General features: G+C 65.1%; 94 protein-coding genes and 2 pseudogenes (1 of these 96 running past the window's edge). 37 read left to right on the top strand and 59 right to left on the bottom strand.

The genetic code is table 11. The annotated features are described in order from the left end of the window. The 3 genes in view from HZZ13_RS17505 to HZZ13_RS17495 are tightly spaced (each overlapping or abutting the next) and all read right to left on the bottom strand, a layout consistent with a single transcriptional unit that may run on beyond the window. On the bottom strand, positions 1 to 691 hold the beginning of the coding sequence (locus HZZ13_RS17505; protein ID WP_197960796.1) for an error-prone DNA polymerase. The gene continues 2,762 nt to the left of window position 1, outside the view; the window shows 691 of its 3,453 coding nt (coding positions 1–691); the start codon lies at positions 689 to 691; its stop codon lies beyond the left edge, outside the window. Next, positions 688 to 2,283, bottom strand: a complete 1,596-nt coding sequence (locus tag HZZ13_RS17500; RefSeq protein ID WP_197960795.1) for a Y-family DNA polymerase — start codon at positions 2,281 to 2,283, stop codon at positions 688 to 690. The genes HZZ13_RS17505 and HZZ13_RS17500 overlap by 4 nt, the downstream gene beginning before the upstream one ends. Beyond that, complete coding sequence (locus HZZ13_RS17495) at positions 2,180 to 2,968, bottom strand: ImuA family protein (protein WP_197960794.1); 789 nt, start codon at positions 2,966 to 2,968, stop codon at positions 2,180 to 2,182. Before HZZ13_RS17495 ends, HZZ13_RS17500 begins: the two co-directional genes overlap by 104 nt. Positions 2,969 to 3,133: 165 nt before the next feature. Between HZZ13_RS17495 and HZZ13_RS17490 the strand changes: the two genes are divergently transcribed. Continuing rightward, positions 3,134 to 4,528 carry a UdgX family uracil-DNA binding protein gene (locus HZZ13_RS17490; RefSeq protein ID WP_197960793.1) on the top strand — a complete coding sequence of 465 codons (1,395 nt, stop codon included), beginning with the start codon at positions 3,134 to 3,136 and terminating at the stop codon, positions 4,526 to 4,528. Positions 4,529 to 4,624: 96 nt separating this feature from the next. Continuing rightward, entirely contained in the window at positions 4,625 to 6,253 is a 1,629-nt protein-coding gene (locus HZZ13_RS17485; protein ID WP_197960792.1) for an inorganic phosphate transporter, read from the top strand. A 153-nt stretch (positions 6,254 to 6,406) separates the two neighbouring features. On the opposite strand, the gene HZZ13_RS17480 is transcribed toward HZZ13_RS17485, so the two are convergent. Beyond that, positions 6,407 to 7,579 carry a M20 aminoacylase family protein gene (locus HZZ13_RS17480; protein WP_197960791.1) on the bottom strand — a complete coding sequence of 391 codons (1,173 nt, stop codon included), beginning with the start codon at positions 7,577 to 7,579 and terminating at the stop codon, positions 6,407 to 6,409. A gap of 173 nt (positions 7,580 to 7,752) precedes the next feature. On the opposite strand from HZZ13_RS17480, the gene HZZ13_RS17475 reads away from it, so the two are divergent. From HZZ13_RS17475 to HZZ13_RS17455, 5 genes and pseudogenes are all read left to right on the top strand, one after another. Then, positions 7,753 to 9,372: a GMC family oxidoreductase gene (locus tag HZZ13_RS17475; protein ID WP_197960790.1), complete on the top strand. Its 1,620-nt coding sequence runs from the start codon at positions 7,753 to 7,755 to the stop codon at positions 9,370 to 9,372. 12 nt (positions 9,373 to 9,384) lie between these two features. Further along, positions 9,385 to 9,675, top strand: a complete 291-nt coding sequence (locus HZZ13_RS36845) for an alpha/beta fold hydrolase family protein (protein WP_246504459.1) — start codon at positions 9,385 to 9,387, stop codon at positions 9,673 to 9,675. A gap of 836 nt (positions 9,676 to 10,511) precedes the next feature. Then, positions 10,512 to 11,786, top strand: a complete 1,275-nt coding sequence (locus HZZ13_RS17465) for a S8 family serine peptidase (protein WP_197960789.1) — start codon at positions 10,512 to 10,514, stop codon at positions 11,784 to 11,786. Between the two features lie 39 nt (positions 11,787 to 11,825). After that, positions 11,826 to 12,368, top strand: a complete 543-nt coding sequence (locus tag HZZ13_RS17460) for a hypothetical protein (protein WP_197960788.1) — start codon at positions 11,826 to 11,828, stop codon at positions 12,366 to 12,368. Next, positions 12,369 to 12,539, top strand: a pseudogene (locus HZZ13_RS17455) (metallophosphoesterase); the annotation flags it as partial. 86 nt (positions 12,540 to 12,625) lie between these two features. Here the strand turns inward: HZZ13_RS17455 and hpnO are convergent. Further along, positions 12,626 to 14,017, bottom strand: a complete 1,392-nt coding sequence (gene hpnO, locus HZZ13_RS17450; protein ID WP_197960787.1) for an aminobacteriohopanetriol synthase HpnO — start codon at positions 14,015 to 14,017, stop codon at positions 12,626 to 12,628. Between the two features lie 141 nt (positions 14,018 to 14,158). Between hpnO and HZZ13_RS17445 the strand changes: the two genes are divergently transcribed. Beyond that, complete coding sequence (locus HZZ13_RS17445) at positions 14,159 to 14,815, top strand: DUF2147 domain-containing protein (protein ID WP_197960786.1); 657 nt, start codon at positions 14,159 to 14,161, stop codon at positions 14,813 to 14,815. On the opposite strand, the gene hpnN is transcribed toward HZZ13_RS17445, so the two are convergent. Then, complete coding sequence (gene hpnN, locus HZZ13_RS17440; RefSeq protein WP_197960785.1) at positions 14,783 to 17,371, bottom strand: hopanoid transporter HpnN; 2,589 nt, start codon at positions 17,369 to 17,371, stop codon at positions 14,783 to 14,785. The genes HZZ13_RS17445 and hpnN overlap by 33 nt on opposite strands. A gap of 453 nt (positions 17,372 to 17,824) precedes the next feature. Between hpnN and ispH the strand changes: the two genes are divergently transcribed. The 3 genes from ispH to HZZ13_RS17425 all read left to right on the top strand — a co-directional run bounded on the left by ispH (position 17,825) and on the right by HZZ13_RS17425 (position 21,340). Continuing rightward, a complete protein-coding gene (ispH, locus tag HZZ13_RS17435) occupies positions 17,825 to 18,751 on the top strand; it encodes a 4-hydroxy-3-methylbut-2-enyl diphosphate reductase (protein WP_197960784.1) in 927 nt (308 codons plus the stop codon). A 36-nt stretch (positions 18,752 to 18,787) separates the two neighbouring features. After that, the gene (gene hpnH, locus HZZ13_RS17430) at positions 18,788 to 19,948 is read left to right on the top strand and encodes an adenosyl-hopene transferase HpnH (RefSeq protein ID WP_197960783.1); all 1,161 of its coding nucleotides are present in this window, start codon (positions 18,788 to 18,790) and stop codon (positions 19,946 to 19,948) included. Positions 19,949 to 21,079: 1,131 nt separating this feature from the next. Beyond that, positions 21,080 to 21,340 (top strand): antitoxin, encoded by a 261-nt coding sequence (locus HZZ13_RS17425; protein ID WP_197960782.1) that lies wholly within the window; start codon positions 21,080 to 21,082, stop codon positions 21,338 to 21,340. Between the two features lie 308 nt (positions 21,341 to 21,648). On the opposite strand, the gene HZZ13_RS17420 is transcribed toward HZZ13_RS17425, so the two are convergent. The 6 genes from HZZ13_RS17420 to HZZ13_RS17395 all read right to left on the bottom strand — a co-directional run bounded on the left by HZZ13_RS17420 (position 21,649) and on the right by HZZ13_RS17395 (position 27,801). Next, a complete protein-coding gene (locus HZZ13_RS17420; protein ID WP_197960781.1) occupies positions 21,649 to 22,398 on the bottom strand; it encodes a phosphorylase in 750 nt (249 codons plus the stop codon). Further along, the gene (gene shc / locus HZZ13_RS17415) at positions 22,395 to 24,347 is read right to left on the bottom strand and encodes a squalene--hopene cyclase (RefSeq protein ID WP_197960780.1); all 1,953 of its coding nucleotides are present in this window, start codon (positions 24,345 to 24,347) and stop codon (positions 22,395 to 22,397) included. The genes HZZ13_RS17420 and shc overlap by 4 nt, the downstream gene beginning before the upstream one ends. A 59-nt stretch (positions 24,348 to 24,406) precedes the next feature. Next, a complete protein-coding gene (gene hpnE / locus HZZ13_RS17410; protein ID WP_197960779.1) occupies positions 24,407 to 25,663 on the bottom strand; it encodes a hydroxysqualene dehydroxylase HpnE in 1,257 nt (418 codons plus the stop codon). Continuing rightward, complete coding sequence (gene hpnD, locus HZZ13_RS17405; RefSeq protein ID WP_197960778.1) at positions 25,663 to 26,502, bottom strand: presqualene diphosphate synthase HpnD; 840 nt, start codon at positions 26,500 to 26,502, stop codon at positions 25,663 to 25,665. The genes hpnE and hpnD overlap by 1 nt, the downstream gene beginning before the upstream one ends. Continuing rightward, on the bottom strand, positions 26,492 to 27,376 hold the full coding sequence (gene hpnC, locus HZZ13_RS17400; protein ID WP_197960777.1) for a squalene synthase HpnC: 885 nt from the start codon (positions 27,374 to 27,376) through the stop codon (positions 26,492 to 26,494). Before hpnC ends, hpnD begins: the two co-directional genes overlap by 11 nt. A 191-nt stretch (positions 27,377 to 27,567) precedes the next feature. Then, the gene (locus tag HZZ13_RS17395) at positions 27,568 to 27,801 is read right to left on the bottom strand and encodes a hypothetical protein (RefSeq protein WP_027572148.1); all 234 of its coding nucleotides are present in this window, start codon (positions 27,799 to 27,801) and stop codon (positions 27,568 to 27,570) included. Positions 27,802 to 28,258: 457 nt separating this feature from the next. Between HZZ13_RS17395 and HZZ13_RS17390 the strand changes: the two genes are divergently transcribed. Next, positions 28,259 to 28,756, top strand: a complete 498-nt coding sequence (locus tag HZZ13_RS17390; protein ID WP_197960776.1) for a hypothetical protein — start codon at positions 28,259 to 28,261, stop codon at positions 28,754 to 28,756. Positions 28,757 to 28,880: 124 nt separating this feature from the next. On the opposite strand, the gene HZZ13_RS17385 is transcribed toward HZZ13_RS17390, so the two are convergent. The 4 genes from HZZ13_RS17385 to HZZ13_RS17370 all read right to left on the bottom strand — a co-directional run bounded on the left by HZZ13_RS17385 (position 28,881) and on the right by HZZ13_RS17370 (position 35,348). Continuing rightward, the gene (locus HZZ13_RS17385; protein ID WP_197960775.1) at positions 28,881 to 31,247 is read right to left on the bottom strand and encodes an efflux RND transporter permease subunit; all 2,367 of its coding nucleotides are present in this window, start codon (positions 31,245 to 31,247) and stop codon (positions 28,881 to 28,883) included. 208 nt (positions 31,248 to 31,455) lie between these two features. After that, positions 31,456 to 32,241: an ethanolamine ammonia-lyase subunit EutC gene (gene eutC, locus HZZ13_RS17380; protein ID WP_197960774.1), complete on the bottom strand. Its 786-nt coding sequence runs from the start codon at positions 32,239 to 32,241 to the stop codon at positions 31,456 to 31,458. Next, a complete protein-coding gene (locus HZZ13_RS17375) occupies positions 32,238 to 33,824 on the bottom strand; it encodes a B12-binding domain-containing radical SAM protein (protein ID WP_197960773.1) in 1,587 nt (528 codons plus the stop codon). The genes eutC and HZZ13_RS17375 overlap by 4 nt, the downstream gene beginning before the upstream one ends. 141 nt (positions 33,825 to 33,965) lie before the next feature. Next, positions 33,966 to 35,348: an ethanolamine ammonia-lyase subunit EutB gene (locus tag HZZ13_RS17370; protein WP_197960772.1), complete on the bottom strand. Its 1,383-nt coding sequence runs from the start codon at positions 35,346 to 35,348 to the stop codon at positions 33,966 to 33,968. A gap of 224 nt (positions 35,349 to 35,572) precedes the next feature. On the opposite strand from HZZ13_RS17370, the gene HZZ13_RS17365 reads away from it, so the two are divergent. After that, the gene (locus HZZ13_RS17365; protein ID WP_197960771.1) at positions 35,573 to 37,312 is read left to right on the top strand and encodes a methyl-accepting chemotaxis protein; all 1,740 of its coding nucleotides are present in this window, start codon (positions 35,573 to 35,575) and stop codon (positions 37,310 to 37,312) included. 217 nt (positions 37,313 to 37,529) lie between these two features. Here the strand turns inward: HZZ13_RS17365 and HZZ13_RS17360 are convergent, their stop codons facing one another. The 9 genes from HZZ13_RS17360 to HZZ13_RS17320 form a co-directional block, all read right to left on the bottom strand. Continuing rightward, positions 37,530 to 39,008 (bottom strand): hypothetical protein, encoded by a 1,479-nt coding sequence (locus HZZ13_RS17360; protein WP_246504470.1) that lies wholly within the window; start codon positions 39,006 to 39,008, stop codon positions 37,530 to 37,532. Positions 39,009 to 39,672: 664 nt separating this feature from the next. Continuing rightward, positions 39,673 to 40,641, bottom strand: coding sequence for an ABC transporter substrate-binding protein (locus tag HZZ13_RS17355; protein ID WP_197960770.1), 969 nt, complete (start codon positions 40,639 to 40,641; stop codon positions 39,673 to 39,675). Between the two features lie 286 nt (positions 40,642 to 40,927). After that, positions 40,928 to 42,139, bottom strand: a complete 1,212-nt coding sequence (locus HZZ13_RS17350) for an ABC transporter substrate-binding protein (protein WP_197960769.1) — start codon at positions 42,137 to 42,139, stop codon at positions 40,928 to 40,930. Positions 42,140 to 42,267: 128 nt separating this feature from the next. Beyond that, positions 42,268 to 42,843 carry an HdeD family acid-resistance protein gene (locus HZZ13_RS17345; protein WP_197960768.1) on the bottom strand — a complete coding sequence of 192 codons (576 nt, stop codon included), beginning with the start codon at positions 42,841 to 42,843 and terminating at the stop codon, positions 42,268 to 42,270. 129 nt (positions 42,844 to 42,972) lie between these two features. Continuing rightward, positions 42,973 to 44,496 carry an FAD-dependent oxidoreductase gene (locus tag HZZ13_RS17340; protein ID WP_197960767.1) on the bottom strand — a complete coding sequence of 508 codons (1,524 nt, stop codon included), beginning with the start codon at positions 44,494 to 44,496 and terminating at the stop codon, positions 42,973 to 42,975. 28 nt (positions 44,497 to 44,524) lie between these two features. Next, the gene (folE, locus tag HZZ13_RS17335; protein WP_197960766.1) at positions 44,525 to 45,151 is read right to left on the bottom strand and encodes a GTP cyclohydrolase I FolE; all 627 of its coding nucleotides are present in this window, start codon (positions 45,149 to 45,151) and stop codon (positions 44,525 to 44,527) included. Between the two features lie 165 nt (positions 45,152 to 45,316). Continuing rightward, complete coding sequence (locus HZZ13_RS17330; RefSeq protein ID WP_197960765.1) at positions 45,317 to 46,210, bottom strand: alpha/beta fold hydrolase; 894 nt, start codon at positions 46,208 to 46,210, stop codon at positions 45,317 to 45,319. Between the two features lie 56 nt (positions 46,211 to 46,266). After that, positions 46,267 to 47,094 (bottom strand): HD domain-containing protein, encoded by an 828-nt coding sequence (locus HZZ13_RS17325; protein ID WP_197960764.1) that lies wholly within the window; start codon positions 47,092 to 47,094, stop codon positions 46,267 to 46,269. Positions 47,095 to 47,299: 205 nt separating this feature from the next. Further along, positions 47,300 to 48,199 carry a LysR family transcriptional regulator gene (locus HZZ13_RS17320; protein ID WP_197960763.1) on the bottom strand — a complete coding sequence of 300 codons (900 nt, stop codon included), beginning with the start codon at positions 48,197 to 48,199 and terminating at the stop codon, positions 47,300 to 47,302. 142 nt (positions 48,200 to 48,341) lie between these two features. Here HZZ13_RS17320 and HZZ13_RS17315 point away from each other — a divergent pair, with 142 nt between their 5' ends. From HZZ13_RS17315 to HZZ13_RS17300, 4 genes are read left to right on the top strand one after another with little or no spacing between them, the layout of a single operon-like run. Continuing rightward, entirely contained in the window at positions 48,342 to 49,493 is a 1,152-nt protein-coding gene (locus tag HZZ13_RS17315) for an ABC transporter ATP-binding protein (RefSeq protein WP_197960762.1), read from the top strand. Continuing rightward, positions 49,486 to 50,433, top strand: coding sequence for a carbohydrate ABC transporter permease (locus tag HZZ13_RS17310; RefSeq protein ID WP_197960761.1), 948 nt, complete (start codon positions 49,486 to 49,488; stop codon positions 50,431 to 50,433). The genes HZZ13_RS17315 and HZZ13_RS17310 overlap by 8 nt, the downstream gene beginning before the upstream one ends. Next, positions 50,430 to 51,266: a carbohydrate ABC transporter permease gene (locus tag HZZ13_RS17305; RefSeq protein WP_197960760.1), complete on the top strand. Its 837-nt coding sequence runs from the start codon at positions 50,430 to 50,432 to the stop codon at positions 51,264 to 51,266. The genes HZZ13_RS17310 and HZZ13_RS17305 overlap by 4 nt, the downstream gene beginning before the upstream one ends. A 29-nt stretch (positions 51,267 to 51,295) precedes the next feature. Continuing rightward, positions 51,296 to 52,576 (top strand): ABC transporter substrate-binding protein, encoded by a 1,281-nt coding sequence (locus HZZ13_RS17300; protein WP_197960759.1) that lies wholly within the window; start codon positions 51,296 to 51,298, stop codon positions 52,574 to 52,576. 65 nt (positions 52,577 to 52,641) lie between these two features. Here the strand turns inward: HZZ13_RS17300 and HZZ13_RS17295 are convergent, their stop codons facing one another. From HZZ13_RS17295 to hpaR, 8 genes are all read right to left on the bottom strand, one after another. Further along, positions 52,642 to 53,520, bottom strand: a complete 879-nt coding sequence (locus HZZ13_RS17295) for a transglutaminase family protein (RefSeq protein ID WP_197960758.1) — start codon at positions 53,518 to 53,520, stop codon at positions 52,642 to 52,644. After that, positions 53,517 to 56,042, bottom strand: coding sequence for a circularly permuted type 2 ATP-grasp protein (locus tag HZZ13_RS17290; protein WP_197960757.1), 2,526 nt, complete (start codon positions 56,040 to 56,042; stop codon positions 53,517 to 53,519). Before HZZ13_RS17290 ends, HZZ13_RS17295 begins: the two co-directional genes overlap by 4 nt. 27 nt (positions 56,043 to 56,069) lie before the next feature. Then, on the bottom strand, positions 56,070 to 59,339 hold the full coding sequence (locus HZZ13_RS17285; RefSeq protein WP_197960756.1) for a transglutaminase family protein: 3,270 nt from the start codon (positions 59,337 to 59,339) through the stop codon (positions 56,070 to 56,072). Positions 59,340 to 59,538: 199 nt separating this feature from the next. Further along, complete coding sequence (locus HZZ13_RS17280; protein ID WP_197960755.1) at positions 59,539 to 60,843, bottom strand: methyl-accepting chemotaxis protein; 1,305 nt, start codon at positions 60,841 to 60,843, stop codon at positions 59,539 to 59,541. After that, positions 60,821 to 61,339 (bottom strand): PAS domain-containing protein, encoded by a 519-nt coding sequence (locus tag HZZ13_RS17275; RefSeq protein WP_197960754.1) that lies wholly within the window; start codon positions 61,337 to 61,339, stop codon positions 60,821 to 60,823. The genes HZZ13_RS17280 and HZZ13_RS17275 overlap by 23 nt, the downstream gene beginning before the upstream one ends. A 247-nt stretch (positions 61,340 to 61,586) precedes the next feature. Then, positions 61,587 to 63,110, bottom strand: coding sequence for a D-arabinonate dehydratase (locus HZZ13_RS17270; RefSeq protein WP_197960753.1), 1,524 nt, complete (start codon positions 63,108 to 63,110; stop codon positions 61,587 to 61,589). Between the two features lie 96 nt (positions 63,111 to 63,206). Next, complete coding sequence (locus tag HZZ13_RS17265) at positions 63,207 to 63,983, bottom strand: HpcH/HpaI aldolase family protein (RefSeq protein WP_197960752.1); 777 nt, start codon at positions 63,981 to 63,983, stop codon at positions 63,207 to 63,209. 115 nt (positions 63,984 to 64,098) lie between these two features. Further along, positions 64,099 to 64,617: a homoprotocatechuate degradation operon regulator HpaR gene (hpaR, locus tag HZZ13_RS17260; protein WP_197960751.1), complete on the bottom strand. Its 519-nt coding sequence runs from the start codon at positions 64,615 to 64,617 to the stop codon at positions 64,099 to 64,101. A 111-nt stretch (positions 64,618 to 64,728) separates the two neighbouring features. Here hpaR and hpaH point away from each other — a divergent pair, with 111 nt between their 5' ends. The 6 genes from hpaH (at position 64,729) to HZZ13_RS17230 (ending at position 71,134) form a co-directional block, all read left to right on the top strand. Then, positions 64,729 to 65,535 (top strand): 2-oxo-hept-4-ene-1,7-dioate hydratase, encoded by an 807-nt coding sequence (gene hpaH, locus HZZ13_RS17255; protein ID WP_197960750.1) that lies wholly within the window; start codon positions 64,729 to 64,731, stop codon positions 65,533 to 65,535. A gap of 28 nt (positions 65,536 to 65,563) precedes the next feature. Continuing rightward, entirely contained in the window at positions 65,564 to 65,962 is a 399-nt protein-coding gene (locus HZZ13_RS17250) for a 5-carboxymethyl-2-hydroxymuconate Delta-isomerase (protein ID WP_197960749.1), read from the top strand. After that, positions 65,955 to 67,493, top strand: a complete 1,539-nt coding sequence (hpaE, locus tag HZZ13_RS17245; protein ID WP_197960748.1) for a 5-carboxymethyl-2-hydroxymuconate semialdehyde dehydrogenase — start codon at positions 65,955 to 65,957, stop codon at positions 67,491 to 67,493. Before HZZ13_RS17250 ends, hpaE begins: the two co-directional genes overlap by 8 nt. A gap of 135 nt (positions 67,494 to 67,628) precedes the next feature. Next, positions 67,629 to 68,612, top strand: coding sequence for a 3,4-dihydroxyphenylacetate 2,3-dioxygenase (gene hpaD, locus HZZ13_RS17240; protein ID WP_197960747.1), 984 nt, complete (start codon positions 67,629 to 67,631; stop codon positions 68,610 to 68,612). Continuing rightward, complete coding sequence (locus tag HZZ13_RS17235; protein WP_197960746.1) at positions 68,612 to 69,481, top strand: fumarylacetoacetate hydrolase family protein; 870 nt, start codon at positions 68,612 to 68,614, stop codon at positions 69,479 to 69,481. Before hpaD ends, HZZ13_RS17235 begins: the two co-directional genes overlap by 1 nt. 24 nt (positions 69,482 to 69,505) lie before the next feature. After that, entirely contained in the window at positions 69,506 to 71,134 is a 1,629-nt protein-coding gene (locus tag HZZ13_RS17230; protein WP_197960745.1) for a thiamine pyrophosphate-dependent enzyme, read from the top strand. Here HZZ13_RS17230 and HZZ13_RS17225 read toward each other — a convergent pair. The 5 genes from HZZ13_RS17225 to HZZ13_RS17205 form a co-directional block, all read right to left on the bottom strand. After that, positions 71,112 to 72,350 carry an MFS transporter gene (locus HZZ13_RS17225; RefSeq protein WP_197960744.1) on the bottom strand — a complete coding sequence of 413 codons (1,239 nt, stop codon included), beginning with the start codon at positions 72,348 to 72,350 and terminating at the stop codon, positions 71,112 to 71,114. The genes HZZ13_RS17230 and HZZ13_RS17225 overlap by 23 nt on opposite strands. A 53-nt stretch (positions 72,351 to 72,403) precedes the next feature. Beyond that, positions 72,404 to 73,057: a DNA oxidative demethylase AlkB gene (alkB, locus tag HZZ13_RS17220; RefSeq protein ID WP_197960743.1), complete on the bottom strand. Its 654-nt coding sequence runs from the start codon at positions 73,055 to 73,057 to the stop codon at positions 72,404 to 72,406. Between the two features lie 9 nt (positions 73,058 to 73,066). Beyond that, a complete protein-coding gene (locus HZZ13_RS17215; RefSeq protein WP_197960742.1) occupies positions 73,067 to 73,813 on the bottom strand; it encodes a 2OG-Fe(II) oxygenase in 747 nt (248 codons plus the stop codon). 289 nt (positions 73,814 to 74,102) lie between these two features. After that, positions 74,103 to 74,789 (bottom strand): DUF2848 domain-containing protein, encoded by a 687-nt coding sequence (locus HZZ13_RS17210; RefSeq protein ID WP_197960741.1) that lies wholly within the window; start codon positions 74,787 to 74,789, stop codon positions 74,103 to 74,105. Then, on the bottom strand, positions 74,782 to 76,131 hold the full coding sequence (locus HZZ13_RS17205) for an amidase (protein ID WP_197960740.1): 1,350 nt from the start codon (positions 76,129 to 76,131) through the stop codon (positions 74,782 to 74,784). The genes HZZ13_RS17210 and HZZ13_RS17205 overlap by 8 nt, the downstream gene beginning before the upstream one ends. A 177-nt stretch (positions 76,132 to 76,308) precedes the next feature. On the opposite strand from HZZ13_RS17205, the gene HZZ13_RS17200 reads away from it, so the two are divergent. The 4 genes from HZZ13_RS17200 (at position 76,309) to HZZ13_RS17185 (ending at position 80,202) form a co-directional block, all read left to right on the top strand. Further along, positions 76,309 to 76,722: a Zn-ribbon domain-containing OB-fold protein gene (locus HZZ13_RS17200; RefSeq protein ID WP_027558650.1), complete on the top strand. Its 414-nt coding sequence runs from the start codon at positions 76,309 to 76,311 to the stop codon at positions 76,720 to 76,722. Positions 76,723 to 76,726: 4 nt separating this feature from the next. Further along, positions 76,727 to 77,866: a thiolase C-terminal domain-containing protein gene (locus HZZ13_RS17195; protein ID WP_197960739.1), complete on the top strand. Its 1,140-nt coding sequence runs from the start codon at positions 76,727 to 76,729 to the stop codon at positions 77,864 to 77,866. 144 nt (positions 77,867 to 78,010) lie between these two features. Continuing rightward, the gene (locus HZZ13_RS17190) at positions 78,011 to 78,925 is read left to right on the top strand and encodes an SDR family NAD(P)-dependent oxidoreductase (RefSeq protein ID WP_027571291.1); all 915 of its coding nucleotides are present in this window, start codon (positions 78,011 to 78,013) and stop codon (positions 78,923 to 78,925) included. Between the two features lie 110 nt (positions 78,926 to 79,035). Further along, positions 79,036 to 80,202, top strand: a complete 1,167-nt coding sequence (locus HZZ13_RS17185; protein WP_197960738.1) for an SMP-30/gluconolactonase/LRE family protein — start codon at positions 79,036 to 79,038, stop codon at positions 80,200 to 80,202. 70 nt (positions 80,203 to 80,272) lie between these two features. On the opposite strand, the gene ppc is transcribed toward HZZ13_RS17185, so the two are convergent. The 8 genes from ppc to HZZ13_RS17145 form a co-directional block, all read right to left on the bottom strand. Further along, positions 80,273 to 83,062: a phosphoenolpyruvate carboxylase gene (gene ppc, locus HZZ13_RS17180; RefSeq protein WP_197960737.1), complete on the bottom strand. Its 2,790-nt coding sequence runs from the start codon at positions 83,060 to 83,062 to the stop codon at positions 80,273 to 80,275. A 1,002-nt stretch (positions 83,063 to 84,064) separates the two neighbouring features. Beyond that, positions 84,065 to 84,640 carry a hypothetical protein gene (locus HZZ13_RS17175; RefSeq protein WP_197960736.1) on the bottom strand — a complete coding sequence of 192 codons (576 nt, stop codon included), beginning with the start codon at positions 84,638 to 84,640 and terminating at the stop codon, positions 84,065 to 84,067. A gap of 230 nt (positions 84,641 to 84,870) precedes the next feature. Continuing rightward, positions 84,871 to 85,260: a hypothetical protein gene (locus HZZ13_RS17170; RefSeq protein WP_197960735.1), complete on the bottom strand. Its 390-nt coding sequence runs from the start codon at positions 85,258 to 85,260 to the stop codon at positions 84,871 to 84,873. A 225-nt stretch (positions 85,261 to 85,485) separates the two neighbouring features. Continuing rightward, on the bottom strand, positions 85,486 to 85,704 hold the full coding sequence (locus HZZ13_RS17165; RefSeq protein ID WP_197960734.1) for a hypothetical protein: 219 nt from the start codon (positions 85,702 to 85,704) through the stop codon (positions 85,486 to 85,488). Positions 85,705 to 86,616: 912 nt separating this feature from the next. Next, positions 86,617 to 87,021 carry a YccF domain-containing protein gene (locus HZZ13_RS17160; RefSeq protein ID WP_197960733.1) on the bottom strand — a complete coding sequence of 135 codons (405 nt, stop codon included), beginning with the start codon at positions 87,019 to 87,021 and terminating at the stop codon, positions 86,617 to 86,619. A 66-nt stretch (positions 87,022 to 87,087) separates the two neighbouring features. Further along, entirely contained in the window at positions 87,088 to 88,179 is a 1,092-nt protein-coding gene (locus HZZ13_RS17155) for a rhomboid family intramembrane serine protease (protein WP_197960732.1), read from the bottom strand. Positions 88,180 to 88,439: 260 nt separating this feature from the next. Then, entirely contained in the window at positions 88,440 to 89,984 is a 1,545-nt protein-coding gene (locus HZZ13_RS17150) for an acyl-CoA synthetase (RefSeq protein WP_197960731.1), read from the bottom strand. A gap of 135 nt (positions 89,985 to 90,119) precedes the next feature. Then, the gene (locus HZZ13_RS17145) at positions 90,120 to 90,929 is read right to left on the bottom strand and encodes a crotonase/enoyl-CoA hydratase family protein (RefSeq protein WP_197960730.1); all 810 of its coding nucleotides are present in this window, start codon (positions 90,927 to 90,929) and stop codon (positions 90,120 to 90,122) included. Positions 90,930 to 91,034: 105 nt separating this feature from the next. Between HZZ13_RS17145 and HZZ13_RS17140 the strand changes: the two genes are divergently transcribed. Together HZZ13_RS17140 and HZZ13_RS17135 are read left to right on the top strand one after the other, a co-directional pair. After that, positions 91,035 to 91,907, top strand: coding sequence for an SDR family oxidoreductase (locus HZZ13_RS17140; RefSeq protein WP_197960729.1), 873 nt, complete (start codon positions 91,035 to 91,037; stop codon positions 91,905 to 91,907). A 258-nt stretch (positions 91,908 to 92,165) separates the two neighbouring features. After that, positions 92,166 to 93,743 (top strand): fatty acid--CoA ligase, encoded by a 1,578-nt coding sequence (locus HZZ13_RS17135; protein ID WP_197960728.1) that lies wholly within the window; start codon positions 92,166 to 92,168, stop codon positions 93,741 to 93,743. A 175-nt stretch (positions 93,744 to 93,918) separates the two neighbouring features. On the opposite strand, the gene HZZ13_RS17130 is transcribed toward HZZ13_RS17135, so the two are convergent. Continuing rightward, complete coding sequence (locus HZZ13_RS17130; protein ID WP_197960727.1) at positions 93,919 to 95,193, bottom strand: acyl-CoA dehydrogenase family protein; 1,275 nt, start codon at positions 95,191 to 95,193, stop codon at positions 93,919 to 93,921. 213 nt (positions 95,194 to 95,406) lie between these two features. Here HZZ13_RS17130 and HZZ13_RS17125 point away from each other — a divergent pair, with 213 nt between their 5' ends. Further along, on the top strand, positions 95,407 to 96,186 hold the full coding sequence (locus HZZ13_RS17125; protein WP_197960726.1) for an enoyl-CoA hydratase-related protein: 780 nt from the start codon (positions 95,407 to 95,409) through the stop codon (positions 96,184 to 96,186). A gap of 206 nt (positions 96,187 to 96,392) precedes the next feature. On the opposite strand, the gene HZZ13_RS17120 is transcribed toward HZZ13_RS17125, so the two are convergent. From HZZ13_RS17120 to HZZ13_RS17110, 3 genes are read right to left on the bottom strand one after another with little or no spacing between them, the layout of a single operon-like run. Next, positions 96,393 to 96,770 (bottom strand): DUF6285 domain-containing protein, encoded by a 378-nt coding sequence (locus HZZ13_RS17120; RefSeq protein WP_197960725.1) that lies wholly within the window; start codon positions 96,768 to 96,770, stop codon positions 96,393 to 96,395. A 3-nt stretch (positions 96,771 to 96,773) separates the two neighbouring features. Beyond that, the gene (locus HZZ13_RS17115) at positions 96,774 to 97,760 is read right to left on the bottom strand and encodes a phosphotransferase family protein (protein ID WP_197960724.1); all 987 of its coding nucleotides are present in this window, start codon (positions 97,758 to 97,760) and stop codon (positions 96,774 to 96,776) included. Then, positions 97,757 to 98,545 carry an enoyl-CoA hydratase/isomerase gene (locus HZZ13_RS17110; RefSeq protein ID WP_197960723.1) on the bottom strand — a complete coding sequence of 263 codons (789 nt, stop codon included), beginning with the start codon at positions 98,543 to 98,545 and terminating at the stop codon, positions 97,757 to 97,759. Before HZZ13_RS17110 ends, HZZ13_RS17115 begins: the two co-directional genes overlap by 4 nt. A 168-nt stretch (positions 98,546 to 98,713) precedes the next feature. Here HZZ13_RS17110 and HZZ13_RS17105 point away from each other — a divergent pair, with 168 nt between their 5' ends. The 3 genes from HZZ13_RS17105 (at position 98,714) to HZZ13_RS17095 (ending at position 101,557) form a co-directional block, all read left to right on the top strand. Then, entirely contained in the window at positions 98,714 to 99,493 is a 780-nt protein-coding gene (locus tag HZZ13_RS17105; protein ID WP_197960722.1) for an SDR family NAD(P)-dependent oxidoreductase, read from the top strand. 108 nt (positions 99,494 to 99,601) lie between these two features. After that, positions 99,602 to 99,982 (top strand): VOC family protein, encoded by a 381-nt coding sequence (locus tag HZZ13_RS17100; protein WP_197960721.1) that lies wholly within the window; start codon positions 99,602 to 99,604, stop codon positions 99,980 to 99,982. 297 nt (positions 99,983 to 100,279) lie between these two features. Beyond that, a complete protein-coding gene (locus tag HZZ13_RS17095) occupies positions 100,280 to 101,557 on the top strand; it encodes an acyl-CoA dehydrogenase family protein (RefSeq protein ID WP_197960720.1) in 1,278 nt (425 codons plus the stop codon). Positions 101,558 to 101,744: 187 nt separating this feature from the next. Here HZZ13_RS17095 and yghU read toward each other — a convergent pair whose 3' ends face one another. Further along, a complete protein-coding gene (gene yghU / locus HZZ13_RS17090; RefSeq protein ID WP_197960719.1) occupies positions 101,745 to 102,617 on the bottom strand; it encodes a glutathione-dependent disulfide-bond oxidoreductase in 873 nt (290 codons plus the stop codon). A 380-nt stretch (positions 102,618 to 102,997) separates the two neighbouring features. On the opposite strand from yghU, the gene HZZ13_RS17085 reads away from it, so the two are divergent. Together HZZ13_RS17085 and HZZ13_RS17080 are read left to right on the top strand one after the other, a co-directional pair. After that, positions 102,998 to 104,131, top strand: coding sequence for a nitronate monooxygenase (locus HZZ13_RS17085; protein ID WP_197960718.1), 1,134 nt, complete (start codon positions 102,998 to 103,000; stop codon positions 104,129 to 104,131). Positions 104,132 to 104,254: 123 nt separating this feature from the next. Then, complete coding sequence (locus HZZ13_RS17080) at positions 104,255 to 105,763, top strand: acetyl-CoA acetyltransferase (protein WP_197960717.1); 1,509 nt, start codon at positions 104,255 to 104,257, stop codon at positions 105,761 to 105,763. A 113-nt stretch (positions 105,764 to 105,876) separates the two neighbouring features. Here the strand turns inward: HZZ13_RS17080 and HZZ13_RS17075 are convergent, their stop codons facing one another. From HZZ13_RS17075 to ltnD, 4 genes are all read right to left on the bottom strand, one after another. Beyond that, positions 105,877 to 107,568, bottom strand: coding sequence for a methyl-accepting chemotaxis protein (locus HZZ13_RS17075; protein ID WP_197960716.1), 1,692 nt, complete (start codon positions 107,566 to 107,568; stop codon positions 105,877 to 105,879). A gap of 169 nt (positions 107,569 to 107,737) precedes the next feature. Continuing rightward, the gene (gene otnK, locus HZZ13_RS17070; protein WP_197960715.1) at positions 107,738 to 109,012 is read right to left on the bottom strand and encodes a 3-oxo-tetronate kinase; all 1,275 of its coding nucleotides are present in this window, start codon (positions 109,010 to 109,012) and stop codon (positions 107,738 to 107,740) included. Further along, complete coding sequence (otnI, locus tag HZZ13_RS17065; protein WP_197960714.1) at positions 109,009 to 109,791, bottom strand: 2-oxo-tetronate isomerase; 783 nt, start codon at positions 109,789 to 109,791, stop codon at positions 109,009 to 109,011. The genes otnK and otnI overlap by 4 nt, the downstream gene beginning before the upstream one ends. 13 nt (positions 109,792 to 109,804) lie before the next feature. Continuing rightward, on the bottom strand, positions 109,805 to 110,722 hold the full coding sequence (gene ltnD, locus HZZ13_RS17060; protein WP_197960713.1) for an L-threonate dehydrogenase: 918 nt from the start codon (positions 110,720 to 110,722) through the stop codon (positions 109,805 to 109,807). A 104-nt stretch (positions 110,723 to 110,826) separates the two neighbouring features. Between ltnD and otnC the strand changes: the two genes are divergently transcribed. Next, positions 110,827 to 111,513 (top strand): 3-oxo-tetronate 4-phosphate decarboxylase, encoded by a 687-nt coding sequence (gene otnC, locus HZZ13_RS17055; RefSeq protein WP_197960712.1) that lies wholly within the window; start codon positions 110,827 to 110,829, stop codon positions 111,511 to 111,513. Between the two features lie 152 nt (positions 111,514 to 111,665). Here otnC and HZZ13_RS17050 read toward each other — a convergent pair whose 3' ends face one another. The 4 genes from HZZ13_RS17050 to HZZ13_RS17035 are packed head-to-tail and all read right to left on the bottom strand — an operon-like array spanning position 111,666 to position 114,943. After that, positions 111,666 to 112,370 carry an ABC transporter ATP-binding protein gene (locus tag HZZ13_RS17050; protein ID WP_197960711.1) on the bottom strand — a complete coding sequence of 235 codons (705 nt, stop codon included), beginning with the start codon at positions 112,368 to 112,370 and terminating at the stop codon, positions 111,666 to 111,668. Further along, on the bottom strand, positions 112,354 to 113,085 hold the full coding sequence (locus tag HZZ13_RS17045; protein WP_197960710.1) for an ABC transporter ATP-binding protein: 732 nt from the start codon (positions 113,083 to 113,085) through the stop codon (positions 112,354 to 112,356). Before HZZ13_RS17045 ends, HZZ13_RS17050 begins: the two co-directional genes overlap by 17 nt. Continuing rightward, entirely contained in the window at positions 113,082 to 114,065 is a 984-nt protein-coding gene (locus HZZ13_RS17040; RefSeq protein ID WP_197960709.1) for a branched-chain amino acid ABC transporter permease, read from the bottom strand. Before HZZ13_RS17040 ends, HZZ13_RS17045 begins: the two co-directional genes overlap by 4 nt. Beyond that, entirely contained in the window at positions 114,065 to 114,943 is an 879-nt protein-coding gene (locus HZZ13_RS17035; RefSeq protein ID WP_197960708.1) for a branched-chain amino acid ABC transporter permease, read from the bottom strand. The genes HZZ13_RS17040 and HZZ13_RS17035 overlap by 1 nt, the downstream gene beginning before the upstream one ends. A 181-nt stretch (positions 114,944 to 115,124) precedes the next feature. On the opposite strand from HZZ13_RS17035, the pseudogene HZZ13_RS17030 reads away from it, so the two are divergent. Continuing rightward, positions 115,125 to 115,343 (top strand): annotated as a pseudogene (locus HZZ13_RS17030) (hypothetical protein); the annotation flags it as partial.

The following is a 115,343-nucleotide window of genomic DNA, read 5'->3' as shown; positions in this document are numbered from 1 at the left end:
CATTGGCTTCGAGCTTCCGCCCAATCGCCTCGATCGTTGTCTTTTCCCGGATGCAGGTCAGCACGTCCTGAAGCGGACGGCGGCCGGGATCGTGATAGAGCACCTCGTTGGTCGCGAGCAGCGGCACCTTGGCTTTTGCGGCGAGATCATCGAGCCGCGAGAGGCGACGCTTGTCGTCGCCGCGATAGAGCAGGCTCGCCGCCAGCCACACGCCATCGGCGCCACTGGCTTTGAGCTTTGCGAGGACATCCAGCGCCCGCGCCGGCTCGAAACGATGCGGCAGCGTCTGGACCAGGAGCTGGCCTTCCGAGAATTCCAGGAGATCGTCAAGCCTGAGATGACACTCGCCCTTCTCGATGCGCGTGATGTCGTCGCCGCGCTTGCCCCTTGTGAGGAGCTGGCACAGCCGGCCATAGGCTGCGCGGTCGCGTGGATAGACCAGGATGTCGGGCGTGCCGTCGACGAAGACGATGCGGGCGCCGATCAACAGTTTCGGCTTGTGCAGCACCTCGTCATTGTCGAGCTCCTGGTAGGCGCGCACCACGCCGGCGAGCGTATTGTGGTCGGCGATGCCGATCGCGGAAATCCCGAGCTTGCTCGCCTGATGCACATAGGCGCGCGGATCCGAGCCGCCGCGCAGGAAGGAGAAGTTCGTGGTGATGCCGATCTCGGCATAGCTAAACGTATTCATGCGAAGAGACCGTGCACATACCAGCCGGGAGACGCAGGCTTGCCGTCGCCGTCGAACACCTCGCCTTCATAGAGACCGTCGCGAAAGATCCAGAAGCGCAGGCCTTCGGCATCCTCGATGCGGAAATAATCCCGTGTCAGCTGCTTGCCGTCCTGCCGCCACCATTCCATCGCGATGCGCTCGGGCCCTTCCACCCGCACCACCGAATGCAGCGCGCGGCGCCAGGTGAATTGATGCGGCGGGCCGTCGGGCACGGTCGCGAACGGCACCTTGATTGGCTCCGGCTTGTCGAACAGCCGCAAGGGACGCAGCGGCGGCTCGCTCGCGACGCGCGCCGGCCATTCGGCCAGCATGGCAGCAGCGAGATGATGCTGCGCCGATGTGGCCAGCACCGCGCTTTCGGGAATATGCGTGTCCTGCGGCAGGTGCACGACGACGCGTTTTCCCCCGATGCGCGCGGCGATGCGGTCGATCAACGCGGCGAGCTCGTCATTGTCGTGGACATGGGCATCGAGATCGCGCTGCTCCTGCACCACGATCTCGGTGCGGCTCGCCGACAGCCGCACCATGTCGAAGCCGAAGCCGGGATCGAGGGGATCGGCGAGTGCATCGAGGCGCTCACGGAATAGGCGGTCGACCACGGCGCTTCGCGTCACGGGACGTCCGGTCTCGACCGTGATCGTACGCACCACACCGTCGGTGCGGAAGAAGGCCGCTTCCAGCCGCCGCGCGCCCTTGCCCTGCTTCTCCATGGACGTAACAAGCGTGTCGGCGAGCCGCGACAGTGTCATCGCGATCATGGTGTCGGTCGCGATCGGCTCGGCAAAGCGCTTCTCGACGATGTAATCGGGCAGCGGTTTGCGCGGGCTGATCGGCGCATCGCCCTGCCCCAGCGCATGTGCGAGCAGCGTGGAAAAGCGCGCGCCGAACCGCGCCGTGATCTCGCCCGGCGCGCGCGAGGCGACATCGCCGATGGTCTTCAGCCCGGCGCGGCGCAGGCCGGTGGCGATGGCCTCGCCCGCACCGAGCGCGGAAACTGGAAACGACCTGATCGCCTCCACCTCTCCGCCATCAGCGACGATGGTGCCGGATGCCTGCCGCGTCAGCGTGCGGGCGCAGATCGAGGTGCCGGCGATCGCCGCGCTGACGGCAAAGCCCTGGCGGGCTAATGCACGGACCAATGTCCGCAACAACGCGGCCTCGCCGCCGAACAGATGCGCACAGCCGGTGATATCGAGGAACAGCCCGTGCGGCGGATCGAGCGCCACCAGCGGCGTGAAGCGATCGCACCAGTCGGCGATATCGCTGAGTGTCTTCGCATCGGCCACGGTATCGGCGTCGAACACACGCAAGTCCGGGCACATCGCCCGCGCATTGGCCAGCGGCTGTCCGATATACAGGCCGAGGCGCTCGGCGGCCTCGTCCAGCGCATGGATCACCAGCGCATTGTTGTCCTTGATGACAACGATGCTTGGCTCATGATTGGTCTTACCCAGCCCGGCGCTGTTGAAGAACCGCTGGATCCTGTCGATGGGCAGGCGCGGCAGCCACAGGCTGAGGATACGTCGACGGTTCACTGAACTGGCACTCATCACAATTCCATTCCATGATCCACCGGCCGCACGGGCCATGACGATTGCGCAAGAGCTCGGCATCGAACACCGGCGCGCCCCAGGCATCCCATGCTGAGCCCGGCGGCGAATGCGCCGCACGCAGCATCCACCTGGTCTCCGCGGTCGAGGGCAGCGGCTGCGCGGCCATCCGCAGCAAGAGGCCGGTAACGCCCGAGCCTTGCGCAGCCAGCGTCAGCTTGCGGCTCGCCACCAGATCGAACTGTCTGATCTCGCCCCAGAGCTCGAGCACGACGGCGCCCAGCGCATCGCAGGCGAGCGCATCGGCCGAGGTGCGCAGCGCGCTCTCGACATCGGCGGCGCGCACCATCACCACACGGCGCGGATCGAGGCCGAGCTCGGCCAGCCCGCTCATCGACAGCGCGCCGGTTTCAATTTCCGAAAAATCCTGCCGCACCCACAATAGCGGCCGGCGCGCGCTCACGCGTCCCGCAAGGCCCATGACAAAGCCCGTCGCGGCCGCGCCCTGACGCCCCTCACAAAACACCTCGTGGATCGCCGCGCGCGCGAGCCCGCCCTTCAGCGCGCTGTCGGCCTCGCTGTGGCCGAGCGCGATGCAATCGCGCGGATGCACGACCTCGGCCGTCTCGATGCGCTCGATCTGGCCGCGCAGGACCGCAAGCGCGCTCATACGTGCGCCGCTCATGCTCGCCGCTCCTTTAGAGATTGATGCCGTGGTCTTCAAAAGAAGAACCGGCGACTGGCTCATTTGTTCATGATATGTTCTAATATAAAGCTAACAGTGGCCGGAGAGTCAATCGAATTGGCGCGCTGTCGGATTCATGAGCGGAATCAAGAGGATTCGAGTGCCATGTACCTCGTCACCCTGGATAACGAGACCGATTTCGATGGCTGGCGTAAAGCCGCACGCACATTCGCACTGCATCACGTGGCCCCGGCCGACGTGGTGTGGCACGTGCAAGGCCAAACGAAAGACCACGGGCCCGGCCTGTCCGAGCCGCCGAGCCTTCCGCCGATCGAGACCGAGAGCACGTTCACCGTGCCGGCCAATTTCATCGAACTTGCCCGCATCGCGATCCTGCATCGCGACGACGAGCGTTTTGCCCTGCTCTATCGCCTGCTCTGGCGGTTGAAGGCCGATCATGGCCTGCTCGCAACGATGAGTGATTCCGACGTGGCGCAGGCAACCACGATGGCGGGCGCGGTGCAGCGCGATGCGCAGCGGATGCGCGATCTCGTCCGCTTCCGCGAGATCGGGCGCGAGCAGAAGGCGCATTACGCCGCCTGGTTCGAGCCGGAGCATCATATCGTTGCATTCGCCGCGCCGTTCTTCGCGCGTCGTTATGCCGACATGCCCTGGTCAATCCTCACGCCTGACGTTTGTGCCCATTGGGACGGTCATGCGATCTCCTTTACGCCTGGGATCAGCCGGACAGAGTGGCCGGCCCCCGGCCGACTGGAAGAAACCTGGCGGTGTCATTTTCAGCCCGACCGGCTGACGAGGCCCGACGCGCCTTTGAAACGCCGGAGGAACCTCGAGGACGCTTCGATACTTGGACCTCTGCTCGCCGATGCCGAACGCTGGACCGGCGGACGGATCTCCCCACATACGGAAACCGTCATGAGACGAAAATCAGCTGCCGACGATCTCGAAACCCTCCGCGAGGAGGCCGCGCATTGCCGCGCCTGCCATCTCTACAAGGACGCCACGCAGACCGTGTTCGGCGAGGGGCCGAAGAACGCCAACATCATGCTGGTCGGCGAGCAGCCGGGCGACAAGGAAGATCTTGCCGGTCATCCCTTCGTCGGCCCGGCCGGGCAAATGCTCGACCGGGCACTGGAGGAGGCCGGCGTCGACCGCAAGAAGGTCTATGTCACCAACGCGGTGAAGCACTTCAAATTCGTACCGCGCGGAAAGATCCGTCTGCACCAGAAGCCGAACACACCCGAGATCCGGGCGTGCCGGCAATGGTATGAGCGGGAAGTTTCGGCAATCCAGCCCGACCTCATCGTGGCGATGGGCGCCACCGCCGCACAGAGCGTGTTCGGCAAGATCACTCCCATCGGCAAGAACCGCGGCCGCCTCATCGACCTTCCCGACGGCCGCAAGGCGCTGGTGACGGTGCACCCGTCCTATCTGCTGCGGCTGCCCGATCCGGAATCCAAGGTGCTGGAATATCAGCGCTTTGTCGAAGATCTGAAGATCGCCGCGACCTTGCAGAGGAAGGCCGCGCGCGCCGCCTAAATACTGGCAAGAAGGCACTTTTCAACCGGCGCTTGTCATCCGGCCTTCAAATCCATCGCGGACAATACCCTTACCTGAAAGTTAAGGGGCGTCCACATGACCGATGTTGCATTCGACCGCGCGGTAGCCGATCCCGCGCCTGTCCAGCCGGCCTCGCGGCCAAATCTCGACAAGGGCTTCAATCCGCTGACGATGATCCTGTTCTTCGGCATCCTCGCTGCGGGCCTGTTGTTCGTCGCCTACAGCATCTATGTCGACATCAACGCCACCGGCACGCGGGTGACGACCTACCTGCCCTACATCCTCTTGTTCGTTGCGCTGCTGATCGCGCTCGGCTTCGAGTTCGTCAACGGCTTCCACGACACCGCCAACGCGGTGGCCACCGTCATCTACACCCATTCGCTGCCGGCCGAAGTTGCAGTGATGTGGTCGGGCTTCTTCAACTTCCTCGGCGTGCTCTTGTCCTCCGGCGCGGTCGCTTTCGGCATCGTGTCGCTGCTGCCAGTCGAGCTGATCCTGCAGGTCGGCTCCAGCGCCGGCTTCGCCATGGTGTTCGCGCTGTTGATCGCCGCGATCCTGTGGAACCTCGGCACCTGGTTCTTCGGCCTGCCCGCCTCCTCCTCGCACACGCTGATCGGCTCGATCATCGGCGTCGGCGTCGCCAACGCCGTCATGCGCGGCCGCGACGGCACCTCGGGCGTGGACTGGACCAAGGCGACCGAGATCGGCTACGCGCTGCTGCTGTCGCCCCTGTTCGGCTTCATCTGCGCCGCCACGCTGTTGCTGCTGCTCAAGTTCATCGTGCGCAACCCGGCGCTCTATTCCGCGCCCGAAGGCAACAAGGCGCCGCCGCTGTGGATCCGCGGCCTCTTGATCGCGACCTGCACCGGCGTCAGCTTCGCGCACGGCTCGAACGACGGCCAGAAGGGTATGGGCCTGATCATGCTGATCCTGATCGGCACCGTGCCGACGGCCTATGCGCTCAACCGCGCGCTGCCGGAATCCCAGGTCGCCCAGTTCCAGAAGACTTCCGAGGCCGCATCCAAGGTGATCTCGGCCAAGGGCGCCGGCCACAGCATCATCGGCGATCCCCGCCCTGCCGTGACGCAGTACATCACGCTGCGCCACATCAACGAGGGCACCTATCCCTCGCTCGCCGTGCTGGTGAAGGACGTCGGCGATCAGGTCGCCAAATACGGCACGCTGAACAAGGTGCCGGCGGAAGCCGTCGGCAACACCCGCAACGACATGTACATGACCTCCGAAGCGATCCGCTTCCTGATGAAGGACAAGGAGAACGATCTCAACAAGGAGGAGATCGCGACCCTGAATGCCTACAAGGGCTCGCTCGACGCCGCCACGAAGTTCATCCCCAACTGGGTGAAGATCGCGGTCGCCATCGCGCTCGGCCTCGGCACCATGATCGGCTGGAAGCGCATCGTCATCACGGTCGGCGAGAAGATCGGCAAGAGCCATCTCACCTACGCGCAAGGGGCGTCCGCCGAGCTCGTGGCCGCTGCCACGATCGGTGCGGCCGACGTGTTCGGCCTGCCGGTCTCGACCACGCATGTGCTGTCGTCGGGCGTCGCCGGCACCATGGCGGCGAACGGTTCGGGCCTGCAATGGTCGACGATCCGCAACCTGCTGATGGCCTGGGTGCTGACGCTGCCCTGCGCGATCATGCTGTCGGCCACGCTCTACGTGATCTTCTCGCGGATGTTCTGAGCCGACCGGCAAACTGAAAAGCGTATGGCCGGGCTTGCGCCCGGCCATTTACATTTGCAGGGTCATTCCGGGGCGATCCGCAGGATCGAACCCGGAATCTCGAGATTCCGGGTCTGGTCCTTCGGACCATCCCGGAATGACGACTCAGACGCTTTACGACGCCGCCAGCTGCTCCTCGACCAGCTTCACCCAATAGGACGTGCCATAGACGATCGCCTCGTCGTTGAAATTGTAGGCGGGGTGATGCAGGCCGGCGCTGTCGCCGTTGCCGCAGAAGATGAAGGCGCCGGGTCGCGCTTCCAGCATGTAGGCGAAATCCTCGCCGCCCATCAGCGGCGCCATCTCGTGCACATGGGCCTCGCCCGCGACCTGCGTGGCGATGCGCCGTGCCACCTCGGTCTCCGCGGCATGATTGTTCACGACGGGATAACCGCGCTTGTAGTGCAGATCGATCTTTGCGCCGGTGATCTGAGCGACGCCGGCCACGACCTCATGGACACGCTTCTCGACCAGCTTGCGCACCTCCGGCGTCAGCGTGCGGATGGTGCCTCTCAGCGTCGCGGTCTGCGGAATGACGTTGCGGGCGTTGCCGGCGTGGAATTCGCAGATCGAGATCACCGCCGATTCCAGGGGATCGACGCTGCGAGAGACGATCGACTGCAAGGAAGTGATCAGCTGCGCACCCACGAGAACGGAATCGACGCATTTGTGCGGACGCGCGGCGTGGCCGCCGAGGCCCTCGATCATGATGTCGACCTCGTCGGTCGATGCCATGATCGGGCCGGGCCGGATCGCAAACGAGCCGACCGGGATGCCCGGTCCGTTGTGCATGCCGTAGACCTGCTCGATGCCAAAGCGCTCCATCAGACCGTCCTTGACCATGGCCGCGCCACCGGCGCCACCCTCCTCGGCCGGCTGGAAGATCACCACGGCATCGCCGGCAAAATTGCGCGTCTCGGCGAGATAACGGGCCGCCCCGAGCAGCATCGCGGTGTGGCCGTCATGGCCGCAGGCGTGCATCTTGCCGGGGATTTTGGAGGCGTAAGGTAGCTTGGTCTGCTCCTCGACCGGCAGTGCGTCCATGTCGGCACGCATGCCGATCACCTTGAGCCCCTCGCCGGCGGGCTTGTTGCCCTTGATCACGCCGACGACGCCGGTCTGGCCGAGGCCCGTCACGACTTCGTCGCAGCCGAACTCCCGCAACCGGTCCGCAACGAATGCTGCGGTGCGGTGGACATCGTACAGCAGCTCGGGATGCTGATGGATGTCCCGCCGCCAGGCCTGGATATCGAGTTGGAGGTCGGCGACGCGGTTCACGATGGGCATGGAAGGTCTCGAGCTGTTGGAAATGCAGGACTGTCTACCATGCAAGCGTCGGTCCACCCAACCGCCGGCAATCGGGGTCTAGCCCTGATCACCCGGCATGGCCGGGCTTGTCCCGGTCGGCTGCGTCTGCCTAATAGACGGAAAGCAAAGAGACCATTCGGGTGGAAGCAGAAATGCCGAGACGGCTTGAAGGTGAGTTTGACTACATTGTCGTCGGAGCCGGCACCGCGGGCTGCATCATTGCCAACCGGCTGTCGGCTGCCCCAGGCAACCGCGTTCTCATCCTCGAAGCCGGCGGCGACGACAACTGGATCTGGTTCCACATCCCGGTCGGCTATCTCTTCGCCATCGGCAATCCGCGTTCGGACTGGATGTTCAAGACGGAGGCCGAGCCCGGCCTGAACGGCCGCTCGCTAGCCTATCCTCGCGGCAAGGTGATCGGCGGCTGCTCGTCGATCAACGCCATGATCTCGATGCGCGGACAGGCCGCCGATTACGATCATTGGCGCCAGCTTGGGCTGACCGGCTGGGGCTACGACGACGTGCTGCCGCTGTTCAAGCGGCTGGAGGATCACTTCCTCGGCGCCAGCGAGCATCACGGCGCCGGCGGCGGCTGGCGCATCGAGGCACCGCGGCTGTCATGGGCCATTCTCGACGCGGTCGGCGACGCCGCCGAGGAGATGGGCATCAAGCGCATCCCGGATTTCAACACCGGCGACAACGAAGGCACCAGCTATTTCCACGTCAACCAGAAGCGCGGCCGGCGCTGGTCCTCGGCGCGCGGCTTCCTCAAGCCCGCCTTGAGGCGTCCGAACCTGCGGCTCGAGAAGCACGTGCTGGTCGACCGCCTCATCGTCGAGCAGGGCCGCGCCGTCGGCGTGCGCTTCATCCGGAACGGCGAGATCACCGAGGCGCGCGCGAAGCGCGAGGTGGTGCTCTCGGCAGGCTCCATCGGTTCGGTGCAGGTGCTGCATCGCTCCGGCATCGGCCCTGCCGACTGGCTGTCGCCGCTCGGCATCGACATCGTCATGGACAAGCCCGGCGTCGGGCGCAATCTGCAGGATCACCTGCAACAGCGCGCGATCTACAAGGTCGAGGGCGTGCGCACGCTGAACGAGACCTATTACAATCTGTTCCGCCGCGGCCTGATGGGGCTCGACTACGCCTTCCGCCGTCGCGGTCCGCTGACCATGGCGCCGTCGCAGCTCGGCATCTTCACGCGCTCCGATGCCACGCGCGCCCGCGCCAACATCCAGTTCCACGTGCAGCCGCTGTCGCTCGACAAGTTCGGCGATCCCCTGCATCGTTTCCCTGCGATCACCGTCAGCGCCTGCAATCTGCAGCCGACCTCGCGCGGCACCGTGCGGCTCCGTTCGGCGAGCCCCGACGAGAAGCCGATCATTGCGCCGAATTACCTGTCGACCGACGACGACCGCCAGGTCGCCGCGGACGCCATTCGCACCACGCGCCGCCTGATGCAGCAGAAGGCGCTCGCCAAATACCGACCTAGCGAATACCTGCCGGGGCCGACGGTCGGCGATGACGACGCCTCGCTGGCAAAGGCCGCCGGCGATATCGGCACCACGATTTTCCACCCCGTCGGCACCGCCAAGATGGGCACGGCGAACGATCCGATGTCGGTTGTGGATGAGCGCCTGCGCTTCTATGGCCTCGGAAGCTTGCGCATCGTCGATGCCTCGATCATGCCGACGATCACCTCGGGCAACACCAACACACCGACGGCGATGATCGCGGAAAAGGGCGCGACGATGATCCTGGAGGATGCGAAGTAGTATCCAGCCATCATGATCGGTCAGCGCTTTTCAATCGGCCCCGCCGACGCAGAGATCGCCATGATGCAGTGGGGCGAGAGCGGCAAGCCGCCTGCCCTGCTCGTACACGGCACCGGCTTCGCGGGCGACGTTTGGGACAAGGTCGCGCGCGAGCTTGCCTCGACCTACACGGAGGCGCGCGCCGCGGCGCTGATCCCGCAAGTCAGCGAGAGAAGTTTTGCCGGAGTCGGCCATTGCGCCGGCCAGGAAAATCCAACGCCTTTGCTCGACGCCTTGCGAATATTCGCGGCGAACGACCGCTAGCTCGTCGCTTCGTCATCACGGAATCGAACTTCACTGGTTGAAGAACAGATCGAGCCCGCGTGGTCGCGGCGCGCCGACTTGAAGACGATGCTCGATCAATGGAAGCTTACCTTCAGCGAAGCGAAACAATCGATGAGCGAGTTGGCCCGAGACTCTCATTTCTCGATCAAGATGCGAATCTTCGCTGGGTCTGAATCCGGTGAGAAAACGCTGTTCTGATCGATCATGCGTGATATACTAGTAGTTGAATTTTGAATTTTCGGAATTGATTGCACACCGGTTAATTCTAAAAAAATAGGGATATTCTCGACCTCTAGAAAGAAATTCCAGATGCGTTGTTGGCCGTAAGGACAGCGGCGGCAGTCTGTCCGCAGAAGGACGTGGCGCGACACCTTGTCGCTACTGCTCTTTCGGTCACGTAGGCCTGCAAAAGCACACGCTTTGTGGGTGGCGACTTCTTGTTCAACGCAAGGGTTAAGCCGAACTCGCGAAGTTCTATTCGCGTGCGAGCCACATGATCGCTCGAGTTATCGCCGATTTGATGTCAACCGACCGACAGATCGCGGAGATGCAAGATGCTTCGGTATAAAGCGCTCGGAGTGTGGCACGAGGTGACGCTAGTTCAACTTGGCGGTCTTGGTGGGGGCGATGTCCCGCTCCCTGCTGCTGCCGGAAGGCGAGCGGCTCGTATTTCGGCTCCGGCCTATACCCGAGCTATTGAACAGGCCGTCGGCGCTTCATCAGTTCTGCGATCACGCATCTCCGATCTGGGAAGTGTTGCTGTCGTCCAAGCCCAAGTGGCAGCGCGTCCCAACCATGGAACGAGGCGCGGCGCTATGTCACCGATCTCCACCTCATCCACGCAAACGCTTCTGACGCAGACTGTGATCGCCGAAGGTTTGAGGCAAGCTGATTTTGCGGCAGCGAAGGCCTTTGGAGCAACCGTGATCGAGGAAGGCCTCGATGGCAAGGTGCTCCTGCGCGTCGAGTCCGTCGAGCAAGTGTTTAGCCTCGTTGAACTTCTTACAAAACGGGAAATAGGATCTGCTACGCCCAATTTTGTTCGACGCATTTCCCCCATCAACAAATCGGCACCGACCAGGGCCTGGTCTCATAACAAGATCGGTGTGGCGGCCGCATGGGCCATCACCCGTGGCAGCGCCGATGTAAGAGTCGCCGTGCTCGACGAAGGGGTGGATACTGCCCACCCCTCTTTGAAAGCAGCGGTGGTTGCGGAGAGAGATTTCATCGGAAGCAATGGCAACTCGGCCACGCCCGCCGGTAACGACGCACATGGCACCGCATGCGCAGGCATTGTGTTGTCACGGGACGACACTTACCCGGGCATCGCTCCGAATTGCTCCCTCATCGCAGCACGCATTGCCATGGATGACGGCAGCGGGAATTGGATTTTCGACGACTTCGCGACTGCGGATGCCATCGATTGGTGTTGGCGGCAGGGCGCTGCGGTACTCTCGAATTCCTGGGGTGGCGGCGCTCCGAGTGACGCAATCAGTCGCGCCTTCGCGCGTGCGCGAACTCAAGGGCGCGATGGGCTAGGTGCCGTGGTTGCCATCGCGGCAGGTAATTTCCAGAACCCGATCGACTTCCCCGGCAACCTACCTGGGTATGTCACGGTCGGCGCCTCCAATCCCGACGACAAGCGCAAGACGCGAACCTCCTCCGACGGAGAAAATTGGTGGGGCTCAAGCTATGGCGCAACCATGCAGCTGCTCGCCCCGGGTGTCTTCATCTGGACCACCGATATCTCCGGGCCCGCAGGCTACGATCCCGGCGATTTCACAAAGACCTTCAACGGAACCTCTTCCGCAACGCCAGCGGTTGCTGGCGCCGCGGCCTTGATGATCAGCGCGAACCCCGCGCTCAGCGCTAGTAGCATCCGCAATTTGCTCGGAACGACCGCAAAGAAGATCCAAGGCCAAACCACTTGGACGCCCGAGCTGGGTTGGGGCAGGCTCGACGTCGGACGTGCGGTGGCAGCCGCAAAAGTCGCCGGAGAGCCCCAAGCTGTCAAGCCAGCTGGAAAAAAGGCCAAGAAGCAGGCAAAGAAGGCCAAGAAGAAGGCCAAGAAAGCAGCCAAAAAGAAGTAGAGGCCGAAATCACAGTGCGGGGTGGCGCCGATCCACCCCATGGCCCGTAACGTCATTAGGCTGTATACTCGCCATATGAGCGCATACTACTATGCCGCCGGCAAGAAGGTGAACTTGGAGCCGGACGAAGAGCACGTGGCGGTGGACCAAGCCGCCGCCAAAGAGGCAGGACTGGACGCCAAGGTCAGTGCTTCCCCGGGTACTGCGGTGCGCGCAGGAGCAGGCGTCCTCGTGACGTCGCGCTCGTCGTTGACTCCCGACACCATTCAGCGACTTCAAGAGGCCGGTGCTCTTCAACCCGTGTACAGGCGTGACAAAGCCGTCGTCGTGGCGATGCCAGAGGTGCGCGTCGAGTTCGACACCCCTGATCAGCGCGGAAGGGTGATGAACCTTCTGTCTCCGAATGCTTCCGACGTCTCATTCACCGAGGACACAGCCGACCGCCTGGTGCTTCGGCCTGTCTCTGGCCACGGCGAAGATGCCTTGAACCTCGCCAATCGCATCCAGGAACGTGCAAAGCCGGCCGCCGTATCAGTACGCTTTGTGCAGTTCGTTCCCAAGCCGAAGACCACTGCGCCCTAGGTGTGGTCTTTCGCGGGCGGCGGGCCGCGCTCGCTCGGCATCATCGATGTCGCTGAGGCCGCGACCGCGGCCGCGCCCGGCATGAGCTTCCTCCAGATCAGCGACAGCCATGTCGGCTTCGACAAGCCGGCCAATCCCAACACGCTCGGCACGCTGGAGGATGTGATCAACGCGACCAGATCGCCAGACGCGATCTCGGCAAGGTGCTCGAGCGCAACGAGACCGTGAACAAGCTCAGGGCAGCCTGAGCGATCGGCCTACGCCGACCTTCTCACCGCGTTGTCCACCAGCGTCTTGCCGAGCGACCAGATCGCACCGGGGACCTTGTGGCTGCCGGCGATGACGTCGTCGAAGGCGCGCTCGATCCAGGCGCAGTCTTCCTCGGTGATGGTGAGCGGCGGCAAGAGCTTGATGGTGTGGCTGCCGTGGCCGGCGACTTGCGTCAGGATCTTGTGATCCTTGAACAGCGGCACGGTGATGAGCTGGCAGAACAGGCCCTTGTTGGCGGTCTCCAGCACGTTCCAGGAGGCCCGCAGGCGCAGCGACTTCGGGGGGCCGAACTCGATGCCGATCATCAGGCCCTTGCCGCGGACTTCCTTGAGCAGCTCGTAGCCGGGCACCATGCGCGTCAGCGCGAGGCGCAACTCGGCGCCGCGCTTGGCGGCCGCATCGATCAGCTTCTCCGATTCCATGACATCGAGCGTGGCGATGCCCGCGGCCATGGCGAGGTCGTTCTTGGAGAAGGTGGAGCCGTGCACCACCGCGCGGTCCATCTGGTTGAAGATCCTGTCGAAGATGCTCTTCCGCGTCAGCACTGCGCCGACCGGCACGTGGCCGCCCGACAGCGACTTCGACAGCAGCACCATGTCGGGCTCGACGTTCCAGTGCTCGACCGCGAGGAAGCGGCCGGTGCGGCCCATGCCGGTCTGGATCTCGTCGGCGACGAACAGCGTGCCGTATTTCTTGCAGAGCGCGGCCGCGCCGGGCAGGAACTCGTCGGTGGGCATGTTGACGCCCTTGCCCTGGATCGGCTCGACCACGAAGGCCGCGACCTCGCGCGAGGCCAGCGCCTTTTCCAGCGCCGCCAGATCGTTGAACGGGATCGGGGTACAGCCCGGCAGCAGCGGCTCGAAGCCGGTGCGGAAATTGGCATCGCCGGTCAGCGACAGCGCGCCGTAGGTCAGGCCGTGATAACCGTGGGCGCAATAGACGATGCCGGGACGCCCGGTCGCGCCACGCGCGAACTTGATCGCGGCCTCGACGCATTCGGCGCCGGAATTGGCGAAGAACGCCTTGTCGAGATAGGGAACGTATTTCAGGAGGCGCTCGGCCAGCACACCGGCGAGCGTCGAGACGTCGAACTGGACGAGGTTGGGCAGGTCGGCATCGAGCACGCTCTTGAGCGCCTCGCGCATGACGGGATGATTGCGCCCGATCGCAAATACGCCGAAGCCGGACAACAGGTCGAGATAGCGCGCGCCCTCGCGGTCGTAGAGGTACTGCCCCTGCCCCTTCTGGAAGCCGACATCGTAGCCGATGGTCTTGAGGACCCGAACGAACTGCTCGTTCAGATAACGGTTATGCAGGGTGCTGCGCTGGGCCTGACGGTCCGCGAATAGCTGAGACATGTCTGGATTTGGGCTGTGCATCCGCTACATACTTCGCTTGAGGGCCGTCTCGTCAACTGAAAACGGAGCGTTACTGAAAACGGTCTGTGCGGCCTTTTGCCCTTTTTCGGACCATCTTCGCAAGCACAGCTTTAGACCATGTTGCACTGCCAAGGAACACTCATGCGTTTGGCCCTTTACACCGGACTAATACTGGCTGGCGGTTACGCCGGCCTGACGCCAGCCCTCGCCGCGGATCCGACCGGCGACTGGCGGGTCGCCGACGGCGTTGCCAACATCCGCGTCGCCCAATGCTATGGCAGCATGTGGGGCGCGGTTTCCTGGGAAAAGCAGCCCGGCGGGCGCGACCAGAACAATCCGGATGTCTCGAAAAAGAACAGGCCGACACTCGGCATGGCAACCCTGATCGACATGAAGAAGAAGCCCGGCGTCGATCAGTGGGAAGGACAGGTCTACAACGCCAAGGACGGCCAGCTCTACAGCGCGACCATCACGCCGGTCGGTCCCGACCAGCTCGAGATCAAGGGCTGCGTCATGGGCTTCCTCTGCGGCGGCGAAACCTGGACCCGGGTCGGCCCGCCGATCCCCTCCAACCCTGCCAATGCCATGGCCAAGGGCGGGGCGAAATCCAGCAGCACTGCGCCGAAGCCGCAAGGGGCCCAAGCAGCCCAAGGAACAGCCCAAGCCCCGACCGGCGCCACCACGCCTGCGCCCGCAGCTCCCAAGTCCGCCGGCGCAGCCAAGCCCGGTCAGAAGGGCGCCGCCGACCCGGTCGGCGACATCTGCCTACTCCCTGAGATTGCGGGGTTTGCCCATTAGGGCCGGCTGGAACAGCAGCACGGCGGCGAGCGTCGTCACCAGCGAGAGGGCCAGCAGCTTGCCCATGCTGGACGTGCCGGGATGGCTCGACAGCCACAGGCTGCCGAACGCGGTCGCGGTCGTCAGCGCGCTGAAAAAGATCGCGCGCGTCAGGCTGGTCTGGAGCAGGTTCGTCCTGCCCGAGCGCCAGGCCACGACATAATAGATCTTGAAGGCGACGCCGACGCCGAGCAGAAGCGGAAACGCGACGATGTTGGCGAAGTTGAGCGGCAGGCCGATCAACACGCAGATCTCCAGCGTCACCGCGCCGGCGACCAGCAGCGGCACCAGCGTCATCAGCACGTCGACGAAGCGGCGGAGCGTGATCCAGAGCAGGAGCCCGATCACCAGCAGCGCATAGATGCCGGCGTGAATGAACGCCTTCACCACGGTGTCGCCGGATTTCAGGATCGAGACCGGCCCGCCGATCGCAGTCGGCTCGGCCTGGAGCACCGCCGCCGCGAATTTGCGCAGCGTGTCATTGTCGTTGGGATCGCCCTTGGGCAGCGCCTCGACGCGGATGACGCCATCCTTGCTCTTCCAGGCGCTGACGAGATCGGGCGGCAGCGAGCTCAGGGTGACGGGACCTGCGTGCATCGCGTTCCTGAGCTGGTCGAACACGATCTTCAACGGCGCGACGAACACGTCCTGCGCCTTGTTGCGCGTGGCCTCATCGCCATTGGCGAGCTTCTCGAGCGCGTCGGCAAGACGGCGCGAGGCGACAGCGCCCGGGCCCTTCGCGTCACCCGCAGTCCGGCGCAGATTGTCGACCGAAGATTTCAGCGCTTCGACATTCTCCTGGTCCGTCGGCGCCGCATCGATCTGATCGGGGTTGAGCGCGGGATTCAGCACCTTGGCGCCCTGCGCGATGAGCTTCAGCTTCGGCGGCTGGTCCTGCGGCACGAAGCTGTCGAGCGACATCACCCTGAGCACCTCGGGCACCTTCTCCAGCTTCGCCTCGACCTGCCTCGCCTGCTCTTCCGACGTCGTCATCACGTTGACCGCATTGGCCCCGGTGTTCGGATCCTTGCGCAAATCGAGGAAGGTCGCGATCGACTCGGCGCGCGGATTGCGCAGGTTCATCGGGTTGAAGTCGAACTTCATGAAGTAGAGCAGCGGCAGGCCGCCGAGCGCGAGCAGCAGCGTGCCGCCGACGATCAGCACCCGATGCTTCTCCAGGAAGTGATCGAGCGGCGCCAGGAACGCGTAGCCGACGGGTTCCGGCTCGCCGGGCGGATTCAGAAGCTTGAGCAGCGCCGGCAGCACGGTGATGCTGGACAGGAACGCCACCAGCATGCCGACGCCGGCGATCTGGCCGAGTTCCGAGATGCCCTTGTAGTCGGTCGGCATGAAGCAGAGGAAACCCGCCGCGGTGGCCATTGCCGCCAGCGACAGCGGCACCGCCGAGCGCTTGGCCGCCAGCACCAGCGCACCGGCGAGGTTGTCGTGCTTGTAGCGCTCGGAGCGGTAGCGGACGCTGTACTGGATGCCGAAATCGACCCCCAAGCCGACGAACAGCACCGCGAAGGCGATCGACAGCAGGTTGAGCGAGCCGACCATCATCAAGCCGGCGGCCGTCGTGATCGCGAGGCCGACGAAGAGATTGACGAAGACCGCGAAGATGATCTTCGCCGAATGCAGCGCCAGCCACAGGATCAGCAGCACGACGAGAACCGTGCCGACGCCGTTGACGACGGCGCCCTCCTGGACGGTGGCGTATTCCTCGTTGGCGATCGGGACCGGGCCGGTCAGCCGCACGCGGGCCTGGTATTTGGTCGGGAAGTCCAGATCCGCAGCAGCCTTGCGGATCGCATCGGTCGCGGCCTTGCCCGGCTCCAGCGCGTTGTAGTCGAGGATCGGCTTGAACTCGATGAAGGTGCGCTTGTCCGAATCGTTGAGCGGCTCGTCGCTGACGAGCTCGCGCCAGGAGAAGCCGGCATTGCCCTTGTTGAGCACGGTCTCGACCGTCTGCGCGATCAGGTTGAAGGGCCGCGCGGTGTTGTCGAGCTTGACCTGACCGCGCTTGACGCCGGCAAGGCCCGTCTCCAGCGCCCCGGTGAGGCCGCGGATCGAGGGATCGCCGGCCATGATCTCGATCAGGGGCGCTGCGGATTCGAACTGGCCGGTGATCTTGCCGACCTCCTCGGTCGGCAGGAACAACAGGCCGTTCTTCTCGAAGAACTCGCCGCTGCCGAGCTGCTGCATGGACTGGAAGTTGGTCTTGTCGTCCTTCAGCTTGGCGTAGAGCGCGTCCGACGCCGCGCTCGCCATTTCCGGGGTCTTGGCCTCGACCACCGCCGTGATCGTCGCATCGCGGTCGAAGGCACGATCGAATTGCTGATCGCGCTGGCGCCAGTCCAGATTCTGGGCAATCAGCGAGTTGATGTCGGTGTTGATGGCGAAGTGGCGCGCAGCGTAATAGCTCGCCCCCACCGACAGCAGGAGCCCGAGAACGACGACGAGGGAGGCAAACCGGGTGCAGGCCCTGACGATGGCAACGACGACGCTTTGCAGCACTTCTTTTCTTTCTGCGTTTAACAGCTTGCCGGAAACGCCCGCTGTTTATCGGAGTTCCCGGGCGAAACCTATTGCTGTTTTGGGTGGTTCTTGCCGCCGGAAGGTTCGAGGTAAACGGCGGCAGACCGTGGCAAAATCATGCGGGCCGCTGGTATAGCCGGGGAGTTGAGGCGGGAAAGTGACGAAGGACTACGCAGGAATGTCGCGTACGCAGGCACGCGGCACGCCCTACTACAATACCTCAGAAACCCTCCGCCGGCGGTTCCACCTTTCCATTCTGCCGATTTTTTGACACAAAGTATTGCGCCTCCATGCGCCTGAGCGGCCCACAGGGGTGGGCAGCTACCGCAGGTGCGGACCAATGGTGCGGATATTGCAACTCATTGGTCAGTATCGGAGTGCCGCTTGGGGACTTAGACAGCGGATTGGTGCAACTTGCGTGATGGGCGTCCAATGGAAGTTTATCTGGCGCAACCGCGCGGCTTCTGCGCGGGCGTGGTGCGTGCGATCGAGATCGTGGAGCGGGCGCTGGAGAAGTACGGCCCGCCCGTCTACGTGCGCCATGAGATCGTGCATAACAAGTACGTCGTCGAGAGCCTGAAGGCCAAAGGCGCCATCTTCGTCGAGGAACTCTCCGAGGTTCCGCCGAAGGCGGTGACGGTGTTCAGCGCCCATGGCGTCGCCCGCAGCGTCGAGGAAGAGGCCGCCGCGCGCGATCTTCCGGTGCTTAATGCCACCTGCCCGCTGGTCACGAAAGTTCACAATCAGGGGAAGCGCTACGTCGGCAAAGGCCGCACCCTGATCCTGATCGGCCATGCCGGCCACCCCGAGGTCGAGGGCACGATGGGCCAGGTCCCGGGGCCGGTGCAGCTGGTCCAGAGCGTTGAAGAAGTTAACGCGCTGACCCTGCCGGCGGATACGCCAGTGGCCTACATCACCCAGACCACCCTGTCGGTCGACGACACCAAGGACATCATCGCGGCCCTGCAAGCCCGCTTTACAGATATTCAAGGTCCGGATATCCGGGATATCTGCTATGCGACACAGAACCGCCAATCTGCGGTAAGGGACTTGAGCAAGCTGGTCGACGTGATCTTGGTGGTGGGCGCTGCCAACAGCTCGAACTCGAACCGGCTCCGCGAAATCGGCACTGAAGCCGGCGTCGCGAGTTATTTGATTGCCGACGGCAGCGAGCTCAATCCGGAGTGGTTGAAGGATGCGAGGACCGTCGGCATCACGGCCGGCGCTTCGGCGCCCGAGGTACTCGTGGATGACGTGATCGAAGCGATGCGGCGGATCGGACCGGTGAAGGTCCAGGTGTTGCCGGGTCGCGAGGAAAACATCGAATTCCGGCTTCCGGCCCAACTGGCCGCGAGCTGACCCATCCGAATTCAAAAGCCCAGAAAGAAACTTGTAATGGCTATCCCGTTCTTCAAGGAAATGCGTATCGGCGGCTATTTGCTCAAGCAGAAACTGCTTGGCCGCAAGCGCTATCCGCTCGTGCTGATGCTGGAGCCGCTGTTCCGCTGCAACCTCGCCTGCGTCGGCTGCGGCAAGATCGATTATCCCGATGCGATCCTCAACCGCCGCATGACCGCGCAGGAGTGCTGGGACGCGGCCGACGAGTGCGGCGCGCCGATGGTCGCCATTCCCGGCGGCGAGCCGCTGATCCACAAGGAGATCGGCGAGATCGTGCGCGGCCTCGTGGCGCGCAAGAAGTTCGTCTCGCTCTGCACCAACGCGCTGCTGCTGGAGAAGAAGCTCGATCTGTTCGAGCCCTCGCCCTATCTGTTCTTCTCGGTGCATCTCGACGGCCTGCGCGACCATCACGACAAGGCGGTGTCGCAGAAGGGCGTGTTCGACCGCGCGGTGTCGGCGATCAAGGCGGCCAAGGCGCGCGGCTTCACCGTCAACGTCAACGCCACCATCTTCGACGGCCACCCGGCCGAGGAGATCGCCAAATTCCTCGACTTCACCACCGAGCTCGGTGTCGGCGTCTCGATGTCCCCGGGCTACGCCTATGAGCGCGCGCCGGACCAGGAGCACTTCCTCAACCGCACCAAGACCAAGAAGCTGTTCCGCGACGTCTTTGCGCTTGGCAAGGGCAAGAAGTGGAATTTCATGCATTCCGGCCTGTTCCTGGACTTCCTCGCCGGCAACCAGGAATACGAGTGCACGCCGTGGGGCATGCCCGCGCGCAACATTTTCGGCTGGCAGAAGCCCTGCTACCTGCTCGGTGAAGGCTACGCCAAAACCTTCAAGGAGCTGATGGAGACCACCGACTGGGATTCCTACGGCACCGGCAAGTACGAGAAGTGCGCCGACTGTATGGCCCATTGCGGCTACGAGCCCACGGCCGCGACGGCCGCGCTCAACAACCCGCTGAAGGCGATGTGGGTGGCACTGCGCGGCGTGCGGACCAGCGGCCCGATGGCACCGGAGATCGACCTCAGCAAGCAGCGCCCGGCGCAGTACATCTTCTCCGAGCAGGTGCAGAAGAAGCTGTCGGAGATTCGCCGGGATGAGGCCGCCGCGGCGCAGGCGAAAGCCGCGGAGAAGGCTTCGACGGCGGCGTAAGCGCGCACGATCAAATCTCACGACGAAGCCCGGTCGCCCCGCGACCGGGCTTTTTCGTTTGTGGGCCGTTGTGCCGGCGGTTCGTGTCCCGAACGCGCTGCAGCGCCCTTTGCGCTGCTGCGCAGAGCCGGGACCCAGCAGCCGCGTGCCGTGTCGATGCATGGGCCCCGGCTCTGCAGCGAATCGTCGAAGGGACGCTGCGCTGCGTCCGGGGCAGGAGACGCGAGTGTGTTGCTCGCTCTCTCCACGCCGTCATTGCGAGGAGCTCTTGCGACGAAGCAATCCAGACTGCCTCCGCGGAAAGATTCTGGATTGCTTCGCTGCGCTTGCAATGACGGAGTGTGTGGCACTGGCCTGCTCCTCTCGATCAGCGCTCTCTTCTCGCAGACACACTTGGGCGTTCTCGCGACTTCTCTTGCCCGAGCTTTGCTGTTCGTTTCGCCCTCTTAAGACCAGAAGGCGCAGGGAAGGCCAGGCGCCGACGGCACCCGCGGTCCGTATGCATCAAAAACGCACACGGGGTGGATCACAGGTGATGCCGGTCGCCCGGCCTTCCCTGCGCGGATGGTTTTAACGGTGTCCTTCGTGCTCTCCTCGGGGAGCGTTGCACTATTGCCCCCGTCGCCTCGCGGCTGATCGATGCGCGTACCCGGTCGGGCCGCCGCATCACCGCGAGCCTTGACGCCAGAACCCCGGGCGTCGGGACCACACGACTTCTCCGTACGCGGACGGTTTGGCCTGATCGCCGGAAGCTCGCGTGTGCTCGCCTCCGGTGACGACCAAAACCGCTTTGACGGCGCCGTGTCGTATCGCGATGCGCATGACTCACGGTTACCCGCCCCTGTCACCGCCTTTCGCGCCAGCGCTGCCGCGTCCACCGCAGCCCGGCCCACGTCTCGTGACGATCGCGAAGCGCCCTCTGGCAGGGCCGGGATGAGCGTTCTATGCCATAAATCCGAAATTCGGGAAAGTGGAATATTTTCGCAAGGAGGGGTTGACGGGCGTAGCGGTGTTTTGCCCGACGCTTCCTGGAGTGTCCTTTCGCAAAGATGAAAAACAGCTCGTAGGATCGTCGCTCCTTGCATCCCTTAGCGCTGCGCATATACGTTCTAGCATACACATGAGGTGGCCATGCCCGACATCGTCAAGGTGTTCAAGTCAGGCAATTCTCAAGCCGTCCGGCTGCCGGAGGATTGCCGTTTTTCGGTCGACGAAGTGGAGGTCTCCCGCGAAGGTGATGCCGTGATCCTCCGCCCGAGGCAGAACGCCGCTGGCCCCTGGATGTCGCTTCGCGCGGCCGTTGCGCGCGGCTTCAGCCCGGACTTCATGGCCGAGGGCCGGGAGCAGCCTGAGAAGCAGGCGCGCTCCGATCGCGATCAGGCGATGCGATGAGGAAATGCTTCTCGACATGAACGCGGTCATCGCACTGGTCACGCGTCGCTCGGAGTGCACGGCGCGGCACGCCGGGGTTCTGTCGGATGCTGGCCCAGGTCATCATTGAAGTGCCCATCCCTTGCCTCGCTTCAGGGGTTCAGCCGCCCACGGCCTGAACCATCCCGAGTTAAGACAAATGTAAAATAAGCGCAGATGGACTCGCATTCGAGCCGGTGGACGCCACGCGCGCGTGACTATCGCGCAGTTCAAAACAAAGGCTCGGTCAGACGACCGGCCCTCGTTTTTGCCACCCCGAAAGGAGCGGCTCACGCCGCCTTCGATACCAGCTCTTCGCTCTCGACGAGCTCCGTCCCGATCAGATAATCGCGGCAGCCGCGCAAGCTCCGCAGCGCGCGGTTGAAGTCGAGGCCGGTCGAGACCAGGGCATGCAGCGTTGCCGGATTGCGCACGATGCCGCGCAGCACGGCTCCGAGGTCGATCTGGCCGTTCGGCTTGATGGCGGCGCGGGCGATTGCCGGCAGCGCGCGGTGGGCGGGATCGCTGATGACGCGGACCGCGGCGAAGGGCAGCCCGGCTTCCGCGGCGTAGGCGGCTGCGATGTGGCTTTCCATGTCGACGGCGGCCGCCCCCGTCTCGGAGTGCAGCGCCGCCTTGCAGGAGCGCTTCGTGACCACTTCTTCGGCCCCGGCGAGGCTGCCGCGCACGACGCGGCGGCGGCCCGAGGTCAGGCGCTCGATCAGGTCGTCGCCGAGCGACAGGCCGGCGGCCCAGCGGGCGTCGCCGGACAGCACCTCGGTCGCCAGCACGACGTCCCCCGAGCGCAAGCTCGGGTCGAGCCCGCCGGCCACGCCGAACGAGATCACGCCCCGAATCGTCTCGGGATCCACTACCGTCAGAAGCGCCCGCAACTGGGTGGGGCTGCTGGATGAACAGATCACCGCCATTCCGGGCCCGGCCGCGATGCGGGCCTCTTGCACCAATCCGGTCACGATCAGTATCGGCCGCGGGTCGATGGCCTGACCCACGGTAACATAGTCCCCCGTCCCCAAAGTCACATTCCGACCCCTACCACCCTGCTGTTGGTGTTCCGCAAGTTCCGATACCGCGCCAATGCCCACAGCGGAAAGAACTTTGGGTAACCATGATAACGTAGATAGAACACGCGGGGGAAGCCTGTGGCGGTGTACCGCTGCTCGTCCCACAGTCCTTTTTTGTTTTGTGTTGCAATCAGGTACTCCACCCCGCGAGCGACGGCCGGGTGATCAACCTCACCTGCCGCCATCAGCGCAAGCAAGGCCCATGCCGTTTGCGAGGCGGTCGAGGGAGCGGCTTCCCAGCCCTTGTAGTCGAGCCGATAGCTGACGGCGTCCTCGCCCCAGCCGCCGTCGTCGTTCTGGATCGAGGTCAGCCAGTCCGCCGCCTTGCGGATCATGGGGTCCTTGTGGTCGACGCCGGCCACGTTGAGGGCGCACAGCACCGACCAGGTCCCGTAGATGAAGTTCATGCCCCAACGGCCGTACCAGGACCCCTCCGGGTGCTGGGTCTTGCGCAAATAGGCGACCCCGGCGGCAACCTGCTTGCTGGTCTTCTCGGTCTCGCCGAGCTGGGCCAGCATCGAGATGCAGCGCGCCGTGACGTCCTCGGTCGGCGGATCGAGCAGCGCGCCGTGGTCCGAGAACGGGATGTTGTTCAGGTAATATTCGAGGTTGTTGACGTCGAAGGCGGCCCAGCCGCCGTCGTCGCTCTGCATGCCCTCGATCCACTCCCGGGCGCGGGCGATCGCGGAATCATAGCCGGCCGCCCCGTGCTCCCGCCGCATGCGGTCCATCGACATCACCACGACGGCGGTGTCGTCAAGGTCGGGATAATGCGCGTTGTTGTACTGGAAGGCCCAGCCGCCCGGGCGCACGTCGGGCCGCTTCACTGCCCAGTCGCCCTTCAGCTCGAGCTCCTGCCGCGGGATCAGCCAGTCGAGGCCCTGCTTGGCGGCCGGCACCGCCTTGTCGCCGCCGGCTTCCAGCAGCGCATGCGCGGTGAGCGTCGTGTCCCACACCGGAGAGACGCAAGGCTGGCAATAGGCCTCGTCGTCCTTGATGACGAGCAACTTGTCGAGACCCCGGCGCGTCGTCGCGCGCGGCGGATAGTTCTCGTCCTTGCCGAGCGCGTCGTACATCATGACGATGTTGGCCATCGGCGGGTAGATCGCGCCCATGCCGTCCTCGCCGTTGAGCCGCTCCTCGGTGAAGGCGAGCGCGGCGTCGATCGCGCGCTTGCGCAGGCTCTTCGGAAACAGCGGCTCGACGACGCGCAGGATCGCATCGAGCGAACGGAAGAGCAGGAACCAGGCCATGCTCTGATGCGGCGCCTTGGCGGTCATGCCGATCGAGCGCGGGTCCTGCAGGAACAATTCGTCGATGCCGACGCCAAGCGGATTCCTCGCGCGCGGCTTCAGCGCAGCGATCACCATCAGCGGCACCATCGTGGTGCGCGCCCAGTAGGAGATCTTGTTGATGTGGAACGGGGACCAGAACGGCAGCAGCATGATCTCGACCGGGAGCACCGGCACCGCGCGCCAGGCCAGCACGCCGTACATCGCCAGCGTGAAGCGGGTGAAGACGTTGCTGTGGATCGCGCCGCCGCGCGAGCGGATCGCCTCGCGCGCACGCACCATGTGCGGCGCATCGACGGAGTCCCCGATCATCTTCAGCGCGAAATAGGCCTTGACGCTGGCGCTCATGTCGAACTCGCCGTCATGCACCAGCGGCCAGCCGCCGTGAGCGCCCTGGATGCGGCGTAGATAATTGCCGATCTTGGCCTCGAGCACGGCATCGACCGGCTCGGCCAGATGGTGCCGCAGCAGAATGTATTCCGCGGGAATCGTGGCGTCGGCCTCGAGCTCGAACACCCAATGGCCGTCGGCCTGCTGGAAGCCGAGGATGCCCTGGGTGGCCGACGCAATGCTCGATTCCAAGGCTTCGCGGCTGGTCGCGGTCACGGAATCCATGTCGCTCGATTGCTCCGATAGTCGATTGAATGTTGAGCGGACAAATTGCCGGCCGCCTTTCAGGATGCTTTGGCGGCCAGAACCAGATCGGCGGCGCGGTCACCCGACCGGACCGATCCCTCGATGGTTGCCGGCAATCCCGTAGCAGTCCAGTCGCCGGCGAGGAACAGGTTTTTCAGCGCAGTGACCGGCCCCGGACGCAGGGCATTCTGGGCCGGCGTCGCCGCAAATGTGGCGCGGCGCTCGCGCACGATCTGCCACGGGGGCAATTCGCCGGATACACCTCCCGCCTCGCAGACCTCGTTCCAGATCGTCTGCGCCAGCTCCTCGCGCGGCATGTCGACCAGGCGGTCGCCATTGCTGATGGTGACCGAGAGCCGGTTCGGAAACGCGAACAGCCATTCCACCACGCCGCCGATCACGCCGAGGATCGCCGCCGAGCCGGGCGGCGGTGTGATGCGGAAATGGGCATTGACGATGGCGCGGAATTCGGTCGGCGTCTTCAGGCCCGGCAGCAGGCTTGCTGCCGCGCGCGGCGGCACCGCCATCACGACGACATCGCCCGCACCGAGCTGGATCAAATCCTCGCCGCCGAAATTCAGCGCGGTCGCCTTGCCGTCTGTGCTAACGAATTCGCGCAGCTCATGGCCCAGCTGAACGGTGTGGCCACGCTCCTGCAGAAACTTCACGGCGGGCTCAATGAGAACCGCGCTGAGGCCATCGCGCGCGATCAGCGGACGGCAGGCCTGCCCGCCCGCCAGCAGCGTCTCGCGCACGATCGCGCCGGCGAGCCCGGCCGAGCCCTCGGGCGGATCAACGTTGAGCGCGGCCAGCAGCAGCGGCTGCACCAGGCGCTGATAGAGGATGCCTTCGGTCGGAATCGACTTGCCGACCAGCGTCTCCTCCGACGCCCAGATCAGCGGCGCCAGCTTGAGATAATCGGCAAGGCCAGTGTCGGGCACGCGGCGGCTTTCGTCGAGCACCCAGGTCGGCCATCGTCCATCGCCGAGATCGATCTGCCAGCGCTGCCCGGTCTTGATGTCGACGAAGGGAAATTGCGCCCGCTCGGGACCGACGAGGCCCGCCTCGGTGCCGATCGCACGCGCATAGGCGCGCGCATGGAAGTTGCCCGACAGCAACAGATGATTGCCGTTGTCGATGGTGAGACCCGTCGCGCCGTCGAAATAGGACCGGCAGCGGCCGCCGGCCTGGTGCGTCGCCTCGTGCACGGCGACCTTGAAGCCGGCATTGGCGAGCCGCACGGCGGCGGAGAGGCCGGAAATTCCAGCACCGATGATGTGAGCTGTGTTTTGCATCAGATGAAAGCGTAACGGAGCAGGATCAGGATCCGTGTGATCTTCGACACACGCACCGGCGCGCGCGGCGCGGAGAAGCCACGCGCGATCAGGAGGTCCAGAATGGAATGATAGTATTTCGACATGATCCGCGGCGCGCGCACGGCGCGGCGCCTGTTGCGGTTCATGATCTCGTCCGACTTCTCGAAATGCGCCTTCGCGCGCTGCGCCAGCGGCATGCAGACCTTGGGCAGCGCGCGCTCGGCGATCACGCGGTTCGGATCATCGGAGGTGATGCCGGCATGCAGCAGCGCCTCGCGCGGCAGATAGAGCCGGCCGAGGCCGGCGTCCTCGTCGATGTCGCGCAGGATGTTGGTGAGCTGCAGCGCGCGGCCGAGATGGTGCGCGAGCAGGATGCCGTCTTCCTCGGGCATGCCGAACACGCGCACCGACAGCCGCCCCACGGCGCTGGCAACGCGGTCGCAATACAGATCCAGCGTCGCCATGTCGGGCGCACGGATGTCCTGCGGCACGTCCATCTCCATGCCGTCGACGATGGCGAGGAAATCCTCGCGCTTGAGGCCGAAGGTCTTCACCGAGGCGACGTAGTCCTTCAGCCGCGGCGGCGGATGACCCTGATAGAGCGCGTCGATGTCGTTGCGCCACTCCTGAAGTGCGGCGAGCCGCTCGTCGCGCGGGCCGTCGGAATCGGCGATGTCGTCGACCTGGCGGCAGAAGCTGTAGATCTGAAACATCGCTTCGCGCTGATCACGCGGCAGGATGCGCATCGCGGCATAGAACGAGCTGCCGGATGCGGTCGAGCCGTAATTGGCGCCGGGCGTGGTCGCCTCAAGCGTCATGGGCAGTCCCCGGTCTGGAAATGGCCTTGCGACCGATCGCACGGCGGCCGACTTCGCCGATGATCCCGGCGAGGCTGAAGGCGAGCAGCTCGAACTTGTTCAGATGCACGCGCTCGCGCAGGGGATCGCGCACCTTGAGCAGGCGCACGATGCGGTCGGCATAGGCCTGGATGACGGAGACGTCGAGGCCGAGACGGAAATCCCGGATCTCGGCTGCGAGCGACCTGCCCTCGTCGAGCAGCGCCGCGTTGCGCGCGGCGAGCGACTGCAGGCAGGCCAGCATCGCCGGCGGCGACTGGGCGAGACCGAGCTGCTCGACCGAGGCGCCGTGTGCCGCCAGCGCATCGCGCGGCAGATAGACGCGGTTGAGCTCGCGATAATCCTTGCCGCAATCCTGCAGGTGATTGTTGATCTGCAAGCCTGCGCAGAGCGCGTCCGAGGCGGCCCAGGTCGAGGTGCTCTCGCCGTGAACGTCGAGCATGAAGCGGCCGACCGGCATCGCCGAATAGCGGCAATAATGGATGACCTCGTCCCAGGTCTCGTAGCGCAGCTTGGTCACGTCCATGCGGAAGGCGATCAGCACGTCGAGCGCGTGACGGGGCGTCATGCCGCGCTCGGCCAGCGCGCGGCGCAAGCTGACGGCCTCAGGCTGGGTGTCACCCTTGCCGAGCAGTTCCGCCTCGAGCAGATCAAGAAAGCTAAGCTTCTGGTCGGGAGACAGCGTCGCGTGGTCGGCGATGTCGTCGGCGGTGCGGACGAAATTGTAATAGGCCAGGATCAGGGCGCGATGACGCGGATGAATGATCCAGGACGCGACGGGAAAATTCTCGTCGCGGTCACCCTTCCCGGATCGCAATTCGCTCGCAGAGGTCATCGAGGGCTGGTTTACAATCGTTTGGACAGGAAGGGCTTTTTCGCTCGCGCGGGCTCACGCCGGCGACGCCGCCGCGGCCCCCATATAGGGGAATACGGCCGCAAAACCAATCCTGTCCGTCGATGGCTGCCCCTTCGCGGATTGGGCCCGGAAAAGCAGCCGAGAACCGCTTTGGGGGCCAATGGCCGAGTCTATTGATTGTGGTTCTTCAGCACCTGGTCGCAGGCCTGCGAGATCTTCGCCCGGTTCTCCTTGAGGCAGGCCAGGATGGTGAAATCGCCCTGGTCGATGACGGGACGGCAGAACTTCTGCACGTCGCGGGTGCAGGCCTTCTGCTCGGCCTCGGTGCCGCGCCCTTGCTGGGCGAACGCCGCCGTCGAAAGGGAGGCTGACAGCAGGGTGAGAGCGACGAGAAGCTTACGCATTGTATTCCTTCATTCTGACGGCAGAATCGCACCGATCCCGGACTGCGCAGGGCGGATGGCCGGAACGGATTGGTTCTGATGGCAAGTCGCCGCGGCTGGCGGCCTCAGAGAAGGCACAAGCACTGGCAAATGCGGCCAAATTGGCGCCGCACCCGCCGAATCAGGTCTTCCCCGCGCTTTCATTGGCAGATGTAAGGGCTTGATACTACGTCATAATCCGGGGGTGTTGCGTTTTAGTGCAGACCTGTTGCTGCGCTGCATCTCTTGGCCCGTCCTCCGCTGCCGGAAACATGCCGAAACGCGGCAAATCGCGGCCCCGAAAGCACAGCGGGCCGCGTGAACCGCCGTCTCTGGCCGCCGGGCTTTGAACCTGCCACAAGCTCGGAGCACTAAACTTTCGATGTGGCGAGACGTTCTCAATCGTGAGCGAACGTCGTTCCAAAACGGGATATTTGCGATGACATTCTTTGGGCGATCTGGACTGGCAATCACGGCGGCCGGCATCGGGGCGGCGCTGCTCTTTTCGGTGACGGCAAGCCATGCTCAGTCGTCCGGACCGTTTGCCGGCTTTGACGGCGCATGGAGCGGCACCGGCACGGTGTCGTTGTCCGACGGCTCCACCGAGCGCATCCGCTGCAAGGCGGACTATAAGGTGGCCGGCAGCGGCCTCAGCCTGAAGCAGGCGCTGCACTGCGCCTCCGACAGCTACAAGTTCGACCTCACCAGCGACGTGACGAGCCAGGGCGACCGCATCTCCGGCAATTGGAGCGAGGCCAGCCGCAATATCTTCGGCAATCTCCAGGGCACCGCCGGCGGCGGCCAGATCGACGTCTTCGTCGAGGCCAACGGCTTTGCCGCCAATCTGTCGCTGCGCACCAACGGCACCAAGCAGACCGTGCAGATCTCGTCCAAGGGCGAGATCCGCGGCGTCAACATCACGATGACGAAGGGCTGATCGCGCTCCACTTCAATGGACATCATGGCCCCCGGCTCTCGCGAGTCGGGGGCTTTTTGCTGATTGGCGTTGTCTGCAACTGGTCTGCGCGAGGCCGCATGCGACGGCCTTGCCGTCCCGCCGTTCAGATCGCCCGCTTATCGGTGCCCTGCAACCTCTCATGCAGGTTGATCAGCCACATTGCGGTCGGCCTGAGGATGAAGAGGTCGGCGACGAGCGCCATGACCATCGAGAAGGCGCTGAGCCAGCCGAACAGCCGCAGCGACGGCAGGTCGGAGAACACGGTGACGACGAGGCCGCAGGCCAGCACCACCGTGGTCAGGATCAGCGCAGGCCCCACCAGTACGGTCGCCCGCTCCACCGCGAGCGCGGAGCCGACGCCTGGCTTGCTCTCGAGCCTGAGGCGGTTGAGGAAGTGGATGGTGGCGGAAAGGCCGAGGCCGAACGAGACGGTGAGCGCGACCACGCTGGCGAATTGCAGGCCTTCGCCCATCGCCCACAGCACCGTGCCCGACATCACCACCGGGAAGATGCCCGGCAGGATGCAGGCGAGCATCACGACCCAGGATCGGAAGGCGAGGCCGATGAAGATCGCGACCAGCGCGAATTCGACGGTGAGCCCACGGTTCAGCTTCTCGATCATGTTGGCCGAATTGCGCGCCGCAATTGCGGCGAGACCGGTCACCGCGACCTCGTAGCCGGGATGCTTCTTGCGGACGGCGTCGAGCTCGGTATCGAGCTTGTCGACGATCGGCAGGAGCTGGCTGGAATCCTTGTCCGGCACGCGGCCGGCGACGACGACGGCGTCCTGCTCGGCGTCGATGAAGCGCCGCACCAGGTGCTCGGGGATGACGCTGACATATTCCTTCAGCGTCGCGACGTCGGCACTGCCGGCCTTTTCCGCCAGCCAGCGGCGCAGCGTCTCCAGCGACCAGACGTTGCCGACGCCCGCGGCCTTCTCGACCGTCGCATGGACCTCGGCGATGGTCTGCAGCGTCTGCGGCGAATAGAGCGATTCACCCTTGGGGAACACGATCAGCACGTTGACCGGATTGGCGCCGGTGAGCTTGGCATCGAGCCGGTCGCTGGCAGCGACCGCCTGGCGCTTGTCCGGCACCTGGTCGGCGAGCCGGTAGCGCGGCTCCAGATTGGCGTAGATGACGCCGAGGCCGCCGACGAACAGCACCGCGATCAGGCTGAACAGGCCGGGCCGGCCGACCATCCGCACCGCGATCCAGTAGCAGAAATTGCGCAGCGCCTGGACGCCGGCGTCCGCGCCCTGAAACTTGACCGCGAAGACCTTCTCGTTGCGCACGAACAGCACGCCGAACACCGGCACCAGCGACAGCACCGCGACCAGCGCGATGATGGTGGCGGCAAGCCCCGCCTCGCCGAACTTGCGGATCAGGTCGGAGTCGGAGAATTGCAGCGCGATGAAGGAAATGCCGGCGGTGCCGTGCGTCAGCACGCAGGCCGGCCCCACCACCAGCACCGCGTTCTTGAACGCGGTGAACTTGTCCTGGCCGGCGATGAGCCGGTCGCGCGCGGCGAAGGTCAGCTGCATCGAATCCGAGAAGCTGATGACCATGATGAGCGGCGTCATCACGTTCAGGAACATGTTGAGGTTGAAATTGGCCCAGCCAAGCGCGCCGAGCGCCAGCAGGATCGCGATCATCGGCGGGAATGCCGCCGCGATCATGAACGAGATCTTGCGGAAGAAGATGATGGCAATGATGCAGCCGGCAAGGATGCCGAGGATGTTGTAGGTCAGCCCGTCACGCTCGACCGCATTGCGGATTTCGAGCTGCATCACCGGCACGCCCGAGAGCTGCACGTTAAGCCCGGTGTCGCCGAGATCCTCCTTCATCAGCGCGCGGATGTCGCCGACCGTCTTGGTCAGCTTGTTGGAGCCGACCACTTCGGGATCGAGCGACAGCACGATCAGCGCCAGCGTGCCGTCCTCCGACAGCAGCTTGCCGCGGATGATCTCGTTGTTCTTGACGGTCTCGATGAACGTGTCATAGGCCGCGCCCTCGGGCAGCTCGGCCGGGAACAGCGCCGCCGGCAACTTGCCCGGCGCCGGCGCCTGGCGCGCCGAGAACAGCGAGACGAGGCCGCGCGTGCCTTCGACCAGTTGCAGGTCGGTGACGAAGTCGCGCAGCTTCTCCAGGTTGTTCCGCTCCAGCAGGGTCTTGCCCTCGACGACGACGAGGACGTCGAACTCCTCCGCCGGGAACTTCTTGGTGACCTCTTCGTACTGGCGGAACTCGCGGCTGTCGGAGCGGAACAGCTGCGACAGCGAATCGTCGATCTTGATCCGGTAGATTCCGAACACCGCGCCGACGATCAGCGCGAGCAGGACGATGCAGGAGACGATCGGGGCCCGAACGGCGATCAGCCCGAGACGCTCCAGCCCGAAGGCGATGGAGGACGTAGGTCCCTGCTCGACCTTGTCGACATGAACCTCACTCTCGCTGTGCTTTTCGAGCATGCCTTGTCCAGTTCCTAAATCGGCTCAATCTTGAGAGCTTATTGCGCCGCGCGAACGGCTTGAAAACGCCATACCAATGGGAGGCTTGCCCTTTGAAAATGCGCGGAAAATCGCCGGCAGCGGTTTAGCAGGTCAACAGGTCTTTTCGCAAGCAGGCCAAGCCCGGCCGAATCGCTCGAAAAGCGGCGATCCGGGCCTGGAATGACCGTCATCCCGGCGAGAATGTCCCAATCTGGCGCGGCGCGCGGTCCGCGCTCTCGTCCTTCAGCGCCACGCCGGTGACCTCCCGGGCCAGCCCCTCGCGGACCAGCCAGGCGATCTTGAACGCCGCCTCGTCGTGGCTCAGCCCGCCGCGGTGGATGTTGGAGACGCAATTGCGCTCGGCATCGGTGCGGCCGGGCCTCGGCGCGAAGGTCAGATAGGCGCCGAGGCTGTCGGGCGCGGAGAGGCCGGGCCGCTCGCCGATCAGCATCACGACCATGCGCGCGCCGAGAATGGCGCCGATCTCGTCGCCGAGCGCGACGCGCGCGCCCGATGCGGCGACGACATGGCCGATCGCGACAGCATCCCCCTCCGCAAGCGATTGCAACAGGCGCTTCACCACGGCGATCGCATGGGCGTGGACCGCCGCCGCGGACAGGCCGTCTCCGATCACGACAGCAAGCTGGCTCGGGGCGGAGACGCTTCGTGCGAGACGCTGGGCCGAGGCAGGGTCGAGCTGCCGCCCCAGATCCGGCCGCCGCAGATAGTCGCTGCGATCGACCGCCCGGCTCCTCACCTCGGTCACCGCAAGATCGAGTGCGCCGAGATCGGCGAGCAGACGCGGCGTATCGAAGGCGGCATGCACGGCATCGCGGGCACGGGCATGGTCCAGCGTGAAATCGAGCAGCGCCTTCGTCGGCAGACTCGCGCCGCTGCGTCCCAGCGCGACGCGCGCGGGCGTGAACGACCTGAGGTCGATGGTCGGGCGAACCGGAACGGATCTGTCGCTCATTCGGCGGGAACGGCGGCCTCGCGCAGCCGGATCGAATAGTTCGAGGCGTTCTGCTCGCCGCTGGAGGCCGCGCGCGCAAAGGTGATGAGGTGATGGGCGATCGTGGCGCAGCCGATCAAGCCTTCGAGATCACCGCGCCTGATGCGGCCCAGCGCGAACTTCCAGAACACGCGCCTGTAGTCGCCGAGAACGCCGATCTTCCAGAAGAGGTTGCGCAGCATGACGAGAGCGCGTCTGATATTGGGCCACGTCTTCATCTCGTCCGGCACCGGCACCTTGAGCCGATTCACATAGACGTGGTCGCATTGGTGCTGATAGCGCGCGTAGACCTTCTCGGGCGCGTAGGCGACCGCCATGGCGTGCTTCCATGACGCGACGACCTCGTCGTAGGGCAGCAGGAAATCGACGTTGGAATCGCGGCCGTCGTCGTGGACGAGGCGCCCCTCGCGCTCCAGACGGTCCCACAGGGGCGTCTTCGGCAGCGCCTGGAGCAGGTTGATGGTGAGCAGCGGAATCCGGGAATCCTCGACGAAGGCGAGCAGCGCTTCCGAGGTGTTCGGCTTGTCGGTGTCGAGCCCCATGATGATGCCCGAGACCACCTCCATACCGTAGGAGTTGATGGTGCGCACGCCCTCCAGGATCGGGACCATCATGTTGTGGTCCTTGTGCATCGCATGCAATGCATCCGGATCGGGCGTCTCGATGCCGCAGAAGATGGTGATGAAATAGGCCTCGCGCATCTTCTCGAGGATCTCGGGGCGCTTGGCGATATTGAGCGTCGCCTCGCAGGCGAGCCGCACCACATAGCCGGTCCGCTTCTGCCACTCGATTAGATGCGGCAGCAGGTCCATGGCCGCCTTGCGGTTGCCGATGAAATTGTCGTCGACGAAATAGACCGTGTCGGTCATGCCGCATTCGCGCAGGCGGTCGAGCTCGGCGATGATTTGCTGCGGCGTCTTGATGCGCGGATTGCGGCCATAGAGACTGGGGATGTCACAGAACTCGCACTGATAGGGACAGCCGCTGGAATATTGGATGCTGCCGAGGAAGTACTTCTTCACATCGGCGAGCTCATAGGCCGGGATCGGAAACTCCGTCATCGGCACGCGGTCCTTGGTCGTGAGCACGACTTGGCTCTCCGGACGCGAGGTGTCGCGCGACAGGATCTCGATCAGCTGGTTGGTGGCGTCGCCGAGCTCGCCGACATGCAAATAATCAAAGGACGGATAATAGTCGGGGCAGGCGCTGACGGAGGGCCCGCCGAGCGCGACCGGTAGGTCGAACTCATGGGCGCGGCGGCAGATGTCGTTCATCTGCTGGCGTTGGATGTGCATGCCGCTGACGAAGACGGCTTCCGCCCACTCGAACTCCTCCCTGGTCGTGCGGCGCAAATTCTCGTCGACGAATTTGACCTGCCATTCTTTCGGAAGGTAGGCGGAGATCAGCAAGAGCCCCTGCGGCGGCATGAAGGCGCGGACGCCATCGGTCAGGGGATAGGCATACTCGAACGTGCCGAAGGACGAGGTGTAGCGCGGAAACACGCAGAGAATCCGCCGGGACGTTCCGTTACTTTCAGCTCGCATCTAAGCTCCCCCGCCACACTCAAAGATGGTGCGGAAATTGCCAGCCAGACACATACCGTAATGCTGTCGCCGGAATTTCTCAATATTGTGGCACAAGCATAATTCCGAGAGGCGCTGATTGTTTCCCAAGGCTTGCCCGCCTCACGCGATCAGCCGCGCAGCAAAATCAGGCAGCAGGCCTGGATCGCCGGCAAGACGGAAATCGGCGCCTGTAATGCCCGAGCGCGCCAGCCAGTCTTCGAATTCCGGCGCGCGGCGTAGCGCGAAGACGTCCCGGACATAGAGCGCGTCGTGAAAGGACGTCGACTGGTAGTTCAGCATGACGTCGTCAGCACCGGGAACGCCCATGATGAACGTGACGCCGGCGGCGGCGAGCAGCGTCAGGAGATTGTCCATGTCGTCCTGGTCCGCCTCGGCGTGGTTGGTGTAGCAGATGTCGACCCCGAGCGGCAGGCCCAGCAGCTTGCCGCAGAAATGATCCTCCAGCCCGGCGCGGATGATCTCCTTGCCGTCGTAGAGATATTCCGGGCCGATGAAGCCGACTACGCTGTTGACCAAGAGCGGTGCAAACGCGCGGGCGACCGCATAGGCGCGCGCCTCGCAGGTCTGCTGGTCGACGCCGTGATGGGCACCCGCCGACAGCGCCGAGCCCTGGCCGGTCTCGAAATACATCAGGTTCCGCCCCACGGTGCCGCGCCCCTGCGCCAGCCCGGCCTCGTGCGCTTCCCGAAGCAGCGCGAGGTCGATGCCGAAGCTGCGGTTGGCGGCCTCGGTGCCCGCCACCGACTGGAAGACGAGGTCGACCGGCACGCCCTGCCCGATCAGCGACAGCGTCGTCGTGACATGGGTCAGGACGCAGCCTTGCGTCGGGATTTGCAGCCGCGCGATGATCTCGTCGAGCAGCCGCAGCAATTGCGCGATGATTGCGGGATCGTCGCTGGCGGGATTGATGCCGATGCAGGCATCGCCCGCCCCCAGCAGGATGCCGTCGAGGATCGAGGCGGTGATGCCCCTGGCGTCGTCGAACGGGTGGTTCGGCTGCAACCGTGTGCTCATCCGCCCCTTCAGGCCGATCGTGTTGCGAAAGGCGGTGGTGACCTCGCACTTCCGTGCGGCCAGGATCAGATCCTGGTTGCGCATCAGCTTCGACACGGCGGCCGCCATCTCCGGCGTGATGCCGTCGGCCAGCTCGCGCAGGACCTCGGGCGTTGCGGCGTCCGACAGTAGCCAGTCGCGGAAGCCGCCGACCGTCAGCGATGCCACCGGCGCGAACGCCTTGGCGTCATGGCTGTCGATGACGAGGCGGGTGACCTCGTCGGCCTCGTAGGGAACGACGGCTTCCTGCAGGAACTGGCCGAGCGGCACATCGGCGAGCGCCATCCGCGCGGCGATCATCTGCTCGGAGCTCTCAGCGGCAATTCCGGCCAGACGGTCGCCGGAGCGCGGGGGTGTCGCCTTGGCGAGCAGGTCGCGCAGGTCAGGGAAGCTGTAGGTCGTGGCGTCGATGCTGTGGCGGTAGACCAAGGGTCTCTCCGGGGTTGCTCGGCCAACGGCCGACTCCCAAGACTATCCTGAAACTAAACCTTCGGATCAAGACGCTGAAATGACTTGCCTTTCCTTCGCCTAAGGGCGGAGGCGGCCAGGAGCTGCGTTAACGCTGCGTCCATCTTCGTTCTGCATAGTTTTGCATCAATTTTGCCTGACCCCGTTCACCGGCCGGTCAGGCCAATCCGGGCTCCTTGAACACCATGACATTCGACCGATCTGGGAATGCCGCCAAGCCGGCAGGCCGCTTCACGCTTGCCGGCAAGCTCTATGCGATCTTCGCGCTGTTCGCGCTGCTCACGGCAGCGATCGCGATCTTGTCGGACTACAACAGCCGCCGCAGCGCCGACCTCGCAGGCGCGATCGAGACGGCGAACGCGGCCGCGCTGAACGTCGAGCGGGTCAACTCGCTGGTCTATGCGGTGGTGATGGAATCGCGCGGCGTCTACATGTCGACCGAGCCGGCCGTGGTGAAGAAATACGGCGACGGCCTGCTCAAGTTCAACGCCCAGATCCTCGACGTCGTGAAGCGCTGGGAGACCATCGTCAAGGCCGACGATGCCGAGCAGTTCGCTACTTTCAAGAAGCGCATCGAGCAGTTCGTCGAGTTCCGCAAGGAGCTGGTGCGGCGCGGCGTCGAGATCAACGCGGCGGCGGGCCGCGAATGGGGCGACAACGACGCCAACCGCAGCGTGCGCACGGCGCTGAACAAGGACCTCGAGGCGCTGTCCAAGGTGTATGCGGAGCGCGCCAGGCAAATCGCGCAGCAGACCGAGACCAACCGCACATTGTCGTTCATCCTCACCTGCCTCGGCGGCGTGGCGCTGGCGCTCGTCGTCGTCGGCATCGTCATCATTGCCCGCTCGATCGCCCGGCCGCTCGCCGCGATCACCGCCACCATCGAGCAGGTCGCCGACGGCGCCGAAAATGTCGTGGTGCCGCACGCGGGCCGCGCCGACGAGATCGGCGCGCTGGCCCGCGCCATCCAGGTGTTCCAGGATGCGATGGGGCGCAACCGCAACCTCGCCTCGCAAGTGTCGCAGGACGCCGCCGCGCGCGAGGAGCGCGCCCGTCACATCGAGCAGTCCGTCGAGCAGTTTCGCGAGGCGATCGGCGCGATCATGCGCGGCCTCAGCGACAATGCCTCCGTCATGCGCGAGACGGCGCAGACCATCACGCGTGTCACCGCGGATGCGAGCAGCCGCGCCGGCAGCGCGGCCAACGCCACCGAGCAGGCCTCGCACAACGTCACCGCGGTGGCGGGCGCGGCCGAGGAGCTTTCGGCCTCGGTGGTGGAGATCGGGCGCCAGGTGCGGCAGAGCGCGGGCGCGGTCGAGCAGACCGGCCAGCGCACGGAGAAGTCGATCTCCGAGATCGAGAGCCTCGCTGCAGCCACGCAACGCATCGACGGCGTGCTCAGCCTGATCCAGGCGATCGCCGAGCAGACCAACCTGCTCGCGCTGAACGCCACCATCGAGGCGGCGCGCGCCGGCGATGCCGGCCGCGGCTTTGCCGTCGTCGCCCACGAGGTGAAGGCGCTCGCGGGCCAGACCGCCAAGGCCACGGCCGAGATCAGCGAGAACGTCGCGATGATCCAGGCCTCGACGCGCAATGCGGTCGACGCCGTGCGCGAGATCGGCGGGGCGGTGCGCGAGATCAACGAGGTCACGTCCGCGATCGCCGGCGCCATCGGCCAGCAGGATCAGGCCACGCGCGAGATCTCCTCCAACGCGCAAAGCGCCGCGCAGGGCAACGAGACGCTGGTGGCGAACATCACCTCGCTGCGCGATGCCATCGGCGAGACCGATACGGCGGCGGCTTCGGTCCTCACCGCCGCCAGCAGCCTGACCGAGACGGCGCAGACGCTGTCGCGGGAGGTGGAGACGTTCTTCCAGAACCTGCGCGCGGGGTCCGCGGACAGCCGCATCGCCAAGGCGGGGTAGCGCCCGACCTCGCGCCGCGAAAACGGTCGCTCCGACAAAAACTGAGAAAACAACCCCATGCACAGTAGCCGGGGTCAGGTTTTTCAATGGCTTGGCGGCCGGCGTGAACGCCTGCTGTTTTTACGAATCGATTTTGACTCGTCGGGCAAAACACTGGCGTGATGTCAGCATGCCGAGCGTGGCACGCTTGCCGCGGCCGGAGCACAACCGAACGGGGTTAGCGCTCCGAGCCCGATCGAGCGACCAGGATCCGGACGCGGCCTCCGGCATCCTCGACTTCGCGGTAACGGCTTAGCTCCGCCGCGAGGTCGGGATCGGACCTTGCCCAGGCCAGCCAGTCGAACGGGACCGCGCTCAGCAGATGGGTATCCACGAGGATCACATCCGGGCGACCGGCGCGCAGGTCCGCGAGCAGGTGCCGCCGCTCGAAATCGATGATGCCGTCCAGCCTTGCGCGCTCGCCTTCGGTTGGCTGCCTCGTTTTCTGAAGCATCATCGCGCCCGCCGCCAACACCTGCACGCAGGAGCTGCCCACCCAGGTCCCGTTGACCTCACGGACGAGCGGATGCCCCAGCGCGACGTGATCCCCGATCGTGATCAGCCGCGGATGCTTTGCCAGGGCCTGGACGCGCTCCTTGAGCGGCGGAAACGGCCGGACCTGCAAGGAGAGACAGTAGCCGATGAGCGCAATGGCAGCGAGGCCGGCGATCATGACGGGCATCCGCATCGTCCTCATGCGCGCATGCAAGAGCGGCGCGGCAATCGCAAAGACGCAGAGCGCAAACGCCGTGTAGGTCCAATGCTTGCCCTGGAGAACGAAACTCGCGGCGCCGCCGACCGCTGCGACGAGCCACGGGGTCGCACTGCCTCCCATCTTGAACTCGTGCGGAGCCAGCAGGCCGAGAAACACGATGGATCCTGCCATCACCATCGCGGGGAACGACAGCAGATCGCCCAGATTCATCCGCAACGGCAGATAGGCGGCCGAGACCATCGGCGCATAGTCGAACAGATAAGCGGGGAAGACGAAGACGAGGACCGCTCCGTAGCCGATGACGACCGCAGCCGCCATCATCGCTTCCGGGGAGAACAACGGCCTTAGCGAGCGCTGGCGGAAGACGGCAAGGACGATCGGAAGTCCTACGACCAGCGCGAGGTGGGGCTTGATGCTCATGGCGAGCCCCGCGCCAAGTCCTGCCAGGACCGCAACCGGTCCGGGGCTGAGGCCGCGCCAGCGGATCGCGGTGACGGCAATGAAAGGGGTCAGCGCAATGACGGCGACGTGCTCACGCTGTCCGAATACGCCGATGGGAAGAATTGCGAACAAGAACGCGAACAGGCAGGTTGCAATGATCCGCTCTTCAGGCGCCAGCCTTGCCGCCGCAGCGGCACGATCGATGATCAGAAGCGCGACGACGATTTCGACCAGGATCAGGATGATCACGATCACTTCAGGCGCAATGCCGGTCGTTCGCGCAAGCATCGATGCCGGCATGTACAGATAGACCGACAGCGGTGGATTCAGCTCGAAGAGATCGACGCCGGGCTTGCGGCCATCCAGGACCTGCTCGCCCTCCGTCAGCAGGCAGGCCAGATCCGGGTTCAGGACGATCGGTATCTGGACGAGCAAGGCGGCCAGGAGGAGCGCCGCGACGATCAGCCAACGCAGGCTCATGCGGAAATGGCTTGCCGGCATAGCCAAGGCGTCATCGCTTGTCGCGATGGCCGCGGACGTTTTCTCGCGCGAAAGCGATCTGTGCTCTTTCACCTGGGTGAACCTGCCATGGCGTGCAGGGTCACTCTCGGTCAGTAGTGGTTACCATTGTACTACAATGATCTGAAGCCATACTGCGTCGCATCCAAAACCTGGGACTTGCCCGTCGCGACCCTTCGAAACGACGCGGATGCGCAATGTGGCCAAAGACCACAACGGCGCTAGCCCATCTGGAGCTTCAGCGAACCTGCGGAGTGATGGAAGTCCATTGGCGGTCTCCTTCTTCCCTCCTCCCCTTGTGGGAGAAGGTGGCATAGGGGGCCCTTCGGCCGCCGTTATCGAGGACGCCGAAGCGTAGCTTCGGCTAGGATGAGGGGTTCTCTCCGCCGGCAACACCGGTCGCGGCGAGAGAGACCCCTCACCCGGCTGCGCTTCGCGCATCCACCCTCTCCCACAAGGGGAGAGGGTGCACCGTCTACGTCGCCGCGACGTCGCTTCAGCAGCACCGCCAGCGCCTCCGCGACAGCGTGGCCGTAGAGGCCGGCTCGCCGCGCCGCTTCAAGGCCAAGCCCAACGAAGTGATGGCTCTGAGCCCCATCGAGCGACCGATAAGCGTGCCTCCATGCGATCGACGATCGTGAGACGATCACTCGATCACCTCGTCGGCAAACGCCAGCAAAGCCGGCGGGATGTCGAGGCCCATTGCCTTTGCCGTTTTGAGGTTGATCACGAACTCGAACCTGGTGGGTTGCCAGATAGGCAAACTGGCCGGCTTGTCACCTCTGAGGATGCGGCCAACATACAGCCCGCCCTGCCGAAATGCGTCCGTGAGACTGTTACCATAGCTCATCAAGCCGCCAGCATCGGCAAAGTCGCGCCAAGGATAGATGGTCGGAATGCCGGCTCGCGCCGCGAAATCCACCAGCTGACGACGCTCCAGATTGAACAGGCGATCGGAGGTCACCAGCAGCGCATTCGCTCCGCGTTGAATCAGTTGCGCGAATGCGCTTTCCACCTCGGCAAGAGTGCGAGCCTCGACAACGAGCAGCCGCAGCCCCGAGGCAGATGCGGCCAGGCGCACGGCACTTGGATCTGCGTTCGGATTGTCCGGGTTGACCAGCACTCCGACCAGGGAAGCCGCGGGCAATAGCGCACGCAGCAATTCGAACCGCTTCGGCTCCAATGCACTCACCTGGAACGACACGCCCGTGGCGTTGCCGCCTGGCCGGTTGATGGTGGCAACGAGACCCATGGCAACGGGATCAAGACCCACGACAAACACGATCGGAATTTGCGAGGTCGCTGCCTTGGCGGCCAGCGCTCCGCCATTGTCGGCCGTAAAGATTACGGCAACCTGCTTCCGCACGAGCTCGGCCGCGGCCTCTCGCAAATCTTCGTTTGGGTTGGGCCAACGCCCTTCAACCAGAAGATTCTCGCCTTCGACAAATCCCATTTGCTTGAGACCGCGACGGAACGCGGTGCCGAACGCCTCCGTCCCCGGGCTCGGGCGATTCAGAGAGCCGACTACCGGTATCGCGGATTTTTGCGCCTGAGCCGGAAGCGGGAACGCGAGCGCCGCGCTGCCGAAGGCTTTGATGAACTCGCGCCGTCTCATACCATCGTGACCTCGCAAATCCTCGCTGCCGCCAGACTAGCATATGGGCACCGTTCCGGGGAGTTTGCCGTCAGCGGCTGACCGAGAAGAATCGGATGGCTGCTTCAACTTATGACAAAGCCGCCATTGAGGAAGAGGGACTGGCGGTTACACAGCTCGCAGTCTCGTAGGCTGAGCAAAGCGAAGCGTGCCCACGCGCTCTCTCAAACCATTGATAGATGGTGGGCACGGCGCAAGTGCGCCTTTGCCCACCCTACGATTCCTGGTTCGCCGAGAGAGCGCCGTCTCACGTCCCCCGCAACAGCTCGCTCGCCACGACCCAGTCGTTGCCGTCGAACTGCAGCATGTAGCCGTCCTTGATTGGGCGGAAATCCTGCGGCGTGGTGTTGAGGGTGATGCCGGGCATCAGGAGCGACAGCGGCACGCTCTTCAGGTTTGCCGCCTGCGCCATGATGTTCTCGCGCGTCAGATTGTCCTTGCACTGCTTCAGCAGCACCACCAGCGCCTCGGCGACGGTGTAGCCGTAGAGGCCGGCGACGTTGTTGATGTCGGCATTGGGCAGGCGCTTCTTCATGAAGTCGATATAGGCCGTCATCGCTGGATCGTCCTTCGGCGCTTCGACGAAGGGCTTGAGAGCGCCAAGCGACAGCACACCCTTACCGGCCTCCAGGCCAGCCGGCGCCATCACGGTAGCCTTATTGGCGCAGCCGGAGGCGAGAAAGCGCGTCGGCTGCCAGCCGACCTCGTGCGCCTTGCGGATCGCCTGCGCGCAGGCCCGCGGCGTCACCGAATAGATCATGAAGACGTCGGCCTTGGTATTGGCGAGCGTCAGGACCTGGGAATCGACGGTGGGGTCGGCGACCTCGAAGCTCGAGGCCATCGCGATCGCCTTGTCGGCGTCGGCACCGAGCGCCTCCTTGACGCCGCGAAGATATTCCTTGCCGGCGTCGTCGTTCTGGTAGAGCACCGCAAAGCGTGCATTCGGGTTCTTGGCGCGGGCATAAGCGACGTCGATCGCGGCCTCGCTGGTGTAGTTCGGCGCCCAGGGCAGCGCGATCGACCAGGGCATGTTGGCGGGATCGTTCCACTTCGAGGCCGAGCTGATCAGGAAGATCTGCGGCACCTTGTTGCTGTTGAGATATTTTGCGATTGCCGAGCTCGGTGCCGTGCCCATGGTGGCGAAGATGAAGGCGACGCCGTCGCCTTCGACAAGGCGCCGCGCGGCTTCCATGGTCTTGGGCGGCGAGAACGCATCGTCGAGCGAGATCAGGTTGAGCTTGCGGCCGCCAACGCCGCCCTTCTCGTTGATCTCATCGAAATAGGCGGAGATCACCCGTCCCGTGATGCTGAGCGGCGAGGCCGGGCCGCTATAGGGCATGGTGTTGCCGATCTTGATCTCGGTGTCGCTGACGCCAGGACCATAGGCTTTTTGCGCAGGTGCACGCGTGGACAGGCAGGCGGCAGCCAAGGCTGCGGCCACGGCCAAAGCGGCTCTCATGGTTTCTCCCCGATGATCATCGCCGCGCGTCGAAGCGCCCGCACAGCGCGCTGCTTTTTTCAGCGCATCAGATCAGCGGAGTTCCGGAAAACGGTCTTGCGTCGAGTTGCTGATGGCTCGCGGCACGCCTAGCCGCGCCGCTTCAGGCTGAGGCCGATGCTGATCCAGCCGGCGCCGGCCATAATAAGGTCGATGCCGAGGAACAGGCCGAGGATGTAGACGCTGTTCACCGGCCAGCGCGCCAGGATCAAGAGGCCAAGCAGCAGCGTGATGACGGCCGACAGCGCCACCCAGATCCACGGGCTTTCCCGCTTCATGCTGAAGGCGAGAAACAGCCTGACGGCGCCGGACGCCAGCAGCGATGCACCGAGGAATAGCGTCAGCAGGACCGCGGCAAACAGCGGGTTCTCGAAGGTGAGGAAGCCCGCGATGACGTAGAGCACGCCGAGCAAGGCCCAGATCAGGAACTTGCCCCAGCTCTTGAGCTGGAAAGCACCGATGATCTCCGTCACGCCGGCGACGATCATCATGGCGCCGACCACGATGACACTCGCCACCGTCGCCATCACCATGCTGCCGAGCGCAATGAAGCCCGCGATGAGATAGACGACGCCGAGCGCGACAATCCAGCCCCATTTGGCATGCAGCGCCGCTATGCCGGAGCCGAGGCTTGGACGATGGGACGTGTCAGAAGCACTGGTCATGGCGGCCACTCCTCCATGCGGAGTCCGGGGGCACACGCCAGAATAGCACGCACCGTACCGGGACGACAGCCAGCAGAGCACCCCTCCCGGCAGCAACATTGACGCAAATCAAGGTGAAATGCGACGCAATCAGCCGCGCGAGCGCTCCATCTCCAGTTCGGCCTTGAGATTGTCGAGATCGCGATAAATCGACGCGACCGCAAGCACGCGGCCGCCCTTGCGATACGTCAGGAAACAGTCCTTTCCGGCAATGCTTCCGTCGATCGCGATGTCATCGAAGTCTTCTGCGTGGCCGACATAGTTGATCGGCACGTCATAGTGCTGGCTCCAGAAGAACGGCACCGCATCGAAGCGCTCGCGCCTGCCGAGCATATTGCGCGCCGCGGTCTGCCCCTGCCGCTCCGCCACCACCCAATGCTCGACGCGGATGATTTGCCGCGAATGCGGATCGGGCCAGCGCGCGATATCGCCGGCCGCGAAGATGCCGGTGATGCTGGTCTCCAGATATTCGCTGACGCTGACGCCACGATCGTCGGCCAGGCCAGCCTGCTCGGCGAGCGCGAGGCGCGGCTTGACGCCGATGCCGACGACGACGAGATCAGCTTCGATGACTGCGCCGCTCTTCAGCGTCGCGCGCATGCCATCGAGCTTGTCCACCGTGTCCTTCAGGTGAAAGACGACGCCGTTCTCCTCGTGCAGGGACCGCACGAAATCGCCCATCTCGGCCCCGAGCACCTTCTGCATCGGCCGCTCGTCCGGCGCGACCACGTGCACCTCGATCTTGCGCGCCCGCAAGGACGCCGCGACCTCGAGGCCGATGAAGCTGGCACCGACCACCAGCGCGCGCCTGGCACTCCCCGCCGCCTTGATGATGGCACGGCTATCGGCGACGGAGCGCAGGGTGTGAACATGCGGCTGATCCGCGCCGGGGATCTGGAGCTTCACCGGCTCGGCGCCGGTCGCGAGCAGCAGCCGGTCGAACGGCAGCTTGTCGCCATTGCCGAGAGTGACACTGCGCGTCTTCACATCGATCGCGCAGACGTCGGTGTTGAGCCTGAGATCGATGCCCGCGTCCCGGTAATAATCCTCACCGCGCAACGGCAACCAGTCCTCCGGCGCGTTCCCAGCGAGGTAATCCTTGGAGAGGTTCGGACGGTCGACCGGCATCGCGCCGTCATTGCTGAGCATGGTGATGGCGCCGGCAAAGCCCTCGCGTCGGAGTGCCTCGGCGGCGGCGAAGCCGGCAGCACCGCCGCCGACAATGACGAATTTGTCCGGCGTCGTCGCGCTGCGATGGGCGGCCCGCGGCGTCAGTGCCTCGCGCTTGCGCCGGACGATGATGTTGTCCTGATCGCGCTCGACCTCCCACACCGCCAGCGCATTCAATGCCGGCGGGCGCGTGGCTTCGCCTGATCGCAACGAGAAGCAGGCATGATGCCAGGGACAGCGGATGGTGTCGCCCACCACCAGGCCTTCGGCGAGCGGGCCGTGATAATGGCTGCAGGCTGGCTCGATGGCAAAGATCTCGCCGCCGGCCTGCACCAGCAGGACGTCTTCCTCGCCGACCTGACCAAGCAATTTGCCGTCCTTGAACGCGGTCAGCGACACGCCTTTGCTCAGATCGGGTCCGCTCGGCTTCTTGTTCTCGGCCATGGCAACGCCTCCTTCTTGCGCACGCGGATCAATCATCCGAATTGGCGAGCCCCAGCAGTTCCTGGCGCGTCAGCGCATTGTCGCGGAACACCCCCAACATGCGGCTGGTGACGAGATCGGTCCCGGGCTTGTGCGCGCCGCGGGTGGTCATGCAGTGATGCGTCGCCTTGATGATGACTCCGACGCCTTCCGGATTGAGCACATCGTTGATGGTATTGGCGATCTGAGCGGTCATCTTCTCCTGGATCTGGAGCCGTTTCGCGTAGACGTCCACCACGCGCGCAAGCTTGCTGATGCCGACGACGCGCCCCTGCGGAATATAGGCGACCCAGGCGCGACCGACGATCGGCGCCATGTGGTGCTCGCAATGGCTCTCGAAGCGAACGCCGCGCAGCACGATCATCTCGTCATAGCCTTCGATCTCCTCGAAGGTCTTTTGCAGGATTTCGGTGGGGTCCTGCGCGTATCCGGAAAAATACTCCTCGAAAGCGCGTGCAACGCGATTAGGTGTCTCGCGCAGACCGTCGCGCGAGGGATCATCGCCGGCCCAACGGATCATGGTCCGGATCGCCTGTTCGACCTCCGCCCTATCAGGCCGATCGGACGGCGTCTGCGCCACCGCGACACGTTCCAGCTTGCGCACTGATGACTTCATCAAGATCCTCCTGCAACGAGCCCGCATATGGAAGCGGGCCCACAGCTTGGACGACTGCAATCGGAAAAGGTTCCCGGAAGTCAGGGAAATTTGGAGAACCGGGACGGCCGAGCGACAGCGCTCCAATACCTTGGTGAGGAGCCCCCGAACGTGCGTCGGCACTCCCTATGACGCAGCCGCTTTTCGCACGTCGATCACGGCCTGTGCCCATTCGGCCGGCCGCTCCTGCGGCAGATTATGACCGGCATCGGTGAAGACGCGCCGCTCGAAAAACCCCTCGAACTTGCGCGCGTGGTGGGCGGTACCTGGATTGACGCCGTCGCTGTCGCCGTCGATCGCAATCGTGGGGACGCGGATCGGCGGCTGCGCGGCGAGCTTTGCCTCGATCCCCGCATAGGCGGGATCGCCGGCCACCAGCGCGTAGCGATGGCGGTAGGAGTGGATCACGACATCGACGAAATCGGGATTGTCGAATGACGCGGCGCTCCGCTCGAACGTTGCGTCGTCGAAGGCCCATTTCGGCGACCACATCGTCCAGAGCTGACGGGCAAAGCCGCGGCGGTTGCGCTCCAGCGCGCGGCGGCCGCGCTCGTTGTGAAACAGATATTGATACCAGAGCGCCGCCTCCTCCGGCGGCGAAGCCGGCTCCATGGCGAGGGCGATGTTCTGGATGTTGTAGGAATTGCCGGAGACGAGGCCGATCACGCGCTCCGGATGGAGCGCCGAGATCACGCACGCGGCGCGCCCGCCCCAATCGTAGCCCCCGACGATGGCGCGCTCGATCCCGAGCGCATCCATGAAAGCCAAGAGATCGGCGCCCAGCGCCGCCTGCTCGCCGGAGCGCAGCGTCTCGGGGAAGCGAAACCGCGTCGGCCCATAGCCGCGCAGCCAGGGCACCAGCACGCGTGCGCCGGCCTCGGCGAGGATCGGGGCGGTCTCGGCATAGGCGTTCACGTCGTAGGGAAAGCCGTGCCCCATGATGCAGGGCCAGCCGTCCGGCGCACCGTATTCGCGATAGGCGATGTCGAGGACGTCCGTGGCGACGGTTTTTTGTTGCATGATTTGCTCACGGCGTGGGGATATCGTAGCCCAGATGTGCGCAGCGGCATCCCGATCTATTTCTGCGGACCGGACAGTGAGATGTCGCGCTCGGCGCGGAACACGTTGCTGTAGAGATTGGCGATCCATTGCCGCCCGATCTCGGTCTTGTTGAGATAGCCGATCTCGGTCTGGATGTGGGGTGCGACGCTGTTCCAATAGAATTGCGGATAGCGGTTGACGATGTCGGCGGGCGAGTCGTAGCCGAGCTGGCGGTTGATGCCGACCTCCTCGAACTCGTAATAGAGCGCGTTGGCCTTGCGCAGATAGTTGGGATCGCCGAGCTGGCCGATGAAGTCGGCCGCACGCAGGATCGAGGCCTCCTCATCATATTCCTGCCCTTCACGGGCGGGAAAGCGCGTCCCCTCGATGGCGCGGGCGATCCGCTCGGAGTCGATGCCGCGGATCGGGGGCAATCGTCGCCGCACAAAGAGTTTCGAGCGATCGACGTGATACATCATCAAACTGGCATCCGATGCACCGCGCGGTAGCGACACCTTGGTCCCGGCCTCGTCGATGATGAAACCGTCTTCGTCATCCTCCGGAAACAGGCCGCGGACATAGCCAATGTCGTGCGCAAGACAGGCGATCAGGATGTGAAGGTAGTCCTCCGCCGCGAGATGCGCATGGAGATTACGTCCCGTGAGGATCGCCTGAGCCGCCAGCGTCACGAGCATGGTATGCTCGATGTTGTGGTAGAGCGCGTCGCTGTTGCCGATACACTCCATCGCTGTGCGCGTCGAGCCCTCCAGGACCCGGGCGGAAGGTTCGTCGTACCGGCGACGCATGAACTTACCCAGCATCGTCTCCAGGGTTTCCGCCGCCAGTCTCGGTAAGGTTATCATGGACGCAGCCCCGTCCGCCGCTGGTATCCCATGCCGTCTCCCGACGTCTCATTCTTGTCGTTGACGCAGCGGAGCATAGCCCACTTGGGCCGGGTAACCAAACTTCGGGACGGAAATACGTAAATACCTTGCCGTCCCGCTGCGCAACATCACGGCTGCCGTCACAGTTCGGCACAACCCAAAGCAGCCGGAACGCGGCCGCAGCTTAGGGCGCGGCCAGAATATCGGCCCCGTCGGACGGGCGCGAAAGGCTTCTGGCGAGATAGAACAGCTCGACCAGCTTGCCGCGCTTGCCGGCCAGCGAGAAGATGTATTCGGGCGACTCCGCCTCGATTTCCGCGATCGCCACCTTCGCGATCCGATCGATGCGGCTCGACCCGTGCTCCCAGACGAAGCCGACGCCAAGCCGGTTGGCGACCGCCTCCAGCATCCCCTCGCGCGTATTGACGATGATCGCCGGACTGGCGCGCAGGTTGAGGGCGCGAAACGCCCTGTCCACGGCGCGCTGGGTCGCCGAATCCCGGGTCCGGAACACCAGCGGATATTGCATGAGGCCGGCGATGGACACGCGCGACTCACGGCTGAGATCGTGAACGGGATGGCAGATCGCAACGACGCGCTGCTGCACGCAGCGCTCGCGCCGGAAGCGGGTGTCCGGCGGCACCTCCGGCAAGACGGCGACGTCGACGCGCTGGTCGACCACCGCGGCCATGATCGCCGACCAGCTGCCGATCTCGATGTTGATCTGGATCTTCGGATAGAGGTTGCGGAACGCCGCAATCAACGCCATGCCGGGCATGGCGTTGCCGAGCCCGATGCGAAGCTCGCCCCCCGCGAGCTCGTCGCGCTGCTGCAGGATGGCGAGCGCATCGGCCTCGACCGCCTGCATGCGGGCCGTTGCGGCATAGAGACGCCGACACAGCGACGTCGCGATCAGGGTCTGGCCGTGCCGGTCGAACAGCGCCACCCCGAACTCGGCCTCCAGATCGCGCACGAGCTGCGCAACGGCCGGCTGCGATACCCCGAGCCGCCTTGCCGCAGCGGCAAAGCTGCCGGTCTCGAACACGGCATTGACCGCCCGGACACGCGACGACGTCAACGCCACGACAACAACCCCGATTTCCCCGCCGACCCGCAAAAGCAAAACCTGGGATGACCATAAGGAAGGCCATTGACCGTTATGTGAATGTCAGACGCGCTTCCTACTCCTCATGCGCCGCAAACGGACCAGCAGGGGATCAGCGCGCATGGCGCAAATCGAACTTTCCGCAATCCGCAAGTCCTTTGACGGCACCGACGTCCTGAAAGGCATCGATTTCCACATCGCGGACGGCGAGTTCATCTCGCTGGTCGGCCCGTCCGGCTGCGGCAAGTCGACCCTGCTTCGCATCATTGCCGGGCTCGAGCCGCAAAATTCCGGCGAGGTCCACATCGACGGACGCCAGGTCGATGGCATTCGCCCGAGCGCGCGCAACCTCGCGATGGTGTTCCAATCCTATGCGCTGTATCCGCATTTGAGCACCTTCGACAACATCGCGGTGCCGCTGCGGATGCGGCGCCTCTCCGCGATCGAGCGGCTGCCGCTGTTGGGAGCGCTGCTGCCGAGCCGGCGCGCCAAGGAGCGGCACATTCGCGCCGACATCGAAGGCATCGCCGAGCAGCTCGACATCACCCCGTTGCTGCGGCGCAAGCCCGGGCAATTGTCCGGCGGACAGCGGCAACGCGTCGCGGTCGGACGCGCGATGGTGCGAGAGCCGCTGGCCTTCCTCTTCGACGAGCCGCTCTCCAATCTCGACGCCAAACTGCGCGTTCACATGCGCGCAGAGCTCGCCGAGCTGCATAGCCGCCTCAAGGCAACGTTCGTCTACGTCACGCACGACCAGGCCGAGGCGATGACGATGTCGAGCCGGATCGCCGTCATGATGGGCGGTGAGCTGATCCAGGCCGGCACGCCGGCTGAGATCTACAACGAGCCCGGCGACATCCGTGTTGCCGAATTCATCGGCAGCCCCAAGATCAACATCCTGCCCGGCCGGATCCGAAAGGACGGCGGCGTCGACGTGCTGGGGACCACCCTGAAGCTGACGTGCAATGCGGCGGCCGGCGATTGTCGCATCGGGGTCCGACCGGAGCGGATCGAGCTCGGCACGGGACCGTTCTCGGGAACCGTCGTCCATCTGGAGAATCTCGGCGCCGAGGCCTTCGTGCATCTCGCGGTCGAAGGCACCGGGTCGCGCCTGATCGCGCGGCTCGCGGACGTCAGGCATTTGCCGGCGATGGCAAGCCCCCTCGCCTTCGGCTTCGCATCAGAGACGGTGCGGATGTTCGATCCGGCCGGCAAACGCATCGAGCTCCGCGTGGAGCAGGCCGAGCGTGTCCGTGAGCCCGCCCATGTCTGACGGCTCCATGACGATCGGGGCGGCCGTCGCTCCCGCGGGCACGACAAGGCGCACGCTGCCGGCTCATGGCAGCCGGCGGACCCAGGCCGCCTACGCGCTGGTGACGCCGGCCGCAGCGCTCATGCTCGTCATGCTGCTCGGTCCGCTCGCCGGCGTGATCGCCCTCTCCTTCACCGATTATCAGCTCGGCGCGCCGCATATCTCCTGGATCGGGCTCGCCAACTACCAGGACCTGTTCGCCGACAAGGTATTCTGGACCGCGCTGCGCAACACGCTGACTTACGTCGTGATCGTGGTGCCTGGCGCCGTGATCGCCGGCCTTGCGATCGCGCTATTGATCCAGAGCGGCACCAGCCTGCGCAGCCTCTACCGGACGATCTATTTCCTCCCCGTCATGGCGACCCTGATCGCGATGGCGGTGGTGTGGGAATTCATGCTGCATCCGCAATTCGGCCTGGTGAACGGGCTGTTGCGGGGCGCGGGCCTGCCGGCCTTCGCCTGGCTGCAGGACCGCAACACTGCGCTCTATGCACTGTGCGCGATCGGCATCTGGCAGGCCGTCGGCTTCAACATGGTGCTGTTTCTTGCCGGCCTCGTCTCCATTCCCAAGCAGCTCTACGAGGCGGCCGAGATCGACGGTGCCTCGAGCGGCTGGGCGCGCTTTCGCCTGGTGACCTGGCCGATGCTCGGGCCGGTCACGACCTTCGTCGTCGTGATCTCGGGCATCCGCTCGTTCCAGGTGTTCGACACCGTGCACGTCTTGACCAAGGGCGGCCCGTCGAAATCCACGGAGGTCCTGATCCACACCATGTACACCGAAGGCTTCGAGTTCTTCCGCTCGGGCTACGCCGCAGCGATCACCGTCGTCTTCCTGGTCTTCGTTCTCGCACTCACGCTGATCAAATCGAGGCTCGCCGATCGCGGCGTGCACTACACATGAGCAACGCGCATCCCGTCCCGTTCCGGGCGATCCTCCGCCACGTGCTCCTGATCACGGGCGCCGCGCTCATGCTGGCCCCCTTCATCTGGATGATCTCGACCGCGTCCAAGCCGCAGACCGAGATCTTCTCCAGCGAGCTGCACCTGATCCCGCACCGGTTCGCGCTGATGGAGAACCTGCGCGAGGCCTTCGCCAAGGCCAATCTGCTGCGCTTTCTCCTCAACGGCGTCATCGTCACGGTCTCGATCTTCGTGCTCCAGGTGATGGTGGCGCTGCCGGCAGCCTACGCGCTCGCCAAGCTCCGCTTCCTCGGCCGCGAGACGCTGTTTGCGCTGGTGCTGTTCGGGATCCTGATCCCGCCGCAGGCGACTGCGATCCCGGTCTTCCTGCTGCTGCACAAGATCGGCCTGCTCGACAGCTATGCCGCGCTCGTGCTGCCCTTCACCATCTCGGTGTTCGGCATCTTCCTGATGCGCCAGTTCTTCAAGACCGTGCCCGACGATCTCGTCGACGCCGCGCGCATGGACGGCATCTCCGAATTCGGCATCGTCTGGCGGGTGATGCTGCCGGCCGCGATCCCGGCCGTGACCGCCTTCGGCATCTTCTCCGTGGTCGCGCATTGGAACGATTATTTCTGGCCGCTGATCGTGCTCAACAGCGAGCACTTGCGCACGCCGCCGCTCGCGGTGGCGCATTTCCGCAACAACGAGGCCGGCACCAGCTACGGCCCGCTGATGGCGGCGGCGATGGTGATCATCGCGCCGCTCGTGATCGCTTTCCTCTTTGCCCAGCGCCGTTTCATCGAGGGCATCACACTCACCGGGATCAAGTAACCGCGTCACCTCAAACAGGGAGTCTATCTATGCTGAAGTCCATCATCGCCGCTGCGGCTCTGTCGCTTGCAGCCGGATCTGCGCTCGCGCAGGCCCAGACCGAGATCGTGATGCAATATCCCTATCCGGAGCTGTTCACCGAGACGCACAAGCGCATCGCCGAGGAATTCGCCAAGGTGCACCCGGAGATCAAGGTCACCATGCGCGCGCCTTACGAATCCTACGAGGACGGCACACAGAAGGTGCTGCGCGAGGCCGTGACCAATCAGATGCCTGATGTCTCGTTCCAAGGCCTCAACCGCATCCGCGTCCTGGTCGACAAGAACATACCGGCCGAGCTCGACGGCTACATCGCCGCGGAGAAGGATTTCGACAAGCAGGGCTTCCACCAGGCGATGTTCGACATCGGCACCGCCAGCGGCAAGGTCTATGCCCTGCCCTTCGCGATCTCGCTGCCGATCGTCTACGTCAACCTCGACCTCGTGAAGCAGGCCGGCGGCGACGTGAACAATCTGCCGAAGAGCTGGGACGAGCTGATCGCGCTCGCCAAGAAGATCAAGGCGCTCGGCAACGACACCAATGGCGTCACCTATGCCTGGGACATCACCGGCAACTGGCTGTGGCAGGCGCCGGTGTTCTCCCGCGGTGGAACCATGCTCAATGCCGACGAGACCAAGGTCGCCTTCGACGGCGCCGAAGGCAAGTTCGCCATCAACACGATCGCGCGGCTGGTCAACGAGGCCGGCATGCCCAATCTGGACCAGCCGTCGATGCGCGCGGCGTTCACGGCCGGCAAGACCGGCTTCCACGTCACCTCGACGTCGGACCTCAACAAGGTCACGCAGATGACCGGCGGCAAGTTCGCGCTGAAGACGATTCCGTTCCCGGACGTCGCCTCGGCGAAGGGCAGGCTGCCGGCCGGCGGCAACGTCGTGCTCATCCTCGCCAAGGACAAGGCCAAGCGCGACGCGGCCTGGGAAGCGGTGAAGTTCTGGACCGGCCCCAAGGGCGCCGCGATCATGGCGGCGACGACCGGCTATATGCCGCCGAACAAGGTCGCCAACGAGGTCTATCTGAAGGACTTCTACGTCAAGAACCCCAACAACTACACCGCCGTCAGCCAGCTCGCGCTGCTCACCAAGTGGTACGCTTTCCCCGGCGACAACGGCCTCAAGATCACCGACGTGATCAAGGATCATCTCAACTCGATCGTCTCGGGCGCCCGCGCCAAGGAGCCGGAGGCCGTCCTCGCCGACATGGCCGCGGACGTGCAGAAGCTGTTGCCGAAGACCACCGGCGCGGCGCGCTGAGCGTGCTGACACCGACTGCACGGGACGCCTCCGGCGCCCCGTGCGGCAACGGCCGCGCGATCGGGCTACTCCACCTGCACCACGTCGACGGCGACGCCGAGCTTCTGCTTGGGCGAGCCGACGATGATGCCGTCGATCGGCGAGACGTCGGAAAAATCGCGCCCCATGGCCAGCACGATGTGATCGTTGCCGATGAGGAGATCGTTGGTCGGGTCGAGATCGATCCAGCCGAGCTCGGCCCCGCACCACAGCGAGACCCAGGCATGGGTGGCGTCGGCACCTTGCAGCCGCGGCTGGCCCGGCGGCGGAATCGTCCGCAAATAGCCGCTGACATACGCCGCGGGCAGGCCGAGCCCGCGCAGCCCGGCAATCATGACATGGGCAAAGTCCTGGCAGACGCCGTGGCGCTTGTCGAACACCTCGTCGAGCGGCGTCGAGATCACGGTCGCCTTCGGGTCGTAGCGGAATTCGCCGCGGATGCGTCGCATCAGGTCGACGGCGCCGGCGAGAACGCCCGCGCCGGGCGGAAAGCTCAATCCGGCGTAGGCGCTGACCGGGCGCAGCACCGGCACCAGGGGGCTGGCAAAGACATAACCGACGGGCGAGGACGGTCCGAGGCTGGTGGCTTCGAACGCGATGTCGCGGACGCTCTCCCAGGGTGGGCTGACCGCATCGCGCGCCGGCGGCCGGCGCGACACCGAGACGCGCGAGCGCGAGTCGATGCGCAGATTGCGATGGGCGGCTTCGATCGTCACGCTCTCGGTCAGCGTGCCGAAGAAGTCGCGCCGCTCATTGCGCTCGGCCGGGCGCGGATGGATCTCGACCTCGTGCGAGATCAGCTCCTGGCCGCCGCCGCTTGCGGGCTCCAGCCGCAGCGTGCAGCGGGCGAAGCTGACGGGATTCTCGTACTCATAGGTGGTGACGTGACGGATGTCGTAGATCACGCCAGCCCCGTCAGCTTTTCCGGCCGGCTGGCATTGGGACCGTGCGGGAAGTAGTGCTGCCCGATCGCCTCGCCGAGGCTGAGCAGATCCTGCTCCAGGGCGAACAGTGTCTTGACCTCGAGCTTCTCGGCCTCCGCGGTCGCGAGCATCGCCTGCATCGCTACTGCCAGACGCTGCGGTTTCTCGATCAGGCCATACTCCTTCAGGCTCGGCAGCGCGGCAATGTGCTCGTTCAGCGTCGTCACCTGAAACGCCACCGACCGCGGATTGTAGCCGTCGAGGACGGCGAGGTCGCGCACCGGGGCCAGGATCGGCGCCAGCAGATAGCGCGAGCGGTAGGTGATCTGGCAATCCACCAGCGTCAGCAGGATGTCGAGATCCTCATCGCCAGCCTCGTCATAGGCGAACTGGCGGGTGAAGCGCGTGGTGTTGATGGCGCGCTCGATGCGGCGGCCGATGTCGAGGAAGCGCCAGCCGGCGGCGCGGTTCATGTTCTCCTGCGCGAGCCCTGCGAAGCTTGCCAGCTCCTGCAAGGTCAGCTCGGCGGCGCTCAGCACGCTGTCGTCGTCCTCCACCTCGATGGCGAGGCGCTCGGCCATCTCGGTGATCACCTGCCAGGCATCGGGCGACAGCCGCTCGCGCAAGGAGGTCGCGGTGCGCAGGGCCGCGCGCACCAGCGACAGGGCCGAGCCGAAACGCTCCTCGCTCTGCAGCGCTTCAGCGACGATGCGCCCCGCGGCCGTGCGCGAGGATTGCGAGACCGCGCCCCAGGCCACCAAAAGGCGCTGGATGCGCTCGGCCGATTGCACCGAGGCCGCGGTGCCCTTGTTCGGCCCGCTCGGCGAGCCAAGCGCGCGCACCAGGCGCAGCGTCGCCTCGGCACGTTCGAGATAGCGGCCGAGCCAGAACAGATTGTCGGCGGCGCGGCTCGGCAGCACGCCGGCGATGCGGCGGATGCGCACCTTGTCGGTCGCAGGCAGGAGCGTCGCGGTTGCGACCTGCTTGTCGGAGACGACCCAGACGTCGGCGGCGCGCGCGCCGTCGCCCATCGACACCGCGCGGGCGTCCGGCTGCTCGGCGATCCGGCAGAAGCCGCCGGGCATGATCGCCCAGCCGTCGGGCGTGGCGGCCGCGAACACGCGCAGCACGAAGGGGCGCGGCGTGAGCTGGCCGTGCTCCCACACCGGCATGGTCGAGAGCCGCACCACCTCCTGGCCGACATAATCCATGCCGCGCGCGCCGATGGCATCGATCAGGCGCTGCCGGGCGCTGGCGTCGAGCTCGCTCGCAAGCACCGGACCGCTGGAGTCGAAGCCGGGAACGCCGCGGCGATAAGCGCCTTCGATCGCGACTTCATCGAGCCGCGCCAGCACCTCGTCGCGTGCCACGCGCTGGCCGCACCACCAGGTCGCGATGTGCGGCATCTTCAGGTCTTCGCCGAGCAGGCGGCGGCTCAGCGCCGGCAGGAAGCCGAGCAGCGCCCGCGCCTCCAAGACGCCCGAGCCCGGCATGTTGGCAATGACGACGCCGTCCTTGCGCAGCACGTCGATCAGACCGGGCACCCCGAGATGCGAGGAGGCATCGAGCTCGAGCGGGTCGAGCGAGTTGGAATCGACCCGGCGCAGGAGCACATCGAGCCGCTTCAGGCCGGCGACGGTGCGGATGTGGACGCGGTTGTCGCTGACCGCGAGATCGTCGCCCTCGACCAGGAGGAAGCCGAGATAGCGCGCCAGCGTCGCATGCTCGAAATAGGTCTCGCTGAAGCTGCCGGGGGTGAGCACGCCGATCCTGGGCTCGTCACGATCGGCGCGCGCGCGAAGTGAGTCGCGGAACGCCTCGAAGAACGGCGCAACGCGCGGCACGTTCATCGACTTGTAGAGGTCGGAGAAGGCGCGCGACAACACCAGGCGGTTCTCCAGCGCGTAGCCGGCACCCGATGGCGCCTGGGTGCGGTCGCCGAGCACCCACCAGCGGCCGTCGGGCCCGCGGCCGACATCGGCAGCATAGATCGAGAGATAGCGCCCGCCGGGCGGCGGCACGCCGCACACGGGACGGAGATATTCGGGGCTGCCGGCGATCGCGGCGGCCGGGAGCGCGCCTTCCGCCACGAGCCGCCCCTCGCCATAGATGTCGCGCAGCACGCGCTCGAGCAGCTCGGCGCGCTGCGTGATGCCGGCGCAGAGCTGCTGCCAGTCGGCTTCATCGATCAACAGCGGCAGGTGGCTGAGCGACCAGGGCCGGTCGGCGCTATCGCCGGGCGCGCGATAGGTGACGCCGGCCTCGCGCAGGTGACGGTCGGCCATGCCGAAGCGCCGCTCGATCTCGTCGGGCGCCAGCGCGCCGAAGGCGTCGAAGAAGCGGCTCCAGACCGCGCGCGGGGCGCCGTCCGGCCCCAAGAACTCGTCGGGGATACCCGGCAGCCGGCTATAGTCGCGGACCCATTGCGCGAGGCGGCGCTGGCCTTCACGCTGGCCTTGCGCCTTTCCCGCCTTGTCGTCCTGCTCGGCTGCGCCCTCGGCCATGCGCCTCTCCCTGCCCCACCGTCATACTCATTGCAGGAGCGGGGTCCGCAAGTCGAGGGTCAGCGGAAACTCATTTGTGCGTTCCTCGGGCGGCGGCTGCATCGGCCCGGGGGTGTGGCCGTGGTCCTGGAAGCGCGCCAGCCGCCGGGCCTCGGCCTCATAGGTGTTGACCGGCTTGGTATCGTAGTTGCGCCCACCGGGATGGGCGACGTGGTAGACGCAGCCGCCGAGCGAGCGGCCGTTCCAGGTATCAATCAGGTCAAAGGTCAGCGGTGCGTGGACGGGGATGGTCGGGTGCAGGCCGGAGGCCGGCTGCCAGGCCTTGAAGCGGACGGCGGCCACGGCTTCGCCGGAGCGGCCGGTCGGGGTCATTGGCAGGCGGCGGCCGTTGCAGGTGACGACGTGGCGGCCCTCGACGAAGCCTTCCGCCTTGACCTGGAGCCGCTCGACCGAACTATCGACATAGCGCACGGTGCCGCCGGCCGAGCCTTCCTCGCCGAGCACGTGCCAGGGCTCCAGCGCCTGCCGCAGCTCCAGCGTCACGCCGCCATGATGGATGCGGCCGAACGCGGGGAAGCGGAATTCGAGCTGGGCCAGATACCATTCCGGCTCGAACGGATAGCCCGATTGCTTGAGCTCGCCGAGCACGTCGAGAAAATCGTCCCAGATGAAATGCGGCAGCATGAAACGGTCGTGCAGCGCGGTACCCCAGCGCACGAACTTGCCGCCCAGCGGCTCGCGCCAGAACTTTGCGATCAGCGCGCGGATCAGGAGCTGCTGTGCTAGAGACATGCGCGGATCCGGCGGCATTTCGAGCGCGCGGAATTCGACGAGGCCGAGCCGGCCCGTGGGTCCTTCCGGCGAATAGAGCTTGTCGATGCAGATCTCGGCGCGGTGGGTGTTGCCGGTGATGTCGACCAAGAGATGCCGGAACAGCCGGTCCACCAGCCAGAGCGGCGCCTGATGTCCGGGCGGCGGCACGTGCGAGAGCGCGATCTCGAGCTCGTAGATGCTGTCGTGGCGCGCCTCGTCGATGCGCGGCGCCTGGCTGGTCGGGCCGATGAACAGGCCGGAGAAGAAATAGGACAGCGCGGGATGGCGCTGCCAATACAGCACCAGGCTCTTCAAGAGATCGGGCCGGCGCAGGAACGGCGAATCCTGCGGCGAGGAGCCGCCGACCACGACGTGATTGCCGCCCCCGGTGCCGGTGTGACGGCCGTCGACCAGGAAACGGTTGGCGCCGAGGCGGACCTTGGCGGCATCCTCGTAGAGGCCGGTGGTGATCTCGACGGCATCGCGCCAGCTCTTGGCCGGCTGGATGTTGATCTCGATGACTCCAGGATCGGGCGTCACCTTGATCACCTCGATGCGCGGATCGAACGGCGGCGGATAACCCTCGACGTGGACGGGAAGCTGCATCTCCTCGGCAGTGTCCTCGAGCGCCGAGATCAGCTCGAGATAATCCTCGATGCGCTCGACCGGCGGCATGAAGGCGCAGATCACGCTGTCGCGGATCTCCACCGCCATCGCCGTGCGCACGGGAATCGCCGTGTTGAGATGCTCCGGGGCCGTGCGCGGCGGCGATGGCGGGCGCGCCATGCGGGTGAACACCGGCAGCTTGCCCCGCGGCTCCATCGGATCCTGCTCGACGATGTAGGGATATTGGTTGGGCGGGACGTAACCGAGCGAGCCGATCGGCAGGCGCAGGCCGAGCGGTGAATCGCCCGGCGTCAGGAACAGATGATTGCGCCGGAGCGGCCAGCGTTCGCTGCGCCAGCGCGGCGGCGCATTCCAGCGCTGGATCGGCAGCACGAAGCCGCGCGGCGTGTTCAGGCCCTGGTCGAACACCCGCGCCATGCGTGCGCGCGCTTCGGGATCGGACAGCTTGGAATCGGTGGGATCGACATTGACCGGAAGCTCCGCTTCCTTCTGCAGCCAATAGGCGGGATCCTCATAGGCCGGCATGATGTAGCCGAGGTCGAGACCGAGCCGCGCCGCCGTGCCTTCCATGAAGGCCTCGGCGTCCTTGACCTCCGGTCTCCTCGGATTCTCGATCCTGGCGATGAGATCGGCGTTCTTCCAGATCGGTACGCCGTCCTTGCGCCAGTAGAGGCCGAAGGCCCAGCGCGGCAGGCTCTCGCCGGGATACCATTTGCCTTGGCCGTAATGCAACAGCCCGCCCGGCGCGAAGCGCGCGCGCAGGCGGCGGATCAGATCGTCGCCGAGTGCGCGCTTGGTCGGACCGACGGCCTCCGTGTTCCACTCGCCCGCTTCGAGATCGTCGACCGAGACGAAGGTCGGCTCGCCCCCCATGGTGAGCCGCACGTCCTGGGCGGCGAGATCGCCATCGACCTGCTCGCCGAGGTCGTTGAGCCGCGCCCAGGATTCATCGGAGAACGGCTTTGTGATGCGCGGCGCCTCGCGGATCCGCTTCACGCTCATGTCGAAGGAGAACTCGACCTCGGCAAAGCCGGCCCCGCCGGAGATCGGCGCCGCCGAACGGTAGTGCGGCGTGGCTGCGACCGGGATGTGCCCTTCCCCTGCGAGCATGCCCGAGGTCGCATCGAATCCGATCCACCCCGCGCCCGGCAGATAGACCTCGGCCCAGGCGTGCAGATCAGTAAAATCGTTCTCGACTTCCGGCGGTCCCTCGATCGGATCGATGTCGGGACGGATCTGGATCAGATAGCCGGAGACGAAGCGGGCGGCGAGCCCGAGGTGGCGCAAGGTCTGGATCAAGAGCCAGGCGGAGTCGCGGCATGAGCCTGCGCCGGAAGCAAGCGTCTCCTCCGGCGTCTGCACGCCCGGCTCCATGCGGATGATGTAGCGGACCTTCTTCTGGATCTCGCGATTGAGCTCGACCAGGAAGTTGACGGTGTTCGGGGCCTCGTGCGGAATCGAATCGAGGAACTTGGCGAACAGGCGATCGGGCTTGATGGTCTCGAGATAAGGCGCGAGCTCGGTCTTGAGGTCCTTGGGATATTCGAACGGAAAGCTGTCGGCATAGGGCTCGACGAAGAAGTCGAACGGGTTGACCACGGTCATCTGCGCCGTGAAGTCGACCTCAAATTTCAGCTCGGTGGTCTTCTCCGGAAAGACGTAGCGCGCCAGCCAGTTGCCTTGCGGGTCCTGCTGCCAGTTCACGAAATGATTGGAGGGCGTGACCTTGAGCGAATAGCTCAGGATCGGCGTGCGCGTATGCGGCGCCGGCCGCAGCCGGATGGTCTGCGGGCCAAGGTCGATCGGGCGGTCGTATTTGTAGTGCGTGACGTGGTGTAGCGCGACGTAGATCGACACGGGTTGCGGTGCTCCAGCAGCTTTTTTGAGCAGAACACCTGAGGTCAACGCGATCAAGCACTAACAACGGGCACGGGGTGCCTAGGGCACGGGCGAATGGCGAATAGCGAGTGGCGAATGGCGGAGATGAAGCCATTCGCCACTCGCTATTCCCCATTCGCTCGCTGAAAACGTCCCGACAGGGAGAGGCCGGGCAGCCTTACGCCGCCGACGTCAGCCGTTGCAAGAACTGCGTCACCTCGCGGCGGAGCGTCTCGACTTCGCCGTGGACGCGTTCGGAGGCGTGGTTGACGCGGGCAGCGACGCGGCCAGTGTCGGCGGCGGCTTCACTGATGCCTGTCACGTTGGAGGAGACCTGCGAGGTGCCGGCGGAGGCTTCGTGAACGTTGCGGGCGATCTCGCGCGTCGCCGCGCCCTGCTGCTCGATCGAGGCCGCAATCGAGGCGGTGATGCCGTTGATCTCGGCGATGGTCTGCGCGATCGCCTCGACGGCCGCGACCGAATTGGTGGTCGATTGCTGCATCTCGCCGACCTTGGTGCTGATCTCCTCGGTCGCCTTGGCGGTCTGGTTGGCGAGGCTCTTGACCTCGGAGGCGACGACCGCGAAGCCGCGGCCGGCCTCGCCCGCGCGGGCCGCCTCGATGGTGGCATTGAGCGCGAGCAGGTTGGTCTGCGAGGCGATCTCGCTGATCAGCTTGACGACGTCGCCGATCTGCATCGCGGCGTCCGCAAGGCTCCGGATCTCGCTGCCGGCGCGATTGGCTTCGTTCACCGCCCGCCCCGTGCTCGCGGTCGAGCCGGCCACCTGGCGGTTGATCTCGGCGATCGACGATGCGAGCTGCTCGGCGGCGCTGGCGACCGTGGCGACGTTGCGCGAGGCCTGGTCGGAGGCGCTGAGCACGCCGGAGGTCTGCAGGCTGGTCTTCTCCGCCGCCGCCGCCATCTGGCCGGCATCGGATTCGAGATCGGTCGCCGCGCCCATCAGCGTGCCCGCAACCTGGTCGAGATGCGTGCCGAACTGCCTGGCGAGGTCCGCGATCTCGACGACTCGGCGGCCGAGGCTGTCGGTGCCGGCATTGATGACGGTCGCCGAGCGGCGGAACGAGCCGGGCAATCCGCGCGCGAGGATCTTGCGGAAATACTTGCCGCGGCTGGCATAGTCCATCGAGGCCGAAGCTTCGCGCACGAAGGCGTCGGCGATATCGAGCATGTCGTTGACGGATTTCTGGATCGCGCCGATGCGCCCGGCCTGCCGCTCACTGAGGATGCGCGCCTCGAGATCGCCGCCCGCCGCCTTGCGGCACACATCAGCCACCTCGTCGACGGCAACCGCCGTGCGGTGCTGGCACCAGAGGGCATAGAAGAGCAGCGCGATCGCCGCGCCAAGAGAAGCGGCACTCGCGATTCCGGTCATGCCGAGCAGCGAGAGAACGAACGCAACGACGGCAAGGCCACACGCGAGCGCGGTCGCTCCCTGCGCCTTAGAGAGAGAGCACAAATTCATCGTAACCGACACCCTGTTGCTTGAGCAGCCCGACCATCGCGTCGAAGCTCGCCTGCATGCCCTCCTTGGCATTGGCATGCCGCGCCTCTTCGGCGCACAGCGACTTGTAGATCGGCTTGATGCGCTCGATCTGCGCGGGATCCGGCCTGCGACGGTTGGAGTGGTAGCCGACGATGTTGCCGCGCTCGTCGAATGTCGGCGTGACGTGGGCGAACACCCAATAGTGACTACCGTCCTTCGCCAGATTGACGACGTAGGCAAAGATCTCCTGCTTGGACTGCAGCGTGTCCCACAGCAGCTTGAAGACGGCGCGCGGCATGTCGGGATGGCGGATCAGGCTGTGAGGCGCGCCCATCAGCTCCTTCCACGAATACTTCGCCATGCGGATGAAGACGTCGTTGGCGTAGGTGATGCGGCCTTTGAGATCGGTCTTCGATACGATCAGCTCCTCCTCACCGAGCAGATTTTCCACCCCAGTGGGACGTATCGCTTGCATCGGCTCGATCCTTAAAGTCACGGCCGGCCCCACGACGCTGTGGAGCCGCATCACTCCCGTGTCTACGGCAACAATGTTAACCAGGTGTAAGCCGGGAACTTTTTGCGGGAGGCGCCCACCTCCGTATCATTACTTAGCGAACGATTGTGCAATCGGCGCCACTACACGCGCGACCGCTATCGGCTGCGCGCATCATATTTCTATCTCCCTTCGATTGCGCCGATGCGACGCCGCGCGCACGGCGCGACTACATCGTCGCGCCCAGCACCCAGGGCGCGAACTCGGCGCCGCCGAAATCGAATTTCTCGCTCTTGGTCGGCTGGCCCGAGGCGGTCTTGAGGATAAGGTCGAAGATGCGCTGGCCGCATTGTTCGACGCTCTCCTCGCCTTCGAGGATGGTGCCGCAATTGACGTCCATGTCCTCTTCCATGCGCTTGTACATGGGCGTGTTGGTGGCGAGCTTGATCGACGGCGCCGGCTTGCAGCCGAACACGCTGCCGCGGCCCGTGGTGAAGCAGACCAGATTGGCACCGCCGGCGACCTGTCCGGTTGCAGCCACCGGGTCGTAGCCGGGCGTGTCCATGAACACGAACCCCTTCTTGGTGACGGGCTCGGCGTAGCGCAGCACCTCGACGAGATTGGTGGTGCCAGCCTTGGCCATGGCGCCGAGCGACTTCTCCAGAATGGTGGTGAGGCCGCCGGCCTTGTTGCCGGGGCTCGGATTTGCGTTCATCTCGGCGCCCTCGCGCGCGGTGTATTCGTCCCACCAGCGCATGAGATCGACCAGCTTCTCGCCGACCTCGCGGCTGACGGCGCGGCGTGTGAGCAGATGCTCGGCACCGTAGGTCTCCGGCGTCTCCGACAGGATGACGGTGCCGCCGTGGCGCACGATGAGATCGCTGGCCGCGCCCAGCGCGGGATTGGCCGAGACGCCGGAATAGCCGTCCGAGCCGCCGCATTGCAGCGCCACGGTGAGCTCGCTCGCCGGCACCGTCTCGCGCTTGACCTTGTCCGCGTCAGTCAGGGCCTCGCGCACGAAGGCGATGCCGGCTTCGACCGTCTTGCGGGTGCCGCCGACCTCCTGGATGTCCATCGCGCGCAGGCGGCCGGCGAGCTTCTGCTCTTCCATCAGGCCGCCAATCTGGTTCACCTCGCAGCCGAGGCCAAGCACGATGACGTGGGAGAAATTGACGTGCCGCGCATAGCCGCCGAGCGTGCGACGGAGCAACGCTAAGGGCTCGTTCTGCGTCATGCCGCAGCCGGTCTTGTGGGTCAGTGCGACCACGCCGTCGACATTGGGGAAGTCGGCGAGCGGATTGTCGCCGGTGAACGGATTCTTCTTGAAGACGTCGGCGACGAGGCTCGCGACATGGGCGCTGCAATTCACCGAGGTGAGAATGCCGATATAATTGCGCGTGGCGACGCGGCCGTCCGGGCGGCGGATGCCTTCGAACGTCGCCGGCAGGTCGAAGTTCGGCGTCGGCTTGACGTCGACGCAATAGGCATAGTCCTTGGCGAAATCACCCATGCCGCAGTTCTGCACGTGCACGTGCTGGCCCGGCGCGATCGCTTGCGTGGCAAAGCCGATGATCTGGCCGTAGCGCCTGATCGGCTCGCCTTCGGCGATCGGCTTGATCGCGACCTTGTGGCCGGAGGGAATGCGATCGACCGTGGTCACGCCATCGGCGACCACCGTCCCTGGCGGCAGGCTCGCGCGCGCGATCACCACGCCATCATCGGGATGCAGGCGGATGACGGGACTGATGGTCATGGCGGGTCTCCTTTGGAGGCGAATAGCGAATAGCGAGTGGCGAATGGAAAGGGGAGCAGTGCCATTCGCCACTCCCCATTCGCCATTCGCGGGTTTTTACGCCTTGCCGGCGGAATCCTTGCGGGTCGCGTTCACCTGCATCTTGGCGTAGGTGGTCATCAGGCCGACTTCGTTGGACAGCGTCACCAGCTTGAAGCCCATGTTGATGGCGCGCGCTGCGCCTTCGGCGCCGCTGCAATGAATGCCCGGGTTGAGGCCGCGCTTGCCGCATTCCTTGATGATCTTGTCGTAGATCGCGAGGATCTCGGGCTCGCTGCGGTCGAGCTTGGGCTCGAGGCCGTAGGAGAAGCCGAGATCGGACGGGCCGATATAGACGCCGTCGATGCCTTCGACGTCGAGGATCGCTTCCATGTTCTCCACCGCGGTCCGCGTCTCCATCATCGGCAGCAGCACGATCTCGTCGTTGGCCGTCTTCTGATAGGAGCCCGCGGTGCCGTACATGCCGGCGCGGATCGGACCGTTGGAGCGCACGCCCTTGGGCGGATATTTCGAATAGGAAACCAGGTTCCGGGCTTCCTGCGGCGTGTTGACCATCGGGCAGATCACGCCATAGGCGCCGCCGTCGAGCACCTTGCCGATGATGCCGGGCTCGTTCCAGGGCACGCGGACCATCGGGGTGATCGGATGCTTGTCCATGGCCTGGAAGCACTGCACCATCGACAGATAGTCCTGCACGCCATGCTGCATGTCGACCGTGACGCTGTCGAAGCCGCATTGCGCGATCATCTCGGCCGAGAAGCCGGAGGGAATGGCAAGCCACGCGTTGACGACCGCCTTGCCCGACTTCCAGATCTCTTTGACTTTATTCGCCACGTTGCCTTTCCTTCCCTGTTGCTCTCACTCGCCGCCGATCGGGTTGGGCCGCACTTTGAGCGAAAAAAAGCATGAATGTCCATGGCTCTTGCCGCGCACGCGCGCATATCTGGTTTCACTCCTCGGCTATTGTCTCGTCCGCGCCTCCGAGCCCCGCAAGGCTCCGTTCGAGCTCGCCGAGCATCTCCTGCAATTCTGCGAGCTTGCGGGCGCCGAAGCGCCGCGTGATCTCGGCATAGATCGCCTCCGACGTCGGCGCGACCGAGGCCATCAGCTTCAGCCCCTCCTTCGAGATCGAGACCATGCTGCGGCGCTGGTCCGCTTTCGCCGTCTTGCGTTCGATCAGGTTGCGCGCCTCGAGGTCGCGCAGGATGCGCGACAGGCTCGGCCCGAGCAGGAACGCGGTGCGCGCGAGTTCCGTGACCTCGACCGCCTCGATCGCCGCCAGCGCCCGCAGGATGCGCCATTGCTGCTCGGTCAGGCCGTGCTCGCGCAGCGAGGGACGAAACTGCCGCATCACCGCTTCCCGGGCCCGCAGCAGCGACATCGGCAGCGACCGCGAGAAATCGCGCATGGGCACTTGCCGCGCGGCAGGCGGGTGACCGTTGGCGGGCTCGGTGGGTTTCTTCGTCATGACGCCCTTTCAAGCCGCAAAACGTTTGCAGTGCAGCAAGCCGAATTTCTGTTTGACGCATTCACTTAACATGTTAAGTATCTCGCGGCACCACGATTTGTAAGATCACGGATGGCGCTTTCCAACGACGATATCCAAGCTTGCGCGAGACGTCTGCACCAGGCGGAGAAGACCCGCGCGCAGATCCGTCAACTCTCGCAAGAGTTCCCGGACATCAGCATCGCGGATGCCTACGCGATTCAGAAGGCCTGGGTCGACGTCAAGATCGCCGAGGGGCGCGTGGTGAAAGGCCACAAGATCGGCCTGACCTCGAAGGCGATGCAGAGCGCGCTTGGCATCGACGAGCCTGATTCCGGCGTGCTGCTCGATGACATGTTCTTTGCCGACGGCGGCCTCGTTCCGACCGCGCGCTTCATCGCGACGCGCGTCGAGGCCGAGCTCGCCTTCGTCATGAGCAAGCGCCTTTCAGGGCCCACTTGCACGATCTTCGACGTGCTCAACGCCACCGACTTCGTGGTGCCGGCGCTGGAGATTTTGGATACGCGGATCGAGCGCGTCGATTCCAGGACCAAGGCGACGCGAAAGATCTTCGACACCATCGCCGACAATGCGGCGAATGCCGGCATCGTGCTCGGGGGACGGCCGATCCGCCCGCTGGATGCCGACCTGCGCTGGATCGGAGCGCTCTGCTTCAAGAACGGCCAGCTGGAAGAGACGGGCCTTGCCGCCGGCGTGCTCAATCATCCGGCGACCGCCGTCGCCTGGCTCGCCAACAAGATCGCCCCGCTGGGACACGCGCTCGAGCCGGGCCAGGTCGTGCTCGCCGGCTCGTTCATTCGCCCGATCGAGACCCGCAAGGGCGACACAATCCAGGCCGATTATGGCGCCTACGGCTCGGTGAGCTGCTACTTCGCCTAGGCGAAAGAAGACAGGGAGTGAAACCGCGATGCCGCATTTCACCATCGAATATTCGGCCAATCTCGAGCGCCGTCTCGACATCGCCGCGGTGTGCGAGGTCGTGCGCAAGGCAGCCGTCGAGACCGGCATCTTCCCGGTCGGCGGCATTCGCGTTCGCGCTGTCAGGTGCGAGCACTATGCGATTGCGGATGCGCGGCAGGACTACGGATTCCTGGACATGGTGCTGCGCATCGGCGAGGGCCGCGACCTTCCTACCCGAAAGAAAGCCGGCGAGCACGTGTTCCAGGCGCTTTCGAAACATCTCGATCCAGTCTTTGCCGCCAGCAAGTTCGCCCTGTCGTTCGACATGCAGATCAACGACAAGGACACCAGCTGGAAGCGCAACAATATTCACGACGCCCTGAAAGCGGAGGCCGCTCATGGATAAGCCCACGCCGAAAGCCGATCTGTTCCAGGCCAACCGCGACCGCGTCGCGCCGCTGCTGAAGACTTTGCGCGCGGACGGCATCGGCCACATGATCGACGGCAAGGTCGTCGCATCGATCTCGGGCGAGACCTTCGAGACGAAATCGCCGGTTGACGGTGCCGTGCTCGCCAGCGTCGCGCGGGGCAATGCCGAGGATATCGACGCGGCGGCAACGGCCGCGGCGCTCGCGTTCAAGTCGTGGCGCGATATGGGCCCGGCGATGCGGAAGAAGCTGCTGCATCGGGTGGCCGACGCGATCGAGGACAATGCCGACGACATCGCGGTGCTCGAATGCATCGACACCGGCCAGGCCTATCGCTTCATGGCCAAGGCCGCGATCCGCGCCGCCGAGAATTTCCGCTTCTTCGCCGACAAATGCGCAGAAGCCCGCGACGGCCTCAACACGCCGAGCGACGAGCACTGGAACGTCTCGACGCGGGTGCCGATCGGTCCCGTCGGCGTGATCACGCCGTGGAACACGCCATTTATGCTCTCGACCTGGAAGATCGCCCCTGCCCTCGCCGCCGGCTGCACGGTCGTGCACAAGCCGGCCGAATGGTCGCCGGTGACGGCTTCCCTTCTCGCCAAGCTCGTCAAGGACGCCGGCGTTCCCGACGGCGTGCTCAACACCGTGCACGGTTTCGGCGAGGAAGCGGGCAAGGCGCTGACCGAGCATCCTGCCATCAAGGCGATCGGCTTCGTCGGCGAGAGCGCGACCGGCTCGGCCATCATGATGCAGGGCGCGCCCACGCTGAAGCGCGTGCATTTCGAGCTCGGCGGCAAGAACCCGGTGATCGTGTTCGACGACGCCGACCTCGACCGCGCGCTCGACGCCGTCGTGTTCATGATCTACTCGCTCAACGGCGAGCGCTGCACCTCATCGAGCCGCCTGCTGATCCAGCAGAGCATCGCCAAAGAATTCGTGGAGAAGCTGACCGCGCGGGTGAAGGCGCTCAAGGTCGGCCATCCCCTCGATCCCTCAACCGAGATCGGGCCGCTGATCCACGAGCGGCATCTGGCAAAGGTCTGCTCCTATTTCGACGTGGCGCTCCAGGACGGCGCTGTGATTGCGGTCGGCGGCAAGCCTTATGACGGGCCGGGCGGCGGGCATTATGTCGAGCCCACCTTGGTCACCGGTGCGCATGGCAAGATGCGCGTGGCGCAGGAAGAAGTGTTCGGGCCGTTCCTGACCGTGCTGCCCTTCAAGGACGAGACTGACGCAATCGAGATCGCCAACGACATCCGCTATGGCCTGACCGGCTATGTCTGGACCAATGACATGGGACGCGCACTGCGCGTTGCCGATGCGCTGGAGGCCGGCATGATCTGGCTGAACTCGGAGAACGTCCGCCATCTGCCGACGCCGTTCGGCGGCATGAAAGCGAGCGGCATCGGCCGCGACGGCGGCGACTATTCATTCGACTTCTATATGGAAACCAAGCACGTCTCGCTGGCGCGGGGCACGCACAAGATTCAGAGACTGGGAATTTAACGGCAGTGTCATTCCGGGGCGGCTCGAAGAGCCGAACCCGGAATCCATCGTGCAGCAGAGTTCGTGGAAGAATGGATTCCGGGTTCGTGCTTCGCACGCCCCGGAATGACGAAAGCCGAGAGAGGGGAAACGCCAATGCCCATACCGCAACACGTCTTCGAGCCGCCGTTCAACATCATCCGCTCCAGTCACGTCGTGCTCGACGTCACCGATTTGAAGCTGAGCCGGGAGTTCTACGAGACCATTGTCGGCCTGCATGTCGAGGACGCCGACGACAAGGACGTGTACCTGCGCGCGGCCGAGGAGCACCAGCATCACTCGCTGGTGCTGCGCAAGGCGGCAGCGCCGGCCTGCGCCCGGCTCGGCTTCAAGGTCGGCAATGACAAAGATCTCGACAAGGCCGCCGCGTTCCTCTCCGAGAACGGCCTCGCCTGCGCCTTCGTCGACCAGGCCTTCCAGGGCCGTACCCTTCAGTTCACCGACCCCTTCGGCTTCCAGATCGAGCTCTACGCGGCGATGGAGCGGCGGCCGCACCTCTTGCGCCGCTACGACCTCTATCGGGGCTGCCATCCGCAGCGGCTGGATCACTTCAACGTCTTCGCCGCCGAAGTGCAGGACACGATGGAATTCTACGCCCGGCTCGGCTTTCGCCTCACCGAATATGCCGAGGAGGACGGGCCGAACGGGCGCATTGCCGCGGCCTGGATGCACCGCAAGGGCAACGTCCACGATTTTGCGATCACCAACGGCAAGGGCCCGCGCCTGCATCACTTCGCCTACTGGACGCCGACGGCGATGAACATCATCCATCTCTGCGACGTCATGGCTTCGCAGGGTTTTGTGAAGAACATCGAACGCGGCCCGGGACGCCACGGCATCTCGAACGCGTTCTTCCTCTATGTGCGCGATCCCGACGGACATCGCCTCGAGCTCTACACCAGCGATTACTTCACGGGAGATCACGACCACGAGCCGCTGCGCTGGTCGCTGCGCGATCCGCGCCGTCAGACGCTGTGGGGGGCCCCTGCCCCGCGTTCCTGGTTCGAGCAGGGCTCGCCGTTCACGGGGCAGGCCGTGCGCGAGCCGAAATTCGTGGCCGATGTTCTGGTGGCGGACTGATGAAGCTGCCTCGTCTCGCCACCTATTCCGTCAAGGGTGAAACCAAGTATGGCGCCGTTCTGGAAGGCGGCATCGTCGATCTCTCCGCGCGCTATGCCCAGACCTATCCGACGCTGCGCGAGGTGATCGCGGCCGGAAAGCTCGTGAGCCTTGCAGAGGAAGCCGCGGGCCGCACGCCGGTTCACGCACTCAGCGAGATCACCTGGTTGCCGCCGATCCCCGCGCCGGAGAAGATCATCTGCATCGGCGTCAACTATCCTGATCGTAACGCCGAGTACAAGGACGGGCAGGAGGCGCCGAAATATCCGAGCATGTTCATGCGCTCGCCCCGCTCGTTCGTCGGCCACGACACGCCGCTGGTGCGCCCGCGTGCCTCGGCGCAGCTCGATTATGAAGGCGAGATCGTGCTGGTGATCGGCAAGCAAGGCCGGCACATTCCTGAAAGCAGCGCGCTCGATCACATCGCCGCGCTCACGCTCTGCAACGAGGGCTCGGTGCGCGACTGGCTGCGCCACGCCAAGTTCAACGTGACGCAGGGCAAGAACTTCGATTCGAGCGGCAGCCTCGGCCCGTGGCTGGTGCCCTTCACGCGGGAATCTCAGATCGCGGACATCAGGCTCACCACGCATGTCAACGGCGAGCTCAGGCAGGACGATCGCACCAGCCGGCTGATGTTTCCGTTCCGCTATCTCCTGAACTATATCTCGACCTTCGCAACCCTGGTCCCCGGCGATATCATCGTCACGGGCACGCCGACCGGCGCGGGCGCGCGGTTCGATCCGCCGCGATATCTGAAGCCCGGCGACGTCGTCGAGGTCGAGGCCGAGGGGATCGGGCGCTTGCGCAACGGCGTGATCGACGAAGCCTGACAACAATCGAAGTGGAATGATGCAATGACCACCCTCACCGGCGGCGAAGCGATCGTAAGCGGGCTTGTTGCACACGGCGTCGACACCGTGTTCGGCCTGCCGGGCGCGCAGGTCTACGGCCTGTTCGATGCCCTCCACCAGGCCCAGCTCAAGGTGATCGGCGCGCGGCACGAGCAGGCCTGCGGCTACATGGCATTCGGCTATGCGCGCTCCAGCGGCCGGCCCGGCGTGTTCAGCGTGGTGCCCGGCCCCGGCGTGCTCAATGCGAGCGCGGCGCTGCTTACCGCGTTCGGCTGCAACGAGCCGGTGCTGTGCGTCACCGGCCAGGTGCCGACCTCGTTCCTGGGCAAAGGCCGCGGCCATCTGCATGAGATGCCGGACCAGCTCGCGACCTTGCGCACCTATGTGAAATGGGCCGAGCGCATCGAATATCCCGGCAACGCGCCGACAATCGTGGCGCGCGCGTTCCAGGAGATGATGTCAGGCCGGCGCGGCCCTGCCTCGGTCGAGATGCCCTGGGACGTCTTCACCCAGCGCGCGGCAACAGTGCCTGCGCAGGTGCTGGAGCCGCTGCCCGCGCCGCAACCCGATCCTGACATGATCAAGCAGGCGGCGGCGCTGATCAAAGGCAGCAAGGCGCCGATGATCTTCGTCGGCAGCGGCGCGATCGAAGCGGGTGAGGAGATCCTCGAGCTCGCCGAGATGATCGACGCGCCCGTGGTCGCCTTCCGCAGCGGCCGCGGCATCGTCTCCAACGCGCATGAGCTCGGGCTCACCATGGCGGCGGCCTACAAGCTCTGGCCGACAACCGATTTGATGATCGCCATCGGCACCCGCGCCGAACTGCCGGCATCCGGCTTCCGCTGGCCCCATCAACCGAGCGGCCTGAAATCGATTCGCATCGACATCGATCCGGCCGAGATGCGCCGGCTCGCCGCCGATGTCGCGATCGTCGCCGATGCCAGGGACGGCACGGCCGAGCTCGTCGCGGCCGTGAAGCGGGCCGGCTATGCCAAGGGCCGCGGCCGGCGCGAACAAATCCGCGAGGCCACGGCGAGCGCACAGGCCGAGATCCAGCGCATCCAGCCGCAGATGGCCTATCTCAAGATCCTGCGCGAGGTGCTGCCGACGAATGCGATCGTCACCGATGAACTGTCGCAGGTTGGCTTCGCCTCCTGGTACGGCTTTCCGGTGTACCAGCCGCGCACCTTCATCACTTCGGGCTATCAGGGCACGCTCGGCTCGGGCTTCCCGACCGCGCTCGGCGCCAAGGTCGCCAACCCCGACAAGCCGGTGGTGGCCATCACCGGCGACGGCGGCTTCATGTTCGGCGTGCAGGAGCTTGCCACGGCCGTGCAGTTCAACATTGGCGTGGTGACGCTGGTGTTCAACAACAATGCCTATGGCAATGTCCGCCGCGACCAGCGCGAACGGTTCGACGGCCGCGTGGTGGCCTCCGATCTCGTTAATCCGGATTTCGTCAAGCTCGCGGAGTCCTTTGGCGTCGCCGCGGCGCGCGTCACCGCGCCGGAGCAGTTCAAGGCGGCGCTGGAGAAGGCGCTTGGCCACGGCGGGCCGGTGCTGATTTCCGTCGAAGTGCCCCGGGATTCCGAAGTCAGCCCGTGGGCCTTCATTCACCCGCCGAAGCCTTGAGGCTGGACCTTCCCTGCAGCCGCGCGGCTGCAATCGCCAGCAGACCGGCGCCTGCGACCGACCAGCAGGCGACCGGCGCCCAATGCAGCAGCGGCGCGTATTCCGGCATCTTCTGCAGGCCGCCGGCAACCGCCGCCATCCGCGCGAAGGTGCCGAGGGCGAGCGCGGAGAAGATGAGGCCCGTGACCTTGCCTTCGGCGCCGGTCGAGCCGATCGCGAGCGCAGCCGAGACCGCGCTCATCAGCATGCAGCCCCACGCGGCTCCGGCGAGAAATTGCGCGGCGATCAGCGTGTCGAGATTGCCGGCGAATTCGGCCGCCGCAATCGCCACCGCACCGAACAGGCCCGCGGCACCCATCACGACGAGGCCGCCACGATGCTTGACGACGAGGCTTGCCGGAAACATCGCGATGTTGAAGCCGATCCAGAATACCGGCATCAGCCATTGCAGGTCGGTAGGAGCAGCAAAGCGCAAATAGAACGGGGCGCTGTTCATGGCAAAGTGCAGCTGGTAGCCGAGGGCGAGCGCGACCATCGCGACGATGAAGCCGATCGGCACGAGACCGAGCGGCTTTGCCGCTTCGGCGGGTGTGGGCGGCACGGTGTCGCGCACCACGTCATGCTCGATCCGCGACAGGCCGAGCGCGGTCAGGAGCAGCACCGCGCTGGAGATCACGAACGGCAACCGCGCATCGTGCTCGCGCAGCACCACGCCGAGATAGGGCGAGACCGCGCCGGCGACGCCGTAGCCGAGCATGGTCAGCGCCGCGAGGAACGGCACCTGCGGCTCGGCGCGGTATTTGCCGAGCAAGGTCAGCGGCGGCGCCCGCAGCGCGGAGGACGTGATCGACCAGATCACGATCAGCGCGATGAACCAGCCCTGCGCCGCCGCACCGGCGCCGGCAACGAAGGGAAGCGCGACGAAGGCTCCGCAGGAGATCGCGGTGACGAGCCCGACGAACAGGCCGAGCCTGCCGACATAAGGCGCGAGCTTGTCGGCGGCGATACCCATCGCGGTGTCGGCAATGGTGAAGATCGCCTGATCCAGCATCAGGATGAGGATCACGGCGGACGGCGCGATGCCGACCTCGGCGGCCAGCTTTGGCAGGTAGACGACATAGGTCGTCCAGCCCAGCGTGAACACCAATTGCAGCGCCGCGAGATAAAGACCCGTGCGGTTCGCCATGCCGGTGCCGGCCGAGTTCTGTGTGGTCATGTCGCAGCCTCCCCGCCCCGAGCTTAGACGAGGCAGGGCTGCGAGGAAACGCGTCAGCGCGTCCTGCGGAAGGTCAGATTGATCCGCTTCCGCCCCAGCAGCGGATGCTCGCCATCCGCGAGCGGCGCGACACCGTGATAGGCGAGCCTGCTGGCCCCGCCCCAGACCACCACGTCGCCGTGGACGAGCCGGAAGCGCCGCGGCTTGTCGGCGCGCGCGAGGCCGCCGAACAGGAAAGTCGCGGGCAGGCCGAGCGAGACCGAGACGATCGGCGCGGAATAGTCCAGCTCGTCCTTGTCCTGATGCAGCGACAGCCGCGTGCCCGGCTCGTAGCGGTTGACGAGGCAGGCATCGGGGGCAAAGCGTTCAAAGCCGCCCTGCTCCGCGGCGCGGCGCGCGAGATCGGCGAACAGCGGCGGCATCGCCGGCCATGGCGCGCCGGTGCGCGGATCGATTGCGTCGTAGCGATAGCCGGTGTGATCGGTGATCCAGCCGCGCTCGCCGCAATTGGTCATCGCCACCGACATCAGATGGCCGCCCGGCGTCGTCATCCGCCGGAACGGCGACTGCGCCACGATGGCGCGCACCGCGTCGATCAGCCCGCTCTCGATCGGCTTGACGAAGCCGCGCAGCAGCACGGCCCCGTCGGCGATCTCCTCGCGCGGCGGCTGCGCCTCGGCGAGGCTGTCGAACAGATCACCCGTCAATCGCAATGCTCATTTGGCATCGTGGAAGATCACACCGAGCGTATGGCGCTGGCCGGACCTGATCCGGCTGACGCCGTGGCGAAGATTAACGCGGTAGGTGCCGCGTGTCCCCTGCACCGGGCGGTGATGCACAGCGAAGGCGACCGCATCGCCCTGCGTCAGCGGCACCACCTCGGCGCGGGACTGCATGCGCGGGCGCTGCTCGGTCAGCACGAACTCGCCGCCGGTGAAATCGCGCCCGGCCTCGGAGAGCAGGATCGCGACCTGGAGCGGGAACACATGCTCGCCATAGAGGTCCTGATGCAGGCAATTGTAGTCGCCGGCCTCGTATTGCAGCAGCAGCGGCGTCGGCCGCGCCTGTCCGGCGTCGCGGCAGCGTTTCAGGAACGCCGCGTGTGTTGCGGGATAGCGGATGTCGATCCCCATCGCCTCGTTCCAGCGATTGGCGACGGCTTGAAGATGAGCGTAGAGCGCGGGGCGCAGCTGCGCAATCAGATCGGGCAGCGGATAGGCGAAGTACTTGTACTCGCCGCGGCCAAAGCCGTGGCGGCCCATGACGATGCGGCTGCGGAAGCACGCATCGTCCGGGTAGAGCGCGGCGATCGCGCGGCATTGGTCGGGCGTCAGCAGGTTCTTCAGGACGGCGCAGCCCTGGGCGTCGAGCTCGGCGGTGATCTGCGGCCAGTCGAGGGCATCGACATGGGCGGCGAGGTCGGCTTCAGAGCCTGGTGCGGCAACACGTTTGGCAGTGGCCATAGCGATCATCCTATCCACGTCCGTCATTCCGGGGCGTGACGAAGTCGCGAGCCCGGCATCCATTCATCCACCGACCATGCCGTACGATGGATTCCGGGCTCGCGCCCAAGTGGGCGCGCCCCGGAATGACTGATGTGGGTGTGGCAAAACGCGAGCGCTACAGCCACCCGGTTTCCGATGACTCTCTCCCCGTCATTGCGAGGAGCCCTTGCGACGAAGCAATCCAGGAATCCCCCCGCGGAACCAGTCTGGATTGCTTCGCTTCGCTCGCAATGACGGTGGAGAGAGCTCAGCCCCTCACCGGCAACGTCACCACGTCGTAGCCATGCCTGATCGTCCGCTTCAGCACGGGATCCTCTAGCTCGAAGTCGAACCGATCCGCCGGGCGGATGCCGCCCTTGGCGGCGAACGTGCCGCCGAACATGGCGCAGCCGTCGGGGAACTTGCCGCCGTCAAAGCCGCGCGCGATGAGGTCAGTGACCGGCAGCATCGCGTCCAGCGTGCCCTCCTGGTAGAGCACGCGCTCGCCCTTGATGGTGGCGTAGGAGCGCAGGATCATCCTGTCCCAATGGCCGATGACGTCCTCGAGCTCCCACAGCGTCGAGGCGATCGGCTTGTCGCACATCTGCTTGGAGACCGTGACGCTAAAGGCTTCGACCTTGCGATCGGTGTGATCGGAGCCGCAGCCGACGAAGATGCGGCCCTGCCAGCCGATCAGCACGAACTCGACCTCGCCGGAGGAATCCTCGCCGCAGCATTCGATGCTGTCCTCCTGGGTCAGCCGCCGCGCCGAGGCGCGATAATAGATCGGCGTCGAGGCCGGGCGGGCGATGCCCATCTCCTCCAGCTCTTTGATGTGCTTGTCGCGCGCGACCGTGTCGCGGCCGGTCCAGCCGGCGATGACCAGCTGGTCGATCGCCAGCGTCAGCGGCGTGGTGGTGTCCTCGGCGTCGATGGTGAAAGTGAGATCAAACACGAATGACGGCCTCCATGCCGGCAGCAAGCTCGAAGATACGGCGGTCGGCGCCGCCTGCGCCCGCCAGCATCAGGCCGACGGGAACGTCGCCCTCGCGATGGCAGGGCAGCGAGATGGCGCAACCGTCGATCAGGTTGATCAGGCTGCAATTGCGCAAGGCGCGGATGTTCTCGCGGGCGAACGCCTGATCATCGGCGAGGTCGGCGATCTTCGGCGGTGTGTTGGGGGCGGTCGGCAGCACCAGGGCGTCATAGGGCGCGATGCGCGCATTGACACGCGCGATCAGCGAGCGGCGTTCGTTGAGCAGGTCGATGTAGTCGGCCGCGCTCTGCGCCTCGCCGCGCATGATGCGCACGAAGACGCGGGGATCGTAGATGTCGCCCTTGGCCGTGATGAGATAGCGGTGCCAGGCATAGCTCTCGGACGCCGCAAAGCCGCCCTTGGCGTTCATCGGGCCGATGTCGTGGAATTCCACCGTCTCGATCCGCTCGATGATGGCGCCGTGATCCGCGAGCGCATTCAGTGCGCGTTCGAAGGTCTCGGAGACCGCCGCGTCGAGATCGTCGAGCGCGATCGTGGTCGGCACCGCGAGCCGCATGCCCCTCACGGGCCGCGGCTTCAGCGCGACGATGGGCTCGCCCGCGAGCACGGCATCGAGTATGGCACAGCAGCTGACTGATCGCGCCAGCGGCCCGATGCTGTCGAGCGAGAAGGACAGCGGCACCGCGCCGTCGAGCGGGACGCGGCGCTGCGTCGGCTTGTAGCCGACGATGCCGTTATAGGCCGCCGGAATGCGGCAGGAGCCGCCGGTGTCGGTGCCCAGCGCGCCATGCGCCATGCCGTCGAGCACGGACACCGCGGCGCCCGAGGAGGAGCCGCCGGGCACATGGCCCACGACCCGGTTCCAGGCGCCTTTCGGCGTGCCGTAATGCGGATTGATGCCGATGCCGGAATAGGCGAACTCGGTCATGTTCGTGCGCCCGATCAGCACGAAGCCGGCCTTGCGCAGCCGCGCGACCGCCGCCGCATCGTGCTCCGCCGGATCGGAATCGTCGAGCGCACGGGAGCCGGCGCGCGTGGTCTGCCCCTTGATGTCGAAGAGATCCTTGATCGAAATGGGAATCCCGGCGTAGGGCGACGGCGCCGCCTTGACCTTGCGCAGGGCATCCATAGCGTCGGCGGTCGTCAGCGCGGCATCCTTGTCGACATGGATGAAGGCGCGCTGCCCCTCGCCGGCGGGATCGGCGATCCTGGCGAGGCAGGCCTCGACCAACTTGCGGGAGGTGGTGCGGCCGCTTTCGAGGTCTTCGGCGAGCTGCGCCAGTGTCGGAAAATCGGGCATGTCTGTCTCACGGAATATTTCGCGCGCAATCTATAGCGCTGGCAGAGCGCGACACAAGCATTGTGCGCATGATGGCATGCATGCGCATTGCTGGACCGTTGACGCGCCATGGTCGATTGTCGCATCAAGTTCGAAACCGGCGGGCGCGAGGCCTGTCGCTTGGGAGGAGCCGCCAAGATGGCCGAACCGCAGCGCGCGCGACCGAAACCGACGCCGGAGACCCAGCATTTCTGGGATGGCACCAAGGCCGGCGAATTGCGCCTGCAGCGCTGCGACGCCTGCGCGCATGTCTACTTCCCGCCGCGCCCGTTCTGCCCGTCCTGCGCCTCGCGCAAGGTCAGCATCTTCAAGGCGAGCGGCAAGGGCTTCCTCTACAGCTACGTGATCAACCATCGTCCTGCTGCGCCGGGTTTCACGCCGCCTTACGCCATCGCGGTGGTCGAGCTCGACGAAGGCCCGCGGATGATGAGCAACATTATCGACTGCCCGCAGACCCCCGAGGCACTCGAGCTCGACATGAAGCTCGAGGTCGCGTTCCAGGAGCTCGACGACAAGATCACCCTCCCCGTATTCCGTCCGGCGAAGGGGTAAGGCCATGCGCAAGAACCAGGTTGCCGTCGTCGGCGCGGCCGAGACCACCGAGCTCGGTGTCATCCCCAATGCCTCGCAGCTCCAGCTGCATGCGGATGCGGCGCTCAACGCCATCGCCGACGCCGGGCTGAAGCTGTCCGACATCGACGGCTTTGCCACCGCGGTCGAAACGCCGCAGCAGGTCTGCCACTATCTCGGCATCAAGCCGACCTGGGTGGACGGCACCTCGGTCGGCGGCTGCTCGTTCATGCTCCATGTCCGCCACGCCGCGGCGGCGATCGAGGCGGGCTTGTGCAAGACCGTGCTGATCACCCACGCCGAGAGCGGCAAGTCGATGATCGGCAAATTGCCGCGCTCGACGCCGGCCGACAGCCTCAACGGCCAATTCGAGGCGCCTTTCGGCGTCTACGGCCCGCCCAGCATGTTCCCGATTCCCGTGCTGCGCTTCATGAAGACCTACGGCATCACGCACGAGCAGCTGGCTTCGGTCGCAGTGGTGCAGCGGGAATGGGCGGCGAAGAATCCGCGGGCGATGATGAAGGACCCGATCACGGTGGCCGACGTGCTCAACTCGCGCATGATCGCCTATCCGTTCCGCCTTTTGCAGTGCTGCCTCGTCACCGACGGCGGCGGCGCGCTGATCCTGACCTCGGCCGACCGCGCCAGGGATTTTCCGAACAAGCCGGTCTACATCATGGGCACCGGCGAGAGCGTCGAGACGCCGATGGTCAGCCAGATGGAGACGTTCAACTCCTCGCGTGCGTTCAAGACCGCCGGGCCGCTGGCCTTCAAGGAAGCCGGCATCGCCCACGGGGACGTCGACCATCTCATGATCTACGACGCGTTCGCGCATCTGCCGCTGTTCGGCCTCGGCGATCTCGGCTTCATGCCCTATGAGGCGACCGGCCAATTCATCGCGGACGGCAACACGCGCCCCGGGGGCAAGCTGCCGCTCAACACCAATGGCGGCGGCCTGTCCTACATGCACTCGGGCATGTACGGCATGTACGCGCTGCAGGAGAGCGTGCGCCAGATGCGCGGCATCGCGCCGGCACAGGTGCCGAACGCGAAGATTTCGGTGTGCCACGGCGTCGGCGGCATGTTCGCGGCGAGTGGCACGATCGTGTTCACGAACGAGAGATAGTTGCTGTCATTCCGGGGCGGCGCGAAGCGACGAGCCCGGAATCCATCGTGCAGCAAGCGAGGCGGAGAAATGGATTCCGGGCTCGCGCCAAGAGGCGCGCCCCGGAATGACGGCGGAAATTGGAACGGCTAGCGGAGAACCCACATGAGCAAATCACTGCAGGACAAGGTCATCATCGTCACCGGCGCGGGCCGCGGCATCGGGCGCGAGATTGCGCTCTTGTGCGCGGCCGAGGGCGCCAAGGTCGTCGTCAACGATCCCGGCGGCGCCGCCGACGGCGCCGGTTCGAACGCGGCGCCCGCCGAGGAGGTGGTCGAGGAGATCAAGAAGCGCGGCGGCACGGCGGTCGCCAATTTCGAAAGCGTCGCGGAAGCGATTCCCGCCAGCAAGATCGTGAAGACCGCGACCGATCATTTCGGCCGGCTCGACGGCGTCGTCAACAATGCCGGCATCCTGCGCGACATGATCTTTCACAAGATGAGCGTGGAAGCCTTCGAAGCCGTCATCAAGGTGCATCTGATGGGCTCGTTCTACGTCAGCCACGCCGCCGCGCGCATCTTCCGCGAGCAGGAGTCTGGCTCGTTCGTGCACTTCACCTCGACCTCGGGCCTGATCGGCAACTTCGGCCAGGCCAACTACGCGGCGGCCAAGCTCGGCATCGTCGGTCTGTCGAAGTCGATCGCGCTCGACATGGGCCGCTTCAACGTCCGCTCCAACTGCGTCTCGCCGTTCGCCTGGACGCGCATGATCGGCACTATCCCGACCGAGACCGAAGCCGAGAAGGCGCGCGTCGAGAAGATCAAGCAGATGGGACCTGAGAAGATCGCCCCGCTCTGCGGCTACCTACTCGGCGATTCCGCCAAGGACGTCACCGGCCAGATCTTTGGCGTGCGCATGAACGAGATCTTCCTGTTCAGCCAGAACCGTCCGATCCGCTCGGTGCAGCGGAGCGAGGGCTGGACGCCGCAATCGATCGCCGAACACGGCATGCCGGCGCTGAAGGGCTCGTTCTACAAGCTCGACCGCTCCGCCGACATCTTCACCTGGGATCCGGTGTAACCGATCCCACTTTGCTGCATTGCGATCTCCTGTTGCCGGCCGGAGATCGCCAGCTTTACGCCCGATTGCGGGCGGATGGTTTGCTCCCAACAAAAAATCGGGAGGCAACCATGACAAAACCACTGACCATTCCCGCAAGCAGCAGCGAGCCCTCTCTCGGGCGCCGCACCTTGTTGAAGGGCGCGGCGGCCGCGATTGCGGCGACAGGGGTCACGGTGAACGGAGCCCTGGCGGCCTCCGTCGCCCCCCTCGGCCAGACCGGCGCACCGACGCGGTCGACGGCGCCACTACCGCTCGGACCGTTGCCGGGCAGCCGCTACCCCGACTCTCATCTGGAATCGGCCAAGAAGGGACCGCCGTCCTTCGGCCCTTCCGGCTTTCCGGCCTTCGCCGGCACCATGGCCGTCGAGCGCGTTGCAACCGGATTCCGCTGGGCCGAGGGGCCCGTCTATTTCGCAGCCGGGCGATACGTGTTGTTCAGCGACATTCCGAACAACCGCATCATGCGCTTCTCCGAGGACGACGGTCACCTCAGCGTCTATCGCCAGCCGTCGATGAACTCGAACGGCAACACGATCGACCGCGAGGGACGGCTGATCACGTGCGAGCATAGCGGCCGGCGTGTGACGCGGACCGAGCTCGATGGCTCGATCACCGTTATCGCCGACAAATACAACGGCAAGCGGCTGAACTCCCCGAACGATGCGGTCGTGACCGCCGACGGCGCGATCTGGTTCACCGATCCCGCCTACGGCATCGGCGGCTTCTACGAGGGGATCAAGGCCGAGCCCGAGCAGGACAAGAAGAACGTCTACCGGGTTGATCCCAAGTCCGGAGAGGTCAAGGTCGTGGTCGACGATTTTGTCGAGCCCAACGGGCTCGCCATCTCACCCGACGAGAAGAAGCTCTACGTCTGCGACACCGGGTTCACCGACGGGCCGGACAACCCATCGCATATCCGCGTGTTCGACCTCGACGTCGCGGCAGGCAAGGTCTCGAACAGCAAGGTCTTTGCAGACATGCCGAAGCCCGGCATCACCGACGGCGTCCGCTGTGACACCGAGGGGCGGGTCTGGTGCTCGGTCGGCTGGGGGGATCCGAACGAGGACGGCGTGCGCTGCTATACGGCATCGGGCGAATTGCTCGGCAAGATCCATATTCCCGAGACTGTGGCAAACCTGTGCTTCGGCGGCCAGCAGCGCAACAGGCTCTATATATGCGGATCGACATCGCTCTATGCCGTCTACACCAGTGTGCAGGGCGCGATGAAGCCGTGAGACATGCGAATGGCGAGTGGGGAGTGGCGAGTGGGGTTCTATTCGCTACTCGCCATTCGCCAATCGCACCCTACCCGGTATTCCTCAAGCCTGCCGAGATGCCGTTGATCGTGAGCTGGATCCCGCGCAGCACCTGCTCGTCGGGGTTCTGCGCGCGGTGCTCTCTCAGGAGCTCGACCTGCACGTGATTGAGCGGATCGAGATAGGGGAAGCGGTGGCGCACGGAACGCTCCAGCAGCGGATTGCCCTGGAGCAGCCGATCCTGGCCCATGATGTCGAGCAGGCTCTCGATCGACGCGTGCCATTCGCGGCGGATGCGGCCGAAGATTTTTTCGCGCAAGGCTTCGTCGGGCACCAGCTCGGCATAGCGCGAGGCGATCGCGATCGAGCTTTTCGCCAGCACCATGTCCATGTTCGACAAGAGCATGCGGAAGAACGGCCATTCCTTGTAGAGCTCTTTCAGGAACGGCATGCCCTGCTCCGGATGCTCCGCGATCCACTGCTCGACCGCACTGCCAAAACCGTACCAGCCCGGCAGCATCAGGCGGCATTGCGCCCAGGAGAACACCCAGGGAATGGCGCGGAGGTCCTCGATCGCGCGAGTCTTCTTGCGCGAGGCCGGACGGCTGCCGATGTTGAGGGTGGCGATCTCGTTGATGACGGTGGACGCCCAGAAGTAATCGACGAAGCCTTCGGTCTCGTAGACGAGGCCGCGATAGGCCTTGAAGGCGAGGTTCGAAAGCTCGTCCATCGCGGTCAGATATTCGCGGCGCGGCGCGCTCTGGCGCGGATGCAGCAGACTTGCTTCCAGCGTCGCCGCGGCGAGGATCTCCAGATTGTTGCGGCCGACTTCCGCGTTGGAATATTTCGACGAGATGATCTCGCCCTGTTCGGTGATGCGGATCTGGCCGTTCACCGCGCCGCCGGGCTGCGCGATGATGGCGTCATAGCTCGGCCCGCCGCCGCGACCGACCGAGCCGCCGCGGCCGTGAAACAGGCGCAAGCGCACGTGATGGCGCTCGAACACCTCGACGAGGCCGATCTCGGCCTTGTAGAGCTCCCAGCCCGAGGTGACGAAGCCGCCATCCTTGTTCGAGTCGGAATAGCCGAGCATGACCTCCTGCACGCTGCCGCGGCTGTCGACCAGGCGGCGGTAATCGTGCAGCGACAGCATGCGGTCCATGATGCCGGATGATGCCTGCAGATCCTCGATGGTCTCGAACAGCGGCACGATGTTGATGACGCTGCGGCCGGAGGGATGGACGAGGCCGACCTCCTTCACGAGCACGGCCACCTCGAGCATGTCGGACATGCCCTTGCACATCGAGATGATGCATTGGGGAATGGCGTCCGAGCCGAATTTCGCATGCGCTTCCGCGGCGGCATGGAACACGTTGAGCTCGCCCATGGTCTCGTCGCTGTACTTGACGAAAGGCGAGACCAGCGCGCGCGTCGAGCGCAACTCGTTGGTCAGCAGCGAAATACGGGCGTCCTCGCCGAGCGCGAGATAGGACATGCCGGGATTGGCGGCGTCCATCAGCTCGGCGATGGTGCGCTCGTGGACGGCCGAGTTCTGGCGGATGTCGAGCCGGGCGAGGTGAAAGCCGAAGCAATCCACCGCGCGGCGGAGCAGCCGCAGCCGGCCACGCGCGATGACGCGGGCGTTGTTGGAGATCAGCGAGCGGTGCAGCACGTCGAGATCGGCCTGCAGCTCCCTGACGCTCTCGTAAGGCGCTGCCTTGCCGACCGGCCGGCGCGTGATCTCGACCTCCAGCTTTTCGGCCGTCGCGGCCAGCCGCGCATAGATGCCTGAGACTGCGAGGCGGTAGGGTTCGCCGCTCCGGTGCGGCGAGGTGTCCGGCGAGCGCTCGGCCAGGGTGCGCAGATCCTCGGAAACGTCGGCGAGGTGGGCCGCGATCGACAGCTCGGAGCCGAGCACGTGCAGCTCGTTGAGATAGAACTGCATCACCCGGCTCGACTGCAGCCGCAGCGTGCCGCGCATCACGTCGGCGGTGACGAAGGGGTTGCCGTCGCGGTCGCCGCCGATCCAGCTGCCCATGCGCAGGAACGAGGCGAGCTCGCCGGCCGCCTGCTCGCCGCCCTGCTCCAGCCGGTCCTCCAGCGCGTTGATGAGCCGCGGCACCTCGCGCAGGAAGGTGTAGTCGTAGAACGACAGGCCGTTGGCGACCTCATCCAGCACGGTGAGCTTGGTCCGGCGCAAGAGATTGGTCTGCCACAGCGTCAGCACCTCGCGGCGAAGCTGCTCGTCGCCGGCATCTGCCTCCTCCGCGGTCATGGCCACGCGCTCGCGGCGGTCGAGCAGGGCTGCAATCTCCATCTCGCGGTCCATGGTGCTCTTGCGGCGGACCTCGGTCGGGTGCGCGGTCAGCACCGGGCTGACCAGCGCGGACTTGAAGAAGGTGCGGAGCTGGTCGGGGCCGATGCCGGCGTCCCTGGCATGGGCCAGCGTGCCAGCCAGCACGCCAGAGCTGCCCCCCTTGCCGGCGCGCATCTGGCGGATGTTGTTCTGGTCCTCGGCGATGTTGGCAAGGTGCGAGAAATAGCTGAAGGCGCGGACGATGCGCACCGTCTCGGAGATCGACATGCCGTCGAGGATCTGCTCGAGCTCGCGGCGGGCGAGCCGGTCCTCGTCGCGATGGAATCGGATCGAGGTCTGCCGGATGCGCTCGACCAGGTCGAACACGTCGGCGCCCTCCTGGTCGCGCACGGTGTCGCCGAGAATGCGCCCGAGCAGGCGGATGTCGTCCCGCAGCCGGGCATCGGCCTCCATCGCCTGAACATCCTCAGGGCGGTTGGGGCGCTGCTCAGTGGCGTCGGATGATACGGTCTGGAGGGACATGGCTCGCTCCCCTGCTCGCGCCCTTGGCGGCCCGGTCCGGGAGTGTGCGATATTTTTCTGCCGCAGTGCAAGATGAAGTTGGGGGCGGTGCAAAACTGCTGGCCGGGTTGGTGTCCCGGACGCGCTGCGTTGCTGCGCAGAGCCGGGACCGAGGAGCTGAAGCGCACCTTGCAGCCTTGGTACGAGGAATAGACATGCCTTCGCGACTTCGCGGCGCGGGCGCCCGAATTCTTGCTGTCCGTTTCGCCCTCATCGAGAAGCAAGGGCGCAGGGAAGGCCGGGCGCCGGCTCGCACCCAAGGTCCGCACGCGACAAGACGCACGCGGGGTGACCACAGGTGTTGCCGGAACATCCCGGCCTTCCCTGCGCAATGGTTTTACGGCTTATGGCGCGCTCTCCCCGGGGAGCGATGCACTATTGCCCCCGTCGCCTTGCGGATCACTGATGCGCGCACCCGGTCGGGCCGCTGCATCACCGCGAAGACTTGACGCACAGACCCCGGGCGTCAGGACCACACGCTTTTGCCGTCCGCGGACGTCCCTCCCCGGACAGCCGGAAGCTCGCGCGTGCTCGCCCCCAATGCCGAAGAGAAACGCTGTGACCGTGCCGTGTCGTGCCGCGGATCGCGACGGCTCACGGGCCTCGGCCCGCCCTGCCACCCCGTCACGCGCCGGCGCTGCCGCGTCCATCGCATCCCGGCCTACGTATCGTGACGATCGCGAAACGTCCCTTTGACGAGCCGGAATGTGTTGCGGTTTACCCGAAACAGTGATTTCGGTCAATCAGAATTTTGTAGCCCCGGCCCCTTGACCTGCATATGGGGTGATTTGCCAGTCGGGCAATGCGAGGAGTTGGGCCCGCAATACGAGCGAGCACGGCGCACTACTGGACAGGGAAACGGCGCACGCACTGTTGCAACAGACATCCAGCGCCGGCCATCGCTCCTTCACAAGCTCGGGTTTTCCCCTGCACGTGGTGTACTGACAAAGCGAGGGCTCGGTTTCACGAGGATCTTCGGAGCTGTCGCGAGGAAGCGATCTCGGCCTCCGCCTCCTTGATTGTGTAGAGAACTTTTTTCATGGACGCTTCCAGATTGGATACGAGATCTGGATCGGCTTCAATCTGCGGTGGACACAGCAAGTAGACGGGGCGAGCATCGCCAACTCGTGCTTCGGAGCGACGCGTCGCAGCATAGGCCAAGACGCGTTGGGCATATCTACGGCCAATGAGAAATGGGACAAGGCCAAGTGCCAAGAGTGCCATCATCACTACCAGCCTCTCGACTGACCTCGTTGTCGACGCGTCGTCATGTTCGATGATGGATGGCGGGCCGACTTGAGCGGCATCCGCCGAGGCCCCCAGGAGTGCCGCGCCGATCGTTTCCTCGCTTTTGCGCTCGATCGCGGGTGACGACGTGACCTCAACTACATCCGCCAAAACATCTACCGGCGCGCCAGTCCTTTGCTCTTCCTGACGCTCGATCAAGGATGGCGGCGCTGCCTGAACTTCGACCTGCGAGCGATTTACCGGTCCGCCCGCAGCTGTCGCATCATCGCGCCCACGGCGATGGGCGTCCACCGAGGTTCGCGCCTCGAAGGATCGCACAGATTTCTGGGCCGACAGTATCTTCCGCATTTCGTGCGGCTTGGTCCTTGTTCGCTGAGCCTTGTGAACCCTGTGGAGATCAGATACGGGCGCTGCGTACCTCCACATATCCCACCGCAGCCGCGGCGCGCGTTCGCGGAAGCGATAGTAAAAAGTATCGTCAGGAACCCAAGCACCGCCAGGCCAAGCATTGCTTCTCGGGATCATCGGCATGTTCGTGCCGAACCGACTCGCGTAGGGCAAGCTGGATGCACCAGCATGATAATAACCCCCGCCATCACCGCCACCGGCACCACCGTTCGCAGCTCCAGCACCACCAGCGCCGACCGCGCCACCGCTGCCGGCACTAGCGCCACCCGCACCACCGCCGCCAGCTCCGGCGCCACCAACGCCGCCGGCACCATTGCCGCCAGCTCCAGCACCACCGCCGCCAGCTCCAACACCGCCACCGCCACCGGCACCACTGCCGCCAGCTCCAGCGCCTCCACCGCCACCGGCACCACTGCCGCCAGCTCCAGCGCCTCCACCGCCACCGGCACCACTGCCGCCAGCTCCAGTACCGCCACCGCCGCCAGCTCCACCGCTGCCGCCACCGCCACCGCTCCCGTGGCTAAAGGCCTGGGTGATGACCGGCGGGGTCATCAAGGTGACCAACAACGCTGTTATGATAGTAGACTTGATCACCGATCTGAGCATATCTGCCTCCGTGGCGCCCTACTCTTTGGCGCGGCAGCACTCTTCAGAGGCCCATAGGTCACCAGAAGCTGAACGGGGCCGGGTTCATCAAGCGAGCGGCGCTTGCTCGGCCCAGCCTTTCATCAGGTGAAACTCGGGTCGAGCTTCTGCTCAGCCTCAAGCACTCGCTCGCGAAGCGCTTCCAGTTCGGCGAGCTGAGAAGCGAGCGCTTCGAAACGGTGACGAAGAAGAGCGGCAGCAGCATCCACGAGAGGATTGCCTGCCGGCACCTTGGCCGATTTGAAGAGATCGGCCCGGGGCCGCGCCGCCGGGGAAGTCTGGAGATGATGGAGACCACTCATGGCCGGTCCTCCGCGTGGCGACGTACCGTGGGTTCGAACCTGGAAGGTTGCCCACCGTTTTCGTCGCGAGAAGAGATGAGCGGTAAGGCCGCGCCCCGGTCGGCGACCTCAGCCAATCTCCACCGCGTTTGTGATGATGGTGTTTGTGGGCCCCGCGCCCTCCCCGCCAGACGCCGCGACCGAGTTTGATGTCGAAAGCAGCATGGCTAAGGCAGAAGGAGTTACGGCGGCGAATTCTTCCGCAGGCCTTCAAAAATTCGCGCCGGCAGCTGTGTTGGGATGATGACATCGAGCGCCTCAGTGCCATTGCAATTAAACCCGGCGGGCGCTGAATTAATTAAATTACGTTAATATATTCAATCACTAATTATAACAGAATTACCGGTTCGCCAGAAACCGGCTTTCGCGTTCTAGTGCCTCGGCGGGGAGTTCTTTGCCGGTTCGTTCGAGTTTGCTCCTGCTCCTTGGCCAAGCTGATCGAGCCGCCTTTCGAGCTCGCGCCTTTCTGCAAGGAGCCTCGCAGCGAGGACCTGATCGACTTCCGTGTGAAGTGCCCACAACTCATCGATGGACATCGTGTCAAGGTATTCTCGATCCATGCAAGCCAGCTCCATTCGGTTAGAACGAGCTTGGGCCACGAGGGCACGTGCGCACCCAACGCCCTGCCCAAAAGCTTGCTCGGATATCGCGGCATTTTATACGATTTAATTTCCTCAATATTAAATTAGGTTAAAATGGTAAATTTTCTTCCTGCAATGTGGGTGAGATCTCGTGTGAGAATGACCGACGAGCAGCCCGAAAACGACGTCCTGGACGGAGAGGCGACGACCGGAATGGGTCCAGGCCGTCAATGATGGCCAAACCACACGACTTCCGCTCTGCCGGCGAAGCCGACGTTCACGGGGTCACCAGCTACGCCGGCACGATCACCTTGCCGATCGGCCAGAGCGCGATGCCGGCGAGCTTGAGGTGAGCCCAGGCGAAGGGGATACCGATGATGGTGACCGCGAGTACCAGTGCGGTCACGAGGTGGCCCAGCGCCAGCCACCAGCCGGCGAGCACGAACCAGATGATGTTGCCGATCACCCCGAGCGGGCCGGTGCCGATATCCTCGACACCGGTGACGTCGTAACGGTTGACGGCGCGCGAGCCGAACGGCAGCAGCGTGTAGACGGCGATGTTGAACGCCGCCCGTGCCCAGGGCAGGCCGATGATGGTGATCGCCATGACAACCGCAGCGATCAGCCACCCGAACGCCATCCAGGCGCCGCCGATGAGGATCCAGAGGATGTTGAGGAAAATGGATACGGGGGCCATGGGATTCAGGAGCCTCGAGATTATCCGCGTTCAACAAACAGGCATATATAGTCGCGATCTCCGGAATCAAAGACCGTGGCGACGACTGCGTTCGGCTCGCAGCGACGTGCCGACGAATCCAACATCCGCGATCCCTCGCAAAATCTCCTTCGCACCGAGACAAAGCGTCAGCGCGGCGACGCCAACCGCGGCAAGTCCCGAGATGAGAATGGAATTCGGGCAGAATATGACAAGAAACAGGTCGAGCGGAATGTATCCAATTGGCATGCGCGGCCAGCAAGCAAATGCCAACGCCCAACCGCACAACAGCACTGCAGCAGCGTTCGCTCCGGCCAGGGCCGGCACGACGACCGCGAGGCCCTTTTTCATGGAGAGCGCGAGATCGACCATCTTCACGACGGCACAGCATGCAACCACGATGACGACCATCAGCCCCCATGCGGAAACGCCTGTAGCGATGCTCTGAGCCGGACCGCTCCACGCCCACAGCGCGATGAGGCAGGCTAACAGCGTCAGGTTAACCTTGACGACCTCGGGAAATTTGCAACGAAGCGTCCAGGCATTCACTTTTTCGACAAGGTCGAGCAATGCGCAAGTGATCAATCCAGCCGCAAAACCGCCGAGATGTACGCCCCAGTCGATCCGAGAACTGCCGAGTGCGAACGCAATGTTCAATCCGATGTTTATAGCGAAGAAGTCGAACCCGACGTCGAGCTTGCCGAGTATCCACAGGCAGAGCAGCGCGCCGAGGATGCCCGACGTGGCGCCGGACGCCCCGACTGTCAAATAGGGCGTCGAATGGATGCCATTGCCGATGACGGCACCGAACACCATCGCGCAGAGGTAGATGATAAGGAAATAGGTCGGCCCGACCCGCCGCTCGAGATGGGCGCCCCACAGCACCAGGCACAACATGTTCATGGTGAGGTGGACGAAATCAACGTGCAAGAAGCCGTACGCAACGAGGCGCAAGTATTCGTGCCGCGCGATTGCGGTCGCATACATGCCGCCGGATCGATACAGCAAGTCCGCCGGCGCCGACGCGCCGCCCGCCAGGATGAAGCAGAAACCCGACGCGAGGACAGTGACCGTCATCAGCACGTAGACGGCGGCATGGGGGACTTCGAAGAAACCAGGACTGGCACGGTACGGGGGCATGGATGATCAGAGCGGGTTGGCGTGGGAACGCCAACTTAGCCGAGCCGATCGATGATTGCTACTCCAGCGCGTACCAGGCAGCCTCGGCTACCGCCCGATCTTCGGCTCGCGCTTCTCTTGAAGGCCTTCATGGTCGATCGTGGTCGGCGATGACGCGGCGCTGAGGCCTTGCCGTCGCGCTCCTTGCGCAGGTCGAGCCCAGCGCAGGAGGTAAGCGAGATTGGTGGGCACGCTTCCGCTTTGCCCACCCTACGATATCGTCAAATCTTCCGGCCCGCCTGCTCCCAATAGGGATCGCGCAGGCGGCGCTTGAAGATCTTGCCGGAATCTTCGCGCGGCAGGCCGCTGCGGATCTCGATGTGCTTGGGCACCTTGTAATCGGCCAGATGCGCCTTGAGCGCGGCGCGGACATTGCCGGCATCGAGCGTGACGCCGGCCTGCGGCTCGACCACCGCCATCAGCGCTTCGCCGAATTCGGCATCGGGGATGCCGAACACGGCGCAATCGTTCACGCCGGGCACCGCATGCAGCACGGATTCGATCTCGGCCGGGTAGATATTGACGCCGCCCGAGATCACCATGTCGCGCTTGCGGTCGCAGATGAAGACGTAGCCGTCTTCATCGATATAGCCAACGTCGCCGGAGGTGATGAAGCCGTCGCGGTCGATCTCGGCGCGCTTCTCCGGCTTGTTGTGATAGGTGAAGTCGGCCATATCAGACATGCGGGAATAGATCTCGCCAATCTCGCCGACGCCAAGCACGCGGCCGTCCTCGCCGATGAAGCGCAGCTCGGCGCCGGGCGCGATCTTGCCGACCGTGCCCGGCTTCTGCAGCGCATCCTCGGAGGTTGCGAAAGTCACGGCGCCGGATTCGGTCGAGCCGTAGAATTCGTAGATCACCGGCCCCCACCATTCGATCATGGCGCGCTTGACGTCGGCCGGGCACGGCGCGGCGGCATGGATGACGTGGCGGAGCGAGGAGACGTCGTATTTCCTGCGCACCTCCTCAGGCAGCTTCATCAGGCGGATGAACATGGTCGGCACCATGAAGATGGTGTCGATTTTGTAGCGCTCGATCGCTTGCAGAAACTCCTCCGCCTCGAAGCGCGGCAGCAGCACCAGGACGCCGCCGAGCTTGCCGGCGCGGATGCCGAACGAGTTCGGTGCGGAATGATAGAGCGGCCCCGGCAGCAGCGCGCGTGCGCCGGGCTTGAGCCCGTAGATCATCGCGCGCATGCGCTCGCCGGCGGCCTGCTGCTCCGGCGTCGGCGCATTGCGGCGGACGCCCTTGGGATGGCCGGTGGTGCCCGACGTGTAGATCATGTTCATGGGCTGCGGCACCATCGGGCCGTCATAGGGCGGATGCTGCGCGACCCAGGATTCGAAATCGATCGCGAAGCTCGGCGTTGTCAGATGATCGGGATCGATCTTGTAGTTGGAGCGGATTTCGGGGGGCGTCGGCACGCTGAGCACGGTGAGGCCACGCGGGATCGCATCGCGCAAGCCGTGCAGCATGTCGGCATGGGCGATCAGGACCGCGGTGCCGGAGTCTTTGAGGATGTAGGTGATCTCCTCCGGCTTGAAGTGCCAGTTGATCGGCACGCCATAGGCGCCGAGCCGCATCGCGGCATAGGCGGCCTCGAGGAAGGCGATGTCGTTGCGCATCAGCATGCAGACGCTGTCGCCTTGGCGGACGCCGATCTTGGCGAGGCCGGAGGCGATACGGTCGGTGCGGTCGGCGACCTCGGCATGAGAGCGGCGACGCTCGCCGGAGACGATGCCGAGGAAGGAGGAGGTTTCGCTCATTTGTTGTTTTTCTTTGTTGTTGTGCTGTCATTCCGGGATGGTCCGAAGGACCAGACCCGGAATCTCGAGGTTCTCAGGTGCGCAATTGCGCACCATAGTTCGATGCTTCGCATCGCCCCGGAACGACGGCAGCTGCTAATCCGCAAACTTCGGGCTACGCTTCTCCAGATTGGCGCGCACGGCCTCGGTCTGGTTGGGGCTGCCGATCAGCTTCTGCTGCTCGACGGATTCGGCGAGCAGCGCCGGGCCCGGATCGACCGAGAGATTGTTCAGCATCCGTTTTGCCGCGCGGATTGCATCGGGGCTTTTTCCGGCGATCTCGCGCGCGACTTCCAGCGCGGCAGTGCGCGGATCGTCGCAAATGCGCGTGGCGAGGCCGTAAGCCATTGCCTCCTGCGCAGAGAAGATGCGCCCGGTATAGGTGAGATCGCGCAAAATATCGTCGCGCACCAGCGAGGCCAGGATCGGCGTGCCCGCCATATCGGGCACGAGGCCCCATTTGATCTCCATGATCGACATCCGCGCATCCGAGCTGAGAAAGCGCATGTCGGCACCGAGCGAGAGCTGGAAGCCGCCGCCGAAGGCGACGCCATGCACGGCCGCGATCACCGGCATCGGGAGCTGGCGCCAGCCCCACACCGCCTGTTGCGCGAAGTTGGCCTTGCCATAGGTGCGCACCGTGAGATCGCGATTTTCGCCACCCGGAATTCCGTTGCCGCCCTTGTCCTTCATGGCGGCAAAACGTCCCATGTCCAGCCCGGCGCAGAAGGCGCGGCCTTCGCCTGACAGGACAACGGCGCGCACGCCTTTCTCCTTCGCAAGCCGGTCGGTTGCGGCGACGAGGGCCTCGAACATGGGCTGATCCAGCGCGTTCATCTTGTCCGCGCGCACCAGGCGCACGTCGGCGACGCCTTCCGAGATCGAGATCGAGACGCGATCTTCCATGGACGAATTCTCCCCTGTTCTTGTTCAGTGCCGCTTTACAGGACGCCGGCGGACGGATTTAGTCAATCGACCAATTAACTGACAATCCCTACGGGGGAAACAGCCATGTTCAAGGAAAATCTTCTGGCCGGCCGGCGCATTCTCGTGACCGGCGGCGGCACCGGTCTCGGCAAGTCGATGGCGGCACGCTTCCTCCAGCTCGGCGCCGAGGTGCACATCTGCGGCCGGCGCAAGATCGTCTGCGACGAGACCGCGACCGAGCTGATGGATCTCTACGGCGGCCGCGTCACTAGCCACGGCGTCGACATCCGCAACGCGCTCGCGGTCGAAGAGATGGTGGAGACCATCTTTCGCGAGGCGCCGCTGACCGATCTCATCAACAACGCCGCCGGCAATTTCATCTCGCGTACCGAGGAGCTCTCGCCGCGCGGCTTCGATGCGGTCGCCAACATCGTCATGCACGGCACGTTTTACGTGACCCATGCGATCGGCAAGCGCTGGATCGCGTTGAAGCAGCCCGGCAACGTCGTCTCCATCACGGTAACCTGGGTGCGCAACGGCTCGCCTTACGTGGTGCCGTCGGCGATGAGCAAGTCGGCGATCCACGCCATGACGATGTCGCTCGCGACCGAATGGGGCCGCTACGGCATCCGCCTCAACACCATCGCGCCCGGCGAAATTCCGACCGAGGGCATGAGCAAGCGCATCAAGCCGGGCGACGAAGCCGGCGCGCGTACCAGGGCGATGAACCCGATGGGCCGCGTCGGCACCATGGAGGAGCTACAGAACCTTGCGGTGTTCCTGATCTCCGGCGGCTGCGACTGGATCAACGGCGAGACCATCGCCATGGACGGCGCCCAGGCGCTTGCCATGGGCGGCAACTTCTACCAGCTGCGCGACTGGAGCGACGACGACTGGAAAACCGCGCGCGAGAGCATCATGGCGCAGAACGAGAAGGACCGCGCGAAGCGGGGGTAGCGCTCTCCGGTGCCCCGGACGCAGCGCAGCGCGTCCCCGGCGATGCGAAGCATCGTCCGGAGCGACGTGGTGCGCTGCTGAGCGGGGGCCCATCTCGCCTTACGCACAATGCGGCCTGCTGGGTCCCGGCTCTGCAGTGCATCACTTCGTGCTGCGCAGCGTCCGGGACACGAAACCGCGGCTGATCTGTCCCGTATTGTCTTCACCCGCGGATGACGTCACATTCCAGGGCATAAAAACAAGAGCTACGGGAGAAACATGTCCACACCGAAACTGGCGAACCTCGCCGACATGGTGCGCGAGCGCGCGAAGAGCCGCGGCAGCGCCGTCGCCTTTGAATTCGAAGGCCGCGTCACCAGCTTTGCCGAGTTCGACGTCAAGACCAACAAGGTCGCGAACGCGCTCCTTGCGATGGGCGTGACGAAGGGCGACCGCATCGCCTATCTCGGCAAGAACAGCGACATCTATTTCGAGCTCTTGATGGGCGCGATGAAGGCAGGCTGCGTGATGGCGCCGGTGAACTGGCGGCTCGCGGGGCCCGAGGTCGCCTTCATCGTTTCGGATTGCAAGGCGCCCGTGCTGTTCGTCGGGCCGGAATTCATCGCGCAGGTGCGCCAGATCAGGGACCAGATACCGGGCGTGCGCACCATCATCACCACCGAGGGCGGCGCGCCGGAATGGCAGGACTTTACGGCCTGGCGCGATGCGCAGAGCGGCGACGATCCCAAGGTGCCGATCGACACAAGCGACATCGCGATCCAGCTCTATACGTCGGGCACGACGGGCAAGCCGAAGGGCGCGATGCTGAGCCACGCGAACTTCCTGAACCTGGTGCAGACCGGCAACACCGAGGACAAGCCTGAGTGGAACCGGTGGTCGACCGACGACGTCTCGCTGGTGGCGATGCCGATCTTCCACATCGGCGGCTCCGGATGGGGCGCGATGGGGCTCTATCACGGCGCTCGCGGCGTGATTGCGCGCGAGTTCGATCCGACCAAGGTTCTGGATTTCTTCGAGCAGTCGGGCATCACAAAACTGTTCATGGTGCCGGCGGCGATGCAGTTCGTGGTACGGCAGCCCCGCGCCAAGACGATGGACTTCTCGCGGCTGAAATACATGCTGTATGGCGCCTCGCCGATTCCCGCAGCACTGCTGAAGGAATGCATCGAGGTCTTCAAATGCGGCTTCGTGCAGATGTACGGCATGACCGAGACGACGGGCACCATCGTCGCGCTGCCGCCGGAGGATCACGTCGAGGGTCTCGAGCGGATGCGATCGGCCGGCAAGGCGCTGCCGGGCGTCGAGATCGCGATTCTTGATCCGGAGGGCAAGCCGCTGCCGCCACGCCAGGTCGGCGAGATCGCGACCCGCTCCGGATCCAACATGGCGGGCTACTGGAATCTGCCGGAGGCCACCGCCGCGACGCTGCGCGGCGACGGCTGGCTGCGCACGGGCGATGCCGGCTACATGGACGAGGACGGCTATCTCTACATCCACGATCGCATCAAGGACATGATCATCTCCGGCGGCGAGAACATCTATCCGGCCGAGGTCGAGAGCGCGCTGTGCGACCACCCTGATGTGGCGGAAGCCGCCGTGATCGGCGTGCCCGACGACAAATGGGGCGAGGCGGTGAAGGCGATGGTGGTGATGAAGCCCGGCAAGGAGGCGACCGCCACCGACATCATCAACTTCGCCCGGACGCGCATCGCCGGCTACAAGACGCCGAAGAGCGTGGAGTTCCTGCCGGCGCTGCCGCGGAATCCCTCGGGCAAGATCCTGCGGCGGCAGCTGCGCGAGCCCTATTGGGCGGGGAAGGATCGGCGGGTCAACTAGCCTCGAGGCGCAGCCATCGAGACTACCTGCTTTGAGAGATCCTGGATTGCTTCGCTCCGCTCGCAATGACGGAGGAGAGAGGCGTTTCTCTCTCCGCGTCATTGCGAGGAGCCCTTGCGACGAAGCAATCCAGACTGCCGCCGCAGCAAGACGCCTCGTCGCATTCGCACCGCTATCAATGCTTCCGCGGCCCCATATAGCCGAACAGGAACCCCGCCACTTTCCGCATCTGGATCTCCTCGCTGCCCTCGGTGATGCGATACCTGCGGTGGTGCCGATAGATGTGCTCGAACGGCTTGTGACGTGAATAGCCCATGCCGCCATGGACCTGCATGGCGCGGTCGGCGGATTCGCAGCAGAGGCGGTTTGCCCAGTAATTGCACATCGAGACGCGGTCGGACAGCGTGCGCTCGATCTGCTCCTCATTGAGCTGGTCCATCTCCCAGGCGGTCTTGCGGATCAAGAGGCGCAGCATCTCGGCTTGGGTCGCAAGCTCGACCAGCGGGAATTGGATCGCCTGATTCTCGGCGAGCGCTTTGCCGAAGGGCTTTCGCTCCCGTGCATATTTCACGCTCTCGTTGATGCAGTAGACCGCGGCACCGAGCGAGCTTGCCGCCTGCCGAATGCGATTTTGGTGGACGAAGCATTGCGCCAGCGAGAGGCCGCGGCCGACCTCGCCAAACAGCGCATCCTCCGGCACGAAGACATCGGTGAAGCTGACGCGCGGATGATCGGTCGGCATGTTGAAGGTCCACATGTACTCCTCGATCCTCACGCCGGGACTCCTGGCCGGCACCAGGAAACAAGTGATGCCGTGGGCATCGCCGTCATTGCCGCTGGTGCGCGCGAACAGCGCGCAGTGCGTGGCGACGTGCATGCCTGTCGTCCACATCTTCTCGCCGTTGATGACCCAGCCCTTCACGTTGTCGCGCGTGGCCGGCACCGCACGCGTTTCCATGTGGGTGGCATCCGAGCCGTGATGCGGCTCGGTGAGGCCGAACGTGATGCGGTATTTGCCCCTGATCGAGCCGTCGATCATCGCCTTCTGGTCGTCGCGGCCGTAGCGATCCAGCATGGTGACGACGGGGAAATTGCCGACGATGGAATGCTCGTTCTGGAGATCGTTGTGCAGGCCAAGGCCTTTGGCGGCAAAATGCTCGCGGATCACGGCCATCCAGAGATTGGAGCCGTCCTTGCCGCCATATTGCTTCGGCACGGGAAAGCGCAGATGCCCGGCGGCATCGGCGAGATCCTTGGCCTTGCGCAGCAGCGCTTCCCATTCGTGGCGCGGCAGGCCGCCATTCTCGAAATCGGTGCGCGCCCATTCGCGGCGATGATCGAAGAAACGGATGTTGTCGTCGGCCTGTTCCAACGGCTTGATCTCGCGGTCGATGAAGCGGTCGAGCTCTCCGAGATAGGCGACGAGATCGGCAGGCAATGAGAAATCCACAGGTTCTCTCCCGGATTGATTTTATCGTTTTGCGTTAAGGCGCTAGGCGCATTCTTGCTTGGCTCGATTAAGGTGAGAAGAGCGCGTGCAAGTCAAGCAAGCCGAGACGTGACGGCGGCGCAAGGCGCGCCCGCGCAATTCGATGGTGCTCAGGCGCACCCGAGCGGTAGTATGACGCCAACATTCTTTCACGAGAAAAACCGGGAGCGCGCGATGGAGCTGAAATTTTCAAAGGTGGAACGCAAAGGACCGATCACGATCGTGACGCTGTCGCGGCCCGAGGTCTACAACGCGCTGCACACGGATGCACATTTCGAATTGCAGCAAGTGTTTGACGATTTCTCCGGAGATCCCGAGCAGTGGATCGCGATCGTCACAGGCGCCGGCGACAAGGCGTTCTGCGCCGGCAACGATTTGAAGTGGCAGGCGGCCGGGGGAAAACGCGGCTGGGACAAGGGCGGCTTTGCCGGCCTCACCTCGCGCTTCGACTGCGACAAGCCGATCATCGCCGCCGTGAACGGCGTCGCCATGGGCGGCGGCTTCGAGATCGCGCTCGCCTGCGACCTCATCATCGCCGCGGAGAACGCGACCTTCGCACTGCCCGAGCCGCGCGTTGGCCTGGCCGCGCTCGCCGGCGGCCTGCACCGCCTGCCGCGCCAGATCGGGTTGAAGCGCGCCATGGGCATGATCCTCACCGCGCGCCATGTCAGCGCCAAGGAAGGTTTCGAGCTCGGCTTCGTCAACGAGGTGGTGCCGCAGGGCGAGGCGCTCGCCACCGCGCTGCGCTGGGCCGAGATGATCGCCAAGAATTCGCCGATGTCGATCCGGGCTTCGAAGCAGGCGATCCAGAAGGGGCTCGGCGTGTCGCTGGAGCAGGCGATCGCGGAGCAGCGCGACTATCCGGCCGTGCAGGCGATGGTCGCCTCGCAGGACTACATCGAGGGCCCGAAGGCGTTCTCGGAGAAGCGGCCGCCGAAATGGGTGGGGAAGTGACCGCGCTTTGCGCGGTCATTCCGGGGCGCGCCGTCAGGCGCGAGCCCGGAATCCATCAAGCGACAGAACGCGCGGATAAATGGATTCCGGGCTCGTCGCTGCGCGACGCCCCGGCATGACGGCGCGTAGGATGGGTAGAGCGCAGCGAAACCCATCGAGGGCAGAGCGCGGCGTGAGATGATGGGTTTCGCTGCGCTCTGCCCATCCTACGGATTGCGCCCCAATTCGCGCCTATACGACGCATAGTTCGGCTGATCGACCGCGAGCTTGTCCATCGTGGTTGCCCACAGATGCTCGGCGAGGCCCGGCGTTGCGAGGTCGAGTTCGCCTTTCGCTATGCGCTCGGCGAGCGCGCGGTTAAGCTCCGTCACCGAGCCATCGATGCCGAGCAGCCCGCGCAGCCGTTCCACCTCCCTCGCCTCGCTCCCCGCCTCCTGCGTCAGCTGGCGCGTCACGAGGTCGAGAATGTTGATGGCGACGCGCAGCTTGAATGCCTGATGGCCGGAGATCAGCGGCGTAATGTCGTTGCGGAGGAAATCGGCGACCGCTTTGGTCAGCTCGATCGGGGTCGGCTCGTCCTGCATGTGTCAGCTCCCGCGCGGCGCCAGCAGCCGCAACAGATCGATCTCGGTCTCGCTGGCGCGGCGGCCGATCATGGCGCGCTCCATGGAATGGTCGGGCCCCTCGCGAAAGCGCTGCATCATGCCGCCGCACATGATGCCCCAGCGCAGCGTGCCCATCACTTCCCAGAACTTGACGCGTTCGGGGTCGACCTTGCGGCCCGCCGCCTCGTAGCCGGCGAACAGCTCCTCGCGTGTGCCAAAGCCGCCGACGGGCTTGTCGATCTCGCCGAAGCGCCAGGAGTTGACGCAGACCCAGCCGAGATCCTCCATGGGGTCGCCGAGATGGGCGAGCTCCCAGTCCAGCACGGCGCGAACGCCATCCGCGCCGATGATGAGATTACCGTTGCGGAAATCGCCGTGCACCAGCGTGGTCTCGGCCGCGGGGCCGGGATCGTGGTCGCGCAGCCAGCGCAGCGCCAGCTCGAACACGGGCTTGGGCCAATTCAGGCTACGATAGTCGCGCTCGAACTCGGCGATCTCCTGGGTCGCGCCCCTGCTGCGCAGCGCAGGCAGCTTGTCCTGCGGCAGCCGATGGAGACCTGCGAGAATGCCGCCGATCTGCCGCGCCAAAATGGGCCGCGCCGCCGCGTACTCTTCATCGCGAAGAATCTTGCGCGCGATGGTCTCGCCCTCGATCCGCTGCATGATGAAGCCGGTGCCGAGATCGTCCTCGGGCACCAGTACGTGCAGTACGCGGGGCGACGGCACGCCGGCCTCATAGGCGAGCTGCATCAGCTGCGCTTCCGCTGCGAGACCGGCCGCACGGGTCGGCGCGGCGCCATAGCCCTTTGGCGAGCGGCGCAGGATTGCGCCGATCACACCATCGGGATGCGTGATGTCGAAGCGCCAGGTTTCCTGGCTGGCGCCGCCGGATAGCTTTGCCGCAGAGGTCGCGCCGGTCGCCCCTTCGCACCAGCGCCGGACGCTGCGTGAAAGCGCCGCCTCGATCATTTGCCCTTGAACTGCGCGGGCCGCTTCTCGAGGAAGGCGCCGACGCCCTCGCGGAAATCCTCGGTGTCGCCGGCGCGGAGCTGACACTGGAATTCCAGATTGAGCTGATCCTCGAAGGAATTCTCGGGGCTATCCCAATAGAGCTTGCGGATCAGCGACAGCGCCACGGTCGGGCCGCTGGCGAGATCGCGCGCCAGCTTCATCGCTTCCTCCATCAAGACGCCGTCATCGTAGACGCGGTTGACGAGGCCCCATTCCAGCGCCTTCTCGGCCGGCAGCCGCTCGCCCATCAGCGACAATTCGATCGAGCGCGCGCGCCCGACGAGCCGCGGCAAGAGCCAGGTCGAGCCGCAATCCGGCACGAGACCGATGCGGCGGAAGGCTTGAAGAAAGTAGGAAGACCGCGCGCATAAAATCATGTCGCCGAGCAGTGCGAAGCTCATGCCGGCGCCGGCGGCGGGACCGTTGACGGCCGTGATGATCGGGCAATGCAGATTGCGGATGCGGCGCAGGAAGGGATGAAAGCCGGTCTCCAGCGTCAGGCCGGCCTTGGTCTTCTTCGACTGGTTGTTGCGGCCTTGCAGATTGGCGCCGGTGCAGAACGCCCGCCCCGCACCGGTCAGCACCACGCAGCGCACCTCGTCCTTCTTCTCCTCGATCGCATCGAGCGCCTCGGAAAGACCGCCCAACATGTCGACAGAGACCGCGTTCATCACCTCCTGATGATCGAGCTTGAGGATCGCGACCGAGCCATCGAAGGCGAGCGTGACGTGTTTGAACTGCATGGTTTCCTCGTCAGTTGCGGCCCCGCGTCAGTTTCGCAGGCCGGAATTCGTTTTGCCGGGGCGCATATTTGATTTTTGGCGCGGTCTTGTCCATGGTGATCGGAGCATAGCAAGCAATCTTGTGCGCAGCGGCTGAGAGGCCGCAGACCAAAAAACAGGAAACGCGCCATGAACATTTTCGACCTCTCCGGCCGCGTGGCCGTGATCACCGGCGGCAATGGCGGCATCGGGCTCGGCATCGCGCAGGCGCTCGCGGGCCAGGGTTGCAACGTCTCGATCTGGGGCCGCAATGCTGACAAGAACAAGGCCGCTGCCGCGAGCATGGCGGGGCTCTCCGGCAAGGTCGACAGCCGCGTCTGCGACGTCAGCGACCCGGCCTCGGTCGATGCCGCTATGAAGGCGACGCTCGACACCTTCGGCCGCGTCGATGGCTGCTTCGCCAATGCCGGCATTGGCGGCGGCGGCCGGCGCGCCTTCATCGAGCGCACCGAGGAGGAATGGCGCACGATGTTCGCGACCAATCTCGACGGCGTGTTCCACGCGTTCCAGGCCGCCGCCAGGCACATGACGGACCGCGCCAATGCCGGCGATCCCTTTGGCCGGCTGGTTGCGACCTCGAGCCTAGCCTCGATCTTCGGCACGGCGCGCAACGAGCACTATGCCGCGACCAAGGCCGCCATCAACGCGCTGGTGCGCGCCCTCGGCGTCGAGCTGGCGCGTCACGGCGTCACCGCGAACGCGATCCTGCCCGGCTGGATCAAGAGCGACATGACCGCAGGCCTCATGGCCAACGACAAGTTCGTCGCCAACGTGATGCCGCGGATTCCTATGCGGCGGTTCGGTGAGGCGTCCGATTTCGGCGGCATCGCCGTGTATCTGATGAGCAAGGCGTCATCGTATCACACCGCGGATACGTTCGTGATCGACGGCGGCTATACGGCGTTTTGATTTTTCGTAGCCCGGATGGAGCGCAGCGCAATCCGGGACGGCCAAAAGCAAGCAAGACCCGGATTTCGCTTTGCTCCATCCGGGCTACAACACTGAGGGAATGGGCAAATGTTCTCGCACGTCATGATCGGCACCAATGACCTGGACAAGGCCAAGGCGTTCTACGACAAGCTGCTCGGCACGCTCGAGGTGCGGCCGGCCAGGGTCGACGGCCATCGCATCTTCTACATCACCAAGACCGGCGTGTTCTCGGTGTCGAAGCCGATCAACGGCGAACCGGCGACGTGCGCGAACGGCGGCACGATCGGCTTTGCCGCCAACTCGCCGGAGCAGGTCGATGCGTGGCATGCGGCGGGGGTCGCGGCCGGCGGCAAGTCGATCGAGGATCCGCCCGGCATTCGCGAGGGCTCCGGGGTCAAGCTCTATCTCGCTTACTTGCGCGACCTTGACGGCAACAAGATCTGCGCGATGCATCGGATGCCGGCGTGATCTAGCCACACCCACAGCCATCATGCCCCGATCGGGGCATCCGGTACACCGCGGCCTCTCGATTCAATTACTGCGGTCTTTGGAATACTGGATCGCCCGATCAAGTCGGGCGATGACAGCGGAGCGTAAGGCGGGCGCTTGTCGCCTCCCCACGCCCCCATTCAAACAACATTTCAAACGGCCTTGCGATATTCCATCACATGGCACGGCCCCACGCGCGAAAATGCGCGCTCGCACTTTGCCGGCGCTGCGACTATTCTTGCGGTCAACGCAATCGTAGCGACCCCGGGAGGACCAATGACAAAACACACCTACATTCCCCGCACTACCAACTACACGCTCAATCCCGGCGACGAGCTCAACGACTTGCGGATGTCGGACCAGGTCCGGCCGCTTTACGATCACGTCAAGAGGTTCATCCGCGACACCGTCGAGCCGATGTCGATCGAGTTCGCCAAGGCCGGCGAAGGCAAGGAAGATCGCTGGAGCTTTACGCCGAAGCAGCTCGAGCTGCTGGAGGGTGCCAAGAACAAGGCCAAGCAGGAAGGACTCTGGAACTTCTTCCTGCCCGATGACGAGACCGGCCAGGGCCTGAAGAACCTCGACTACGCCTATATCGCGGCCGAGCTCGGCAAGAGTCCACTGGCCTCGGAGACCATGAACTGCTCTGCGCCCGACACCGGCAACATGGAGGTGCTGGAACGCGTCGGCACCAAGGAGCAGAAGGAGAAGTGGCTGAAGCCGCTGCTCAACGGCGAGATTCGCTCGGCCTATGTCATGACCGAACCGAACGTCGCCTCCTCCGACGCCAAGAACATCTCGACCACCGCAAAGCTGGTCGGCGACGAATGGGTGATCAACGGCGAGAAGTATTACATCTCGGGTCTTGGCGATCCCCGCTGCAAGATCCTCATCGTGATGGTGAAGACCAATCCGGACGCGCCGCCGAGCAAGCAGCAGTCACAGATCCTGGTGCCGCGCGACACGCCCGGCGTCGAGGTGCTCGGGCCCATGTACGTGTTCGGCCAGGACCACGCCCCGCGCGGCCATATGCACATGCGCTTCAACAATGTGCGCGTGCCGAAGGAGAACATCCTGCTCGGCGAAGGCCGCGGCTTCGAGATCTCGCAGCTGCGCCTTGGTCCGGGCCGCATCCATCACTGCATGCGCACCATCGGCAAGGCCGAGAAGGCGCTCGACCTGATGGTGCAGCGTGGCCTCACCCGCGAGGCCTTCGGCAAGAAGATCGCCCATCTCGGCGGCAACATGCAGATCATCGCGCAGGCGCGCTGTGAGATCGAGGCGATGCGGCTGATGGTGCTGAAGGCCGCCAAGGCCATGGACGTGCTCGGCAACAAGGAGGCCCGCGTCTGGGTCTCCATGGTCAAGGCCATGGTGCCCGAGCGCGCCTGCAAGATCATCGACCAGGCCATCCAGATGCACGGCGCGACCGGCATCTCGCACTGGACCCCGCTCGCCGAGATGTACCAGGACGTGCGGCACCTGCGCTTCGCTGACGGTCCGGACGAGGTGCATTGGATGGTGGTTGGCCGCCACGAGCTGAGCATGGCGTGAAGATCTCTCCTCTCCCTCTCCCCGTTCTTACGGAGTCGCGACGAGCTTCGCTCGCGCCGAGAGGGTCGGGGTGAGGGGCCTCTCTCCACACACGAGATGATCGAGGGACCTGTACCCCCTCACCCGAATTCGAGCTACGATCGAATTCGACCTCTCCCCGCAAGCGGGGAGAGGTGAGGAAAGAGCGCTACGTCACCGGCACGAGCTTGTCCTGCGTCTTGGTCTCGAAGTCGCTGGCGTCGTGGCGCTCGTGGAGCTGGCTGGCGGGATCGCCGGAGACGCGATTGACCATGCGGCCGCGCTTGACGGCCGGACGCTTGGCGATCTGGTCGGTCCAGCGCTGCACGTTCTTGTAGTCCTGCACGGAGAGGAATTCGCCGGCGCCATAGACCAGCCCCTTGGCGAGCGCGCCATACCAGGGCCACACCGCCATGTCGGCGATGGTGTAGTCCTTGCCCGCCAGATATTCGTTGTCGGCGAGACGCCGGTCGAGCACGTCCAGCTGGCGCTTGGTCTCCATCGCGAACCGGTCGATGGCGTATTCGATCTTGGTCGGCGCATAGGCGTAGAAGTGGCCGAAGCCGCCGCCGAGATAGGGCGCACTGCCCATTTGCCAGAACAGCCAGGACATCATCTCGGTGCGGGTCTTGATGTCCTCAGGCAGGAAGGCGCCGAACTTCTCGGCGAGGTAGAACAGGATCGAGCCCGACTCGAACACCCGGATCGGCTCCGGGCCGGAGCGGTCCATCAGCGCCGGGATCTTGGAATTCGGATTGATGTCGACGAAGCCGCTGCCGAACTGCTCGCCGTTGCCGATCCTGATCAGCCAGGCGTCATATTCGGCGCCCTTATGGCCGAGCGCCAGGAGCTCCTCCAGCATCACGGTGACCTTGACCCCGTTCGGCGTCGCCAGCGAGTAGAGCTGAAGCGGATGCTTGCCGACCGGCAGCTTCTTGTCGTGGGTGGGGCCGGCGATCGGGCGGTTGATGTTGGCGAACTGCCCGCCGTTCGGCTTGTTCCAGGTCCAGACTTTGGGCGGCACGTAAGGGGTATCGGTCATGCGGGGCTCCGGCAAAAAGATGCGTCTGCATTAAGTTAGCCCGCAAACGGCCGATGACAAGGGCACCGAAATGCATTGCCGGACGGGGCACCTCACCGTTTCGTCATGGCAAGCTCCCTCGCCGTCATTCCGGGGCGCCCGCAGGGCGAGCCCGGAATCCATTGTGCCGCCAGCAATGCTCTGAAAGATGGATTCCGGGTTCTCGCTGACGCGAGCCCCGGAATGACGGGGTCACCTCGGACGCAGCCGGGCTCTGGATAGAGCGCAACGTCTACGCACAAGATGCCTCGCCGAATCCGGCATGTCATCGATCGGCTAGCGCCACGTTGCTTTGGCAGCGAAAGCAGCGAGAATACGAAGCCTGCCGCCGGGAGAGAGCCATGAAATCGCCGATCTGCGACATGCTGGGGATCGAATTCCCGCTGCTCGCCTTCAGCCATTGCCGCGACGTCGTTGCCGCCGTCAGCCGCGCCGGCGGGTTTGGCGTGCTGGGCGCGACGGTGCATACGCCTGATACGCTCGAGCGTGAGCTGAAGTGGATCGACGATCACGTCGACGGCAAGCCGTACGGCATCGACGTGCTGATCCCGGAAAACATCTCGACCGCCGGCGAGAAGGACGTCACCTGGAAGAGCCTGGAAGCGCGCGTGCCGCAGGAGCACCGCAACTACACCCGCGATCTCCTGAAGAAGTACGACATCGAGCTGACCACCACCGAGGTCGCGGACAACCAGCCGCAGCCGTTCGACGGCAAGACCGCGCTTCAGCTGCTCGAGGTCTCCTTCGATCATCCGATCCGCCTGATCGCCAACGCACTGGGTGTGCCGCCGAAGGCGATGATCGAGATGGGCAAGAAGCATGGCGTGCCGGTCGCAGCGCTGGTCGGCGCCAAGGAGCACGCGCTGCGCCAGGTCGCGGCCGGCGTCGACATCCTCGTGGTGCAGGGCACCGAGGCCGGCGGCCATTGCGGCGAGGTCTCGACGATGGTGCTGGTGCCGGAGGTGATCAAGGCGATCAAAGAGATCCGCGACGTGCCGGTGCTGGCGGCCGGCGGCATCATGACGGGACGGCAGATGGCGGCCTGCATGGCGATGGGCGCGGCCGGTGCCTGGACCGGCTCGGTGTGGCTCGCGACAGTGGAGTCAGAGACCACGGAGATCTTTCGCGAGAAGATGATCGCGGCCTCCTCGCGCGATGCGGTGCGCTCGAAGGGCCGCACCGGCAAGCCGGCGCGACAGCTCCGCTCGGTCTGGACCGATGCCTGGGACCGCGCGCCGGACAGCCCGGGCGCGCTGCCGATGCCGCTGCAAAGCATCATCAGCCGCGACGCCTTCCATTCGATCGACCGAGCCGCCGCAAGCGGGAATGTCAAGGCGCGCGATCTCGTCAGCTATTTCGTCGGCCAGGGTGTCGGCCTGATCGACAGCGTGAAATCGGCGGGCGCCGTGGTGCAGGAGTTCAAGCAGGATTTCGCCGAAGCGGTCGAGCACATGAATGCGCTGGTGGCGGAGTAGTCACCCCGTCGTCGTTGCGAGCGCAGCGAAGCAAATCCAGGCTGCCGCCGCGGAAAGATTCTGGATTGCTTCGCTGCGCTCGCAATGACGAACAACTGACATCGTGAATTGAAGCAAGAAGAAATGACCAATATCCCCGAAGACCGCATCCCCGTCATCGTCGGCATCGGCGAGATCGTCGATCGGCCGAAGGAGATCGCCGAGGGTCTCGAGCCGCTCGACCTGCTCGAACAGGCGCTGCGGCGCGCCGAACGAGACGCCGGTGCGAAGCTGCTCGGCGAGGTGCGATCGCTCGACGTGGTCAATTTCCTGAGCTGGCGCTACCGCGATCCGGAGCAGCTTTTGGCGCAGCGCCTCGGCATCTCGCCTGCGCATTGCCATTACGGTCCGGTCGGAGGCGAGAGCCCGATCCGCTACATCCACGAGGCGGCCAAGCGCATTGCGCGCGGCGAGTGCAGCGTGGCGGCGGTCTGCGGCGCGGAGGCGCAATCGACCGCGACCAAGGCGGAGCGCGCCGGCGTCAAGCTGCCGTGGACGCCGTTCGCCCATGACGTCGAGGAGCCCAAGCGCGGCGCGGCGTTCCAGAAGCCATTAGCGGTGAAGCTCGGCGTGTTTCGGCCGGTGACGGTCTATCCGTTCTATGAAGCGGCCTCCTCAGCGCATTGGGGGCAGACACCGCGCGAGGCGATAGCGGAATCAGGCACGCTGTGGTCGCGCTATTCGGAAGCGGCCGTGCAGAATCCAAACGCCTGGCTGAAGCGGCGTTATACGCCGGAGGAGATCACGACGCCGACCGCGGACAACCGGCTGATCGCCTGGCCCTACAACAAGCTGATGGTGGCCAATCCCAGCGTCAACATGGGCGGCGCGCTGCTGCTCACCAGTCTTGCCAAGGCGCGGGCGGCCGGGGTCGCCGAAGACAAACTGGTCTACCCGCTCGGCGGTGCCTCGGCGGAAGAGCCGCGCGACTATCTGTTGCGCGACCAGTTTTACGAAAGCCACCCGCAGAACGCCGTGCTGAAAGCGGTGATGGATCTCGCCGGGGGCGACGGCAGACAATTCGACGCGATCGAGCTCTACAGCTGCTTTCCTTGCGTGCCCAAGATGGCGCGGCGGACGCTGGGCTTGGGCCCCGACGTGCAGCCCACCGTGACCGGCGGCCTCACCTTTTTCGGCGCGCCGCTCAACACCTACATGACGCATGCGGCGTGCGCGATGGTGCGGCGTGTGCGCGACGGCGCTAGGCTCGGCCTGCTCTATGGCCAGGGCGGCTTCGTCACCAAGCACCACGCGCTGGTGGTGTCGAAGACGCCGCCGCGCGAGGCGCTGGCGCAGGAGACCAGCGTGCAGGACGAGGCCGACCGCAGCAAGCGCGCGGTGCCGGAGTTCGTTAACGAGGCCACTGGCAGGGGCAAGGTCGAGAGCTTTACCGTGCTCTACGGCCGTGGCGGCGATGTCGAGCACGGCGTCGTGATGCTGCGGACAGAGGACGATCGCCGCACGCTGGCGCGGGTTCCGGCGAGCGACGGCGCGACGCTGGCGCATCTGCTCGACATGGATCGCACGCCGATCGGCGCGCTCGGCGAGATCGCGATGGCGGTCGATGGCGTGCCCGAGTGGCGGGTGGTCTAAAGCGCGATGCGATTAGGATGAATCGTCATCGCGCTTTAGGTTGTTGTTTGAGCATGATCTTTGCGGAAAGCCGCTACACACTTTTCCGGATCATGCTCCAGCGATCGCGCACCTCACGCGGCGCGGACGGAGCTCAGGAACTTGCTGACCTCGGTCTTCAGCCGGCTCGAATCGTTGGACAGCATCTGCGCCGCGGACAGCACCTGCGAGGAGGCCGTGCCGGTCTCGGTCGCGCCGCGCTGCACGTCGGTGATGTTGGACGATACCTGCTGGGTGCCGTGAGCGGCCTGCTGCACGTTGCGGGCGATCTCCTGCGTCGCGGCGCCCTGCTCTTCCACCGCAGCCGCAATGGCCGAGGAGATCTCCGACAAGCGCTCGATGGTCGAGGAGATTTCCTTGATGGCCCCGACCGAGTCGTTGGTCGCCGCCTGGATGCCGGAAATCTGCTGGCCGATCTCGCCGGTCGCCTTCGCGGTCTGCTCGGCGAGCGCCTTCACCTCGGAGGCGACGACGGCAAAGCCGCGGCCGGCTTCGCCGGCGCGCGCCGCCTCGATGGTGGCGTTCAGCGCCAGCAGGTTGGTCTGGCCGGCGATGGTGTTGATCAGCTCGACGACGTCGCCGATGCGCGCGGCGGCCTTGGACAATTCGCTGACGCGCTCGGTGGTGGCACGGGCCTGACCGACGGCATCGCCTGCCATCCGCGCCGATTCCTGCACCTGACGGCTGATCTCGCCGACCGACGAGGCCATCTCCTCGGTCGCCGAGGCCACCGATTGCACGTTGGTGGAGGCTTCCTCCGAGGCGCCCGCCACCGTGGTCGCCAGCCGCTGCGAGCGGTCGGCGGTCGCGGTCAGGGTCGAGGCGGAAGCCTCTAACTGGCTCGAGGCTGACGACACGGTCTGCACGATCTCGCCGATCATGGTTTCGAATTCGCGGGTGATGTTGTCGACGCGGCGGCCGCGCTCGATCTTGGCTTCGGCATCGGCCGCGGCGGCCTCGTCGGCGGCTTTCTTGGCGATCAACGCCTCCTTGAAGATCTGGAGCACGTCGGCCATGGCGCCGATCTCAGTCTTCTCGCCACGATGCGGCACCTCGGCGGAAAGGTCGCCCCGGCCCAGCGCCTGCATCGGCAGGGTGATCGAGTTGATGCCATTGGAGACGTCGCGGACGAGATAGAAGCCGACACAGATGCCGATGACGATGGCAGCGCCGAGAATGGCAGAGACCAGCATGAAGGCAAAGGCGTAGCTGTCGGCGGCATCGCTGGCGGCCTGGTTGCCGCCCCTGGTGTTGAGATCGACGCTCTTCTGCAGGACCTCGTCGGACTTCAGGCCGATCTTGTTGACCGTCTTGGTGTTGAGCTCATGCGACGCATGCGGAACCTTGCCCGCCTCCATGCGCGACAGTTCCATGACATCCTCGGCGCCCTTCTGGTATTCGGCCCACAGCTTCGACCACTCCGCATAGAGCGCCCGCTCTTCCGGCGAGGTGATCATCGGCTCGTAGTTCTTTCGAGCCTTGGCCAACATCTCGGTGACGGTCGCGGCCGTCTGTTCCGTCGCCAGTTTTTCATCCAGCGTCTCGGACAACATGTGCTCGCGGACCACGTTGCGATAGGTGATGACGGCGGCCCGGAGCTCGCCCAGCACCCCCACGCTCGGCATCCAGTTCGTTGTGATGTCGACCGTGTTGGCGTTCATCGACCGCATCTTCATGACGGCAAGCAGACCCATGCCGGCCATCGCGACCAGCAGGAACGCCACGACACCGATGATCTTGGCGCGGATGGAAATGGTGGAGAGCATAGTCGGGTCTCATTGTGCTGGCGCCGGCGCGCGTCCGGAGAATGACGAATCAAATAAAGGGAGCAGCGCCGCCATCCGACACCAGGGCAACTGAGCAGACGTTAACTGCGGCTCCGTACGAGTACGGAAGCCAGAAACAAATGAATGGGCAGCTAAGAATGCCCTGCGCTCAGCACATGAGCCTAAGCGCGTCGGAAAAAAACTCCGCTCCGCCGAAATTTCCCGACTTCAGAGCCAGCAACATCTCGCCTGCCTCTGCGCCGACCGCGCGCAGCACCGGGACACCCGCCGCAATCTCCACTCCTACGAGAAATCCCGGAATCTTCAACCGATCGACCACGGCGCCGGATGTCTCGCCGCCGGCGACGATCAAGCGACGGACCCCGCCCTGCACCAGCCCCTCGGCGATACCGGCCATGGCCTGCTCGATGGCGTGGCCTGCGGCATCGCGGCCATGGCGTGCCTGCACGGCCGCAACGGCGTCCGGCGTCGCGCTCGAAGCGATCAGCACCGGACCTTCCGCAAGGCGCGGCCTTGCCCAGTCCAGCGCACGCTGCGCTTCGGCGGCGCCCGCGACGATCCGCTCCGGGTCGAGATGAAGCACCGGCATGATGCGTTCGGCGTTGGCGATCTGCTGAAGCGTCGCCTGCGAGCAGCTGCCGGCAAGGCATGCCGCCAGGCCGCCGACGGCTGCGCCGGTTTCGCTGCTCGGCGCCGGCTTCACCCTGCCGGTCGACACCAGCGCGCGCGCAAGCCCCAGGCCCATGCCGGACGCGCCGACCGACAACCGATGTTCGGCGGCGACGAGACCGATGGTCTCGAGGTCGCGGTCGAACACGGCGTCGACGATCGCGGCACCGATGCCCTTGGCGGCGAGCTCGGCCAGCCGTGCCCGCACGGCGTCCGCGCCGCGCGTGACGGTGGCGAGATCGACGAGGCCGACCTGCGTCCTGCTCTGGCGCGCCAGCACGCGCACCAAGTTGGAATCATGCATCGGGTTGAGCGGATGATCCTTTAGCGGGCTCTCGTTGAGCGGCACGGCGCCGACGAACAGATTGCCCTGATAGACGGTGCGCCCGGTCTCCGGAAAGGCCGGCGTCACCAGCACGGCTCCCTCGCCGCAGTCGGCGCGCAGCGCGTCCATGACTGGTCCGATATTGCCGGCATCGGTGGAATCGAAGGTCGAGCAGATCTTGAACAGCACGTGGCCCGCACCGCGGCCGCGCAGCCATTTGTCCGCCGCGCGCGAGCGCGACACGGCAAGGCCGGCCTCGATCGAGCGGCTCTTCAGCGACACCACGACGGCATCGACCTCGGGCAGCGCCAGATCGTCGGCAGGTATGCCGATGGTCTGGACGGTGCGCAGGCCCGCGCGCGTCAGCGTGTTGGCGAGATCGGAGGCGCCGGTATAGTCGTCGGCGATGCAGCCCAAGGCAAGGGTCACGGCTTCACTCCCGCATAGGGCTTGAACCAGGCAAGGCCATCGGTGGTCTTGCCGCGCGGATTGTATTCGCAGCCGACGAAGCCGGCATAGCCGAGGCGGTCGAGCTCATTGAACAGGAACGGATAGTTCAGCTCCTCGCCGTCGGGCTCGTTGCGCGAGGGAATGCTCGCGATCTGGACGTGGCCGATGATCGGCATCATCTCGCGCAGCCGCATGGTGACGTCGCCGTGGATGATCTGGCAGTGATAGATGTCGAACTGGAGTTTCAGGTTGGCAAGCCGTAGCTCCTGAATCAGATCCCGCGCGAAGCCGAAATCGTTCAGGAAGTAGCCGGGCACGTTGCGCGCATTGATCGGCTCGATCACGACGTCGATGCCGTGGGGCGCGAAGAACTCGGCAGCCCAGGCCACCGATTTGTAGAAGGCCTCGATCGCGACGCGCTCGCCGCGGTTGGCGATGCCGGCCATTAGGTGCAGGCGCTTGACGCTAGTCGCCTTGGCATAAGGCAGCGCCGTCTCGAGGCTCGCCTTCAGATCGGAGAAGCGGGATGGCAGCGCGGCAAAGCCCTTCTCGCCGGCGTTCCAGTCGCCCGGCGGCAGGTTGAACAGCGCCTGGGTCAGGCCGTTGCGCTTGAGCCGTTCGCCGACGGCCTCGGCGGGATGCTCGTAGGGAAACAGGAATTCCACCGCGGTGAAGCCCGCTTGCGCGGCGGCGTCGAAGCGGTCGAGGAACGGCACCTCGGTGAACATCATCGAGAGATTGGCGGCGAAACGGGGCATGGGAGATCCTCTGTTACTTGTCGCCGGGCAGCTTGACGCCGGTGACCTGCGCATACATGCGCGCCACCGATGCGTCGTCATCGCGACCCATGCCGGCGGCCGATGTCATCAGGAACATCTGGAGCGCGGCGGCGGAGACGGGCACGGGGAATCGGGCGCTGCGCGCCATATCCTGGATGATGCCGAGATCCTTGACGAAGATCTCCACCGCGCTTCGCGGCGTGTAGTCGCCGTCGAGAACATGCGGCATGCGGTTCTCGAACATCCAGGAATTGCCGGCGGAGGCCGTGATCACCTCGTAGACCTTGCGGATGTCGAGGCCCTGCTTGGCTGCGAACGCCATCGCTTCGCTGGCGGCGGCGATGTGAACGCCGGCGAGCAGCTGATTGATCATCTTGAAGGCAGCGCCCTGGCCGGCGGCATCGCCGAGCTCGTAGAGCTTGGCGGCCATGGCATCGAGCGCCGGACGCGCTTTCGCAAACGCGGCAGAACTGCCGGAGGCGAGGATCGTCAGCTCACCTTGCGCGGCGCGCTGCGCCCCGCCGGAGATCGGGGCATCCAGATAGTGCCGGCCGGTTGCCTCCAATTGCTTGGCGAGGCGGCGCGCGACGTCGGGATCCATGGTCGCCGAGGAGACGAACACGCTGTCCTTCGGCATGGTCTCGGCGGCGCCATCCTTGCCGAACAGGATCGCCTCGGTCTGCGCGGCATTGACGACGACGCTGACGACGATATCGGCGTCCTTGGCCGCTTCGGCCGGCGTCTTGGCCCCCGCGCCGCCGTCCTTCACGAAACGCGCGACGGCATCCGCCGAGACGTCGCAGCCGATCACAGCATGGCCGGCGCGCTTGAGCGAGGTCGCCATGCCAAAGCCCATCGAGCCGAGCCCGACGACGGCGATACGCTGATTTTGTGACGTGGAGGCGGACATGCAACTGACCCTTGCGAACGTTTCCCAAATAGCCGCCCTTTGCGGCAGCTTGGCAACCGAATAACACGGCTTGGCCGCGCTGCCAAAGCGTGAGACAAGCAGGCATGACGGCCATGAGAACCGAAACGAGCGACGAAACAAGGCTGCGCGAGCAGATCTGCCGCTTCGGACGATCCCTGTTCGAGCGCGGGCTGACGCCGGGCTCCTCCGGCAATATCAGCGTCAGGCTGGACGGCGGCGGCTGGCTGGTGACGCCGACCAACGCCTCGCTCGGCTTCCTCGATCCCGCGAAGCTGTCACGGCTGGACCAGCAGGGGCGGCTGGTGTCGGGCGATGCGCCGACGAAGGAAGTTCCGCTGCACAATGCGCTTTACGACACGCGCGGAAGCGCGCGGGCGATCGTGCATCTACACTCCACCCATTCGGTCGCGCTCTCGATGCTGCCCGAGATCGACCCGCGCGCCGCGCTGCCGCCGATGACGGCCTATTACCTGATGAAATGCGGCGCCACCGCGCTCGTGCCCTATTACCGCCCCGGCGATCCAGCTGTGGCCGATGCGATTAAGGGGCTCGCGGGGAGATATTCATCCGTGCTGCTCGCCAATCACGGCCCGGTCGTCGCCGGCGACACGCTGGAAGCTGCGGTGTTCGCCACGGAAGAGCTGGAGGAGACGGCGAAGCTGTACCTGCTGTTGCGCGGGATGAACCCGCGGTACTTGTCGCCGGAGCAGGTGACGGATCTGGTGAAGGTGTTCGGGGTGACGTTGCCGGAGCACGGGCACGGGCATTAGCTCCCCCACCGCTGTCATTCCCCACGAAGGCGGGGAATCCAGTACGCCGCGGCTTATCCGTAGCTCGCTGGCGTCTCTGGTATACTGGATCGCCCGATCAAGTCGGGCGATGACACCGCGTGTGCGGGGCGAGATTGCTCCACATTTCGCAGCTACAGCCCCAGATAAGCCTTCCTCACGTCCGGATTGCCCTTGATCTCCGCGGACGGGCCCTGCATCAGCACGCGCCCGGTCTGCAGGATGTAGGCGCGGTCGGCGATCTCGAGGCACTCGGCCATGCGCTGCTCGACGATCAGCACGGTCATGCCGGCGTCGCGGATGCGCTTCACCGCCTGGAAGATCTCGTCCACCAGTTTCGGCATGATCCCCTGCGACGGCTCGTCCAGCATCAACAGCCGCGGGCGCGTCATCAGCGCGCGGCCGATCGCGAGCATCTGCTGCTCGCCGCCAGAGAGCGTCTCGGCGCGCTGCTCCAAGCGCTCTTGAAGCCGCGGGAACAGGTTGAAGACGAGACCGAGCGGCGCCTCGCGGTCGGCCTCGCCGCGATAGAGATAGCTGCCGAGACGCAGATTGTCGCGCACCGACAGGCGCGGGAACAAGCGGCGGTTCTCCGGGACATAGGCGATGCCTGTGGCCGTGATGTGGTGTTGCGCCATGCCGTCGAGGCGCTTGCCGTCGAACGTCACGGTGCCCGAGCGCGGGCGCTCGGCGCCAGCGATGGATTTCAGCAGCGTCGACTTGCCGGCGCCGTTGGCGCCGGCGACGCAGACGATCTCGCCCTTCTCGACCTCGATCGAGACCGCGGAGATCGCGACCAGGCCCTGATAGGCGGTGGTGACTTCACGCACCGACAGCATGACGATCTCCCAGATATGCCTTGATCACCTTGGGATCGCGCACGACGTCGGCTGGCTTGCCCTCGACCAAGACCTTGCCGAGGTCGAGCACGATGGCGCGGTCCACCAGCGGCATCACGATCTCCATGACGTGCTCGACCATCAGCACGGTGATGCCGGCATCGCGCACCTTGCGCACCAGGGCAACGCCGGTCTGCGCCTCGGTCGGCGTCAGACCGGTGAGGACCTCGTCGAGCAGCAGCAGCTTCGGCTCGGTCGCAAGCGCCCGCGCGACTTCGAGGCGGCGCTTCTCGGCCGGCACGAGGTCGCTGGCGAGCACGTGGGCGCGCGCGGCAAGGCCGGTGAACTCCAGCACCTCATGCGCCTTGCGGCGCGCCTCGCGCATTACAGTGGTGCGCACGAGCGCACCAACGATGACGTTGTCGATAACCGTCATGGTCTCGAAGCTCTTCACCACCTGGAAGGTGCGGCCGATGCCGCGCTGGCAGCGTTGGGCTGCCGGCAGATTGGTGACGTCCTCGCCGTCGAATAGAATCGAGCCCTGCGTCGGCGGCAGCACGCCGGCGATGAGATTGAACAGCGTCGACTTGCCGGCGCCGTTGGGACCGATCAGGCCGACGATCTCGCCGCGGCCGACCGAGATCGAGACGTCGCTGTTGGCGACGAGGCCGCCGAAGCGCTGCCAGACGCCGCGGGTTTCGAGCAGCGCGGTCATCGCGTGGCCCCCTTCGGTTTTGCGCGGGAGAACAGGCTAACCAGGCCCCGCGGCAAGGCCAGCGAGATCGCGACGATCAGCGCACCGTAGACGATGAGATCGACGCCACGACCGGAGCCGCCGATATAGGAGCGCGTCAGCTCCGTCATCGGGATCAGGATGGCGGCCCCTAACACCGGGCCCCAGAGGGTGCCGATGCCGCCGAGCACGGCCGGCAGCGCCATCAGCAGCGAGAACTGGAAGCCCATCACGCTTTCGGGATCGATATAGGCGAGAAATTGCGCATAGAACGCGCCGCCGATGGCGACCAGAAAGGCCGAGACGGCGGCCGCGCCCATCTTGGAGTTGAACACGACGACGCCAAGGCTTTCGGCGGCTTCCGGATTGTCCTTCACCGCACGCCACCAGAAGCCCCATTTGGAATCTTCCAGCCACCAGGTGACGAACCAGGCGAGACAGCACAGCGCCAGCGCGAAGTAGAAGTACGGCAGCTTGGTGCGCAGGAACTGGAATTTCAGCCAGCTGTCGCCGCGGATCGGAATGGTGATGCCCATCGCGGCGCCCGCCCACTCCCAGTTCTGGAACAAGAGCAGCCCGATCTCGGCGATGACGATCGTGGCGATCACGAAGTAATGGCCGCGCAGGCGGAAGAAGGGATAGCCGAGCCCCATCGCGATCAGGGCGGCGATCACGCCGCCGCCGACCATGCCGAACCAGGGCAGCACGCCGAACTTGGTGAACAACAGCTCGGTGGTATAGGCCCCGATGCCGAAATAGAGCGCGTGGCCCAGCGAGATCTGTCCGCAATAGCCGGACAGGATGTTCCAGCTCTGCGACAGCGCCGCATACATCAAGGTCAGGATCAGGATGTTCTGGACGTAGACGTCCTTGACGAACAGCGGCGCCAGCGCCGCGAGCCCGGCCAGCACCGCTGCGATGATGAGGTCGCGGCGGCGCCGCGCAGCGAAATTCTTGTCCATCAGATCGATCCGAACAGGCCGCGCGGCCGAATGAACACGACCAAGAGATAGACGGCGTAGATGCCGACCGACTTCAGCGAGGGCGGCAGCACCAGGGCCGTGACCGCCTCGACGAGGCCGACGATGATGCCGCCGGCGAAGGCGCCGAACACGCTGCCGAAACCGCCGAGCGCCACCGTGACATAGGCGATCAGCGCGAAGGAGGCGCCAACGTCAGGATAGATGTAAAAAAAGACCGCCATGATTGCGCCGGCGAGCCCGACCAGCGCGGCGCCGAGGCCCCAGCCGAACGCAAACACGCGGTTCTTGTCGATGCCGACGAGGGCCACCGCGCCGGGATCTTCGCGGGTGGCTTCCAACGCGCGGCCGAAATCGGTACGGTGGATGAAGAAGTAGAGAGCGGCGAACGCCGCTATCGAGACCAGCGCGCCGACCAGTTGCGGCTCCGGCAGGAAGATGCCGCCTATCGAGATGGTCTTGCCGCCGAGCCAGGACTGCGGGATGCTGCGATAGTCCGGCGTGAAGAAGTACTGCGCGAGGCCGCGCATGACGATGGCGAGGCCAAAGGTGGTGAAGATCTGCACCATGCCGGCATTGGCCTTGGCCCGCATGGCGAAGCGTACAAGGAGCAGGTAGACGACCGCTCCGAATATGAAAAGTGCCGCGGCGACCAAAGGTGCCGACAGCAACGGATCGATGGCGAAGAACGCGAACAGGAAGAAGGACAGGTACATCGCGATCATCAGGAATTCGCCATGGGCGAAGTTCGTGACGTCCATCAGGCCGAAGATCAGCGCGAGGCCGACCGCGATCAATCCGTAGAGCAGGCCCATCAGCAGGCCGCTCGCGAGACTCTGGATAATGGCTTGGGCTGTCAAAAGTCTGTCCCCCGAAATCAATCCTCATCCTGAGGAGCGCGCGTGAGCGCGCGTCTCGAAGGATGGCCCAGCCCTCGTCCTTCGAGACGCGGGCTACGCCCGCTCCTCAGATCCTATGGGCGGCGGGTGGTCAAGAGAGGTTAGGATTGGATTGCAAACCACCCAGCCTCGGAGGACCAAGATGATCAAGCTCGATCGCATTGACGCACCCGCCACGGCGGAGCATGCCACGGTTTACCTGGCTTTTGAACTGAGCAAAGCGAAATGGAAGCTCGGCGTGTTGCTGCCGGGCTCACAGAAGCTGAGCCGGTACACGATTGGTGGCGGTGATCTGGTGGCCTTGGCAGCGCGGCTTGCAGACGTGCGCAAGAAGGCTGCCGCGGATGGACGGCCGATACGC

Origin of the sequence: Bradyrhizobium agreste (assembly GCF_016031625.1) — a bacterium.
In the GTDB taxonomy this organism is placed as follows: domain Bacteria; phylum Pseudomonadota; class Alphaproteobacteria; order Rhizobiales; family Xanthobacteraceae; genus Bradyrhizobium; species Bradyrhizobium agreste.
The sequence above is the reverse complement of the archived record's forward strand: the minus strand, read 5'-3'. Positions and strand labels throughout refer to the sequence as shown.

Coding starts and splice junctions, on each gene's coding strand:
- HZZ13_RS17500 (WP_197960795.1), bottom strand. CDS start 2,283: ATGAGTGCCAGTTCAGTGAACCGTCGACGTATCCTCAGCCTGTGGCTG.
- HZZ13_RS17495 (WP_197960794.1), bottom strand. CDS start 2,968: ATGAGCGGCGCACGTATGAGCGCGCTTGCGGTCCTGCGCGGCCAGATC.
- HZZ13_RS17490 (WP_197960793.1), top strand. CDS start 3,134: ATGTACCTCGTCACCCTGGATAACGAGACCGATTTCGATGGCTGGCGT.
- HZZ13_RS17485 (WP_197960792.1), top strand. CDS start 4,625: ATGACCGATGTTGCATTCGACCGCGCGGTAGCCGATCCCGCGCCTGTC.
- HZZ13_RS17480 (WP_197960791.1), bottom strand. CDS start 7,579: ATGCCCATCGTGAACCGCGTCGCCGACCTCCAACTCGATATCCAGGCC.
- HZZ13_RS17475 (WP_197960790.1), top strand. CDS start 7,753: ATGCCGAGACGGCTTGAAGGTGAGTTTGACTACATTGTCGTCGGAGCC.
- HZZ13_RS36845 (WP_246504459.1), top strand. CDS start 9,385: ATGATCGGTCAGCGCTTTTCAATCGGCCCCGCCGACGCAGAGATCGCC.
- HZZ13_RS17465 (WP_197960789.1), top strand. CDS start 10,512: ATGTCACCGATCTCCACCTCATCCACGCAAACGCTTCTGACGCAGACT.
- HZZ13_RS17460 (WP_197960788.1), top strand. CDS start 11,826: ATGGCCCGTAACGTCATTAGGCTGTATACTCGCCATATGAGCGCATAC.
- hpnO (WP_197960787.1), bottom strand. CDS start 14,017: ATGCACAGCCCAAATCCAGACATGTCTCAGCTATTCGCGGACCGTCAG.
- HZZ13_RS17445 (WP_197960786.1), top strand. CDS start 14,159: ATGCGTTTGGCCCTTTACACCGGACTAATACTGGCTGGCGGTTACGCC.
- ispH (WP_197960784.1), top strand. CDS start 17,825: ATGGAAGTTTATCTGGCGCAACCGCGCGGCTTCTGCGCGGGCGTGGTG.
- hpnH (WP_197960783.1), top strand. CDS start 18,788: ATGGCTATCCCGTTCTTCAAGGAAATGCGTATCGGCGGCTATTTGCTC.
- HZZ13_RS17425 (WP_197960782.1), top strand. CDS start 21,080: ATGCCCGACATCGTCAAGGTGTTCAAGTCAGGCAATTCTCAAGCCGTC.
- shc (WP_197960780.1), bottom strand. CDS start 24,347: ATGGATTCCGTGACCGCGACCAGCCGCGAAGCCTTGGAATCGAGCATT.
- hpnE (WP_197960779.1), bottom strand. CDS start 25,663: ATGCAAAACACAGCTCACATCATCGGTGCTGGAATTTCCGGCCTCTCC.
- hpnD (WP_197960778.1), bottom strand. CDS start 26,502: ATGACGCTTGAGGCGACCACGCCCGGCGCCAATTACGGCTCGACCGCA.
- hpnC (WP_197960777.1), bottom strand. CDS start 27,376: ATGACCTCTGCGAGCGAATTGCGATCCGGGAAGGGTGACCGCGACGAG.
- HZZ13_RS17395 (WP_027572148.1), bottom strand. CDS start 27,801: ATGCGTAAGCTTCTCGTCGCTCTCACCCTGCTGTCAGCCTCCCTTTCG.
- HZZ13_RS17390 (WP_197960776.1), top strand. CDS start 28,259: ATGACATTCTTTGGGCGATCTGGACTGGCAATCACGGCGGCCGGCATC.
- HZZ13_RS17385 (WP_197960775.1), bottom strand. CDS start 31,247: ATGCTCGAAAAGCACAGCGAGAGTGAGGTTCATGTCGACAAGGTCGAG.
- eutC (WP_197960774.1), bottom strand. CDS start 32,241: ATGAGCGACAGATCCGTTCCGGTTCGCCCGACCATCGACCTCAGGTCG.
- HZZ13_RS17375 (WP_197960773.1), bottom strand. CDS start 33,824: ATGCGAGCTGAAAGTAACGGAACGTCCCGGCGGATTCTCTGCGTGTTT.
- HZZ13_RS17365 (WP_197960771.1), top strand. CDS start 35,573: ATGACATTCGACCGATCTGGGAATGCCGCCAAGCCGGCAGGCCGCTTC.
- HZZ13_RS17360 (WP_246504470.1), bottom strand. CDS start 39,008: ATGCCGGCAAGCCATTTCCGCATGAGCCTGCGTTGGCTGATCGTCGCG.
- HZZ13_RS17355 (WP_197960770.1), bottom strand. CDS start 40,641: ATGAGACGGCGCGAGTTCATCAAAGCCTTCGGCAGCGCGGCGCTCGCG.
- HZZ13_RS17350 (WP_197960769.1), bottom strand. CDS start 42,139: ATGAGAGCCGCTTTGGCCGTGGCCGCAGCCTTGGCTGCCGCCTGCCTG.
- HZZ13_RS17345 (WP_197960768.1), bottom strand. CDS start 42,843: ATGACCAGTGCTTCTGACACGTCCCATCGTCCAAGCCTCGGCTCCGGC.
- HZZ13_RS17340 (WP_197960767.1), bottom strand. CDS start 44,496: ATGGCCGAGAACAAGAAGCCGAGCGGACCCGATCTGAGCAAAGGCGTG.
- folE (WP_197960766.1), bottom strand. CDS start 45,151: ATGAAGTCATCAGTGCGCAAGCTGGAACGTGTCGCGGTGGCGCAGACG.
- HZZ13_RS17330 (WP_197960765.1), bottom strand. CDS start 46,210: ATGCAACAAAAAACCGTCGCCACGGACGTCCTCGACATCGCCTATCGC.
- HZZ13_RS17325 (WP_197960764.1), bottom strand. CDS start 47,094: ATGATAACCTTACCGAGACTGGCGGCGGAAACCCTGGAGACGATGCTG.
- HZZ13_RS17315 (WP_197960762.1), top strand. CDS start 48,342: ATGGCGCAAATCGAACTTTCCGCAATCCGCAAGTCCTTTGACGGCACC.
- HZZ13_RS17310 (WP_197960761.1), top strand. CDS start 49,486: ATGTCTGACGGCTCCATGACGATCGGGGCGGCCGTCGCTCCCGCGGGC.
- HZZ13_RS17305 (WP_197960760.1), top strand. CDS start 50,430: ATGAGCAACGCGCATCCCGTCCCGTTCCGGGCGATCCTCCGCCACGTG.
- HZZ13_RS17300 (WP_197960759.1), top strand. CDS start 51,296: ATGCTGAAGTCCATCATCGCCGCTGCGGCTCTGTCGCTTGCAGCCGGA.
- HZZ13_RS17290 (WP_197960757.1), bottom strand. CDS start 56,042: ATGGCCGAGGGCGCAGCCGAGCAGGACGACAAGGCGGGAAAGGCGCAA.
- HZZ13_RS17280 (WP_197960755.1), bottom strand. CDS start 60,843: ATGAATTTGTGCTCTCTCTCTAAGGCGCAGGGAGCGACCGCGCTCGCG.
- HZZ13_RS17275 (WP_197960754.1), bottom strand. CDS start 61,339: ATGCAAGCGATACGTCCCACTGGGGTGGAAAATCTGCTCGGTGAGGAG.
- HZZ13_RS17270 (WP_197960753.1), bottom strand. CDS start 63,110: ATGACCATCAGTCCCGTCATCCGCCTGCATCCCGATGATGGCGTGGTG.
- hpaR (WP_197960751.1), bottom strand. CDS start 64,617: ATGACGAAGAAACCCACCGAGCCCGCCAACGGTCACCCGCCTGCCGCG.
- hpaH (WP_197960750.1), top strand. CDS start 64,729: ATGGCGCTTTCCAACGACGATATCCAAGCTTGCGCGAGACGTCTGCAC.
- HZZ13_RS17250 (WP_197960749.1), top strand. CDS start 65,564: ATGCCGCATTTCACCATCGAATATTCGGCCAATCTCGAGCGCCGTCTC.
- hpaE (WP_197960748.1), top strand. CDS start 65,955: ATGGATAAGCCCACGCCGAAAGCCGATCTGTTCCAGGCCAACCGCGAC.
- hpaD (WP_197960747.1), top strand. CDS start 67,629: ATGCCCATACCGCAACACGTCTTCGAGCCGCCGTTCAACATCATCCGC.
- HZZ13_RS17235 (WP_197960746.1), top strand. CDS start 68,612: ATGAAGCTGCCTCGTCTCGCCACCTATTCCGTCAAGGGTGAAACCAAG.
- HZZ13_RS17230 (WP_197960745.1), top strand. CDS start 69,506: ATGACCACCCTCACCGGCGGCGAAGCGATCGTAAGCGGGCTTGTTGCA.
- HZZ13_RS17225 (WP_197960744.1), bottom strand. CDS start 72,350: ATGACCACACAGAACTCGGCCGGCACCGGCATGGCGAACCGCACGGGT.
- HZZ13_RS17215 (WP_197960742.1), bottom strand. CDS start 73,813: ATGGCCACTGCCAAACGTGTTGCCGCACCAGGCTCTGAAGCCGACCTC.
- HZZ13_RS17205 (WP_197960740.1), bottom strand. CDS start 76,131: ATGCCCGATTTTCCGACACTGGCGCAGCTCGCCGAAGACCTCGAAAGC.
- HZZ13_RS17200 (WP_027558650.1), top strand. CDS start 76,309: ATGGCCGAACCGCAGCGCGCGCGACCGAAACCGACGCCGGAGACCCAG.
- HZZ13_RS17195 (WP_197960739.1), top strand. CDS start 76,727: ATGCGCAAGAACCAGGTTGCCGTCGTCGGCGCGGCCGAGACCACCGAG.
- HZZ13_RS17190 (WP_027571291.1), top strand. CDS start 78,011: ATGAGCAAATCACTGCAGGACAAGGTCATCATCGTCACCGGCGCGGGC.
- HZZ13_RS17185 (WP_197960738.1), top strand. CDS start 79,036: ATGACAAAACCACTGACCATTCCCGCAAGCAGCAGCGAGCCCTCTCTC.
- ppc (WP_197960737.1), bottom strand. CDS start 83,062: ATGTCCCTCCAGACCGTATCATCCGACGCCACTGAGCAGCGCCCCAAC.
- HZZ13_RS17165 (WP_197960734.1), bottom strand. CDS start 85,704: ATGAGTGGTCTCCATCATCTCCAGACTTCCCCGGCGGCGCGGCCCCGG.
- HZZ13_RS17160 (WP_197960733.1), bottom strand. CDS start 87,021: ATGGCCCCCGTATCCATTTTCCTCAACATCCTCTGGATCCTCATCGGC.
- HZZ13_RS17155 (WP_197960732.1), bottom strand. CDS start 88,179: ATGCCCCCGTACCGTGCCAGTCCTGGTTTCTTCGAAGTCCCCCATGCC.
- HZZ13_RS17150 (WP_197960731.1), bottom strand. CDS start 89,984: ATGAGCGAAACCTCCTCCTTCCTCGGCATCGTCTCCGGCGAGCGTCGC.
- HZZ13_RS17145 (WP_197960730.1), bottom strand. CDS start 90,929: ATGGAAGATCGCGTCTCGATCTCGATCTCGGAAGGCGTCGCCGACGTG.
- HZZ13_RS17140 (WP_197960729.1), top strand. CDS start 91,035: ATGTTCAAGGAAAATCTTCTGGCCGGCCGGCGCATTCTCGTGACCGGC.
- HZZ13_RS17135 (WP_197960728.1), top strand. CDS start 92,166: ATGTCCACACCGAAACTGGCGAACCTCGCCGACATGGTGCGCGAGCGC.
- HZZ13_RS17125 (WP_197960726.1), top strand. CDS start 95,407: ATGGAGCTGAAATTTTCAAAGGTGGAACGCAAAGGACCGATCACGATC.
- HZZ13_RS17120 (WP_197960725.1), bottom strand. CDS start 96,770: ATGCAGGACGAGCCGACCCCGATCGAGCTGACCAAAGCGGTCGCCGAT.
- HZZ13_RS17115 (WP_197960724.1), bottom strand. CDS start 97,760: ATGATCGAGGCGGCGCTTTCACGCAGCGTCCGGCGCTGGTGCGAAGGG.
- HZZ13_RS17110 (WP_197960723.1), bottom strand. CDS start 98,545: ATGCAGTTCAAACACGTCACGCTCGCCTTCGATGGCTCGGTCGCGATC.
- HZZ13_RS17105 (WP_197960722.1), top strand. CDS start 98,714: ATGAACATTTTCGACCTCTCCGGCCGCGTGGCCGTGATCACCGGCGGC.
- HZZ13_RS17100 (WP_197960721.1), top strand. CDS start 99,602: ATGTTCTCGCACGTCATGATCGGCACCAATGACCTGGACAAGGCCAAG.
- HZZ13_RS17095 (WP_197960720.1), top strand. CDS start 100,280: ATGACAAAACACACCTACATTCCCCGCACTACCAACTACACGCTCAAT.
- yghU (WP_197960719.1), bottom strand. CDS start 102,617: ATGACCGATACCCCTTACGTGCCGCCCAAAGTCTGGACCTGGAACAAG.
- HZZ13_RS17085 (WP_197960718.1), top strand. CDS start 102,998: ATGAAATCGCCGATCTGCGACATGCTGGGGATCGAATTCCCGCTGCTC.
- HZZ13_RS17080 (WP_197960717.1), top strand. CDS start 104,255: ATGACCAATATCCCCGAAGACCGCATCCCCGTCATCGTCGGCATCGGC.
- HZZ13_RS17075 (WP_197960716.1), bottom strand. CDS start 107,568: ATGCTCTCCACCATTTCCATCCGCGCCAAGATCATCGGTGTCGTGGCG.
- otnI (WP_197960714.1), bottom strand. CDS start 109,791: ATGCCCCGTTTCGCCGCCAATCTCTCGATGATGTTCACCGAGGTGCCG.
- ltnD (WP_197960713.1), bottom strand. CDS start 110,722: ATGTCCGCCTCCACGTCACAAAATCAGCGTATCGCCGTCGTCGGGCTC.
- otnC (WP_197960712.1), top strand. CDS start 110,827: ATGACGGCCATGAGAACCGAAACGAGCGACGAAACAAGGCTGCGCGAG.
- HZZ13_RS17050 (WP_197960711.1), bottom strand. CDS start 112,370: ATGCTGTCGGTGCGTGAAGTCACCACCGCCTATCAGGGCCTGGTCGCG.
- HZZ13_RS17045 (WP_197960710.1), bottom strand. CDS start 113,085: ATGACCGCGCTGCTCGAAACCCGCGGCGTCTGGCAGCGCTTCGGCGGC.
- HZZ13_RS17040 (WP_197960709.1), bottom strand. CDS start 114,065: ATGGACAAGAATTTCGCTGCGCGGCGCCGCCGCGACCTCATCATCGCA.